94 protein-coding genes, 1 tRNA gene, 3 rRNA genes, 13 pseudogenes, 3 riboswitches and 1 other annotated feature (2 of these 115 only partly in view) are annotated in these 115,343 nt (G+C 42.9%); of the genes and pseudogenes, 8 read left to right on the top strand and 103 right to left on the bottom strand.

Annotated elements, in window-relative coordinates:
- The 23 genes and pseudogenes from B9L23_RS02170 to B9L23_RS02065 all read right to left on the bottom strand — a co-directional run.
- A pseudogene (locus tag B9L23_RS02170) lies at window positions 1–62 on the bottom strand (diacylglycerol kinase) (it extends 850 nt beyond the left edge of the window).
- 203 nt (window positions 63–265) lie between these two features.
- Window positions 266–1,177, bottom strand: coding sequence for a hypothetical protein (locus tag B9L23_RS02165; RefSeq protein WP_062679309.1), 912 nt, complete (start codon window positions 1,175–1,177; stop codon window positions 266–268).
- Window positions 1,174–2,244, bottom strand: a complete 1,071-nt coding sequence (locus B9L23_RS02160) for a hypothetical protein (protein ID WP_089096804.1) — start codon at window positions 2,242–2,244, stop codon at window positions 1,174–1,176. Before B9L23_RS02160 ends, B9L23_RS02165 begins: the two co-directional genes overlap by 4 nt.
- Window positions 2,241–2,693, bottom strand: a complete 453-nt coding sequence (locus B9L23_RS02155; RefSeq protein WP_062679307.1) for an anti-sigma factor — start codon at window positions 2,691–2,693, stop codon at window positions 2,241–2,243. The genes B9L23_RS02160 and B9L23_RS02155 overlap by 4 nt, the downstream gene beginning before the upstream one ends.
- Window positions 2,690–3,253: a sigma-70 family RNA polymerase sigma factor gene (locus B9L23_RS02150; protein ID WP_062679306.1), complete on the bottom strand. Its 564-nt coding sequence runs from the start codon at window positions 3,251–3,253 to the stop codon at window positions 2,690–2,692. Before B9L23_RS02150 ends, B9L23_RS02155 begins: the two co-directional genes overlap by 4 nt.
- A gap of 147 nt (window positions 3,254–3,400) precedes the next feature.
- Window positions 3,401–3,670: a hypothetical protein gene (locus B9L23_RS02145; RefSeq protein ID WP_062679305.1), complete on the bottom strand. Its 270-nt coding sequence runs from the start codon at window positions 3,668–3,670 to the stop codon at window positions 3,401–3,403.
- A gap of 197 nt (window positions 3,671–3,867) precedes the next feature.
- Window positions 3,868–4,089 (bottom strand): annotated as a pseudogene (locus tag B9L23_RS02140) (S1C family serine protease); the annotation flags it as partial.
- Window positions 4,088–4,246 (bottom strand): annotated as a pseudogene (locus B9L23_RS02135) (TRAM domain-containing protein); the annotation flags it as partial. The pseudogenes B9L23_RS02135 and B9L23_RS02140, both read right to left, overlap by 2 nt.
- A 64-nt stretch (window positions 4,247–4,310) precedes the next feature.
- Window positions 4,311–5,237, bottom strand: a complete 927-nt coding sequence (locus B9L23_RS02130) for a diacylglycerol kinase (RefSeq protein WP_089096803.1) — start codon at window positions 5,235–5,237, stop codon at window positions 4,311–4,313.
- 122 nt (window positions 5,238–5,359) lie between these two features.
- Entirely contained in the window at window positions 5,360–6,883 is a 1,524-nt protein-coding gene (locus B9L23_RS02125; protein WP_089096802.1) for a flotillin lipid rafts scaffold protein FloT, read from the bottom strand.
- Window positions 6,883–7,440: an NfeD family membrane protein gene (locus B9L23_RS02120; RefSeq protein ID WP_089096801.1), complete on the bottom strand. Its 558-nt coding sequence runs from the start codon at window positions 7,438–7,440 to the stop codon at window positions 6,883–6,885. Before B9L23_RS02120 ends, B9L23_RS02125 begins: the two co-directional genes overlap by 1 nt.
- A 178-nt stretch (window positions 7,441–7,618) precedes the next feature.
- Window positions 7,619–7,780 (bottom strand): annotated as a pseudogene (locus B9L23_RS02115) (Mpo1-like protein); the annotation flags it as partial.
- 157 nt (window positions 7,781–7,937) lie between these two features.
- Window positions 7,938–8,280 (bottom strand): annotated as a pseudogene (locus B9L23_RS21620) (metalloprotease); the annotation flags it as partial.
- On the bottom strand, window positions 8,241–8,369 hold the full coding sequence (locus B9L23_RS21320) for a hypothetical protein (RefSeq protein ID WP_281255457.1): 129 nt from the start codon (window positions 8,367–8,369) through the stop codon (window positions 8,241–8,243). The pseudogene B9L23_RS21620 and the gene B9L23_RS21320, both read right to left, overlap by 40 nt.
- A gap of 20 nt (window positions 8,370–8,389) precedes the next feature.
- A complete protein-coding gene (locus tag B9L23_RS02105; RefSeq protein ID WP_089096799.1) occupies window positions 8,390–9,463 on the bottom strand; it encodes an ABC transporter substrate-binding protein in 1,074 nt (357 codons plus the stop codon).
- Entirely contained in the window at window positions 9,460–10,266 is an 807-nt protein-coding gene (locus B9L23_RS02100) for an ABC transporter permease (RefSeq protein WP_089096798.1), read from the bottom strand. The genes B9L23_RS02105 and B9L23_RS02100 overlap by 4 nt, the downstream gene beginning before the upstream one ends.
- Window positions 10,267–10,276: 10 nt before the next feature.
- Window positions 10,277–11,068: an ABC transporter permease gene (locus B9L23_RS02095; protein ID WP_089096797.1), complete on the bottom strand. Its 792-nt coding sequence runs from the start codon at window positions 11,066–11,068 to the stop codon at window positions 10,277–10,279.
- A complete protein-coding gene (locus B9L23_RS02090) occupies window positions 11,058–12,137 on the bottom strand; it encodes an ABC transporter ATP-binding protein (protein ID WP_062755897.1) in 1,080 nt (359 codons plus the stop codon). The genes B9L23_RS02095 and B9L23_RS02090 overlap by 11 nt, the downstream gene beginning before the upstream one ends.
- A gap of 763 nt (window positions 12,138–12,900) precedes the next feature.
- Window positions 12,901–13,938 (bottom strand): DmpA family aminopeptidase, encoded by a 1,038-nt coding sequence (locus tag B9L23_RS02085; protein ID WP_012749048.1) that lies wholly within the window; start codon window positions 13,936–13,938, stop codon window positions 12,901–12,903.
- Window positions 13,939–14,282: 344 nt separating this feature from the next.
- On the bottom strand, window positions 14,283–15,560 hold the full coding sequence (locus tag B9L23_RS02080) for a TIGR02679 family protein (RefSeq protein ID WP_089096796.1): 1,278 nt from the start codon (window positions 15,558–15,560) through the stop codon (window positions 14,283–14,285).
- Entirely contained in the window at window positions 15,557–19,687 is a 4,131-nt protein-coding gene (locus tag B9L23_RS02075) for a TIGR02680 family protein (RefSeq protein WP_089096795.1), read from the bottom strand. The genes B9L23_RS02080 and B9L23_RS02075 overlap by 4 nt, the downstream gene beginning before the upstream one ends.
- The gene (locus B9L23_RS02070) at window positions 19,677–20,843 is read right to left on the bottom strand and encodes a TIGR02678 family protein (RefSeq protein ID WP_089096794.1); all 1,167 of its coding nucleotides are present in this window, start codon (window positions 20,841–20,843) and stop codon (window positions 19,677–19,679) included. Before B9L23_RS02070 ends, B9L23_RS02075 begins: the two co-directional genes overlap by 11 nt.
- Window positions 20,833–22,344: a TIGR02677 family protein gene (locus tag B9L23_RS02065; protein WP_089096793.1), complete on the bottom strand. Its 1,512-nt coding sequence runs from the start codon at window positions 22,342–22,344 to the stop codon at window positions 20,833–20,835. Before B9L23_RS02065 ends, B9L23_RS02070 begins: the two co-directional genes overlap by 11 nt.
- Before the next feature lie 144 nt (window positions 22,345–22,488).
- Between B9L23_RS02065 and B9L23_RS02060 the strand changes: the two genes are divergently transcribed.
- Window positions 22,489–22,929 carry a hypothetical protein gene (locus B9L23_RS02060; RefSeq protein WP_012749043.1) on the top strand — a complete coding sequence of 147 codons (441 nt, stop codon included), beginning with the start codon at window positions 22,489–22,491 and terminating at the stop codon, window positions 22,927–22,929.
- A gap of 263 nt (window positions 22,930–23,192) precedes the next feature.
- Here B9L23_RS02060 and B9L23_RS02055 read toward each other — a convergent pair whose 3' ends face one another.
- The 11 genes from B9L23_RS02055 to gatC all read right to left on the bottom strand — a co-directional run bounded on the left by B9L23_RS02055 (window position 23,193) and on the right by gatC (window position 35,123).
- Window positions 23,193–23,489 carry a contact-dependent growth inhibition system immunity protein gene (locus B9L23_RS02055; protein WP_089096792.1) on the bottom strand — a complete coding sequence of 99 codons (297 nt, stop codon included), beginning with the start codon at window positions 23,487–23,489 and terminating at the stop codon, window positions 23,193–23,195.
- Between the two features lie 130 nt (window positions 23,490–23,619).
- Complete coding sequence (locus B9L23_RS02050) at window positions 23,620–23,925, bottom strand: barstar family protein (RefSeq protein WP_089096791.1); 306 nt, start codon at window positions 23,923–23,925, stop codon at window positions 23,620–23,622.
- Between the two features lie 13 nt (window positions 23,926–23,938).
- Entirely contained in the window at window positions 23,939–25,153 is a 1,215-nt protein-coding gene (locus B9L23_RS02045; protein WP_089096790.1) for a pre-toxin TG domain-containing protein, read from the bottom strand.
- Window positions 25,150–25,464: a DUF5082 domain-containing protein gene (locus tag B9L23_RS02040; RefSeq protein ID WP_089096789.1), complete on the bottom strand. Its 315-nt coding sequence runs from the start codon at window positions 25,462–25,464 to the stop codon at window positions 25,150–25,152. Before B9L23_RS02040 ends, B9L23_RS02045 begins: the two co-directional genes overlap by 4 nt.
- 521 nt (window positions 25,465–25,985) lie before the next feature.
- Entirely contained in the window at window positions 25,986–26,834 is an 849-nt protein-coding gene (locus B9L23_RS02035) for a MurR/RpiR family transcriptional regulator (RefSeq protein WP_012749036.1), read from the bottom strand.
- A 43-nt stretch (window positions 26,835–26,877) separates the two neighbouring features.
- Window positions 26,878–28,260: an aspartate aminotransferase family protein gene (locus B9L23_RS02030; protein WP_089096788.1), complete on the bottom strand. Its 1,383-nt coding sequence runs from the start codon at window positions 28,258–28,260 to the stop codon at window positions 26,878–26,880.
- A gap of 132 nt (window positions 28,261–28,392) precedes the next feature.
- On the bottom strand, window positions 28,393–30,381 hold the full coding sequence (locus tag B9L23_RS02025; RefSeq protein WP_089096787.1) for a TRAP transporter permease: 1,989 nt from the start codon (window positions 30,379–30,381) through the stop codon (window positions 28,393–28,395).
- 161 nt (window positions 30,382–30,542) lie between these two features.
- Window positions 30,543–31,556, bottom strand: a complete 1,014-nt coding sequence (locus tag B9L23_RS02020; RefSeq protein ID WP_012749033.1) for a TAXI family TRAP transporter solute-binding subunit — start codon at window positions 31,554–31,556, stop codon at window positions 30,543–30,545.
- 358 nt (window positions 31,557–31,914) lie between these two features.
- Window positions 31,915–33,345, bottom strand: coding sequence for an Asp-tRNA(Asn)/Glu-tRNA(Gln) amidotransferase subunit GatB (gatB, locus tag B9L23_RS02015; RefSeq protein WP_062755908.1), 1,431 nt, complete (start codon window positions 33,343–33,345; stop codon window positions 31,915–31,917).
- 13 nt (window positions 33,346–33,358) lie between these two features.
- Window positions 33,359–34,819, bottom strand: a complete 1,461-nt coding sequence (gene gatA / locus B9L23_RS02010) for an Asp-tRNA(Asn)/Glu-tRNA(Gln) amidotransferase subunit GatA (RefSeq protein WP_089096786.1) — start codon at window positions 34,817–34,819, stop codon at window positions 33,359–33,361.
- A 13-nt stretch (window positions 34,820–34,832) separates the two neighbouring features.
- The gene (gene gatC, locus B9L23_RS02005) at window positions 34,833–35,123 is read right to left on the bottom strand and encodes an Asp-tRNA(Asn)/Glu-tRNA(Gln) amidotransferase subunit GatC (RefSeq protein ID WP_012749030.1); all 291 of its coding nucleotides are present in this window, start codon (window positions 35,121–35,123) and stop codon (window positions 34,833–34,835) included.
- A gap of 193 nt (window positions 35,124–35,316) precedes the next feature.
- Between gatC and B9L23_RS02000 the strand changes: the two genes are divergently transcribed.
- Both B9L23_RS02000 and B9L23_RS01995 read left to right on the top strand, forming a co-directional pair.
- Window positions 35,317–35,823 (top strand): hypothetical protein, encoded by a 507-nt coding sequence (locus B9L23_RS02000; protein ID WP_089096785.1) that lies wholly within the window; start codon window positions 35,317–35,319, stop codon window positions 35,821–35,823.
- 58 nt (window positions 35,824–35,881) lie between these two features.
- Complete coding sequence (locus B9L23_RS01995; protein WP_062677366.1) at window positions 35,882–36,679, top strand: VOC family protein; 798 nt, start codon at window positions 35,882–35,884, stop codon at window positions 36,677–36,679.
- A 95-nt stretch (window positions 36,680–36,774) separates the two neighbouring features.
- Here the strand turns inward: B9L23_RS01995 and B9L23_RS01990 are convergent, their stop codons facing one another.
- The 7 genes and pseudogenes from B9L23_RS01990 to B9L23_RS21310 form a co-directional block, all read right to left on the bottom strand.
- Window positions 36,775–37,131, bottom strand: coding sequence for a hypothetical protein (locus tag B9L23_RS01990; protein ID WP_062677367.1), 357 nt, complete (start codon window positions 37,129–37,131; stop codon window positions 36,775–36,777).
- A 40-nt stretch (window positions 37,132–37,171) separates the two neighbouring features.
- Window positions 37,172–37,270 (bottom strand): annotated as a pseudogene (locus B9L23_RS19815) (transposase); the annotation flags it as partial.
- Window positions 37,264–37,662: pseudogene (locus B9L23_RS21615) on the bottom strand (hypothetical protein); the annotation flags it as partial. The pseudogenes B9L23_RS21615 and B9L23_RS19815, both read right to left, overlap by 7 nt.
- A 2-nt stretch (window positions 37,663–37,664) precedes the next feature.
- Window positions 37,665–37,817, bottom strand: a pseudogene (locus B9L23_RS20855) (RNA-guided endonuclease TnpB family protein); the annotation flags it as partial.
- A gap of 27 nt (window positions 37,818–37,844) precedes the next feature.
- On the bottom strand, window positions 37,845–39,014 hold the full coding sequence (locus B9L23_RS01975) for an ISL3 family transposase (RefSeq protein WP_021292746.1): 1,170 nt from the start codon (window positions 39,012–39,014) through the stop codon (window positions 37,845–37,847).
- A 515-nt stretch (window positions 39,015–39,529) separates the two neighbouring features.
- Window positions 39,530–40,201 (bottom strand): efflux RND transporter permease subunit, encoded by a 672-nt coding sequence (locus B9L23_RS21315; protein ID WP_268796311.1) that lies wholly within the window; start codon window positions 40,199–40,201, stop codon window positions 39,530–39,532.
- Window positions 40,168–41,241 carry an efflux RND transporter permease subunit gene (locus tag B9L23_RS21310; RefSeq protein WP_268796310.1) on the bottom strand — a complete coding sequence of 358 codons (1,074 nt, stop codon included), beginning with the start codon at window positions 41,239–41,241 and terminating at the stop codon, window positions 40,168–40,170. The genes B9L23_RS21315 and B9L23_RS21310 overlap by 34 nt, the downstream gene beginning before the upstream one ends.
- A 91-nt stretch (window positions 41,242–41,332) precedes the next feature.
- Between B9L23_RS21310 and B9L23_RS01960 the strand changes: the two genes are divergently transcribed.
- Window positions 41,333–41,551, top strand: coding sequence for a hypothetical protein (locus tag B9L23_RS01960; RefSeq protein ID WP_089096783.1), 219 nt, complete (start codon window positions 41,333–41,335; stop codon window positions 41,549–41,551).
- 156 nt (window positions 41,552–41,707) lie between these two features.
- Here the strand turns inward: B9L23_RS01960 and B9L23_RS01955 are convergent, their stop codons facing one another.
- The 11 genes and pseudogenes from B9L23_RS01955 to B9L23_RS01905 form a co-directional block, all read right to left on the bottom strand.
- On the bottom strand, window positions 41,708–42,334 hold the full coding sequence (locus B9L23_RS01955) for a hypothetical protein (RefSeq protein ID WP_062677723.1): 627 nt from the start codon (window positions 42,332–42,334) through the stop codon (window positions 41,708–41,710).
- Window positions 42,327–43,193 (bottom strand): ATP-binding cassette domain-containing protein, encoded by an 867-nt coding sequence (locus tag B9L23_RS01950; protein WP_042383830.1) that lies wholly within the window; start codon window positions 43,191–43,193, stop codon window positions 42,327–42,329. The genes B9L23_RS01955 and B9L23_RS01950 overlap by 8 nt, the downstream gene beginning before the upstream one ends.
- Window positions 43,177–45,198: an ABC transporter permease gene (locus B9L23_RS01945; protein WP_089096782.1), complete on the bottom strand. Its 2,022-nt coding sequence runs from the start codon at window positions 45,196–45,198 to the stop codon at window positions 43,177–43,179. Before B9L23_RS01945 ends, B9L23_RS01950 begins: the two co-directional genes overlap by 17 nt.
- Window positions 45,199–45,325: 127 nt before the next feature.
- Window positions 45,326–45,721, bottom strand: a complete 396-nt coding sequence (locus B9L23_RS01940) for a hypothetical protein (protein WP_013401731.1) — start codon at window positions 45,719–45,721, stop codon at window positions 45,326–45,328.
- A gap of 131 nt (window positions 45,722–45,852) precedes the next feature.
- The gene (locus B9L23_RS01935) at window positions 45,853–46,485 is read right to left on the bottom strand and encodes a P-loop NTPase family protein (protein ID WP_013401732.1); all 633 of its coding nucleotides are present in this window, start codon (window positions 46,483–46,485) and stop codon (window positions 45,853–45,855) included.
- The gene (locus tag B9L23_RS01930; RefSeq protein ID WP_321164194.1) at window positions 46,485–48,356 is read right to left on the bottom strand and encodes a hypothetical protein; all 1,872 of its coding nucleotides are present in this window, start codon (window positions 48,354–48,356) and stop codon (window positions 46,485–46,487) included. The genes B9L23_RS01935 and B9L23_RS01930 overlap by 1 nt, the downstream gene beginning before the upstream one ends.
- A gap of 259 nt (window positions 48,357–48,615) precedes the next feature.
- A pseudogene (locus tag B9L23_RS20850) lies at window positions 48,616–48,747 on the bottom strand (DNA-binding response regulator); the annotation flags it as partial.
- A 739-nt stretch (window positions 48,748–49,486) separates the two neighbouring features.
- Window positions 49,487–50,121: pseudogene (locus B9L23_RS01920) on the bottom strand (urocanate hydratase family protein); the annotation flags it as partial.
- A 10-nt stretch (window positions 50,122–50,131) separates the two neighbouring features.
- Entirely contained in the window at window positions 50,132–51,658 is a 1,527-nt protein-coding gene (gene hutH / locus B9L23_RS01915) for a histidine ammonia-lyase (protein ID WP_062678620.1), read from the bottom strand.
- A gap of 113 nt (window positions 51,659–51,771) precedes the next feature.
- Window positions 51,772–52,221 carry a histidine utilization transcription antiterminator HutP gene (gene hutP, locus B9L23_RS01910; protein ID WP_012749025.1) on the bottom strand — a complete coding sequence of 150 codons (450 nt, stop codon included), beginning with the start codon at window positions 52,219–52,221 and terminating at the stop codon, window positions 51,772–51,774.
- Between the two features lie 453 nt (window positions 52,222–52,674).
- Window positions 52,675–53,898, bottom strand: coding sequence for an erythromycin esterase family protein (locus B9L23_RS01905; RefSeq protein ID WP_089096781.1), 1,224 nt, complete (start codon window positions 53,896–53,898; stop codon window positions 52,675–52,677).
- 112 nt (window positions 53,899–54,010) lie between these two features.
- Here B9L23_RS01905 and B9L23_RS19805 point away from each other — a divergent pair.
- Window positions 54,011–54,139: pseudogene (locus B9L23_RS19805) on the top strand (IS982 family transposase); the annotation flags it as partial.
- Window positions 54,140–54,182: 43 nt separating this feature from the next.
- Here B9L23_RS19805 and B9L23_RS01900 read toward each other — a convergent pair.
- From B9L23_RS01900 to B9L23_RS01745, 31 genes and pseudogenes are all read right to left on the bottom strand, one after another.
- Complete coding sequence (locus B9L23_RS01900) at window positions 54,183–54,647, bottom strand: PH domain-containing protein (RefSeq protein ID WP_089096780.1); 465 nt, start codon at window positions 54,645–54,647, stop codon at window positions 54,183–54,185.
- A 70-nt stretch (window positions 54,648–54,717) separates the two neighbouring features.
- Window positions 54,718–55,116, bottom strand: a complete 399-nt coding sequence (locus tag B9L23_RS01895) for a YvaD family protein (RefSeq protein WP_211278804.1) — start codon at window positions 55,114–55,116, stop codon at window positions 54,718–54,720.
- Window positions 55,113–56,324: an MFS transporter gene (locus B9L23_RS01890; protein ID WP_089096778.1), complete on the bottom strand. Its 1,212-nt coding sequence runs from the start codon at window positions 56,322–56,324 to the stop codon at window positions 55,113–55,115. The genes B9L23_RS01895 and B9L23_RS01890 overlap by 4 nt, the downstream gene beginning before the upstream one ends.
- Before the next feature lie 32 nt (window positions 56,325–56,356).
- On the bottom strand, window positions 56,357–56,749 hold the full coding sequence (locus B9L23_RS01885) for an erythromycin esterase family protein (RefSeq protein ID WP_281255454.1): 393 nt from the start codon (window positions 56,747–56,749) through the stop codon (window positions 56,357–56,359).
- Window positions 56,750–57,002: 253 nt separating this feature from the next.
- Window positions 57,003–58,070, bottom strand: coding sequence for an erythromycin esterase family protein (locus tag B9L23_RS01880; protein WP_245842274.1), 1,068 nt, complete (start codon window positions 58,068–58,070; stop codon window positions 57,003–57,005).
- A 199-nt stretch (window positions 58,071–58,269) separates the two neighbouring features.
- Entirely contained in the window at window positions 58,270–59,034 is a 765-nt protein-coding gene (gene istB, locus B9L23_RS01875) for an IS21-like element helper ATPase IstB (protein WP_089096775.1), read from the bottom strand.
- A pseudogene (gene istA, locus B9L23_RS01870) lies at window positions 59,031–60,292 on the bottom strand (IS21 family transposase). Before istA ends, istB begins: the two are co-directional and overlap by 4 nt.
- A 503-nt stretch (window positions 60,293–60,795) precedes the next feature.
- Window positions 60,796–62,529, bottom strand: coding sequence for a DHA2 family efflux MFS transporter permease subunit (locus B9L23_RS01865; protein WP_089096774.1), 1,734 nt, complete (start codon window positions 62,527–62,529; stop codon window positions 60,796–60,798).
- Window positions 62,530–63,030: 501 nt separating this feature from the next.
- Window positions 63,031–64,131, bottom strand: coding sequence for an acyl-CoA dehydrogenase family protein (locus B9L23_RS01860; RefSeq protein ID WP_013877581.1), 1,101 nt, complete (start codon window positions 64,129–64,131; stop codon window positions 63,031–63,033).
- A 244-nt stretch (window positions 64,132–64,375) separates the two neighbouring features.
- Window positions 64,376–64,612 (bottom strand): hypothetical protein, encoded by a 237-nt coding sequence (locus B9L23_RS01850; RefSeq protein ID WP_089096772.1) that lies wholly within the window; start codon window positions 64,610–64,612, stop codon window positions 64,376–64,378.
- A 19-nt stretch (window positions 64,613–64,631) separates the two neighbouring features.
- On the bottom strand, window positions 64,632–65,888 hold the full coding sequence (locus B9L23_RS01845) for an aspartate aminotransferase family protein (protein ID WP_013877583.1): 1,257 nt from the start codon (window positions 65,886–65,888) through the stop codon (window positions 64,632–64,634).
- 4 nt (window positions 65,889–65,892) lie between these two features.
- Window positions 65,893–66,930 (bottom strand): SDR family oxidoreductase, encoded by a 1,038-nt coding sequence (locus B9L23_RS01840; protein ID WP_089096771.1) that lies wholly within the window; start codon window positions 66,928–66,930, stop codon window positions 65,893–65,895.
- Complete coding sequence (locus B9L23_RS01835; RefSeq protein WP_013877585.1) at window positions 66,927–67,310, bottom strand: DUF5367 domain-containing protein; 384 nt, start codon at window positions 67,308–67,310, stop codon at window positions 66,927–66,929. The genes B9L23_RS01840 and B9L23_RS01835 overlap by 4 nt, the downstream gene beginning before the upstream one ends.
- Window positions 67,311–67,334: 24 nt before the next feature.
- Entirely contained in the window at window positions 67,335–68,462 is a 1,128-nt protein-coding gene (locus B9L23_RS01830) for a Glu/Leu/Phe/Val family dehydrogenase (protein ID WP_013877586.1), read from the bottom strand.
- 20 nt (window positions 68,463–68,482) lie between these two features.
- Window positions 68,483–69,598: a BtaA family protein gene (locus B9L23_RS01825; protein ID WP_013877587.1), complete on the bottom strand. Its 1,116-nt coding sequence runs from the start codon at window positions 69,596–69,598 to the stop codon at window positions 68,483–68,485.
- Window positions 69,599–69,865: 267 nt separating this feature from the next.
- Window positions 69,866–70,342, bottom strand: a complete 477-nt coding sequence (locus B9L23_RS01820; RefSeq protein WP_425439775.1) for an IS110 family transposase — start codon at window positions 70,340–70,342, stop codon at window positions 69,866–69,868.
- Between the two features lie 308 nt (window positions 70,343–70,650).
- On the bottom strand, window positions 70,651–71,322 hold the full coding sequence (locus B9L23_RS01815) for a response regulator transcription factor (RefSeq protein ID WP_044895061.1): 672 nt from the start codon (window positions 71,320–71,322) through the stop codon (window positions 70,651–70,653).
- A gap of 25 nt (window positions 71,323–71,347) precedes the next feature.
- The gene (locus tag B9L23_RS01810) at window positions 71,348–73,612 is read right to left on the bottom strand and encodes an ATP-binding protein (RefSeq protein WP_089096770.1); all 2,265 of its coding nucleotides are present in this window, start codon (window positions 73,610–73,612) and stop codon (window positions 71,348–71,350) included.
- A 6-nt stretch (window positions 73,613–73,618) separates the two neighbouring features.
- Entirely contained in the window at window positions 73,619–73,774 is a 156-nt protein-coding gene (gene comX / locus B9L23_RS01805) for a competence pheromone ComX (protein WP_013144165.1), read from the bottom strand.
- 19 nt (window positions 73,775–73,793) lie between these two features.
- A complete protein-coding gene (locus B9L23_RS01800) occupies window positions 73,794–74,705 on the bottom strand; it encodes a polyprenyl synthetase family protein (protein ID WP_245842272.1) in 912 nt (303 codons plus the stop codon).
- A gap of 186 nt (window positions 74,706–74,891) precedes the next feature.
- Window positions 74,892–76,643 carry an ABC transporter ATP-binding protein gene (locus tag B9L23_RS01795; protein WP_089096768.1) on the bottom strand — a complete coding sequence of 584 codons (1,752 nt, stop codon included), beginning with the start codon at window positions 76,641–76,643 and terminating at the stop codon, window positions 74,892–74,894.
- A complete protein-coding gene (locus B9L23_RS21305) occupies window positions 76,640–76,963 on the bottom strand; it encodes a MerR family transcriptional regulator (RefSeq protein WP_141103832.1) in 324 nt (107 codons plus the stop codon). The genes B9L23_RS01795 and B9L23_RS21305 overlap by 4 nt, the downstream gene beginning before the upstream one ends.
- A 192-nt stretch (window positions 76,964–77,155) precedes the next feature.
- Window positions 77,156–78,703, bottom strand: a complete 1,548-nt coding sequence (gene pruA / locus B9L23_RS01785; RefSeq protein ID WP_089096767.1) for an L-glutamate gamma-semialdehyde dehydrogenase — start codon at window positions 78,701–78,703, stop codon at window positions 77,156–77,158.
- Window positions 78,704–78,838: 135 nt separating this feature from the next.
- A pseudogene (locus tag B9L23_RS20840) lies at window positions 78,839–78,967 on the bottom strand (RNA-guided endonuclease TnpB family protein); the annotation flags it as partial.
- A 165-nt stretch (window positions 78,968–79,132) separates the two neighbouring features.
- Entirely contained in the window at window positions 79,133–80,296 is a 1,164-nt protein-coding gene (locus tag B9L23_RS01775) for a CamS family sex pheromone protein (RefSeq protein WP_089096766.1), read from the bottom strand.
- A gap of 10 nt (window positions 80,297–80,306) precedes the next feature.
- On the bottom strand, window positions 80,307–82,319 hold the full coding sequence (gene ligA, locus B9L23_RS01770; protein ID WP_089096765.1) for an NAD-dependent DNA ligase LigA: 2,013 nt from the start codon (window positions 82,317–82,319) through the stop codon (window positions 80,307–80,309).
- Window positions 82,320–82,336: 17 nt separating this feature from the next.
- Window positions 82,337–84,535: a DNA helicase PcrA gene (pcrA, locus tag B9L23_RS01765; protein WP_089096764.1), complete on the bottom strand. Its 2,199-nt coding sequence runs from the start codon at window positions 84,533–84,535 to the stop codon at window positions 82,337–82,339.
- Between the two features lie 60 nt (window positions 84,536–84,595).
- Entirely contained in the window at window positions 84,596–85,282 is a 687-nt protein-coding gene (gene pcrB / locus B9L23_RS01760; RefSeq protein WP_089096763.1) for a heptaprenylglyceryl phosphate synthase, read from the bottom strand.
- A 93-nt stretch (window positions 85,283–85,375) separates the two neighbouring features.
- The gene (locus B9L23_RS01755) at window positions 85,376–85,711 is read right to left on the bottom strand and encodes a YerC/YecD family TrpR-related protein (protein ID WP_062755932.1); all 336 of its coding nucleotides are present in this window, start codon (window positions 85,709–85,711) and stop codon (window positions 85,376–85,378) included.
- 13 nt (window positions 85,712–85,724) lie between these two features.
- A complete protein-coding gene (locus B9L23_RS01750; protein ID WP_089097459.1) occupies window positions 85,725–86,684 on the bottom strand; it encodes a DUF3048 domain-containing protein in 960 nt (319 codons plus the stop codon).
- Between the two features lie 73 nt (window positions 86,685–86,757).
- Window positions 86,758–88,503 carry an adenine deaminase C-terminal domain-containing protein gene (locus tag B9L23_RS01745; protein WP_089096762.1) on the bottom strand — a complete coding sequence of 582 codons (1,746 nt, stop codon included), beginning with the start codon at window positions 88,501–88,503 and terminating at the stop codon, window positions 86,758–86,760.
- Between the two features lie 93 nt (window positions 88,504–88,596).
- Here B9L23_RS01745 and B9L23_RS01740 point away from each other — a divergent pair, with 93 nt between their 5' ends.
- Both B9L23_RS01740 and B9L23_RS21490 read left to right on the top strand, forming a co-directional pair.
- Window positions 88,597–88,842 (top strand): YgaP family membrane protein, encoded by a 246-nt coding sequence (locus B9L23_RS01740; protein ID WP_089097458.1) that lies wholly within the window; start codon window positions 88,597–88,599, stop codon window positions 88,840–88,842.
- 50 nt (window positions 88,843–88,892) lie between these two features.
- Complete coding sequence (locus B9L23_RS21490; RefSeq protein ID WP_328267490.1) at window positions 88,893–88,997, top strand: EYxxD motif small membrane protein; 105 nt, start codon at window positions 88,893–88,895, stop codon at window positions 88,995–88,997.
- On the opposite strand, the gene purD is transcribed toward B9L23_RS21490, so the two are convergent.
- From purD to purE, 12 genes are all read right to left on the bottom strand, one after another.
- Window positions 88,960–90,243 carry a phosphoribosylamine--glycine ligase gene (purD, locus tag B9L23_RS01735; protein ID WP_062755936.1) on the bottom strand — a complete coding sequence of 428 codons (1,284 nt, stop codon included), beginning with the start codon at window positions 90,241–90,243 and terminating at the stop codon, window positions 88,960–88,962. The genes B9L23_RS21490 and purD overlap by 38 nt on opposite strands.
- 15 nt (window positions 90,244–90,258) lie before the next feature.
- Window positions 90,259–91,797 carry a bifunctional phosphoribosylaminoimidazolecarboxamide formyltransferase/IMP cyclohydrolase gene (purH, locus tag B9L23_RS01730; RefSeq protein WP_089096761.1) on the bottom strand — a complete coding sequence of 513 codons (1,539 nt, stop codon included), beginning with the start codon at window positions 91,795–91,797 and terminating at the stop codon, window positions 90,259–90,261.
- Window positions 91,797–92,381: a phosphoribosylglycinamide formyltransferase gene (purN, locus tag B9L23_RS01725; protein WP_012749008.1), complete on the bottom strand. Its 585-nt coding sequence runs from the start codon at window positions 92,379–92,381 to the stop codon at window positions 91,797–91,799. The genes purH and purN overlap by 1 nt, the downstream gene beginning before the upstream one ends.
- The gene (gene purM, locus B9L23_RS01720) at window positions 92,378–93,418 is read right to left on the bottom strand and encodes a phosphoribosylformylglycinamidine cyclo-ligase (RefSeq protein ID WP_089096760.1); all 1,041 of its coding nucleotides are present in this window, start codon (window positions 93,416–93,418) and stop codon (window positions 92,378–92,380) included. The genes purN and purM overlap by 4 nt, the downstream gene beginning before the upstream one ends.
- A 16-nt stretch (window positions 93,419–93,434) precedes the next feature.
- A complete protein-coding gene (purF, locus tag B9L23_RS01715) occupies window positions 93,435–94,847 on the bottom strand; it encodes an amidophosphoribosyltransferase (RefSeq protein WP_089096759.1) in 1,413 nt (470 codons plus the stop codon).
- Window positions 94,823–97,051 (bottom strand): phosphoribosylformylglycinamidine synthase subunit PurL, encoded by a 2,229-nt coding sequence (purL, locus tag B9L23_RS01710; RefSeq protein WP_089096758.1) that lies wholly within the window; start codon window positions 97,049–97,051, stop codon window positions 94,823–94,825. Before purL ends, purF begins: the two co-directional genes overlap by 25 nt.
- On the bottom strand, window positions 97,035–97,721 hold the full coding sequence (gene purQ / locus B9L23_RS01705) for a phosphoribosylformylglycinamidine synthase subunit PurQ (protein WP_012749004.1): 687 nt from the start codon (window positions 97,719–97,721) through the stop codon (window positions 97,035–97,037). Before purQ ends, purL begins: the two co-directional genes overlap by 17 nt.
- Complete coding sequence (purS, locus tag B9L23_RS01700) at window positions 97,718–97,972, bottom strand: phosphoribosylformylglycinamidine synthase subunit PurS (protein WP_012749003.1); 255 nt, start codon at window positions 97,970–97,972, stop codon at window positions 97,718–97,720. Before purS ends, purQ begins: the two co-directional genes overlap by 4 nt.
- Window positions 97,960–98,688: a phosphoribosylaminoimidazolesuccinocarboxamide synthase gene (gene purC / locus B9L23_RS01695; protein WP_089096757.1), complete on the bottom strand. Its 729-nt coding sequence runs from the start codon at window positions 98,686–98,688 to the stop codon at window positions 97,960–97,962. Before purC ends, purS begins: the two co-directional genes overlap by 13 nt.
- Before the next feature lie 77 nt (window positions 98,689–98,765).
- The gene (purB, locus tag B9L23_RS01690) at window positions 98,766–100,061 is read right to left on the bottom strand and encodes an adenylosuccinate lyase (protein ID WP_062678387.1); all 1,296 of its coding nucleotides are present in this window, start codon (window positions 100,059–100,061) and stop codon (window positions 98,766–98,768) included.
- Window positions 100,058–101,212, bottom strand: coding sequence for a 5-(carboxyamino)imidazole ribonucleotide synthase (purK, locus tag B9L23_RS01685; RefSeq protein WP_211278788.1), 1,155 nt, complete (start codon window positions 101,210–101,212; stop codon window positions 100,058–100,060). Before purK ends, purB begins: the two co-directional genes overlap by 4 nt.
- Complete coding sequence (gene purE, locus B9L23_RS01680) at window positions 101,196–101,684, bottom strand: 5-(carboxyamino)imidazole ribonucleotide mutase (RefSeq protein ID WP_012748999.1); 489 nt, start codon at window positions 101,682–101,684, stop codon at window positions 101,196–101,198. The genes purK and purE overlap by 17 nt, the downstream gene beginning before the upstream one ends.
- Before the next feature lie 115 nt (window positions 101,685–101,799).
- A riboswitch (purine riboswitch) is annotated at window positions 101,800–101,901 on the bottom strand.
- Window positions 101,902–102,049: 148 nt separating this feature from the next.
- Here purE and B9L23_RS01675 point away from each other — a divergent pair.
- Entirely contained in the window at window positions 102,050–102,487 is a 438-nt protein-coding gene (locus B9L23_RS01675) for an Hsp20/alpha crystallin family protein (RefSeq protein WP_012748998.1), read from the top strand.
- 368 nt (window positions 102,488–102,855) lie between these two features.
- Here B9L23_RS01675 and rrf read toward each other — a convergent pair.
- From rrf to B9L23_RS01630, 8 genes are all read right to left on the bottom strand, one after another.
- A 5S ribosomal RNA gene (rrf, locus tag B9L23_RS01670) occupies window positions 102,856–102,972 on the bottom strand.
- Between the two features lie 219 nt (window positions 102,973–103,191).
- Window positions 103,192–105,528 (bottom strand): 23S ribosomal RNA (locus B9L23_RS20695).
- A gap of 2,079 nt (window positions 105,529–107,607) precedes the next feature.
- Window positions 107,608–107,738, bottom strand: a sequence feature (16S ribosomal RNA rRNA prediction is too short).
- Between the two features lie 814 nt (window positions 107,739–108,552).
- A tRNA-Ala gene (locus B9L23_RS01660) sits at window positions 108,553–108,628 on the bottom strand.
- Between the two features lie 55 nt (window positions 108,629–108,683).
- Window positions 108,684–110,164, bottom strand: a 16S ribosomal RNA gene (locus B9L23_RS01655).
- 762 nt (window positions 110,165–110,926) lie between these two features.
- Window positions 110,927–111,469, bottom strand: coding sequence for a GNAT family N-acetyltransferase (locus B9L23_RS01645; RefSeq protein ID WP_089096756.1), 543 nt, complete (start codon window positions 111,467–111,469; stop codon window positions 110,927–110,929).
- Window positions 111,470–111,553: 84 nt separating this feature from the next.
- The gene (locus B9L23_RS01640) at window positions 111,554–112,879 is read right to left on the bottom strand and encodes an NCS2 family permease (RefSeq protein ID WP_089096755.1); all 1,326 of its coding nucleotides are present in this window, start codon (window positions 112,877–112,879) and stop codon (window positions 111,554–111,556) included.
- Window positions 112,880–112,978: 99 nt separating this feature from the next.
- Window positions 112,979–113,080, bottom strand: a riboswitch (purine riboswitch).
- A gap of 95 nt (window positions 113,081–113,175) precedes the next feature.
- The gene (gene guaA / locus B9L23_RS01635; RefSeq protein WP_081189587.1) at window positions 113,176–114,714 is read right to left on the bottom strand and encodes a glutamine-hydrolyzing GMP synthase; all 1,539 of its coding nucleotides are present in this window, start codon (window positions 114,712–114,714) and stop codon (window positions 113,176–113,178) included.
- Window positions 114,715–114,775: 61 nt separating this feature from the next.
- A riboswitch (purine riboswitch) is annotated at window positions 114,776–114,877 on the bottom strand.
- Window positions 114,878–114,917: 40 nt separating this feature from the next.
- A protein-coding gene (locus B9L23_RS01630; RefSeq protein ID WP_089096754.1) for a DUF4129 domain-containing transglutaminase family protein crosses the window boundary here: on the bottom strand, window positions 114,918–115,343 show its 3' end. It continues 1,761 nt past the right edge of the window; the window shows 426 of its 2,187 coding nt (coding positions 1,762–2,187); its start codon lies beyond the right edge, outside the window; its stop codon occupies window positions 114,918–114,920.

Genomic DNA, 115,343 nt, shown 5'->3' with positions numbered 1-115,343 from the left:
ATTAATACATCGGGCTAATGCTTTTTAAACAACTCACGTCCTGATGTTGGATTGTAAATAATTCTTCGCTCTTTTCATATCCCCATCATCCTATTTGCCCAAAGATTAAATAAATACATATTTTCCACTATTTACCATTATAAAAAAGGCTGTTGCAATTTTTTCGTCTTTAAATAAGGAAAGATGTTATAGCTGAAATATTATATCAAAAACGGACAAAAGTTTTCATTAAAAATACGCTGACACCTCGGTTGTTCTTAGTTACTTAATTTGACACATGCACCGCTGCATGCTGTGAATCAAAAACATAAATATGATGAGTTCCGTCCCCTAATTGAACCTTGCCTTTAAACGTTTGCTCCGGCAACGTTTTTTCTGTCTCTCCGCTTTCTCTTTGCCACGCGATATTTCCGTCTTCTAAACTCTCACGCGTCACAGCTGTTACGAGAATATCTGTATTTTTATCAAGGCTAATCTGAACATCCTCCGCTTTTGAAACAGTCCAATTGGCGGCAAGCTTCCGCGGATAAAGAAGCACTGAATTATAGTTCCCGCGTACTTCGAGCGAAAGATGCTGCGGAATAACGACAGTCGGGGTCATCGCGTTCACCGTATGAAACAGTCCTTCCTTCCGCGGCATTTCTTTTATAGTAATATACATCGTATCCCCGACAATATTCATCGCAACATAATCTTCCTGCTTTTTGATGTCGTTGGCTGAAAGAGATTGGTATGTTCCAAAGATTTGAATTTCACCGTTGCTGCCTCCTTCAATCACAATCGGTTGGCTCCCTGTTTGTAAGACAGTTCTCTTCATCTCAGGCGAAACAGACTGCCGGACATTCGGCAGGTGAAAGACTTTCGTTTCTGCACTAACGACCGTGCGAATTTCTTGCCATATTCCTGTTGATGAAAGCAATACAAATAAAACGGCTACCGAACCGAGCACCCCGATAAAGATGATGCTCAAAAAATCATATTTGATCAATGTATTTTCCTGCTTCGAAAAATAAAGATACACAAGAATTTCAACGCCAAGCAACACTAAGAGAAACGGCCACCAGCTCGCAAAAATGTCTGCAGCTCCCATTCCTTCCCATTGAGAAATAAACAACACGATGCCAAGCAAAATAAGAGAGGCTCCCATTGACACCGTCCCAACGCGCCATTTTCTCATTTCGTCCCCTCCTTCTTCTCTTTACTGCCTAAAAGCAGCTTGAAGCCGCCGCCAATTAACAAAATGCAAACGATCGTTGTTTGGAAAAATTGATTGTACCAGTAATAAATATCGATTTGTAATAGCTTTGATAGATGCGAAGCAAATGCTGGAAGCAGGATGCTGTCAAGCAAATAATAAAGACCTAACAACAATAATCCGAATCCAACCCATCTTTGATGATTGATAAAGTAGGAAACGATCGGCTGATCCTCAAGCTCTTCTTCGCCATACTTCGACGCCTTCTGCAATGCGTCAAAAAAGCTGTAAAACCAAATGAGCGGAATAAGGAAGAAAAAGGCAGACAGTCTTAACACATCCATCACATAAATCGCCAGCAAAAAGGCGGCCATTAACTGCAAGCCTCTGCGCTGTAATCCTAAGTACATATGACCCGCACCCGGAAAAATCGAAAGAAGAGTCGCAAGTGTTTTGCTTTTCCTTCCATCCTCTCGTTTCGCTTCAAAATCTTCGAAAATCGTTCGATCGACCAGTGACTCGCCGTTTTGTTTTCGATTGAGCTGTTGAACAACATCAAACATGTTGTAAATCCAAACGATCGGCAAAATTCCTAAAAAAACTAAGAAGCTGCCTTCATGCAGCAATACCGTTACAAAAAATATCATGATCATAAGCCCAAAGAAGCTGATTAATAACGTTAACCCTCGGTTCATCAAGCCGAGCTGGAAATGCCCGAGCCCGGGAATGAAGGAAAGAAGAATCGTGTAAAACTTCTCGTTGTCCTGATTTGCCTGTAAAACCTCTCCTTGGACAAGTGTATGCTCCGGCTGTCTTTTGATGAGTGTAAGAATCATATCTAAAATACTGATCAACCAAATCAATAAAGAAAAGAGGACGATCGCCAGCGGTCCACTATTATATGTCAAAAAGACAAGACCGACCGCGAGCACAATCGGCACAAAAAAGGAAAAGCTATAAAACACTCCCCTTGCTTTTTTATTTAAATAAAAATGCCCAGCACCAGGGATAAATGATAAAAAGAACGCAACTAACGAATTTTTGTTCATCGATTATTCACTTCCTCCTTTTGATTTACCTTTAGCCAATCGAGAAATGATAATGTTTTATCCATCCATTGTTCCGTATAGGCCGGCCTGTTTCCTGATAAATCTGTTCCAACAACGCCGGCATTTGTGACTAATTGAAAAATTCCCGAAGACATAAACCCAATCGTAATCGCAGCGGCAATTCCGTAATGAAGCAATTTTTGCTTCGTCTGTGTCTGCTTCGTACGCTTTGGCTTTTTATATTGTTCAACTTGTGCAAGGATGACATCGGCTGAAACAGCTTCATCGGAAGGATTCGGCAAGTCGGAAGCATTTTCTTCAATGAGCTCCATATATACCGCTAAGCATTGATCACAACTATAAAGGTGGCTCTCCATTTCCTCTCTTTTTTCCTCTGGCAGTACATCACAAATGAACTGCCGCCATTCTTCGTTCGTGTAATGACTCATTGAAAATCCTCCTCCCTCCAATGCTTTCTTAGCCAGCTGCGTGCTCTGTAAAGCTTTGTCTCGACCGTTTTCACTTCGACATTTTGTTCTTTCGCAATTTGTTGATACGATTTTTCATCTATGTAATAAGCGTAAATAACATCTCGATAGTTAAGCGGAATTTCCTCAAGACGTTGGCGGATTCGCTCTCGCTCCTCTTTTTTCATAACCGAAACTTCAACCCTTTCATCGGCTTCGGCCTCAATGGACTCCATTACTTCTTCACGCTGCCGCTGCATTTTCCGCTTGACATCAATCGCGTAGTTCACAGCAATGCGCGTCATCCATGTTTTAAAGCCTTGTGACTGATATCGGGGGAGTGAAAAATAAATCCGCACAAATACTTCCTGCGTAACATCCTCGGCATCTTTTTCGTTGCGAATAATCGAGTACACCGTTTTAAATAAATAATTGCGGTATTTCTCGATTAACAGGCGAAATGCATGCTCGTCTCCTTTCCTTGCTTTCGCGATTAATGCTTCGTCCTGAATCTCACTCTCCCCCTTTCTATCTGTCTTCACTTATATAGACGAAATCATTAGCCGTTTGCCCTACACTTTTTTGTAATTTTTTTTGTGTCAATTTTTGTGAAATAAAAAAACGCCTAGGAAACAGGCGCCCCATCTTTTTCTCCTTAAAACCAAACCAATCGTTCGTTCAGTAAATTTCTACCTTTTGGGTAACAACATAAACGCAAAATAAGTAAAAATAGCGAATAAGAGACTGAATCCAAATAGTATGCTTCCAGCAATGAGAAAGCTATGAATATAACTTTCTAATATGATATGATAACGCTCCGTACTCGCTCCGCCTTGCTTTGCTACCCATGAGTCTGCCAAGGACGTTCCAAAATCAACACTAAAAAAAATGAGAACCAATCCAACAACTCCTATTACGGTTACAAAAAAACCGGTCCATTTTAACTGATTCTCCGTCATTTAATCCCTCCAATAAACAAATTTAGATAAGAGTTAGAAGCCCTCCTCACAAAAACATGTAATCGTCGTAAGGATTTATGAAAACAATCATCTATTTTATGGAATTCATGTTTGTAAACTTAATTCTAATGTTGTCATAGAAAATCCTTCTTGTTTTAAGAGAAAAACATGATTCACCAATAGTCGAGAATCGCTGCTGAAAAATCGCTTACATTCCGCAATCCTACCCCAAGATAGGTCCGTTTCACTTCTCCGTATTGCAATAAATCTTCCACAATAGGCTTCACATCTTCACTCGGAATCGCAAAACCTAATCCCTCTACACCATCTTCTGAAATTTTGAGACTATTAATTCCAACAACTTGTCCAGCGCTATTAATCAATGCTCCGCCACTGTTTCCCAGGTTAATCGCTACATCGATTTACTTTGATAACTTTCACTTTCGCTTTTTCACCGGGCAAACCGTTTGGAACGAAAATTGGAAAACCATCGATTTTCGCCACCCCTGCCCCGTCGTGCGTTAAATCTTCAAATACGACGTCATAATATTCGTTTTTTGCTACTGGTGTTTCCATTTGTCTTTCCCCTTCCGCGAAATGCTGTCAAGATTGTAGCATAGTCGAACAAAAAAGAACAGGTTCACTCCCCTGTTCTCATTTGCTCAGCTTTTTCTTTCGGAACAAATACGTTCATATGGCGATATAAGTTAACAAATTCGCCCGGAAGCATGCCGCCATACTCGCCGTCTAAATTTAGCTGCATATTGTTTGGCGAAGTTACTTTAATGCGGTTTGCCTTCGTGTAAATGAGGTGCGGATCGTTAATATGCTCCCCGCGCGCCGCGAGCGTCACTAATCGGATAAATTCCGCCAAATTCGTTTTCTTTAAAATAATTAAATCAAACATGCCGTCATTCAAAGACGAGTCCGGCGCCAGCTTTTCAAAGCCGCCGACAGAGTTGGTGAGCGATACTAAAAAGAGCATAATTTCTCCTTCAAACATTTTGCCGTCATATTCAATGCGAGCCTCTGTCGCTTTGATCGATGGCAGCATCTCAATTCCTTTTAAATAGTAGGCAAGCTGGCCAAGCACCGTTTTCAATTTGCTTGGCACCTCATAGGTTAGTTCTGTTAAACGGCCGCCTCCCGCAATGTTAATAAAATAGCGCGTTTTTCCTTCATTTGTTACGGAGCCGATATCGATCGGAACGGCTTCTCCATTGGCGATAATGTCGCATGCTCCTTCAATCGAACGCGGCACGCCGATGGCGCGGGCGAAATCGTTCGTCGTCCCGACCGGAATAATGCCAAGCTTTGGACGATAATCTTGATCGGCAATCCCGTTGACGACTTCGTTGATTGTTCCGTCCCCGCCGGCAGCTACCACTAAATCAAATTCGCGCTCAACCGCTTTGCGGGCCGCTTCGGTCGCGTCTCCCGCTCCTTCCGTCGCATGGCAAGATGTTTCATAACCTGCTTTTTCTAATTTTACTAACACATCTGGCAAATGTTTTTTAAATATTTCTCGACCTGACGTTGGATTGTAAATAATCCTCGCTCGTTTCATCATTCATCATCCTACTTTATTTAATGTTCAATTCCACTATTTAACATAATAGCGGAATTGCCCAGCAGTTGCAACGATGACGTCTTTCCATCAAGAAAGGGCTGATCTCTCAGCCCTTTTCATTATTGCCCTGCTGTTTTCCGTTGCTCCACCGCGTCTTCACTCGCTTGGATACTTGGCGGTTCCACATTTCCTTTTGCCGCAAAGTTTTCTAGCAATTGTTTCACATCGATCCCCGTGGAAGCTTTCAATGTTTCCTGCAGGCTGGCCATTAAATTGGTCGCATAGCCGGTAATGCGGTTCGCCCCGCCGTTTGTGCTATTAGAACCCGTATCGACAATCGTAATTTTATCGATATTCGCAAGCGGACTTGCCACTTGTTTCGCGTATTCTGGAAGCATTTTGATAATCATATCGAGAATCGCCGCTTGACCATACCGTTCGAACGCTTCGGCGATTTTTTGTTTCGCTTCCGCTTCGGCCAATCCTTTCAAGCGGATAATTTCTGCTTCTGCTTCCCCTTTTGCTTTTTCCGCTTCTGCCTTAGCAAGCCCGTCAAGCCGGATTCGTTCTGCCTCCGCTTTCGCCATCGCTTCGATGCGGTATTTTTGAGCCTCCGCTTCCGCCATTAACTTCGCCTTTTCCGCTACTGCGGCCTGCTCAATCGCATAACGTTCGGCGTCCGCTTTTTTCTTCACTTCCGAATCATATTGCCGTTCACGGCGCAAAATTTCTTTTTCCTCGAGCTCGATTTGCTTTTGCCGCTCAATAATTTTAATTTGCATTTGTTGTTCCATTACTTCCTGTTTCGCTTTTGCTTCTTCTAAATGATACGCCTGATCGGCGCGCGCTTTCGCGATATCTTGTTCACGGCGGAACTCCGCCAATTTCAACTGGTTAATTTTCTCTGCTTCCGCGATTTCGGTCATGCGCTCCAACTCCGCTTTGCGCGCTTCTTTATCGGCTTCCGCGCGCTTAATGCGCGTTTCTTTTTCCGCTTCGGCTGTCGCGATATCCGCATCTCGCTTCACTTGGGCGATGCGCGGTTTCCCTAACGCGTCTAAATAGCCGTTTTTATCGCGCACGTCTTTAATGGTGAACGATACGATGACAAGCCCCATTTTCGCTAAATCATGTGAAGCGACGCGCTGCACTTCTTGGGAAAACTTGTCGCGGTTTTTATAAATTTCCTCGACCGTCATCGAACCGAGAATGGAGCGAAGATGGCCTTCCAATACTTCACGCGCTTCATTTTCCATATCTTGGCGTGTTTTTCCTAAAAATTGCTCCGCCGCTGTAGCAATCTCGCCAATGGAACTGCCTACTTTAATGATCGCCACGCCATCCGCCATGACGGGAACGCCTTGTTCCGTATAAACTTCCGGCGTCTGTACATCTAGTTTAATAGAAAGAAGGCTAAGCGGCTCCGCCTGCTGGAAAATCGGCAGTACAAACGTCCCGCCGCCGCGGACAATTTTAATTTTATTTCCTGATTCATCGACATGCACATTTTTGCTTCCTAAATAACTTCCTGTCACAATGAGTGCTTCATCTGGTCCGACAGTGCGATAACGAAGCATAAAAATAGCTACTAATCCGATAAGAAGCAGTACGACAACGCCGATAACAATTAACATTGGCGTCATTAAGCATATCCCCCTTTATGTAATGATGAAATATAATATGGATCGTGCTTCGCCACAACAGCGACGCCGTTTTCCATTTTCACGATAATCACTTCCGTCCCTGAGGCGATTTCTTCGTTGTCCATGCTTTTTGCTGGTTTCGAAATCGCTCCGCTCTTCCGCTGCAGCAAAATCTCTCCAAACCCATCGGACGGCACAGTTACAATCACTTTCGCAAGCGACCCTTCCAAGTCCGTTTCCGAATAATTCAGTGATGTTTCCGCAGAGCGGAGCGGAATAAATACGAAAAAGTGCAAAAGCAAGACGACAATGACAGCAATTCCTGCGCTAATCAAAGCGATGAGCGCGCTAGACATCCCTGTATATCGTTCGAACAAATAACCGGACGCGCTTCCAACGGTAAAAAATGATAAAATAAGCTGTGGGCTAAACAATGGATGGTCTGGCATATCAAACATGCCATCGACCATATCGCTGAAAAAAATATATAATAACGTCAACCCCCCGCTTACAACAAGCACAGCCAAATACACCGTTTCTAATGGATATCCGAACAATCCCTACACCCTCTTTCCGCCAGCGTCTATCTAATTATACGAAATGCCATGCGTTTCTGTTTCATAACTTTTCAGATTAATATTAATTTTTCTTACATTATCTTGCATATTTCCTCTTTTTTTTAAAATAAAGGCACCGTTTCACAACATGAAACGGCGCTGCCTTATGTTTATTTGACTACTGCTTTATCGAAGGAGGAACGGAATGCGCCTCTGTTAACTTATCAATCTCTTTTTCTAACTGTCCTAGAAGCATCATTCGGTACATGCGAAAATCTGCACGCAACGACCAAAGCGGATGACCGAACGTTGCCGGCTTATTCCCTTCGATAAAAGCATGTATCGTTCGAGCGCCTGCAATACTGATTCATTGATTTCTTTATGGATTTGCGCCTTTTTCCAGCGGAACTCCCGGCGCAAAAGCTCCCAGCATTTCAAAGCGCCTAACAAGATAATGAGCGGGGCGATTGGTCCCGGATTCCAAAGAAAATACACAAACATCCCAATAAGACCAAAAAACCATATTTTTGGCGAAATCACTCCGACAATTCGCCCTCCATCTAACGGATGCAGAGGCATAAGATTGAATAAATTAATAAGCGCTCCAAGCGCAATGACTAATCCCCAAAACGGGTTTCCCGTCATCCAGTACAATGGCAAAGCTGGGAGAAACCCCAATGTCCCCCATAACGGTCCGGCGTATGCTAAATACGCCTCATCTTTCGCCGATTTTGGTTCTTCCTTTAGCGCAATAAGCGCCCCGACAAACGGAATAAAAATCGCCTTCGATGTTGGAATTCCTAACCTTTTTGCCGCAAACAAATGGCCCATTTCATGCACTTAAAAATCGCCAGCACCCACTTTAATTTTCCTGCTAGAAACAAAACAACAGACAAAAACGCGAGCCACGCCTTTTTAAACTGCTTCAATTCTCTCAGTCTCCCTTTCCTTATTTCCGATGCATTTTAAACTGCAAAAACAGCTCGTTGTAATAAGCAAGCATTCGTTTTCCTAAATTCTCGTACACTTCTAAGTTTCCGACCGACTCAAAATCTGGATAAAACCGTTTATCCTCAGTTACTTCTTTCGGCAAATAGTCCAGCGCCTTCTCATTCGGCGTCGAATAGCCGACATACTCCGCGTTTTGCGCGGCGTTTTTCGGATCAAGCATAAAATTAATAAATTGGTGCGCCCCGTCAATGTTTTTCGCCGTTTTCGGAATCACCATATTATCGAACCACAAGTTTGATCCTTCTTTCGGCACGACATAATCGAGCTTGTCATTTTCCGCAATGATCTCCGCCGCATCACCTGACCAAACGACGCCGATCGCCGCTTCTTCATTGACCAAAAGCATTTTAATCTCATCGCCGACAACCGCTTTGACGTTCGGGGTGAGGCGGTCCAGCTTTTCCTTCGCTTCCTGCAAGTGTTTCTTATTCGTGTCATTTAGCGAATAATGCAGACTGTTGAGCCCCATGCCAATCACTTCACGCGCGCCGTCAACCAACAAAATTTGATTGCGCAAATCTTTATCCCATAAATCGTTCCAGCTCGTGATTTTCTTTCCGCCAAGCATTTCCGGATTATAGACGATGCCGACCGTCCCCCAAAAATACGGGACGGAATACTTGTTGCCTGGATCAAATGATAAATTCAAAAAGCGCGGATTGATATATTTTAAATTCGGCAGTTTCGAATGGTCGAGCGGAATAAGCAACCCATCTTCTTTCATTTTACTGATCGCATATTCAGAAGGAACGGCAACATCAAACGTCGTACCGCCTTGGGCAATTTTCGCCATCATCGCTTCATTGGAATCAAACGTTTGGTAGATGACTTTTATGCCCGTCTGCTTTTCGAACTTTTTAATAAGCTCAGGATCGATGTAATCGCCCCAGTTATACACTGTCAATGTATTCTTTCCAGAATATCCCTCCGCTTTATTCAGCTGGGAAGACACGTAAAGCAGTACAAACGAGGCGAGAAACACCGCCGCAAAAAATGATATAAGCTTCCTCATTTTCGTCGCCCCCTCATTCCGTATAAGGAGCTGCTTTTCTGGCTAATAAAGTAGTAGCCAATCACCAGCACAACCGTAAACAAAAATAACAATGTCGATAATGCGTTAATCGACAGCGAAATGCCTTGACGCGCCCGCGAATAAATTTCGACCGATAACGTGGAAAAACCGTTGCCTGTCACAAAAAACGTCACCGCAAAATCATCCAGCGAATACGTCAATGCCATGAAAAAACCAGCGAAAATACCAGGGGTAATAAACGGCAATATTACTTTCGTCAGCACATCCCATTGATTCGCCCCTAAATCGCGAGCCGCATCAATCAGTGTCGGACTCATTTCCTGCAATTTTGGAAGCACCATCAACACGACGATCGGAACACTAAATGCGATATGCGACAGCAGCACCGACGTAAAACCGAGCTGAATGCCGATAATCGTAAACAAAATGAGAAATGAGGCGCCGATAATGACATCGGGGCTGACGATCAAGACGTTATTCAACGTTAAAAGCAGCTGTTTCATTTGCCGCTTTTTCACATAATAAATCGCAAGCGCTCCCATCACGCCGAGAATAGTGGAAATCGCCGCAGACAAAAGGGCAATCGTCAGTGTATTTAACACGATAATCCATAAACGGGTATCACCGATCACCTCTTTATACCATTCCAACGTAAACCCTTCGAAATCATGCATCGTTCCGCCGCTATTAAACGAATAGTAAATTAAATAAATAATCGGGGTGTACAAAATGAGAAACACGAACACTAAATACGCGTTCGCCCACTTTTTATTGCCTCGCATCGCCTCACCCTCACTTCCGATTTCCTGTCGCAATGACGACAATAGCCATCGCGATAATTAAAAACACCGCAATCGTCGAGCCCATGCCCCAGTTTTGTGTGACAAGAAAATGTTGTTCAATCGCCGTACCGAGCGTAATGACGCGGTTCCCTGCGATTAAACGCGTAATCATAAACAGCGATAACGACGGAATAAACACCGCTTGACATCCCGCTTTCACCCCATCTAACGTAAGCGGAAAAACGACGCGACGAAACGTCGTCCAAGCCGAAGCGCCAAGATCACGCGCTGCGTCAATGAGCGTTGGGTTCAGCTCCTCCAGCGAGTTGAAAATCGGCAGGATCATAAACGGGATAAAAATGTATACCGACACAAATACGAAACTAAAATCGGTGAATAAAATTTGCTTTGTGCCGATGCCGATCGTTTCCAAAATCGCATTCGCCAATCCGTACGTGCCAAAAATGCCGAGAAACGCGTACACTTTTAAAAGCAAATTCACCCACGTCGGCAAAATAATAAGCAAAAGCCAAAGTTGTTTATGTTTCGTTTTCGTCAGAAAATACGCGGTCGGATACGCGACAAGCAGCGAAAAAAGCGTGATCAAAAACGCGTACCAAACCGAACTGACCGCCATCTTTAAATAAATCGGCGTAAAAAACGTTTTATAATTGGAAAGCGACCAATTCCCGTCAATGTCAAAAAACGAATAATACAAAATCAATAAAATCGGCGCAACGACAAATAGCCCAATCCATATTACATATGGAAATAAGTAAACATTGCGTACACTATTTTTCATCGGATCTCTCACCATCATCTTCATCATCGCTAATGCGCATGACATGAATGTCCTCTGGGTCAAAATAAAGCCCGATTTCTTCCCCTACTTCCGCTTTTTTCGTCGAATGGACGAGCCATTCATTCCCATCTTCGTCATAGCAGCACAACTCGTAATGTACACCTCGGAACAATAGCGAATCAACGCGCACTTGGAGCTTTCCTTGATCTTTTGTCGTAATGTCCAAATCTTCCGGACGGATGACAATATCGACTGGCTCGTTCGGGCGAAATCCTTTGTCCACGCACGTAAACCGCTTCCCAGCGAATTCGACAAGGTAATCTTCAATCATCGTGCCTCGCAAGATGTTCGATTCACCGATAAAATCAGCGACAAACCGATTAATCGGCTCATCGTAAATGTCTTTCGGTGTGCCGCTTTGCTGGATTTTCCCCTTATTGAGCACGAAAATTTGGTCCGACATCGCCAGCGCCTCTTCTTGGTCATGTGTGACAAAAATAAACGTAATCCCTAAGCTTCGCTGCAGTTCGCGAAGCTCATATTGCATTTCCGTGCGCAGCTTTAAATCAAGCGCCGACAGCGGCTCATCAAGCAGAAGCACTTCTGGTTCGTTGACAATCGCGCGCGCAATCGCCACTCGCTGCCGCTGGCCTCCGGACATTTCTTGAATACTGCGATTCTCGTATCCTTCTAAATTCACAAACCGAAGCGCCTGCTTTACTTTTTCCTCAATTTCCGAGCGCTTTTTCTTTTTAATCCGCAACCCAAACGCCACGTTTTCAAACACGTTCAAATGCGGAAACAAAGCATAATCCTGAAACACCGTATTCACTTGCCGCTTATTCGCAGGTACATGATTTACCGGCTTTCCGTGAAAATAAATCGTTCCTTCCGTCGGCTCCGTAAACCCCGCGATCAAACGCAGAATCGTCGTCTTCCCGCATCCCGACGGCCCGAGCAAGGTATAAAACTTCCCGCGCTCAATCTCAAAACTGACATCATCGAGCACGACTAACCCATCGTATTCCTTCGTCACCCGCTCAAAGCGGATGATCGCCTCTTTCTCCATCAGCCCCCACTCCTTGCTTCGAATATATCCTCTGCCAATGAAATCAATCTCTTCCTAATTCCCATCAATCACTATTAGAACATGCACACAATAAAAGTGCAATAAAAAAACTCGTTTCTCCACTAGCATTATGCTAGAGAAAAACGAGAATGCGCCTATCGGTTAGAACGTGATATTGACATGGTGCAGGGAAAGCTGCCGGAACACTACGCAATTACTCGTAGGTGCGATAAAAATAAATAGTTACCAATTCATTATATCACGTTGGAACGCTGGTTCAATTTCATAATTACGATAAAAACAATAATAGAACCTTTTTTAGCTTGGTTTTCATTTCTCATAGGTAAGATAAAAACCCTTTCGCTTCAATCCCCATTTGGCGAAGCGTATACAAAGTTTCAATTCCTCATAGGTAAGATAAAAACGATAGCGGCTGAAAATACTTTTTTGGGTCTACAAGGTTTCAATTCCTCATAGGTAAGATAAAAACCCAAAAAATCATTGATAAATCAACATTTTTCAAAATAGGTTAAGTCCAGTATAAAACATTTATAAAATTGCGTCAATAGAGTGAATCCTTGATGCCTGTAAGCAGGAGGGCGAAAAATAAAGTGTCGTCGATCCCCCGCACTTTTTGCATGATTGGAGGTCGACGGCAACAAAAACAGACGTGGTGATTAACTAAACTAATAAAGACTAATTTCGATTTGTTCACCGGCCAACATGCCGATGTTGCCGATTCGTCTAGACATACCCTTTGTTGTCATTGAAAAAGGTCATACGGAATAGCCTCGCCAATTCGCCCGTTCCGTCCGGTTGTCGTCTCTGCCATTGTCAACGAATTTAAGATGGCTTCCTCCGTTGACTCGATGGCTGCTTGAAACAGCTCATTCATCAATGGATCATCATCGCGAATGAGCGGCGGAAGTTGATAATAAGATGACTCAGAAAAGTGGGGGATAGTGTATCCGTTCGAAAATGCGATGATGATATCTCCGCTTCCATGGTGAATATGGCTTCCTGTTCGAGCGAGCCCGAAGGCTGCACGTTTTGCCAGCCGCTTCAATTGACGAGAGCTCAAAGGAGCGTTGGTTGCGACAATAATCATAATAGAACCATTCGGAATTTCTGTTTCATCAAATGATGGTTTTCGATACTGTGCAATGCACAACTCTTCCCTTTTGCCAAAATTGCTAAGAACCAATGCGCCAACGGTGTAAATCCCTCCATGGATGATTCGCGAAGAACTGCCAATTCCCCCTTTATAGCCGAAACACATCGTACCAGTGCCTGCGCCCACCGCACCCTCTTCGACATCAAAAACAGCCTGCTCTATCGCTAGTTTTGCATGTTCTTTTTCGATGACAGGAAAATGAACCGTGTTTAGATAGCTGTCATTGCATTCACCTACTACGATATTCACTGAACTAGTCGTATCCCCTATTTCTTGATTTTGTTCCATTAAATATTCCAATGTTCCTTGCCAGACTGTGCCCACACTGAACGTATTCGTAAGCATAATCGGTGATTCCATAACCCCTAACTCTTCCACTTGCACTAATCCCGCTGTTTTCCCAAATCCATTTAAAACAAAACACGAAGCAGGCACCTTTTGCAAAAAAATATTGCCTCCATGAGGAAGAATAGCCGTAACTCCTGTTCGAATGACCGTCTTTTCATCCAACTCTTTCTTTAATGTTACATGTCCTACCTTAACTCCAGGAACATCAGTGATCTGATTATGCTTTCCCGTTTCCAGCGATCCAATTTCAATGCCTAATTCCCGAATCTTTTTTCTCATCCTTTTATTCCTCCTGTTGGTTTCAAGGAACAACCAGTATCCATTTCATTTTCCATAATACCCCTGATATCTGTTTTCGTCGAGGTCAGCTGAAACCCTTGCGTGCAACTATTCTTTATAAGAAAATATTGATGGATGTAAGCAAGAGGGAGAAAAAGAAACTGTCGTCGATCCCCCGCACTTTTTGCACGATTGGAGGTCGACGACATTTTTCACCACGAATGATAGTTTATATATACGATCGCATATCGTTATCCGTCTGTATTATAGGTTACTAAACATCCTAAAAGCTATATCCCATTTTTGATGCCTGTAAACTTTCTTTGCAAAGAAAGACGGAGTGATTAACTTAACTCCGCCTTTTCCTTCTCTATATCTTTCCGAAGCACCGGCAAAATCGCCTCCTGATACCCCGCTTTCTTGCACCGCTCGATCTCCTGCTTTACTGGCTGCAGTTTGAGAGAGGAAACCGATTGGAGCTTAGCCAGCCGCTCCTCAGAAAGCGACACACTCGGCATCGAGGCAAAGTAGTCCTCACGCGTGAAATGCCAAAGGGAAAGATTCTCGCCGTATCGCCCGGCAAGCCGATCGGCCATTTTCAGACCTTCTGGATCAAAGTCGCCCGAATAATAAAGATGAGCGCCCGACTCCACAAGCAAGTCAAGAAGCAATAGCGTCGCCAAATTGAGTTGGCCGTTTGTGCTGACAAGCGGCATCGCTTCGTCTAGCAGTTCAGAAAAAACGCCGGCGTTTTCTACGACAAAGACGGCATTTCCTTTCGCTGGATACGCGCGGGTTAGTGCCACTATCTCCCTCAGCGGCACATTCAGCGCCATATTCGTTTCACAAGCGGCGGAAAATACGGGATGAATGCCCTCTTTCGTTTCTGCCAAAATTCCCGCGCACGTCACGAAATTGAGGATGTCTTCGCGCAATATGCCGAACGATTGCAATAGTTCATTGACTTCTTCTACAGACGAAAGCTGATATTTTTTTCGAGAGTAAAATTCCAGCGCGGATAGCAGCAGTTTTCCTTGAAACGTGTGCAAATCAAACGCGTGCGGGTCTCCGGTTACTTTTTGCGCGAATAGCGGCAGGCGTTCGTACGTTCCTTGCTTCGGAAGCTGGCGAAGCGCTTCGCAAACTGTGCAAATGGAAGCATACAGCTCCTCGCGCTGCTGGGCGTACGCCTGATGAAGCAGGCGGTATTCGTTCGGGTGCTCCAGCGCTGCCGTAAGCCATTCCGCTCCACTAGGACAAGCGGCGATCAGACGCTGGAAAAACGCCGCTTTTTCTTGTTGTTCCGCTTCACGCCTTTCTTTGTTTGCGACGAGCGGTTCTCCAAAATAATGGACTAACAGCTCTTCCAGTGAAACACCTGCAAATCTTGTCTTATCCAGTTGTTTGGCAAACGCCTGTAGCGAAACGAGCGTCATTTCCTTCCCAAAAAACGCCGCGATTGCTTCTTTTTCTTCTTTCGTAAAAGAAGCGAGAGAAATCGTGCCGCCAATGCGGCCGAGCGATTCGTACTTCTTTTTCATTTCGCAAAAAAGGCGGTGAAATCCAGCTTCACCGTGAAAAAATTGCGCCGCTTCCGCCGCTAGTTCCGGCAATGATTTCATTGTTTCACCACCATTTCTTGTTCGTCCCAATCTGTCACAAGCCGCTTCATCGTTCCGTTCCAATAATAGCGGATCACGGTGACGTGCGAAGCGTTTTTCGGGCGCACAAGCTCGCAAATCGAAAGAGCCGGCACGGTGTCGTAATCTCCCCAAAGCGCCTGTGAGTTCATAATATAGTTGAACCCGAGCGATTCAACAAGATCGAACATATCGCGAATATTATTTTCATCCACACCGGCGAACGCTTCATCAAGGGAAATGATGTATGGCGCCTCCTCACTTGCTTCTTGATAGCGGGCATACGCGGCCGCAAAGAGCGGAATGTACATCGCCATCGCTTTTTCTCCGCCGCTAAACTGATAAAATCGCTGGTTCGTTAATTCCCGTTTTGGCTCATTTGTTTTTTGATAATAGAGAGTAAACGTAAACCATTTCCGGTAATCGAGCACTTCTTTAATGACTTGATGGAGCGTGTTTCCTTGCCCTTTCTCCTCTAACATTTCACGGGCGCGGTTAATTTTGGACCGGAAGTGCATCGTGACCCGCTGCAAATCTTCTTCTTTTAACAATCGCGAATTCATCCGCAACAATTCAACAAGCTCTTTCGTATCCATTTCTTCTTCTGTTTCCGCTGTTTTCGGTTTCCATTGAATGGACAACAATAATCCGGAAGAAGCATCTCGCTGTTGCATGAGCGCGTTCATGTCTTTCACCCAGCGTTCGGCACGCTGAATGCGGCTGCGCAAAATACGTCCGACCGTTTTTAAAATAATATCTTCGTACAACTCGCGGTCTTGTTCATTAATGTATTCCCGCTGAAGGAGAATGTCTTTTTCCATTTCCTTTAATAAATAGAACGGAGTGACGCGCTGTCCTTTGTAATCAAGCAAAAGAATGATCCGATCCCGTTTTTCTTTCCAATCGCTCACCTTTAACTCCATTTCTTCGTCCAAATCGATACCAGCAAACGGATTTTCCTCTTCTAATGCGACAGGTTCTTGAGATAGGCGGTATTCCACTAAATTCGCGCTTTCTTGGAAGAATACGCTATTCAATTTAGCAATCACGGATGAACGCGTTTGTTCTTTTCCGATTGATCCGTAGCGGCGAACAACATCTTTTGCTTGTTCATGCGGATCTACATTCTCCGCTACTTCGACAAGACCGTGTTCCGCTTCTGCGATAAACGATCGCTTCCATACTGCTGCAAGCGTGCTAGCAAATTGAAGTTTTCGCTCTAACTCTTCTAGTTGACGGTGAGTGGATTTGATCGTTTGTTCGATGTGAGCTTGTTCGTTTATCTTTTCCGGCAACGCCTTGTTTACCCATTCCAGGCGATCGCGCACACGGGAGATTTCCGCGCGAATGTCATCCGCTCCCATCTGTTTTAACATTTGTTCCATATGTTGTATTTCTAAAAGGAGGCGTTGTTGCTCGCTGGCTAATGTATTGATTTCGCCTTTTGCTTCATCGATTTCCGCTTGGACGGTTTCAAGCTGGTCTTGATGATAGCGGCTGACTTGCAATTGATGGAGAAACGAACGGTGTTCCAGCACCAATTCCGTTAAATGGCCCGTATACAATTTCATCCATCGCCGCGCCTCTTCGTACCGCTCTTTTGTAAATTCAAGATCGAGTCCTTCCGCTTTTTCGCGAAGCGTTTGTTTTACTTGTTGCCAGTCGCGGGCGATGCTATTCAATTTTTCGCTTTTTCGTTCCACTTCTTGTTGTTTGCTTGTGATGGCGCGTTTTGTACGGTCCCATTCGTCAAAGGCCGCGCGAACATCGCGGTCAGACGGGAACGTTTGAAACGCTTCATGGATGGAGGCAATTGTTGCTTCCACATGCGCAAGCTGTTCCTTTTTTTGCTGAAGAAGTTCATCTAGTTGTTGAAGCTTTTCCTCGATTTGCGCGATTTGGGAAAGGCGCCACCGCTTGCGGGCGTTGCGGCCGATAAAGATCGCTTGTTCTCGTTTCGGCGCATGGCCTTGAAGGAGCCCGAACGAATATCGGCCCGATTCGTTAATGGTAAAGTATCCTTCTTGTGTTTCATCGGAAATTAGAATGCTGCGAAGAACAGATTCAATGCGATCGGCGGAAACACCGAGATCTTCATCCACATCAGGACGCAAATATTCGGCAAGCGTATGCGCCATTTCCACAGGATTTGGCTTGAGAATACGGTCATGGACGATGGAAACGTCTGTTTCGGTCACTAATGCGTCCAATAACCCTGCATGGTATAAAGATGACTCGATTCGTTCGCGCAATGATTCCGGCACATGGTCGTAAAACTCGACGCTTGCATAAAACGGCACGTAAGCAACCCCTTGTGCTTGCAAAGCCGCGCGCGCTTGTGCGGTTTGTTCGTCATGCTTTAATTCAGGGTCTTTTTGTTCTTTCCAGCGACGCAGTTCTTCTTCTGTTTCCGCAATTTCTCGTTTTACTAACTCGATTTCGTGCTCCCATTTCACTTTTTCCGCTTTTTTCTGATCCAACGCTTCATAATATCGGTCGGCAAACGGTTTTTTTACATCTTCAAAATGATAACGTTCATATAGCTCGTTTAAATAACGCAAAAATGATTGGATTGTTTCTTCATCGACAGGAATATCAGGGTGTGCTTCTTTCCAAGCAAACACTGCTTCTTGCAGACGCGATTTTTCCATTTCCAATAGCTCATGCCATTTTTTCGCGTCATTATGAAGATCATCTAGTAAACGTTGGTGTTCTCCAAGCTCATGGTATGCGTCTTCATATCGGCGCTTGAGGTCATCATGGCTCGTCCAAAGCGACAATATTTCCTCTAACCGTTTCTCATGCGCTTCCGTTTCTTTCCGCCAAAGCGTAAAGTCAAACGGCTCGTTTCGATGCCGCTGAAAGTCTTCTTCATTTAGTTCGTGTGCCGCAAATGCACTTTCAAGCGCGGCATAGCGCAATTCTTCCAGTTGTTCGTCGATTTTCTGTCCTGATTGATGAAGTTGATCTAAGTTGTCATCGATTTCTTGCTTCAGCTTTCGTTCTTGTTGTTGTTTATCATCAAGATAACGTTCTCTTTTTACTATTTGATCTTGCACGTTCGAAAGACGCTGTTTCTTTTCCCGATATTTTTCTTCTGCCTGAACCACTTCGTGGCTCGCTAAATCTAACTCCCGTTTGCGAAGCGCCGCTTGCTCATTTTGTAAGTCTTGAATTTCCGTTGCCAGCTCTTCTTTTCGTGCTGCATACCGCTCTTGATCGCGGAGGCACTGCTCGCGCTCTTCCGTTAATTTTTCCTCTTGTTTTGCTGCTTTGAGCCATTCGTTCGCTTTTTCCCATATCATATATTCGTTATATTGCTGATAGTGCTGGCAGAGTCGACGCAGCGACGCTTCATCCCGTTCCAACTGTTCCAGCTGCTGCTTTGCTTGGTCCATGTTTTCAATCGTTTCCGATAAATGTCGCAATTCGTCATCCGTCAACGCCGGCAGCGAGCTTTCGAGAATTTCGTAAATGACCGTCGGCTTGAAATCTTTCGATAATTTCGGACTGCGAAGCTGAATCAAAAGCTCGATCAATTCTTGAAACGCTTCGAGCGATTCGAAACGGAAAATATATTTATTGACAAGCTCCATATACTCTTTTTGCGTATCGACAACCGTTCCGCCGTCGCCAAGCACCGTGATTAATTCTCGTTTTGTCAGCGGGATTTTTTCGCCCGTTTTTTCCTTTTTGTACAATGTAATATCTTTACCGATGCGGCGGTTGTCAAAAATGACAAATCCCCAAAAATCCATGCCTTTCTGGCGTTTCGCCCTTAAACCGATTCCGGTTGTGATATAATGGTCGCTATGTTTTCGTTTATATTCCAAAAATAAATAGCCTGTCCGTTCATCACGATCAACTAATTCCTTTTCCCCAAGCAAATAATCTTCCATGCGGCGCGCCCGTGACCCAAACGGATCAAGGCGGTCAGGGGTTTTCTTTCCGTCAAGCAAAACAGGAATCAAGCTTTGCATCGTCACTGATTTTCCCGAACCGTTGCTGCCGCGGAGAAACAGCCTGCCGTCCGCAAAATGGAAATATTCTTCATCGTAATACCAAAAGTTTAATAATCCCGCGCGATGGGGCACCCATTTATTCGTCATCATCATCCATTCCTTTCTTCATAAAATCGGGAGGATAATGGCCAACTATCCTTCCGAGCAGTGGATATAACATGATCATTCCCGTTTCTTTTTCCACATCCGCCATTTTCCACTGTTTTAATTCCTCCAACAGCGCCGATGTTAACTGCGCTGGAGTCATATCGCGATACGTTTTTCCCCATCCTTCTCCATAGCGCTCCTTGCATATTGTAAGCAGCCGCTGAAAATCCGCTTGTGTCATTCTGATTTTCCCGTATTCGTCTGGTGGATAATCTAGAAGATGTTCACGAACAACAGAAGCGAAATGAAGAATAATATCCGACGTTCCTTTTTGGTCGGGAAACAGTGTATATACGTTTTCTCGTTCTGGAAGCGTTAACAACGCGGCGTTTTTATACAGTTCGTAGCGAAAATCGCTATGTGCTTCAATATCTTCGCGCAATCGATGGCGAAAGTTGCGCAAGTAATAAAAGTCAGGATCATCTTTTTGTTGTCGATAAACAACTGGAGATAAAAACAGTTGCCGATAAATGCGGTGGCGCCGATAATCTTGCGGAGCGGTTTTCCACTCTTCTTCTAACAATTCTTCCATTGTTTTGTACTGCGTCAAATCTTTCGGATAGGAACGCATAAAATAACGAGAAAGCACGGGGACTTCATATAGCGCTTCATGGTCTTCCCGCTGGGCAAATCCTTCGATTTCTCCGTCCACACGCTTTACGACCCTAAGTTCTTCAGCGGTTTTTAATACACGGACCAGCGCGCGCCGCTGCTGGTAGTTTGTCCAATCAAGCGGAACGTCCCCTGGATACATCGCTTTTATTTCCTCACAGACATCCGACAGCAAAAATTTTTCTTCCACTTCCTTTCCTTCTAAATATGCCATCAAACAACAAAACAGCGCATAATCGAGCGGTTCTTGAAATGATTCAATTCCCATCCATGCCTCAGGTTCCGCCGGTATTTTTTCAAGTTTAGCAAAATAACGGTGAACAATGAGGCGATAACCGAATTTTTCTTGCACATAACGTTTTACGATATTTTCTCGTTCGCGAATCAGCTGAAACAATTCCGGGTCACGCTCGCGGGTAATCCAAAAGTTTTCCAGTAACACTTTTAGTGCTATTTTCGCCTTTTCATCAAAATCACGCTCCACTCACTAGCTCCTCCCTACTCTCAAGAAAATGAATTTCGTAATTCGGCATGATCATCGTTCCGTCTTCCGCGTGTAATTCAATAAATGAATCGTCTTTTTTGACAATTTTCACCTTCCAGCCAATTTCCGTTTTCACGACTCGATCTTCGCGCGTCATCGCTTTCGCAATCCAGCTTAATAACGTTTTGCGAACATGGGGAGCGACAACCGGCAACTCGCGTAAAATAATTTTGCCGTCTTGAACCAACTGTTTGAGCTCTTCTTCTTCACGCTGTTTTTGCTGTAAAAACTCCACCATTGTTTGTTTCTTTTTATTTTCATTGTCTACGATTGCCTGCGGCTTTTTCTTTTCCTGGTAATGGCGGACGCGCGGCTTCACCGTCCATTCGCTTGGTGCTTCTTCCCAAATGTCGCGATACATATCTTCGGTCGCATCATTGTCCGTCACCAAATGTTTTGTGTGAAAACAGCCAAACACAACTGATGACAATTTATGCGCATCTTCTAGCGAATCGAGTTTAGAAAACCATTGTGCCAAATATAAATAATCTTTTTTTCGGCTGCGAAAATGATGGTGCCGCTCGCCAAGCCGCTGCACAACCCTTGTAATACGGCGGATTGCCTCGTTCGTTTGTTTCTGCAAAAACGCCAGTTCGCTTTCGTGACCGTTCCGGCCTAAAAACCATTCTTTTAAGCTGCGCCACGTTTCCATCCGTTCTTCCACCATCTGCTCTCTTGTAAGCGAAAGATCTTCCCAACGCGGAATCGTCATTTGATAGTCTACGACATGATGAACAAACTGACGCACTTCTTCTTCCTGCAAGTCTTCGAGCAGCTTTTCAATCTGCATCGATGTTTTTTGCAACGCGAGGATAAAATCCCGTAAATATGTCGTGAACTTTTCCTTATATACGAGAAACGCCTCTGACATCATTTGCTCTTCCATGTTTTCGCTGTTTAAATAAGCGATATAGTCGGCGGAATTTTGGATGATTTTTTTGAAATAGTCAAATGTTTCTTCCCATACTTGGTTCATCTCATCTCGTTTTTCCGCAAATCCATTTTTGATAATTGTTTCAATGCGGACAAGCGAAGTATACAGGCGGTCAAATCGTGTTTTTTCCAATGACCCGCCAAACGAATCGCCAAGCTGCTCGAGCGTACGGATCATGCGCTCGATTTCGACCGTATACGGGCTGCATTGATAGCGAAAACGCTTCTTTTTAAACTCCTCGATCGTGCGAATATGTGTTGTTTCTTGTCTCGCAATCAAGTTTTTCCATTTGACGAGTTGATCTAAGTCTTGCTGCAGATCGTCTTCTGTATAATCCCGAAATTCATCGTGCTGTTTTAAAAACGCATACACTTCTTCTGGAAACAAATATTGCCGCATCCGTTCGTGCTGTGTGTAAAAATAGCGCAAAATCGCGCGATAGCGATACGCATTGTCCACCGCTAAATACTTTACCTCCGAAATCGGCTTTAGCCAGGAAGCATCCATGTCCATTCTCCTTATCGTTCTTCAGATCATCTATTTCCATTGTAATAAATGTCGAACAATTACTCCACTAAAAATCTATTCCATTCGACATGGCGTTTGTCGGAATGTTTAATGTATAATGAAGGATATAAAGGAGGTGAGTACATGGTAGAGGCGCTGCTGCAAGAAATTCTCCAAGAGGTCAAACTCACGCGCAACGATATCCAAACGTTAAGCAATCGTGTCGACAAATTGGAAAAGCGGATGAGCCGTGTCGAAGAGAGAGTGGCTACCTTGGAAAAAGACATGGCCAGCGTGAAGGAGCGTTTAGCAAACGTCGAAAGCACCGTTATTGTTCTTGATGAAAAAATCACCGAAACAAAAGCGATCAGCGAAGCCGTCCGCCATGGCCAAGAAGTCCTCACTGCAAAATATGACGCACTCTCACTTGACGTCCACGAATTGAAAGGAAAAGTCACTCACCTCACCAACGTGCTCGAAGACAAAGTCCTGCCTCTCCTCCATGACCATGAATCCGGCATGCAAGTTCTCAACAACCGCGTTTTTAAAGTCGAAAGCACGCTGCAACGGTTAGTCAGCCCGTAAACATTGTAAGCGGTATGACGCTTTTAGGCGCCATACCGCTTTATTTTTACATATGCATATATGAGAATGTGCATCAATCTTTAGTTTGACTTGATTGTTGTCATGATAACTTCTCTATTTTTGGGTTCAGGGGATTTCCCTTCTCATTCATAAAAAGAATCGTCTGTGTAGTGTATAGGTTGTTGCTTTCGCGGTTTATTCGTCACTTCCCTCTTAGTAAAAAAGAAACCTTGAAAAGTCAAGGTACTCAAAATTTTATAGTCCTATTTTGTTTTTACAGCTTCTTTTAATTGTCCAATTACGTTTTCCAACCATTCTAAAGGTGTTAATCCCATAGCAGGAAAATAAATTTCTGCATAGGATTTAATGAAGTCTTCTTTCTCTTTTTCGGTTGTATTTGTTCTCATAAAAACCAGTAGACTTTCTAAGGTAAACTCTAAACATTCCTTTGTGTTTTCAACTATAAAATCAGCTAATGCTTGTTCTGGTGACCCCATATCTTGATGAAAAGTTCCAGCTAAAAAGTCAGCTACTTCCTCAAAAGCCTGATGATCATTCATTGATATTTCTCCTTTATTTGGTTGGATAACCTGTCAGAATAAAGTTACCCTTTCCGTCTTTTTTAAGCATGATTTTTGCGTTAAATAGAAAAACTTTGAAAGGCTTATGGCCAATCAAGGTTTTAGCTTATTATTTATAAACTACTTTACATTTCCAAAGAGGATATTGTTCGTTAAAGTCTTTGAAGATATTAATCAGGATTTGAGCGTCTTTCGGCAGTTTCTGTTCAATATGGTTCCATCCTTCAAAAATTAACGTTTCAGGTAATTCAACAAGCCCAGTAATTGCATCCCAGAATGCGTCCCAATTCATTCCATAAAAATCCGGTAACTCGAGTTCTTTTTTTAACAGAGAATGGAGTTCCATAGAATCTTGAATAGTACTCACGTCTAACGTAACCTGTTTTCTTCTCGATTCATTCTCCAGTGAATTCATTATCTTCCACCCTTTACTTATAAGTTCCAATAAAATGAACTGTTTTATAATGGTCAGTTGTAATATACATTAACCCATCATTAGAATAAAGTAATCTTGTTCCCGGTTGTTTACTTCTGGACATAGTATTACTTAAACCTACATCTGCTTCATACCACACTCTGCCCGGAGCATTCGGTAAAACATTGGATGTGTTTTTGAATACATCTCCACCAATCTGTCCACCCGGTACGTAGTTGTTAAGTGCTTTTCCAGGTGCCCAACCTTTTTGCATTGCAACCGTCTTACTAACATAATTTGAAGGTAATCTACCTGTCTGTCTTAAACTATCGACTAGAGGATTAGCTAACTCTGTCGCTTTAAGGACTTCCTTGTACTTGGCGTATAATGCGATGTTGTCGGCTCCAGTTTTACCCGTACCCTTATAATATACAACACCACCCGTTCCTTTCCCAATCACTCCATCTCCGGCTTGACTCATCGAAAAGCGCACGGAGCTGGCGGAGTCTTCGGCGGTCTCCTTCATCCATCCCCTTGGCACCGGCCCAACTCCGGCGAGGACAAGCTGCCATTGGGCAGATCGAACGCTGTCAAGAAGGTCGTCCCATTGCTTCTTGAACGAGTAGATCGTATTGCTAATCGGCGCTTTTACCACTTGGAGGTACACCGCTTGAAGGGCAGGTACGATTTTATCATAGCGGAGAACATGTTTCGTTTGCGAGATCAATTTAGAAACATCGGCTACTGTTCCGGCGGCTTTTGCTCCTTTGATCCCTGCTTTGCCAGCGATTCCTATCCCTTTGATCAGAGGAATAAAAGAAGCTAATAGCATTCCTCCCGCAAGCAGGCGGTCCCATTCGGATATCCGTTCTCCAGTAATTGGATCGTATTCTCCAAACAATCGCTGCAAGTCATACCAGCCAAGAAGCTCTAAGCCGAATTCTTTCATGTTCTCGGCAAGCGTTTGGTCTGCCTGGCGCATTGCCGCGGCCGTCCGATACAGCAGTTCCTCGGCTTCATTCAGCTTTTCTTCATAGCGGCGGAGCCAATGAATCAGCTCGTCTTTAAGCTTATGGATGGCGGCAGAGCCGATTCCGGGAATCTGCACGGCTAAAGAAGGAAGTGTCCAAGAAAGAGATTCCTGCACACGCTGGCAAGCGTCTTCTGCATCGGGAACATGCTTCGCTACCGTTTCCAGCTCCTCTGGTTTGACTCGAATCGTCGTCATTGCCGTTCCTCTATCTTTTGGCGAATCTGGGCGATTTCCCTGCTTATTTCATGAAAAAGATCGTCTGCGGCCGCATAAATCCATGCCTCGATTTGCCGCAAGTCCCCGTATATCGACTCATACGCTGCCCTCGATTCTCCCTGCCAATGCGGAACATACTCGTCATTTGCGCGATAAAAGGCACGAGTGCCATCTTGAAATTCCTCGATCGCTTCTTCGACCTGCCCTTGATAGGACTCGAGGCAATCGATCATCGTCTCATAGGCCTTGCGTTTCAATTCTTTTTCTATCGATTCCAATAAAGACGACACCTTGATTTCCTCCCCCCATTTACACGCTATTTAAATGGTAGCACAAGGAAAATAAGGATATATCATGATATATTCCTGTTTTTCCAGATGACGATAAGGACTTTTTTCTTATCTATCATTCTGACATGCTAAACATATTAAAGCTCTTTCGAAAATAATCTGTTTACGGAACAAACCTTTTGTGAAGAGAATGACTAGAAAGCCGGACGGCCATGAATGAAACGATGATGATATTGTTTTTCACCACATCTAATGGTTGACGGGACAGAACAGATTGTGTTTGCTGCATATGACGTTGACGAGAGAAAAGTAGCTGCATAAGCAAGAGTTTTTCCTTCTGTTTAACGCACCCGTTTTCTTGACATAAATGGCCAACGATATGAAGGCACGAAAATATATTTATCTGCTTTCCGGAGATACGGAAACAAGAAGCAATAGTACAACCGCGCATAATAGAAACGAGTCGAGCCGGTGAAATAAAAAGACCCATTCCAACATTCTTGGAATAGGTCCACATCATTTTACTCATAAAAAATATGGAATCTTTCCCAAATTTCTTCTAAATCAGATAAATGCTTTTCGACTTCGCTACGCTTTCTCCGGCCGACTTCGGTAATGAGTGCGTTCACTAAACTTAACGGCGCAACGAACGAGTCAATAAACGACGGCATTTCCGTCGGAGCACATAACGTGACGTCTCCGTACGATACCAGCGGTGATAATAGATGGTCCGTAATGACAATAATTTTTGCGCCGCGGTCTTTGGCGAAAGCGACCGCTTCAATGGTACTTTTTGTGTAGCGAGCAAAACTTAAACCAATAACGACATCGTCTTTATTAAGGCGAAACAGTTTTTCCGATATGCCGTGCGGATTACGAATGAGCTCCGCATTCTCAAACAATATGTCGAAATAAAATTCTAAAAACAGTCCTAATGAAACCGCGCTTCGGTTTGCGATAATAAATATTCGTTTCGCGTCGGTAATGTATTGCACCGCTTGATAGAACAAATCCATGTCGATTTGCACCGACATTGCTTTAATTCTTTCGATGTCTTCTTGAAACATTTCGAAAATCGATTTGTCTTCCGAATCGTACACTTCTTCGGAAATTTTCAATCTCTCCACCGTTGTCAATTGCCGCTTCATCGATTCTTGCATCGCCTGTTGCCACTCTGGATATCCCGAAAATCCTAAAAACGTTGCGAAGCGGACAACAGTCGCTTCGCTCACTCCTGCCATTTTCGCAAGCTTTCCGACCGTGAAAAACGGAACCGCTTCAGGATTGTTTAATACGTATTTCGCGATTTTCCGCTGTGCTCGACTCATTTCTGGCAGTTTTTCGGCGATTAATCGATACACTTCATTCATCGTTTTTCAGCCCTTTTCTCACAACGATTTGTTGGTGTGTCCATTATAAACGATTTTTTACCTTTCGAATAGCTTTTTCATGCGCTTCTATCGTCCATGCGATATCTTCTTCCGTATGAACGATGGACATCGAATAGCGATTGCCAGGTTTCGTATACACGCCGTGTCCCAACAGTTCGTAATCGATTTCTTCCCGCAATTTCATATTTGCTTTTGTTAAATCGCGATAATTTTTTACATCTTGTTCGGTCAAGACGATGTTGAAGATGCTTCCTAATCCGACCGTTTTCATTGGTATGCCATAAGCACGGTACACCGCTTCCAATCCTTCGCGGAGCATGTTCGTCATTTGTAATAGACGCGGCATCGTTTCCGGCTGCTGTAAGACGTCTAATGTTGCCAGCCCTGCCGCTAAAACAGTCGGATGACCGTTATACGTGCCGCTATGGAACAGGACATCCCCTTTGTTCGCTTTATCTGTTTCTATTGACAGTGCGTCTTTGCCGCGGCGCGGGTCCATTTGTTCCATAATTTCTTTTTTCCCTCCGACCACTCCGATCGGGAATCCACCTCCTAACACTTTTCCTAATGCGGTAAGATCAGGCGCGATGCCGTAAACCGTTTGTGCCCCTCCGTAAGTGATACGGAATCCCGTTTTTACTTCATCGAAAATAAGGACGATGCCAAGTTCTTTCGTTATGGCGCGAAGCTCTTTCATAAAAATTGCATCTGCCGGAATAAAGCCACCTTGAACCGGCTCTAAAATAACTGCTGCAAGCCGATTTTTATGTTTCCGCAAAATCGCTTCCGTTGCCTCAATATCGTTAAACGGCAAAATAATCGTTTCATCCGTATATTGGGGAGGGATTCCTTTCGACTCAGGCACCGCTTTCGGCTCTTTTTCGTCTCCCGCTTCGGTAACCGACGGATTTACACTAATTAACACTTGATCATATCCACCGTGATAATGTCCTTCGAATTTTGCGATAGCTGTTTTTCCCGTGAACGCTTGTGCTAAGCGAATGGCAAGTAATGTAGCTTCTAAACCGGAATTTGTATAACGAACCATTTCCATGCTTGGAAATGCTTGAATAATTTTTTTCGCCATCAACGTTTCGAGCATGTGTGGCGCGCCAAATACGGTCGTTCCGTCCGTAATAATCTGTCTCATGATCGATTCGATTACTTTCGGATGGCCATGTCCTAAAATGAGCGCACCGTAACAAAGTAAATAATCGACATATTCGTTTCCATCGACATCGACTAGGCGGCTGCCTTTTCCTCTTTCCATGATAATCGGGTGCGGCGCGAAATATTTAATATTTGCCGTGACGCCTCCTGGTATGACTTCCTTCGCTTTTTCATACAAATGAAAGGAGCGTTTCATACTACTAGCAATCGCTTCTATCTGCTCGATTTCCACCATGAACACCTCTTTGAAATTTATTTTTCATTTTATAAAATTATATGAAATTTTTATTTCATATTACAGGATTTTTGCCTATATGTAAATAAAAAAAAAGAGGATGATCAAAAATCACCCTCTTTCCCTCCAATACTATATGGTCGCGGTGAAAAGGTTATTTGTTTCTTTCGGTCTTCTTGATTGAATCACAGCAACGGCAATTAATAGCACGCTTCCAATTACACTAAACGTAATATTTGGCGAGATGAGAAGAAGACCAGCGATAAATAAGACAATCCGCTCCCAAACATACGCCTTTCTGACAAGGTAACCAACCATGGCGCTGCTTACACCGATCATGCCAATAATCGCCGTGACCACGCAAATCGTTAAAAACAGCGGTTTAACGTCAATTAAAATCATTTGCGGGTTCATAACAAATACGTATGGGATGATATACGCCGCCGTCGCCAACGTAAACGCCCTTACTCCTGTCATAAACGGGTTCGCTCCCGCCAGTCCCGCACCCGCATATGCTGCCAAACAGACAGGCGGCGTAATATCAGCGACAATTCCGAAATAGAAGACGAACATATGAGCAGCTAAAACTGGAACGTCCAACCCTAATACTAACGCTGGCGCAACCATCGTCGCGGTTACGATATAGTTTGCCGTTGTCGGCAACCCCATTCCTAAAATAAGGCAGGCAATCATCGTAAAGAATAACGTTAAAATTAATGATCCTCCACCTAACGTAATAATGCCATTTGCTATTCTTCCGCCTAATCCCGTTTGGACGACAACACCGACAATAATTCCCGCGGCTGCACATGCTGCGATGACTGGAAGCGCGGTTCGAGCACCTTCCTCAAGCGTTTTTACAATTTGCCATGGTGTCATTCTTGTTTCTTTGCGTACTAAGCTGACAAGAAACGCGACTAAAATCGCCACTAAAGCAGCGCGCATCGGCGTTTTACCAGTCAGTAATGTGTAAAAAATGACTATAAGCGGCAAAATCAAATATCCGCGTTCTGTCATCAGTTTCCGAAAGCTCGGCAGCTGCGATTTCGGTGTGCCGATAATCCCCTGTTTTTTCGATTCGAAGTGTACGCCTAAAAATACACCGAGGAAGTATAAAATGGCAGGAATGATCGCAGCCAACATGATTTGGCTATACGGCGTGTTTGTATACGAAGCCATAATAAATGCGGCCGCTCCCATTACTGGTGGCATAATTTGCCCACCGGTTGATGCGGAAGCTTCTACAGCTGCGGCAAATTCCGGCTTATAACCCGCCTTTTTCATCATTGGAATCGTAAACGCTCCCGATCCTACCGTGTTCGCGACAGAGCTTCCCGAGACCATTCCTTCCAAGGCGCTCGCAACAACTGCTGCTTTCGCCTGTCCTCCAATAAATCTTCCTGTTAACGCAAACGCTACGTCATTGAAAAATTGACCAACTCCAGTCCGAATGAGCATCACTCCGAAAAATAAAAACAAGAAGATAAATGTGGATGACACTTGAATTGGCGTACTAAATATTCCTTTTGTCGTTAAATACAAATCAGTTGCTAACTTTTCCCATGAAAATCCACGATGGGCAAACATTTTCGTTGGAATATGATTTCCGTATAACGCGTATAAAATTGCTACACCCGCTACTGCCACGATTGGCAAACCTACGCATCTTCTTGCCGCTTCAAGCACTAACAGCACACCAAGGGAAGCAACAATAATATCCATTTGCGAATACCCAAACACGATTTTTTGCGCTACAAGCTCCTCGTAATTAATCACATTATAATAGCCAACCCCGAGCGCTGTGAAAGCAAGCACGACATCATACCAAGGAACTCCCTTTTGTTTCCGATGCAATCCTTTTTTAATCGGATAAAGCAAAAAAATGAGGCCTAAAGCGGTTCCTAGGTGTATAGGACCTTGAATTCTCGCTTCAAACGCGCCGCGATACCCTGTGTACAAATGGAACAACGTTAATGATACACCTAAAAAGAGGACAACCCATGACCATTTCCCGAGATTTTTTCTGTAGGAACTTTCTCGGTCATATTTTTCTAGTATTTCCTCTTGAGACAATTCTTCAAGCGGCTTTTCTTTCATATCTTTTTTTTTACGCCATTTCATCGTCATCACCACCTAAATGAAGTTAATTACTTGTTACCGGTTGAAATAGGCAACAGTAAAATCATAGGGAGCACATCGTTAAGATTAATGGAAAAACAAGAGATTTTGTGATAGGAGAATTATTGAAAAAAGGACCAGGACGCTTAGTCTGGCCCTTTTTATTACTTAAGGATGCCAATTTCTTTATAGTATTTTTCTGCACCTGGATGAATTGGTAAATTTCCGCGTCCATTCAATGCGTTTTCTTTTGTCATATGTTTTGCCTGTTGGTGTGTGTTTTCATTTGCTTTTTCAATCATTACTTTCGCAAGCTGATACGCTGTCTCATCATCCACTGTATCTGTATTAGCGACTAAAATCGCAAACGCGGAAACAGTACTGACATCTTTTTTCAACCATTCATATGAACCGGCTTTCATCGTATATCGAGTGTAGCCGCTGTTCTTTTCAACATAAGCCAGTTCTTCACCAGTAATTTCTAAAAGTTTCACGTCTTTTACAGATGCTTGCAGTTCATCAATTCCGGCATCAGGCAGGCCAAGCAATCCGAACGATGCGTCAATCGTGCCGTCTTGCAGCTTCGCTTTCGCATCACCGAAGCCTTCTTGATAAGCTTCATAGTCACCGTCTTTAATACCGAAAGCTTCTAATACGATTTTTGCGGCTGATTGCGTACCACTTCCTGGCGGTCCGATTGCGATCCGTTTTCCTTTTAAATCAGCGATAGAATTAATCCCGAAACTTTCTCTCGTCACAATTTGCAATACTTCTGGATAAATATGGCCGATAAACGCGAAATTCTCTACTTTTCTTCCTTTAAAATCTCCTTTTCCTTCGTAAGCATCATATGCCGGAAGGTTTACAGTCATCCCTAAATCGAATTCTCCATTAGCAATTTTGGCGAGGTTTTCAACAGAGGCACCAGATTCAGTGGATGTAACATTGATACTTTTAATATTTTTATTCCAAACATTGGCCATTTCTGCTCCAAGTGGATAATATGTACCCCCTTGGCTTCCTGTCCCCATCAAGAGGTCAACCGTATCTCCGCTTTTCCCACTGCTTTTTCCTTTATTTTCATTTTTCGCTTCATTGCCGCCACCGCTGCAAGCAGTAGCAATAATTAACATAATTGTACACAATAAAGTAAGCAATATGGATCTTTTCCTCAACATCCTCATCCCTCCTATTGTTATTTTTTTACATAAAAGTTAATAATTCTGCTTACAATATAGAATAACATAAATAAAAAAACTATTGTATATTTTTATAATATTATTTTTTTATAAAATTTTCTCTATTATTCCCAAGAACATTCCACGCTAACATTGTGTTTTAATAACTTGTTATTTAAAAGAAAAAAGACGAATTTATCATGAAAAATCCGACTTTTCCTTCCTATATCTTCTCAAAGCATCGGCAAAATCGCCTCTTGGTATCCCGCTTTTTTCGACTTCAAGCTTAACTGATTGTAGCATCATAAAATTAAGATAAAAATAAAAAGCTGGCTTGATGCAGCCAGCTTTAACTTGTTTATCGTTTGTTAATTTCTTCTACTAACAACTTATTGACAAGCGGCGGGTTGGCTTGTCCTTTTGTCGCTTTCATCACTTGGCCGACTAAGAAACCAAGCGCGCGGTCTTTTCCGTTTTTATAGTCTTCAACGGATTGCGGATTAGCATCCAATACTTCGATGACGATTTTGCGCAATGTCGCCTCATCGGAAATTTGCACAAGCCCTTTTTCTTTGACAATCTTCTCTGGGTCTCCGCCTTTTTCGACGAGTTCTTTAAACACTTTTTTCGCGATTTTCGACGAAATCGTGCCGTTTTGAATGAGCTTAATCATGCCCGCTAAGCTTTCTGGCGTCAGCGCGATCTCATGCAGTTCTTTTTGTTCTGCGTTTAAATAGCCAGATACTTCAACCATGAGCCAGTTGGACGCCAATTTCGGATCTGCTCCGTTTGCGACCGTCGCTTCGAAGAAATCGGCCATTTCTTTCGTCAGCGTTAATACTTTCGCATCGTATTCCGGCAAGCCAAGCTCTTCGATATAGCGTTTTTTGCGCGCGTCTGGAAGCTCTGGAATCGAAGCGCGAACGCGTTCTTTCCACTCGTCGTCGATATATAGCATAACAAGGTCTGGTTCTGGGAAGTAGCGGTAGTCTTCCGAACCTTCTTTGACGCGCATGAGCACCGTTGTTTTTGTCGCTTCGTCAAAGCGACGCGTTTCTTGCTGGATGACGCCGCCGGAAAGCAAAATTTTCTCTTGCCGCTTTGCTTCGTATTCGAGCCCCATGCGCACAAAGTTAAATGAGTTTAAGTTTTTCAACTCTGTTTTCGTGCCGAATTTGTCTGAACCAATTGGACGAAGGGAAATGTTCGCGTCGCAGCGAAGCGAACCTTCTTCCATTTTACAATCGGAAACGCCTGTATATTGGATGATCGATTTTAATTTTTCCAAATACGCATACGCTTCTTCTGGCGAACGGATGTCCGGTTCTGACACAATCTCAATTAATGGAGTGCCTTGGCGGTTGAAATCGACAAGTGAATATCCATCTCCGGTATGCGTCAGTTTCCCTGCGTCTTCTTCTAAATGAATGCGGGTGATGCCGATTTTTTTCTTTTTGCCGTTCACTTCGATTTCAATCCAGCCGTTTTTGCCAAGCGGCTGGTCATATTGCGAAATTTGGTACGCTTTTGGGTTATCCGGATAAAAATAGTTTTTACGGTCAAATTTCGTTTCGGTCGCGATTTCGCAGTTTAGCGCCATCGCTGCCTTCATCGCAAATTCTACCGCTTGTCTATTCAATACCGGAAGAACCCCTGGATAGCCTAAATCGATCACGTTCGTTTGCGTGTTTGGGGGCGCTCCGAACGCATTTGGACTACTGGAGAAAATTTTCGATTTTGTCTTTAGCTCAACGTGAACTTCAAGACCAATGACCGTTTCAAAATTCATCATGTTTCCCCCCTTATAACGCTGGTTTTTGTTTATGATAGTCGGTCGCTTGCTCGAACGCATGAGCGATGCGGTAAATTGTGCTTTCATCAAAATGTTTGCCGATAATTTGCAAGCCGACCGGCAAGCCGTTCACAAATCCGCACGGTACGGAGATTCCAGGAACGCCGGCAAGGTTTACTGGAATCGTTAAAATGTCGTTCGCGTACATCGTTAGCGGGTCGTGCGTTTTTTCGCCGATTTTAAATGCTGGTGTCGGCGTCGTTGGTCCGATAATGACGTCGTATTTCTCAAATACCTTTTCAAAATCTTGTTTGATTAATGTACGCACTTGTTGCGCCTTTTTGTAATACGCGTCATAATATCCGGCGCTTAACGCGAACGTCCCAAGCATGATGCGGCGTTTCACTTCGTTGCCGAAGCCTTCGCTGCGCGTTTGTTTGTACATATCGATCAAGTTTTTCGCATTATCCGTGCGGTATCCGTAACGCACACCGTCAAAGCGGGCAAGGTTCGCGGATGCTTCCGAAGAAGCAAGCAAATAGTAAGTCGCCAGCGCATACTTCGAGTGCGGAAGTGATACTTCTTCCCATGTCGCTCCTAATTTTTCCAATACTTTTAATGCATCAAGGACGGATTGGCGAACCTCTTCCGCAACACCTTCGCCTAAATATTCTTTCGGCACGGCGATTTTTAAGCCTTTAATGTCGCCGGTAAGCGCCTCTACGTAATTTGGCACTTCTACGTTTGCCGATGTCGAATCCATTGGATCTAAACCAGCGATGACTTGCAATAAGTAGGCGTTATCCTCTACCGTACGCGTAATCGGGCCGATTTGGTCAAGTGAAGAGGCAAACGCGACAAGCCCGAAGCGCGATACACGGCCGTATGTAGGTTTCAGCCCGACAACTCCACAAAATGCCGCCGGCTGGCGAATCGAACCGCCCGTATCAGAACCTAAAGCAAACGGTACTTCGCCTGCCGCTACTGCCGCAGCGGAACCGCCGCTGGATCCGCCCGGTACGCGCTCTAAATCCCACGGGTTGCGCGTGAGCTGAAAACCGGAGTTTTCCGTAGAAGACCCCATGGCAAACTCGTCCATGTTTAATTTTCCAATCGTAATCGCACCGGCTTCGTTTAAGCGCTCCATAACCGTTGCGTCATAAATTGGGTCAAAGTTATATAAAATTTTGCTTGCACATGTCGTGCGAAGCCCTTTTGTTACAATATTATCTTTAATGCCAATCGGCATGCCAAAAAGCATCCCAAAATCGTTTCCTTCTTTCGCTAGCTTGTCATCTAACTCTTTCGCTTTCGCGCGCGCGTTTTCTTCATTTAGTGTTAAAAACGCTTGCACTTGTTCTTCCACTTCGCCAATGCGGCGGAATGATTCATCCACTAAATCGGAAACAGAAATTTCTTTTTTATGTAATAAACGATGTAATTCGGAAATTTTATGGTCAAATAATGACATTGCTTCCCCCTCCTTACTCTAAAATGGCTGGTACGCGGAATTGCCCATCTTGGTGGTCCGGCGCGTTTTTCAACACTTCTTCAAGCGGGAGCCCTGGTGTTGGCACATCTTCACGCATGACATTCTTCATATCAAGTACATGAGATGTTGGCGGTACGTTTTCTGTATCGAGCTCGTTTAATTGCTCAGCGAATGTAATAATCGCGTCCAACTGCTTTGTAAACATTTCTGCTTCTTCATCCGTAATCGCCAAACGCGCCAAATGCGCCACATGTTTTACTTGTTCGATAGAAATTCTTGACATCTTTTTCACCTCCAATGAGTTCGACCTACCACAATACTATGATGATACCAAACTTTCATTGAATGAAGCAACATTTGCCGTGTGTTCTGTACAAGATATAAAATCGACTTCCAGATATATTCTTGATAAAAACGAACGTATGTGCTATAATTGCTTCAAATAGCCAAAACAGGCGTGAAATGGGGGATTTTTTATGAATGAAGCGGTTCTCCTGCAAGTGCTTGACAGGCTTGGCAATATCGAAGGCACACTGCACAATCTTGTCGAAGGGCAAAAACGATTAGAGGAAGAACAGCTGACTATCCGAAAAGAACAAGAAGCCATTCGAAAAGAGCAAGAGGCCATCCGAAAAGAACAACAAACAATCCGACAAGAACAACAAATATTGCTCCAAGGGCAAAAAGAACAAACTTATTTGAAATCCGGACTAAAGGAACTCAACGAACTAATGACAGCGCTTCTTCACCGTCAAGATGAAACAGATGCCAAACTCGAAGCCCTCGCAACAGACATACACAACATCCACGGTGAAATCACTTTTCTCAAACAAGATCTTCATAAACTCGAGGAAAAAGCAGATTCCCACTATCAAAAACTGAATGAACAGCTAGACAATATTAAGCTTGATGTCGATTTTGCCGTTCATAAAACGACGGAGAACGAGCGTGAACTATATAAAATGAAAAGCAGACTATTTTAGGGCATTTGTTGCCAAACAGTTCTCGCCCCTCTATTTTTGCAAAAAAGGAGAAGCAGCCATGAATGTCACGTTTGACCATATCGTCCACTTTACAAAAAGCCCGGAAGAAGCGAAAACTGCGTTTCAGCTTATCGGATTTCATGCTATAAACGGAGGAAAACATCCTTCTTGGGGCACGTATAACTGCCTTAGCTACTTTACCGGACTGCGCTACATTGAATGGATTGGCTTTACGGACTTTGATCAAGCAAAAACTTCTGACAACGTATTAATCCAGCAAATCGTCGCGGACTCCTCCAAAGGAGAAGGCTTTTCGCAATTGGCATTCCGCACAGACGATATCTATTCTGTCATTGCCCACATCCAGTCAAAAGGACTAAAGCCGATTGGTCCGTTTTCCGGAAGCCGAACACGCGAGGATGGCAAAGTATTAAGCTGGTCGATGCTGTTTATCGAGGACAAACAAAATGATACGTGCCGCTACCCGTTTTTTATTCAGTGGGGCGAACCGGAAGAAGCCCGCGCGACGGAAATGGCACCGCTTATGCAACACAGCATCGGATCTCCATCTCTTTCTTATATCGGGATGAATGTAAGCCATCTTGATGAGCCATTGCAAAAATATTGCCATTTATTCGATGTACCCCGCCAGTCTGTAACGCAAAGCAAGGATGAATTTGGCGCCTATTCCGAACTTCCGATCGGAAACATAGCGATCCGCTTGTATGAGGCAAAAAGCCTCACCGCTCCAATCGACCATGCTCTTATCAACCGTCCGTTTTTATGCGGAATAACCGGAATGCCGGAAAATAAAATTGTCCATATAAAAAACGCGGTCTATCATTTTTCCACGTAACGCTTCAACTCTATCTTTGGCAAAAACGAATACGCCAATCACATAAAAAGAAAATGACAAGTCCCGATACGATAAAAAACAATAATTAAGCGGATTCATAGCAATGATGCATACTTCACGATGTACTTTACGCTGATGCAGCGGTTTTCCGCTAACAACCAAAGGAAATATACCATATAAGGAATCAGCAGCAGCACCGCAGAATTAACACTTCTGTATAAAAGAAACTGGCCGGCATGGGCTATTTCTGTGTACAAGAAACCAACATGCGCAAAATATCGCACAATGAAGCGGTGATACGATGACGTTTTTATATTCCATCGAGATGATGACGCCCGATATAAGCTGGCCACCGCTAAATTGGGAAGCTCGTGCAATCCCGCAAAAAACATCCACGAACGGCCAGCGAACACCTCTTTTGCCCATTCTTCAAGAAAAAAGAGCTCCTTCATATTATTGGTTCATCACCAAAAGATGTACTTGATTTTTACGTTAAAATGTGATAGAGGTCTCTAGACGGACACGCAAAGTAAAACGCTGGATATTTCGATACCCATATCCTCGCCTTTTGATCAATTTTATTTTTTGTGAGTCTTTTTAAATAGGCGAGAATACGGTATCGTGAATTTGTTGCCGTCTATACGAATCTGGCCAATGATCAGTGAATGAAAGCCATCTTTTTTAAGATATTTTGGAATACTGATAGCCTTGTAGTCATATTTGCCTTGTTTGGCTAGTTTTACTAAGCCAAAGAAAGATTTAAAAGCCTCATTAACCTTTTTTAAAATTTGCTGTGCCATGTTGCTGTTCAACAGCTTATAGTTTTGATCTTCAGGCATTTCATATTTGTACTGAATCTCAAAGAACCTGGCATGATGTTTAGGAATGATTTCAATCTGCTTAATCTTTTTGTCCAGTAACACAGGCGGAATCGTTATCGTGATAGGCTTGTGAGTCTTTTTAAATAGGCGAGAATACGGTATCGTCGCTTAATACGTTTGCCGCTGAACTTATATTCTTTTGGATTGTCGGCATTATATTCAGGAATCTCATCCCCGTCAAAAAAGCTGGCTTTAGACGTATATGACTCTTCCTGTTTGAAGAATTTAATGCCGTAAAATTTACAAAGATGGTTCATCACCAAAAGATGTACTTGATTTTTACGTTAAAATGTGATAGAGGTCTCTAGACGGACACGCAAAGTAAAACGCTGGATATTTCGATACCCATATCCTCGCCTTTTGATCAATTTTATTTTGTTGTTGATTCCTTCCATTGGACCATTTGAGTAAGAAAAAACGATGCAAGAAAGCACTGCGTCTCTTCGGGTGATGAGTGCCTTGGCAATACTGCGTACGGCGGCACAGTCGCTAAAAAGGTACCGGTCAAACCATTGGGTCAAACGAGTTTCGGCTTGCTTTCTTGTTTGGCTTTTGGATACGTAACGGAAATGTTGAAGTGCTTGATAGACATCACGTAAATAAGCACTTTCTTGGCACCATTGTCGAACTTCCTGTCTCTCTTCTTCTGTTAATTTTTCTGGACGTTGGCTTAACAATCGGCACACGCGGCGAACGCTTCCATGTTTGGTTCCGCCTTTGGCAAGGTATTTGCGACAACGTTCCAGTGCATCGGTGAATAACTGAATCACATGGAAGTGGTCAAGAACATGGATGGCTTTTGGACATACCTTTTCAATGGCTTTTCTCATGGCAGGAGCCAAGTCGCTGACAACATACTTCACTTTGGAGGCGACGGGTTGAAGCGCCTCCACAATGGCTTCTTCATTTTTTCCAGAAGCAATGGAAAGGACGTTCCGAGTCTGTGTGTCCATCACCGCTACTCCGTAATCATGTCCCTTTCGGAAAGCGAATTCATCCACACATACTACTGTAGGATTCGATGTTGGTAAAAGAGCCGGGGCATATTGATAAAACCAGCGTTCTACTGTCGTATAGGCGAGTTGTAACAAGCGAGCGACTTCTTGAATCGTTTTTCCGATGCATAACTGGGCGACCCAATGTTGAAACGATTCCGTCGCGATACTGTGAGACGGAAGTCCCGGATAAGAAACGGTGAACGTCAGAAAACAGGCTTGGCAACGCCGTCTTTCTATGGGAAGTTCAATCCAAAATAAACCGACCGTATTGGTATAGCCATGAATCCATTGTTTTCGTTTCGATGATATTTTGGTTGTCCGTCCGAAGCAAGTCGGGCAGATCGGACAATGAGGAGGGAGGGAAAGTTCAAAAATCCATCGTTCTCCCTCTTTTCGTTCTCCATGAATAAGAAAGCCTGGTAAAGTGATCAAATCTTTGATAAACTGAGATTGCATGCGAAATTTCCTCCATGGTTGATGGTTTGGTCACCTTTACCATACAGGAAATTTCGCATTTTTTGTACCCTTGATCAGAAAAAAAGCCTGGTAAAGTGATCAAATCTTTGATAAACTGAGATTGCATGCGAAATTTCCTCCATGGTTGATGGTTTGGTCACCTTTACCATACAGGAAATTTCGCATTTTTTGTACCCTTGATCAGAAAACAACCTGATTGTCAAGTACATTTTGTGGTGAAGAGCCATATTATTCGAAAAGGAGCCATAAATTGACAAGGATGTCATTTCGTCTTTTATTTTTTCCTCATAACATCTGGGAACCGCTTGAGAACCCCTTAAAAGAGAATCCCCCAAAACGATCCTCTCCCCCATCTTAAAACATTTTCGGTGTTGGGAATATCCTGTCAGTGCTGTATTCTGAAAACCTCACCAGTATTGTGCGGATAGATGCCTTATAGAAAGTGTCAGAACGTGATTCATCATACTTTTTACCCTTTGTCTGTCTTCTCACTTTCAGGCATTTCTTTTTTCCTTTTTCCGGGCTATCACATAATAAAGAGCCGGCACTGCCAATAAAGTTAAAGCGGTACTATACAGTAACCCTCCTATCATCGTAACAGCTAAGGGGCGAAATAAATTGCCTCCTATGATGGCTAGGGGCGTTAACCCACCTACTGCGGATAAGGACGTCAATAAAATCGGACGCAAACGCAACCTTCCAGCCTGAATCAAAGCATCTTTCAACTTTTGCCCTTGATTCAATGCACTATCAGCGAATTCCACGAGCATCATTCCATTTCGAACGACAACGCCTCCCAATCCAATCATGCCAAGTAATGCCATAAATCCTAATGGTTGATTGGTAAGATAGAGGGATAAAATGGCTCCACTCATCGCCATATAAATCGCTGTCATAATCACAATTAGCTTCCAGAATGAACGGAATTGGATAAACACCAATACAAAAATCAATAGTATGGATAGCACATAGAACTTGTACATCGATTCAAATGCTTGTGTACGCTGTTCCTCTTGCCCTTCCATTGTCCATTGATATCCACTCGGCCATTTTTCCTCTAGGGCTTTCAGACGCTCCTGCACTTTTTTAGTCACTTGTGGCACCATTTGGTTATTATCCACATAAGCCGTCACTACGGCTTGCCGCTCTCCGTTATAATGAGTGATCTGCGGGACGGTTTGAACAGTCGATATTTTAGCAATCTGATTGAGAGGCGCATATTGACTTGACCGTTAGGTAAGACGGTGGAAACCCAAAAGTCTCCCAATTCTTTCATATTTCTTGGTGATTGATTTGCCTTCAATAAAACAGGAAACGATTCGTTTTCAATAAATGCTTTGCCCACTTCGATCCCCTCAAGGGCAAATCGATGGTTTAAAGCGATATCTTGTGGAAAGATTCCGTATTTCAGGCTCTTTTCCTTATCAGGGATGACAAATACTTCGGAAGTTTTTCTTCCAAGCGATGACTGGGTCTGGGTAATATGGGGGATCCCATCCAACTCTCTTTTGACATCTTCCGAAATCTTTTGCAGCTGGGCTAAATTTTCTCCTTTCATCCGAATTTGGATAGGTGCTTCAATGGGCGGCCCTTGCTCAAACTGCCGTACTAACACACGCGTATCTTTTGGAAACTTCCCTTTTAACTGCTCATTCAGCCGGTCAACAACCTTTTCTGTTTCCTTAACTCCAGTCTCATTGAGATGCAGCATCATCTGTGCTACAGATTCCCCGCGATCTATCGGTTTCTCATTATAGTAAATTCTCGGCAGCAATTGTCCCAAGTAGGCGATATCAAAATCGATCGCTTTATCATGCTTGACGATTTCCCTTACTTTTTTCACCACTCGCTCTGTTTGTTCGAGACTGGACCCTTGTGGTAAACGAATATCGACCACTAACTGGGATCGTCCATCCGCCTTAGGGAAAAACTGTACTTGTAATAATGGCAGCAAAGCCAATAAGGCGGTACTTACCCCAAAAAAGATAGCAATCCATAATGGAACTCTTTTTAATGTTTTCGTCGCTAACTGCTCATATTTAGACTGTAGAACAGACCATCCTCGCAGCAGCCACTCACTTTCTTTTGCTTGTCCTTTTAATCCGAATCTTGCCCGCAATGCTGGAATAAAGAACAGGGAGACGAGCAATGAAACAAGCAAAGTCACAATGATTACTTGCGGGATCGAATGGATAAAACGCCCCATACCCATCAAGTTAAGAATTTTGGTCTTTGTGCATCGTCAAAAACATGGTATCCTTTCTAACGAACACTCCACGTTAGAAAGGATTTTTTTCATGGAAAAACAAATGAAAGCATGGATTCAAACCATTCGTGTTACGAAAACATGCCAAGAAAGGTCGAAGGAAAGGGGAAGAAACGGCATCAGATATCTTAACGAAATTAGAGATATGGTAGAATTAGATATGGATATAAATACCAAATACCCCTCTTCTGGAGGGGGATTTGGTATGCCCAATAATGGATGTGATCCCCATCATTCACTGCGGGGATGAACACGAGTATCGTCTTAAAAATTTTATACCGCTAAACTTGACGGGTATGCCTTCTCACCCCCTTTCGAAGCGAATAATTTAGTACCGTCAATTTGATAATCACATTAACGAGAGAAAGAAAAAATTTTCCTTCTTCAAACCACTCTGCCCATACATTTATTTAAACTTCTTCCATATCTGCATTGCTGATAAGAAAATACCTATTGCTAGCCAAAAGAACGGAAGGAAAACCGAAATGGTATCGACAGGTTCTCGAAAAAGAAATATATGCGGCCATGGCATAAACGTTCCTTGTGTTGCAACTTCCATAAACGTATAAGTCGCTATAATCGCGAGCGCAATGTCTAAACTTTGGACAGCGCTTAAAACGGCAATACCGATCATTTGATAAAAGATAAACAACATAATCAGATGCATAATTAAAGGAGTGGTAAAAAATCGTACACCGTTAAGCCATGCTGTTAAGCCAACAAGCAAGAAGATGAACATTCCGTGCAAAACTGCATAACGTATGAAGTCGATCACAATGATTTTCCGATAATAAAACATTAACGCCTCCGTTGCCCCTTCTTCATAAAGGCTGTTATACAAAAAAACTAAATGCCAACCAGCGATCGGGACTGCAATGCCTTGGACGACGATATACAGCATAAACGGCGCATCGGAACGTGAGGCAAAAGCCAACATTAACAGAATGCACAGCGCGTAAGCCACGAAAGGAAAGCTATATAAATAGCCTAGCAATTTTATATCAAATTTGAATAAGTGAACGAGCCTATTCAAGGGGGGCCGCCTCTTTTAAAAGGGCTAAATATCCATCCATTAACCGTGGGCTGACGCGCTGGCCGATCGGTTTATCCGATAATACGCGCACTACAACGTGAGAAGGCTCTTCACTCATTTGTACGACCTCTTTCGTCGCCATGATTTCATCGAGCTCTGCAAACGAAACGTTGATCTCATATGTGCAATGGGCCGCTTTTTTCTTTAATTCCTCCGGTTCCCCTTCAAATAGAACTCTCCCATTTTCGATAATGCCGATTTTCGTGCAAAGAAACTCAATATCTTCGACAATATGGGAAGAAATAATGACCGTATGGCGCTTTCCGAGCTGCTTCAACAAATTGCGAAAACGCACGCGCTCCCGAATATCGAGCCCCGCTGTCGGCTCGTCAAAAATGAGAACAGACGGCTTGCGCAATAAAAGTTGGGCGATGCCGACCCGCCGACGCATGCCACCGGATAGTTCCCGCATTTTTTTATTGATGTGTTCTGATAAATTCACTTGTTCTACAACGTCCTTAATTTTACTTTGGCACGATGTCGGAGTCTCCCCTTGAAGAATCGCAATATGTTCGAGTACCTCATACATTTTTAACTCCGGATAAATCATAAAATCTTGGGGCAAATACCCGATATGATCTGTTCGTTTCACGCGAGTGCCTGTACTGATCAACTCCTCTCCAAGAAGCACGCGCCCAGCGCTAAACTCCAGCAACCCGGCCAATATTTTCATTAACGTCGTCTTGCCCGCACCGTTCGGTCCTAGCAGCCCGTAAACTCCTGAAATCGAAAGTGTAACGTCCGATAAGATTTGCTTCTTTTTGATGACTTTCGTCAATCCCTCAATGTAAATATCCAATGGCCCCCGACTCCTTTACTAATTGTGATACTTGATCCCATGTCCATGTTTCGTCCATTTCCTGATACCATTTTCGCAAGAATTGCTGCTTCTGTTCTAAGCTCAATTGCTGAAACGCAAAGTAAATGGATTTAATGAGTTCCTGTTTTGATTTCGGTAAAACATCTGATTGGTGACTTCTAAACATATCGATTTTTCGCAAGTCTCTTTTTTCCATTAAAAATTGAGCAGCCGCATGAATCCATTCATTATACATGACGAATGATCCTTTTGGTTGCACCGAAAGCCGGAGCATTTTTTCATAAAAATCTTGTTCCAGGTGGTATTTATCTATAGCATATGAATTATTTGTGTTGTATACGAGATGATCATTCGCCATAAACGAAGACAGTCCAAAACTAGAAAACACAATGGTTTTAGGGAGTGATGAGACCGTTGTCGGTGCAAGCTGCCGCACGTCCTGAAATGCCTCCTCCAGCTGCGGCACCACCGTTGAAACCCTCTCATCCATCTTCGGCCAGTCGACCGGATATATAATCTGATAACCTTTATAAACGAACCGGTGACCCTGTCCCTTGATCAGCGTGACCGCTTGCGCCTCGCCGCTGTAAACCGACCCCCGCTTCGGCAAATTGCAAAACAGCACATCGCCATCCACTTTCAAGGTAAAAGCATGTTTTTCTCTCGGCAAAAATTGGTCCGTGAATTCGTCCCACCATATCCGTTCCTTTGTTCCGTAAATGGTAAACTCATATATTTTATACATTTGTGACGCCCTCTTTTTCGGATACCACGCTTTATCGGCGAGAAGAACCGTTCGTCCGTTCGTATAAGGGATGAAGCTTGTATCCACGATGTCATACCGAAACGTGAGAGATGTCGTGCCTTCAGGCAGATAAACAGTAACAATATCTCCCTCTCTTGCAAACTTGATTCGTTTATGATTTGCTTGAATCCATTTGATCGGATAAGCATGGTACAGTTGAAACGTTGGCTTCATCGTGTCCATACGGGAAAACTTCACATGCACAGTGGCCTGTTTTTCTTTCAATGAAATGGAGTAAGATTGAATATCATACCGCAAGTCTGTCTTGACGTCTCTGTTCATCTTTCGATAGTCATTGATCTCCGTTGTTTGATCCGCTCGAGTAAACGCTTTTGTGTTTGACTGCAAAGAACTATAAGCTGTCAAGACAATAAGGAACGGGAGCATAAGCAGCACTTTCATGACAACATTCCGTTCTCTCGTTGTAAGCGTCCAACGAAGCGACAACATCAAAATCATTCCGAAAAGGACGAGAAACCATGTGAGGAGTTTCAATTCATTTCCCCTATCCACCTCAAAACCAATATAAGAGTTATATACATGTTGGACAGCGTGTTTTCCGATAAAAAGCAACGATTTCCAGTCATTCGCATGAACCTTTTGAAAAAAATCAATAAATAGTTCCGTCGTCATACTGCCGGTCACAATCCATACGACTAAAATGACAAAAAAGCTGATCTTTTTTGTCCCAAAAAACATCGCCACCATCAAGCCATACATTATGCTGAGCACCAGTGGTCCGAACATGTAGACGGCAAGAAACCGTAGCAACGACAAATAAAAATCTGAAGGCTCGATTCCCACGATGAAATAAACGAGTGAAAAAATGCCATAGGCAATCATCACCATGATCCCTTGGCACAAAACATGAACGGCAAACATCGCGCTCATTTTCTCCAACATAATGCGATAGCCATCCGTAAAAAACGACTGGACGCCATAAAGAAGTTCCTTTGAATGGAGAAGATAGAAAAAAACGATGTAAAAGATCGACACCATTTGCACAAGCATCAAGACTTCATGTGGCAGCTGTCCATACGCTTCCATATCATATGGATCTGAAAAGAACAAAATGAGTCTAGCAATCAACAAAACAAAAAATAATATGCTAGCCCCAGCGTATAGCTTACTTTTAAACATCTGTTTCAAATAAAAAACAAATAAAAATTTCCACCTCATTGCTTATCACTCGCCTTCTTTAAAGGGAGTATTGTAAATTTGAATGTGAAGTAAGATGAAATCAGGGAAGTGCCGTCAATTTCTCCGCACATCCCTGACTTAACTATATTCCTGATCATGTGTGTGATTAGTAGACCGTGATTGTCACGTATCCTCTTGATCCGATTGTTTGGCCTGCAATTTGACCGTAATACTTATCTCCTTTTGTTTGAGTAAAACTGCGAGTTTCTTCTTGCCCCGGATTTAGCCAGTTGGTAGAGGCTACAATGCTGTCTGGCCACCAATCAATAGATTTATAAGCATAACCCCTAGTTAGCGTATTTGCACCATTATTTACAGCAAGAAGTTTTCCCGTACCATTCCTTTTTGCTTCAATAAGAGATGTGTTTTTGGAGATACTTGTGCCGTCTAAAAACGCAGATTTTGTTTCTGCTCCCGCTGCACTAGCCAGTGTTATTAATGCTGCTGCAAGCGATAAAGAAGCAATTTTTGATTTCCATTTATTTTTTCGGTTCACTAACATGCTTTTCATCCTCCCTTAGTTATTGTTCTAAATCCTTGTCATCTAGTCCCATCTCCTCGTCATGAGGGTCATTTTAAACTCGTAAAATACCATTAAACAAATAGCGTTGAATTTTTTTACTATGCATGATGCTATCTATCCGCATCCTTCTCACCTCCTTTCAAAGCGAATAATTTAGTACTGTCAATTTGATAAATAGGTTTTGAAAGCATAGTGAATATTCTTTCTACTCGATTTGTAAAAATGAGATAGTTTGCATCTGCAAAATCATCTTTTAAGAAGCGATAAAACTGTTCTAAGTCTTCGAAGTCGAAGTGTTTCGTTGGCTGATCAAAAATAAATATGGTGCGATTCAATGATTGTCCAAGGGAAATGAAATAAATCAGCCGTTGAAACATAGTTAACGAATCAATCGATGCTTGGGGGAGTATATTATATTTTTTACATAATACAGATTGTCGAAATGAGCTATTCAGCAGTTTTGGTATTTCTTGCAATCTATAGTTCATCCACAATTTATTGTAGTTTTCCGGTATCACAAAAAATACGTTTTTACTCGATTTCTCCTTTTTGCTTATAACATTTTCTTCTAAATGTATTTCACCTCCGTCTACAGGATGAAAACCAGCAAAAGTTTTCGCAATAATATCCGTATGAATATGATTTTTTGCCAAAATAATTGATTGAGAAGGAAGCTTGCAATTGGAGTTGTACAAAATTACCTGACCATTATATTTGATAGTGACATTTTTTAATTCCAGCATTAATTTTTTCTCTCCATTTCTTTCACCATTTGAATCAGTGCTTTTTCTTTCTCATCAACGGGTAATTTCGTGTATCGATCCCATTCCTCTAATTTCACAGGATATTTATCCATTATTCTCCTCAAATATCCAACCGACTTAATATCTAACTTTTCAATGAGATACTGACTAATAAAAAAACTAAGTTGCTCGTCGTTTAAAAGCCTGTACGGTATTAAAAAGGTGGCTAATTCTTCGATATGAACAGTTACAGGTTTGTAATTTACATCAAGAAAGGGATCAACGTAAAAAGTATAGTATCCATTAGAAACTGTACTGTCATATAGCGAGAGGTTTGTTGTTCTTAAACTTTTTGGGATGATGACAATAGTTTCTATTTTATTTTTATTTGTGCAGTAACTTGTATTTTTAAGTTTCGTAAATAATCTACAAAGCTCACTACGAATTGAAATAAGTTGGTCCTTCAATTCTATATAATTCTTTGATTTCGTCAAAAATGGTTCGTAAACAAATAACTTTGTATTCTGGACTTTAATTTGTTTATACGGTCCTTTTATAATTGACAGGCAATCCAGTTTATCTCCATGCCAACGATAATGTTTTTCCCCCTTGATTATCTCTACATGCTTACAGCTTTTAGTTTGGACATTAGTATGAAGGATTCCAAATGAATCTATAGAATAAAGATTCAAATGAGTCGACTGTGGATACCAATTTGCTTCAAACGGCAGTAAAATAACATTAGACGTTAACGGATAAAAGCTAGAACCGAAAGTATTTTTATAATATAGCACCATTGAGCGAACACCGTTTGTTTCAACTTCAACAATGCTTCCTTGTTGTTTAAATGATAAATTTTTGTCTTCACTTTTTATGTGGTCAATCTCGAATTGTTCATTAATAGAAAAGCGTACTACATTCTCCTTTTTATCTAAAGTAAGCTCAATTTGAATTGGATATCGGGATTCTGGTTCGAATTGAACTCCCGTTATCCTCCAGTTGTCTGTCATTTTGATGTTGCCATGAGTTTCATTCTTTATTTGATGATAGAGTTTATAGTCGTTGGCTAATAAAATTTTGTCTAACTGTGACTTATTTTGAACATTGTAAGTCGTAAATGTCACAAAAATGATGAGAATAACACTTATAGAGATTCCAATAATATTGCGCCTAACTTTCATCAAAATGAAACAAACCCCTATTGAACAAATGAAATATGCTAACTTGACAAGCATATTCTCTTTTAGAAATGTCAAATGAAGTAAAGGATCAATATAGGGCCAACGATTTTCAATAAATACGTTAAATGATACAAGCCCATATTCCAGGTAAAATAACGTTATTATCCACAGAAGAAATACACAGATGAACAAAACCGCCCTTTTACGAGAATAGTATACATAAACCACGCTGATGGATAGTCCAGTCACCCAAGCCCACGCAAATGGAAGGGCATAATAAATGAGATACAATTTGAAAATAAAGGCAAAGAGATCCCAGCCAGAGGAAAAAGCAATGATAATCGCACTTGCTATTATTCCAGCAATTAGCATTTGCAATATCGAAAAGCAAAGAAATGCAATAGAAATTTGATTAGCTACGATCTTTTTTGGCCTTTCCACGATTTCATTAATTGCAATCCAATCAATAGGAACTGAATTTGTAATTAAAAGATGCAGGCGAAGACTTACTAATAACCAGACACAAACTCCAATAGGAATCAAATACTTAGTATATAGGGTAAACTCTGCCGGATTGACTGCATAAGGATTGCTACAATAAACAATAAGGATGCAAGAAAAAACAATAGTAAAAACCATTTCTATTTTTAAACTTAAAACCATCCTTAACCACACATAAAACATCCTCATCTCATCTTGTCCCCTCAAATATTTCATCTGACATTTGTTCATTCAATCCATTAATAAACAAACACATTTTTAAGGCACATCCATATATCACTGCCCTGATCAAAAGATGTTATGGGCATCTTTATCAAATATCAAATTCCTTCCATAAACAATCATACATATGTTTCCTTCTACTTTCACCGCCAACTTGTGTCGGAACCCCGCCATGTTTTGGCGGAGTTCCAACATCAACTGTCGGACCTAAAAAATGGAAACGCCCTCACCGATCCGATGAAGGCGTTGAAAATAAGGGGGATTCTGGAATCAGCCCCAATTGCTTGGCTTTCTCGATGGCTTCTATCCGCGAAGATACATGCAGCTTGGCGAAAATGTGCGATAGGTGTCTTTCCACTAAATCGCAAGCTCCCATTTTTCCTCCAATTTGGCTGATACATGAACACTCCACTTTTACATTTGCACGTAATTGAAAGCGTTGGATGATCTGTCCGACCGCTTCTTTTAGCCCATTTCGATCAAAAAAGGCGGCCTTAATTCATGGCATATCTCCCTTGCTACATGTTTCTGTGTAGCTATAGATCAATATCCTTTCTTTACCAAATAATCCATCCGTACCGAAAGAGGGCAATGTCCTGTCTCATCGACTTATCCATCCGGATCTCCTCCCTATATCGATTCGAATCGGGACCTTTCCGATCTACCTGTCTTCATCGTATCTGAACGTAGTGGGATATAAAGTTTGGAACGTTTTATTTATACTAGCGCATAGGCAAAGTTTTATCTGAACGTAGTGAAATATGTTTTGTGCTACCCGCAATAATGACATCTGATCCCTGTTTTATCTGAATGTAGATATTGTTAACATGATCGTAAAAAATGTTAATTTTTATCCTCTCCTTACATTTTGCCAACCGTTATTTTGCAACTAATAGATGGTAAAGGATGATAGAGGATTCAAGGAATGATGAAATAACCATAAAAGAAATTATTTTACAATTATAGTATTTTCTGGGGATTGACTTGAATTTTTTATGAAAAAAATCTTTTCTTGCAGAAAAAAATGGTAAATACATCCAATATCCATCTTTATACATAAATATTACAAAAAAACCGTGTTATGATGTACGTGCAAGCAATGAATAGGTCATGCGATCGCAATATTTTGTATCCAGCCGTTTTTGAATGCGGCTTGGGTCGACTTCAACCGCGATGACAACCCCTTCATTCATGGTTACTGCAAGAGGCTGCGCACCTCCCATTCCGCCTAAACCAGCTGTGAGCGTTAACGTCCCTTTTAACGTTCCGCCGAAATGCTTTTTTGCCACTGCAGCAAACGTCTCGTATGTTCCTTGCAAAATTCCTTGCGTGCCGATGTAAATCCAACTGCCCGCTGTCATTTGTCCGTACATGATTAATCCTTTTTTATCCAACTCACGGAAATGATCCCAGTTTGCCCATTTTGGAACAAGGACCGAGTTGGAAATAAGGACTCTCGGCGCGCGTTCATGCGTTTTAAAGACACCAACCGGCTTTCCTGATTGAATGAGGAGCGTCTCATCTTTTTCAAGCTCTCTTAACGTTTTTACAATCGCGTCAAACGCTTCCCAGTTTCGTGCCGCTTTCCCAATGCCTCCGTATACAATAAGCTCCTCTGGTTTCTCAGCAACTTCCGGATCTAGATTGTTATAGAGCATACGAAGAACAGCTTCTTGTTCCCATCCTTTGCACTCTAGCTCAAGACTTTTTTTGCTTTAATGTTGCGCATCATCGTTTCCCCCCTATGAATATTGATTGGTTGGTGTGATGGTTTGAAGAAAAAAGGGCCAGTCAACACCTTTCAACCATTGCGCTGTTGCTTCAATATCTTTGGAAAAGATGCGATCTTTTGTAATGGATGGAACGATATTTCGTACTGCTTCATAAAGCTTTCTCGTCTTCGGTGCCATGTTTTCCACACCGCGATACTCAACAGCTTGCATGGCACAAATCAGTTCAATCGCAAGCACCCGCCTTGTGTTTTGTAAAATGGCATACGCATGGCGGGAAGCGATCGTGCCCATGCTTACATGATCTTCTTGATTCGCAGACGATGGAATCGAATCGACGCTTGCCGGATGAGCGAACGTTTTATTTTCAGATACGAGCGACGCTGCAGTATACTGCATAATCATCGCTCCTGACTGCAAACCTGGAGCCGGGCTTAAAAACGGCGGCAAATCATTTAATTGCGGATTTACCAGCCGTTCTATTCGACGCTCTGAAATGTTCGCAAGCTCAGCAATAGCAATTTTCATAAAGTCCATCGCAAACGCAATCGGCTGACCATGAAAATTCCCGCCGGAAATCACCTTCGCTCCTCCTTCAAAAATGAGCGGATTGTCCGTTGCTGCGTTGATTTCAATTTCCAGCTTTTCTTTTACATAATCAAGCACTTGCCAAGAAGCTCCATGCACTTGCGGGATACAGCGAAGCGAGTAAGCGTCTTGCACACGCAACTCGCCTTGTCTTGTCGTCAATTTGCTGCCCGCTAAATAATCGCGAATTCTTGCTGCTACTTCCACCTGCTGCCTGTAACCGCGGACGAGGTGCACATGTTCATCAAATGCATCAATAATGCCGCGCAAGCCTTCGATCGTCATAGCGGCAATCGCTTCGCTTTCATACGCCAGCTGTTCCGCTTCTAAATAAACCACCACTCCCATCGCCGTCATCGCCTGAGTGCCGTTAATAAGTGCCAATCCTTCTTTCGCCTTTAACGTAATCGGCGCAATGCCTTCTGCTGATAATGCTTCTATAGCGGGAACTCGCTTGCCTCGATAAAACACTTCTCCTTCTCCTAAAAGGGCAAGCGCCAGATGGGAAAGCGGAGCGAGATCGCCGCTTGCCCCAAGCGAGCCTTGTTGTGGAATGACCGGATGGATTTTGGCGTTCAATAAATCCAACAGCCGTTCAATAACGATTGGACGCACACCGGAATACCCTTTTAAAAGGGCATTAGCACGAAGAAGGAGCATGGCGCGAGACACCTCTTCCGGAAACGGCTCCCCCACGCCGCATGCGTGCGAATGAATTAAATTCCATTGTAGCTCTTCGACATCGCCAGCGGCAATCAAGACGTCGCTGAACTTTCCGAATCCTGTATTAATGCCATACACCACATTTTTATTCGCCACAATCTCTTCCACCGCTTTTCTGCTTCGCTCCACCGCCTCCATACTCTCTTTGGAAGCAATGACAAATTCATCACGATACAATACCCGTTTTACTTCTTCTAGCGTTAACGTATGACCGGTTAAAACAACCATGTTTTCCCACCCTCTCCATCGCGCTTTAGCGAAATAAAGAAGGAGGCTATATCCGCAATACACACATTGCGAATGCAGCCTCCTCATAACTAAAAAACTATAGGCTTCCTATTTTAAATATGGTTGATTCCTAATCCAATCGTTTCATGTTCGAGCCCGCGAATCGGGGCGCCAATTGTACCATATAAGGCAACGGCGATCCATTCTCCTTCTTTGCTGTTTTCATACGGGTTTCCTCGGACAACAGCGAAACGAAGACCGACGGTTCTCATTAAATCTCCTAGCTCGACCTGTCCTCTCGTTACGCCTTGCACCGCCTCAACTACCGCATGATACAGCGCGTGCATTTCTCGATATAGCTCGCCGTTTACAACATTGTTTCGCTTCGCTGCCGTTTCAACGGAAGCAACAATTTTTTGCAGTTCCATTGAACCGACTTTACCTTTGCAATAACGCCATTGCAAGTTGTCTAAATGAGCGGTGATTTTTCCTTCTTCTTCCTCTTCAAAAAGCGCTAAGAGCACCGCATTGCGGCCAATTCTTCCTTTTGCCTGCTTCAACACGCAAATCAGCACCTATTTTTTTAATTTTCTAAACAAACTAATAACTTACTATTATTGTAATGGCTTTGTTTTTTTATTGTCAATTACTTTTTACCATATTTTAACAAGTTAGCGAAGTAATGAATTAACAAACTAAAAGGGAAGAAATTTGTATTGTATTGGCGAGGCTGGGAATTAACATGATGGAAAAGAAAACATCACTAAGTTAACGCCGACATCGGTGATCATAGTAAAGACCTCTTTTCTGTCATAGGCAGCAATATTTTTCTTGAGGACCTGGACATGTCGATCCTGAACCGTGAAACGCATGGCGAACAAATTATTGTCCGATGGCGTTTTCATTCAAGGAAATGGCAAAAAAGCTTGCTCATGTCGGGATTTTAATCCAAACCTAACTTGCTGACAAAATGACAAAAGAAATGAATAACATGTAATGCGAAAAATCTTCCTGCTTTAATTTAGATTGATGTACTTTGGAGGAGATGTTTTCGCACAAACGACAAGTCCATCGTAACAAGCAATAGGCTTGATAAGATTTAATTGCTTCCCTTCATGCATCGTGTAAGTATGCTTGAAAAGCCAACGATTTTGAGGCACTTTTCTTTGCCGCGAGATATCTAAAAAGCCAATTTCATGTCCTACTTGCTTGATTCGAAACTCGATGCTATCTTGATCAGGCTGCTGTACTTCATATACACTGCGATTATTTTCCGCTGCTTGTCCACTATACATAAAAAACCCAATGGTATAGGAGAATTCCTTGATTTTGGGAGGTAAATAAGAAAATGTCGATAGAAACCCTAGTAATCTCCTAGATTGCTTCATTATATGCCCATTGTGCGCCCATATTATTATCTTTTCATTAGGAAACATCTCTTGTGCCAGCCATGAAATATTGTCAGCCATTGCCTTATTTCGGATTTTTATCGCTTTCATGAAATGGGAAGAGATCATCTGCATAAGGAAAATTCGGTTTTGCAAAATTCGGTTCACAAGCAAAAAAGCGTCTTTTCCAAACTTATTTTGTAATGCAAGGCGGTTTTTATCTAATAACAAGAGAAATTCTTGATAAAGAGCCATCAATTCTTTGCATTTTCGCTTACGTTCCTTTTTGGAAATTGACGGACTACGGGAATTGACATATTGGTAAAGCATTTCTTGTTCCAACTCTACTATTTTCTCACCATAGGCCTTATCCATATTTGAAAACATTTTTGAGAGAAATTTGCCAGTAATATAATCGTTTGAGGCAGGCTGAATATCCAATCCTGTTAAGATGAGAGGCTGATTGGATAATTGTGTTTCCTTCACATAATGAAAGAGAGTCTCGACTTCCTCCGTATGCCAGACTTTAAACAAAGAATGTTTCATCCATTGCCTTATATCCAGTTGATCTTGTTGATAAAAGCATAAGCTGCAGTCACTAAAACTACTTTCGAATGCTAAAACTCGAAACCCCAATTCTTTATGTAAGTACTTGATCATCTTTGTTTTAATCTGGCTATGCTCTGCCACCCCGTGGCCATTCTCTCCCAAAAAAACGATCCGTTTATTCTGCAGTAAAGGTTTTAAAAAATACAAATCGGAATGACCATCTAATTCATGCAATTGTATACTGTATGTATGATCTTTTAACCAATCGATTTCAGAAGAAATATTATTTTTACGGTAAAACATGTGTTTATCTCCTTTTTAATAAGTCATATATACCCGTGGTGCTAGATAAAATCAGACAAGCATAAAAATAGCCCTTGCATGAGGATCTCCTTAAAATGAAAGTGCAATTAAATTTTCGATTTTAGTCGATTCGTATCGGATCACCGAGATTCGAGCGAACTCGGTTTCTGGATTTGAAACGGCGCTGGATGGTATTTTACTGGCTTACTCGCTTGTTGTTCTTGGGCTAGTTGAGCGTTAAGACTCAACTAGCACCACGGGTTCTTATACATAATTTTGAGCTTTTACTCTAGTTTTGCAACACCATCTTGATTATCCAATTGTATTCGAGGGTTTACCTTTAGAAGCTGACGAATAAATTCTTTTTTGTTTTTCGGAGATATGGTGATAAATTCATATTTTCCGTAACTAATCTCAATCTTGTCCATAGATAAAGCAGGTGCTGTAAAGGGATTTTTGGTGTTGCGTACTTTATTGATTTCATCTATATTAATAGTTTTTTTATAGGGACCGCTTTGAATCTCTAGTTTTGAGTTTTCAATTTTATAACCAGTTCCAAACCATATCCATGCTAATAATATAGCAGGAACAACCATTATGACTGTTGTAACCGGTTTAGTATCCAAAATTGATGGTAGCATGATGACTCCTATAGGTTCGATAGATAAGATAGGAGGTATGATACACGCTAATATGACTGACCAAATGATTATAGTCATCCATAAATCCTTTTTTGAAGGAAAAAACATTTTCTTTCTCCTCCTTTTTCTTAAATAAGTCATAACCGCATTTCACCAACGATTTTGATCCATCATACCTTCACAGACGGTCCTTATTCTTTTCGGCAATAAAATCTTTAATAAAAAACAACGGGTAAATCATCAAATACAAATTGGCAGCCCACCAAGTGATGTCAAAATCTTTGCGGAAAACCCAAAATGCAATGGCTTGTAAGCCAGAACAAAAAGTCAAAACAAGGGAAATCAAAGCATAGTTCATCCACGCTGGATTATTTTTATTATATTGATATATGCTGTAAAGACCCGTTATAGAAATAAAAATATCTAACGGAAAAAAAGACCAGTTCCATGCTATAATAATCGGGTTATCATAGTCCTTAAACGCTACACTTTCAGGTATAAGATGGAAAAAAGTAATGAACCAGTATACAATAAACCCAATATCAGTTACTAAAAAAAACGGTTTTAAGTACTTCATTTTTTCCCGCAACATAACTCATCCATTCTATGGCTTTTCTGTTCATGTTTAATCAACCTAGAAGACAGACTGTAACATATCAAAACAAAACACATGATATAAAGAGCTGTTGATATACTAAATACATCGGCCAATCCACCCCCTACAATCGGACCGATTATCATCCCTACAGAATAGGCCATATTAAAAACAGCAAATGCAGTAGCATACGCCCCCCCACCTAAACGATCAACAGAATTCGCTAATTCCGGCAAAGTCGGCGTTAAGACAAAACCAGCCGCTGCCCCTACCAAAAAAAGTACGGCTCCTTCTAATATTAACGAGTTAGGGAGTATGACCAATGGAAGAGAAACGGCTAAAATAAGCAGGCCTGCCATCATCAAAGAAAAAGTTCCGCATCGATCAGATAACCAACCAGCTAAGGGACTTACCATTCCATAAGCAAGAGTCGTAATGCCAAACAGAACCCCTATATGCATTGAATTAGCTCCTAAATGTTCCTCAAAGTAAATAGGCAGAATTGGCTCCAAAATACTTATTGCAGAAGCTCCAAGTAAAACCACACCAAAAATTTTTAATACTATACGGTCTCGGAAAATTTTCATTCCTACACTATCAGCATTCATCGTCTTTGGCGGATCCTCTAATAAAAACATCCTTGCAAGTCCATCTAAAAGAATAAAACATGAAACAAACCAAAACGGCAGCTGATAACCTCCCCATTCAAACAACATCCCACCTACAGGTGCACCTAAAAGAGTCCCTGCAGACATAAAAGTCAGTACGGTTCCTAAAGCCTTTCCCCTTTTAGCAGGTGGATACATATCTGTAATCAGCGCCAATCCCGCAGTCCATGTCGCCGCTGCCGCAACACCTTGAAGCAATCTAGCAACAATGAGCAGCAACATACTATTTGCAAAAGCAAATAGTAAAGTGCTTGCTAAAAGAACTACCAGCCCCCACAGCATGACTCCTCGTCTACCAAACTTGTCAGAGATTCCTCCTAATATAGGAGTAGCGATCAAAAAAGAAAACGCATAACAGCCGATTAGTATGCCAATAACTGTTTGGGAAGCATCAAATTTAGAAGTGTAAAAAGGCACGATCGGAACAACGATGCTATACAGAAGCATATCAATAAACACTGCCATCGCAATGACAATCAATCCAGTTATTGGATTTTTTCTCATATCTTTAAGCTTTGTCATAAAATATTTCACCTTTCTTCTTTTTACCATCGTTAAATGACAAACATGCTGAATTTCGTAAAACAGCTTCTAGGAAATGATAGAAAGTCGTTCGGTGATGTGTTTGACAAATCCAAGAAAGATACGGGAGATTTGTTATGATTCATATGGTCTTCAAGGCTTTTCTTCGGTGGTTTAGATAAACTATAAATGGTGCCGTCGTTTAACGCTGCTCTCCCTTCATACATAAACAGCCCTATATAATAAGATTTACGAACAATCTCTGGATTGACTAAGGAACCCATTGGCTTATATCTCCTCAAAAGAGTTTCATATTTTTTAAAAATATGTCCATTATGAGCCCAAATTATAATCTTTTCATTGGGATGCAATTTTTGGAAAATACATTCCAAATTGCTCGCCATGATTTGATCGCGAAATTTCATAGCTGAATACCGATCCATGCAAGGAAAGACAATATTGCAAAACCTGTTCTCTGCAAAAAATGTGCATTTTTATTTACTTATTATGTGGTTTTGCAACACGTTCAAGAAGTCAATTAGCATTTATAAATTAATATCTAGACCAAACAATTCCTAACAATGCCATGACAGAATGGATTTATTCCAAATTCACTTTTTAGCTGACCATTTCACAATGTCGTTGGTCATTCCATTCATAGCTTTAAATTACTTTTCTCTATTCTTCAACGTCAAAGTAAGCCGGGGAAACATATTTAAAAAATAAAATCCCATCATATTGTTGTGCAGGTACAAAGGAAGTAGGCATTCCTCCGCCCTCATAGGCCCGCCACTTTTTCTGTGCCCAGTTTCCATTGCACTGAATAAAACTATTTTGATAAGGGGAATGGTCAAGAAGGCTTTCCAAATGTTTTTTATTCGTTTTTTTTATTGGATATTCCTTACCTGTATAATCCAACATTTTGCCTTCCTTTGCATACAACCCCAATACAAAACTTTTCTCCTTAATCGTTTGGGAGAGGTTTTCCACAAACGATTTATAGGCAGACAGGCGCTTGGCGGAAGTATTTTTGCTAATATGCATGTTATGTGCCCAAATGATAAATTTTTCATTTGGGTATATTTCCTGTGCTAAAAATTCTAGGTTTTTTGCCATTAATGCATCCCGATACTCAAAAAGTTTCGAGAAACTTTTTTCTAAAGTTGCTTTCAAGTAATTTACTCTATTTTCCATCGTACGGAGGACAATTTTATAAATCTTGCTGTCCGGAAAACAATGCTGTTTGAGTTCCTCAATCAATTCCATGCCCTTACTTTCCATCTCTTCCCTTATATTTTGGCGCATTGAACGCTTGATTTTCCGTTTATCGGCTGCAATCAAAACCTCGATCGCCCGCTTTTCAAAATCGACAAACTTCTGTTTGGTCGGACCCGTTAAATAAGACTCGAGGAATTCCGAAAACAAATTCTCCTTTTTTCCTTGATAAACATCCACACCAGTAAAATACAGCGGCCGCTCCTGCTTCATTTTTTTCATATAGTCAAATAATCCAAGGACAAATTCATTTTGCCACACACGCCCAATGGTACCCGCCATAAAACGTTTAGAATCAAGTTGATCAGACAGATAATCGCCGATCATACATGGCCCCAATTCGCTTTCAAAGGCAAGTACATGAAACCCCAATTCTTCATGAAGATATTTAATCAGGCTTACTTTTGCTAGACTGTATTCTTTGACGCAATGGCTGCTCTCCCCAAGGAAGACAAAGCGTTTATGTTCCAAAATCGGCTGAAGAAACTTAAAATGATAGCGGTCCATATCCCCTATATCGATACTTTGATTTTTGACTTCGTTTACAAATAAAGTAGTCATTTAAAATTCACCTCATCTCTTTTTCCGTCATTTCACCAACATCTCACACTGTCAACAACGATTTAAAATTCCCCAATTTCAACGAAATGAAATTCCCCATTATGAACGGTTAATTCGATAGCTGGGCAGGATAAACCCCTGCTTTTTTCTTTTCCCGTAGTCGGTAAGAATCGCCTTTGATATTAAAGGTAATGGCGTGATGTAATAAACGATCTAAAATCGCTGTTGCTAATACATCGTCGCCGAATACTTTTCCCCATTCGAGATAGGATTTATTCGATGTGAGAATCATAGAGCCATGTTCATACCGTTTCGATACGACTTGAAAAAAGACATTGGCAGTTAGCTCATCAAAAGGAAAATAACCTACTTCATCAATAATGAGTACATCTGGACGACTCCAACGATTCACTAATCGCTGGAGCGTCCCTTTTTCGTTTGCCTTTCGGCATTCGACTACTAAATCGTCTGCCGTTAAAAATAAAGCTGTATATCCTTGGGTAATGGCTTCTACCGCAAAAGAAATCGCTAAATGAGTTTTCCCAACGCCCGGAGGGCCTAGTAAGATTCGATTTTCCCCGTTGGCAATAAATCGACAGGTAAGTGTTTCTTTCACTCTTCTTTCACTGATGCTTGGTTGAAAGGAAAAGTCAAAGTCATGGATCGTTTTGATATAAGGCAATTTCGCTCTTTTCATTCGTTTGGCTAGTTGCTGGGACTCTTGATATTCAATTTCTTGTAAAACAATAGTGTTTAAAAATGCAGAATATGATACATTATCTCTAGAAGCGTCTTCTAATAAACTATCTAGTTGGTGGGCTGTGTGGTGCCAACCAAGCTTTTTTAAACGTTCGATTAACAGCTCGTTCATCATACAGTCTCACCTTCTTCCAATGCTGCGTAAGCAGCGAGAGGGCGTTGTTCTACTTTAGGAGATGGGGCAGAAGAATAAAGATCGTTGGTCGCCAAAACTTGAACGTCTTTTATTCTCTGTCCTTTTTCTTTTGTATGTAAGCCCTCATAATGTTCCATTTGAATATGGGCAGTTGCTTTTCCTGTCAAAATCGGATGTTTGGCAATACACTCATGTTCATCATAAATCTCGATATGATGGTCAAGAGTTTCTTTCACTTTTACAACCTGTCCTGCATAGCGATACGGAACGGAATATTTTTTTCCTCTGTATGAAACAAAACAATCTCGACTTACCTCTCGTGTCTCCCAGCGACATGTAGGGAATAATGGTTTGATTCCCCATGCTTGAAGGAACTTCTGTTCCTGTTCAAAACGTTGAATTGGTGGTTCATTCGTTGTTTGATTCGGTTTTTGATTGGCGACTTGACCAGCCACGTACGAACGTCTTCATTTAATGCATAGAGAGTAGGTTCATGTTTTCGCTGAAAGAAATTATCTTTCAAATACTTTACCACTCTTTCTACTTTTCCCTTTGTTTGTGGACGTTTCGGCCGACATGCTTTTGGAACAATACCGTAATATGCTAGAAAATCCTCAAACACCCGATTAAATCGAATTTCGATTGGACTATGTTTCAGAACAACGGTTTTCATATTGTCATAGAGTATCTGTTCGGGAATGCCGTTAAAGTAAGCAAATGCGTTCATATGACATTTCATTAATGTTTCTACATTCATATTGGTCGTAAACTCCACATATTTCATCCGAGAATAACCAAGTACCATAACGAAAGCATAAATATCTTGATATTGACCATCCACCAAATACTTCCCAACATAGGCCCAGTCCATTTGTGCTTGTTTGCCCGGTGGTGTTTCATACCGTAAGGTGGCTTGTTTCTTTGGCTGTTCTCGATACGGCCGAACAAAATCTCTTAATATCGTCATCTTGCCGGTGTATCCCATCGCTTGAATCTCCTCAAAGAGAACAACACAATTCGTTGTACCTTCTTGTATTCGTTGAAGTAGATAGTTTTTATAAGGATCTAGCTTACTAGCTTTCTTTTTCCCATTGGCTTTACGTTCTGGAAGCTTGTCCCCCTTTAGATACTTACGAATGGTTTTCCGATCAAATCCTGTTTCTTTGGCAATCGCTGTTTGAGTCCAGCCTTTCTGATATAACTCTCGAATCATAAAAAACTCCCCTATCTTCAGCATCGTTTCTCCACTCCATCTAAGATGTTGTTTTGAAACGATTATCTGTTATTTTCGGGGAATTTTAAACCGCTGTTATTGGGGATTTTATCACCGTTGATTACACAATAGATAAATTACAACAAAATTCGTGAAATTCCTTCTTCAAACTAATCGAAATTTAAAATAAAAATCTATTTATGATCCCTTGTTCTTTCATCGCCAACTTATGTCGGAACACCGCCATTTTTGGCGGAATATCGACACGAAATGGCAGACTTTAGGAAAAGCGGAGCTGAGATCACCCAACAGCAATGGGCAAATGTTCTTCGCCCGCTTCAAAGTTTTACTTAAATGCAAAAAAAAAAAAAAAAAATGTCCTCACTGATCAGATGAAGGCGTTGACAACATGTGAAATTCTGGAATAGCGACTAATTGCTTCCACCTATCTACCCTTTGCAAGTTTAGTTGTTAAAGATAAGCATAGTTTGATCTTTTTAAACATTAATGAATAATGAAGTTACTACTCATATATCGACTTCTCTACTATGGCTTAACGAAAACTTTTTAGACAAGAAAGGCAACGATAAACTCGAAAGAAAACACAAAATAATCCCGCTGAAAAATGCTTTTGCCATGGATTTTGCTACATATTCTTTCGATATGTCTTCTATTTGTTTTTTTATGTTAGCAATGTTTTTGTCTATATTGATCAACTGTTGCTTCACTTGTTCTTCGATTTTCTTTTGCATTTCTGGAGACATTGATGTCCCTTTAGGAATCTTCGCCAGTGCCTCTTTTTCAATATTTTTCGCAAGTAATTGCTTACTTTCCTCGTCTAGTTCCAACACTCTATTGTTATTTTTTTCCTCAAAAAAAGTATCTCTTTGTTTCATTAAAACTTTTTGAATAGAGTCTTTTAGTTTTTTAGGAATATCTGATTCTTTTATGATCGTTACTCCTTCATCGACTACGTTAGCGGAATAATGATTTAGAAAGCTTAATGTTAAAGACACAAACAAAGCTACTCCAATAGCTCCCCCCACACTTCGAACTGTAGCAAAAATGCCTGAACTTAAAGAAATTTGAGTTTGAGAAACGGTAGCCGTGCATACCGTAACGCTAGTGATCATAATAATCCCTAAACCTGTCCCTAAAATAGCAAGAAATAAAATTAATTTTAAAACACTTACATTTACATCAATATTTATAAGTAAGCTAAAACCAACAATAATTGTTATGTATCCTATTAACATAGGAATAAGGTAACCAATTTTATCAATTGCCCGTCCGGTGATTGGTGCTACGATGAGCATAACTCCGGAAAGAGAAGTAATCACAAACGAAGCTTCTAATGTACTAAATTCCTTAACTTTAATAAGAAATAGGGGAAGTAAAATTAACGTTCCCATTAATAATATACCACTAAGAAAATTTGAAACTAATCCAGAAACATACAAGCGATTCTTAAAAATTGAAAAATCGAGAAGAGGATTTTTTACTCTCGTTTCAACAAAAAGAAATAGGGCTCCGCTAACAACACTAATTACAAAATAAAGAAAGATCTTATAAGATGTCCATCCAATTTCTTCCCCTTGCAAAATGGCGTACGTAAGAAAAAATAAGCTCAAACTCATCAACAAAATTCCTAATGGATCAAGTTTAAATTTATGAATAGGCTCATTTCGTACTCGAATAGCGAGGAATATGAACGGAAATGCCAATAACACAATGGGAACATTAATATAAAACACCCATCTCCAGTGAATATACTCTGTAATAAGTCCTCCTAAGCTCGGGCCGATAGCAACTGCCATAGCACCAACAGCTCCCCAAATTCCCATTGCTAATCCTATTTTCTCAGGAGGAACAGCCGTTCTAACTAACATCATACTTGTAGGTATGACCATGGCTCCACCTATTCCCTGCAAAACACGAAAGATAATCAGCAAATCGGCTGATGGTGCAATTCCACATAAAAAAGAGCTAACTGTAAAAATGATGACTCCCCACAAAAAAGTGCGAACACGCCCGAACATATCAGCCATTTTACCGAGAGTAACTAATAGTACTGCAAGTGTAAGTACAAACCCGTTTATGATCCATGAGGCTTTACTTAGATCAATTTTGTAATCATCAATAATATTAGGGATCGCTATATTTACTACCGTACTATCTAAAAACACAAGAAAAAGCCCAATGCTTACTGCAAACACTTGTTTCAATCCTCTATGTCGTTGTTGATTTACAGTTTCAGTCATTTTACCTTCTCCTCTCACACCTACCAAGTTACCCTATATTTTGTAAATATTATTAAATTAAACTCTCAATATCGTTTTTCTCGTTTTTTCTTTAGAGTTTCTTCAATTTTTACAAGGATACATTCAGAATGAACACCATAAATTAGCATATATATGAATTATTTAAATTTTTGTATATAGCATCCCCTTTAAAGGAATGAGACATGAGTTTGCATCAGGAGATGCTATCTACGATAGTGAAAAAGTCCTTAAATGGGTGGTCAAACAGGAATATTTTCCCTTTTCACCAATTAATCCGTGAATAGCGGACGAACGAAAAAAAGCATACGGCCGACAACTTCCTCAGTTTTTAAAAACAGAATACAAAAAACAGCAATTTCGTTTCCGCACTCAATGAGCAGACATTTATACAGCCAAAGAATAATGGTTAGAACACCCACGTTGGTACAGTTTTAATCGTTATTTACTACATGTACAACTATACATCCTTATGCACAAACTCTAGTTTTGCAACACCATCATCATATCTAAAGCACTATGTTTTGTAGGAGGATGAAAACTTAACAATTGGCAGACTACAAGAAGATAAGCTGCTTCATTAGAGGATAAAAAGTTTAATCCACCCCATAAATTAGCAGATTTAGTTGCAACCTCTTTTAAAATATTTTCTACCCCATAACGTACTAATAAGGTCTCCTGTAACAATGATTCACTAAACCCATCGGTTAAAAGTGTATACGCCTTTCCTTCTAATGCAGATGTGGCCATTTCTACTTGAACCATCAAATCTACTTTGTTAATATCTGAAATTTTATTATTCATTATAACCTTTTCTACCAATCTTGAGCACGTTCCTAAATAAGTAGCTGATGCTAACAGTTCAAACAATAATAACCCATACAGTACAGCAGGATGTAAGTTAACATGGTCACCTGCTATAAATACATGTTCCATATCAACAAATACATCATGTAAAAAAACCTCTTCTGTTTCTGTTGCCCTCAATACCCAATGTTTCCAGAACTCCTTAACTTCGATTCCTTTTGCATTACTCGGGATCATAGCAATAGCAAAAACTTCCTTACCATTTTTGTCTACGAGATTTACGCTTGCCGTCAAGTAGTCCATTGATTTTGAAAGTGTACATGGCCTTTTACTACCTTTGACAATAATACCATTACTGACAACTTCAGCTTTCATTGTTGGAGAAAAAATATTATTATTGTTCCCTTCGGCAAATCCCGAAGCAAGCAATAGTCTCTCTGCTGCAATTTTTTTTAAGATATTCTCTAATTTAGGTTGATATTTTACAACTTCCATTAGCGAGGCAACTGAAAAGTTATGCATGGTAAGCGCTAGAGCGAGAGAAGGGCTTCTACTAGCAATTGCTTTTTGTATACGAATAGCATCAAGAATATTAGCTCCCATTCCACCATACTCTTCTGAAATCATTAGTTCTGGAGCACCAATTTCTTTATATTTTCTTATACACGGTGAACATTGCTCCTCAAGTTCAAAAAAGGATTGTTCTTTCAGCCATTTATCAAAATTTGGCATGAAACGCTCCAAGGTTTCTCGTTCTTTTTTTAAAAATATAGACACTTAACATTCCTCCTCCACTGATAATGTTTTTAACTCCTCAACGGTTATGTGTATGTTCTCAAAAAGACCTATGAGAATAGATTTGATCGTATCTAAGAGTAAATTGCCTGCAATGGGATCCAATATGTCATTTAGCATGTTGATACCCAAGTCATAGTCAGCAAAAAATAAAATCTGACACCCGCTCTTATTTTTGATAATTTTCCAATAACCATTAAATTTCTCTATATCACCTTCAATCATTTCAAAAAAAAATAACTTTATCTTTATCCTCAAATACATCCCGCTCCTTCCATCGTAAAATTCCATTTTCAAATTCAATTTCCCATGAAGAAATAGAGGTATTTTGATCAATATTCTCAACTGATATTGATCTTACTATATCTACATACTTATTATAATTTTTGAAATTTCCTATTTTTTTGTACACATCATTACTATTTAATCCAGATAATGATGCTTGTATTTTTAGCTGACCCATCGTTTCCTCCTCAATCTAATCAATTTTTAATATACTTTTCATTCAAGGACATAGAAGCTCGTTGCAAGGCAGTAAAAATAAAATTTAACTCATCATTCTCCAATGTAGCAGGAGGAGTTAATCTCACAACTTTATGTGCATTAAGAGAATGTGAAACAATAACTTTTTGTTTTAGTAATTCCAAAATGAATTGACCAGCTATCCCCTCACTTTTTAGCTCAATTCCCCAAAGTAACCCTTTTCCTCTTATGTCCTCGACTAAATTTGGACAGCATTCATAAAGTATTTTCTTTAAGGTTACCCCAAATGTTTCACCTAAAAGTTTAGCTCGATCAATAATTCTGTCTTGTTTTAATATAGCTATCGTTTCTTGAACAGCTACCATTGCCAAAGGATTCCCTGCATAAGTAGAAGTATGTAGCAATGGATTTTTATTAAAAGCTTCAAACACTTCCTCTTTCGCAATAAGTGCTGCGACAGGCACTACTCCCCCACTTAAAATCTTCCCTGACAACAATATATCAGGAATAATTTTTTCTTCCTCAACCCCCCACCAATAACCTAATCTTCCTAACCCTGTCTGAATTTCATCTATAATTAATAAAGCTCCATACTGATCACATAGTTCTCTAACTTGTCTTAAATAGCCACTTGGAGGAAGGCGTACCCCTCCTTCTGCTTGCAATGGCTCTAATATAATACAACATTGTCCTTTGTTTTCCCACAGATATTCTTCAAGCGTAATCACATTTCCATATTCAACAAAATAGACATCGGTTAACAATGACTTAAATGGTTTTCGATATTTTTCTCTACCAGTTACACTTAAAGCTCCTAAGGTTTTTCCATGAAACCCATTTTTGGCTGCTACTATTTTTGTTTTGTTGTTTAATACTGCTAATTTTATACTTGCCTCAACCGCTTCCGCCCCAGAGTTGGTGAATAAAACGTTGTTTAATCCAGGCGGCGCCACATTTGCCAGTTCTTTGGATGCTTTCGCCAACTCAGGATTAAGAAATATCTTTGTTGACATAGGTAATTTTTCCAGTTGCTTCTTAACTCTGCGTACAATCCTTTCATGACAGTGACCAAGTAAAAATACTCCATATCCCCCACAATTAATATATTGGTTATCTTCGCCATCAAAAATATATACGCCTGCTGATTTTTCCTCTTGCGGTAAATTCATTAGTTCTGCAAGTTTTGCCCATCCTTTGTTAACATAGGTGTTGTATAGATTTAACGTATCAGTACAACTATTTTTAATTTCGTTCATTTACTTACCCCCTATATGCTTTCTTTTCTTCCTGAGAGTTTATGAGATTATAAAGATATTTAATGTTGTTTTTTAGTATATATTTCATGTCTTGTATTTTTTTAATTCCATAATGACTGTTTAAAAAATCTAACGAAGATGGCAACGCTTCCTCTATTGTTAAATATTCCCTCATAAACAAAGCTCTTCTTATTTCTTTTCGAACCTGAAAGGGAAGCTTCGGTAAAAACACAGGCTTAATTAATCTATCAAACAGATCAGGATCAACAATTTTGGGAGACGAAATAGATTTGTTAAATAAAATCGTACTTTCCTGTACTATCGTATCAATCACTTCTTTCAACATCGGGGCATTCTGACCATTAGTAATATAAAATTCGCCACCAATATGTTCATTATGGACTAAAGCAAAAATAACCTCCGCTACCATATCTTGTGGAACAATATCAAGAATAGAATGTGGAAGACCTGGTAACATAGGAAGCTTTTCTTCCATTATCAATCGGCTTAGTAAATGAAATCCTTGCAACGTTGACACTGTTCCATGATGAGAATCACCAATAATTATTGAAGGTCTGATAATCGTTGCTTTAACCAAACTGTCTTTAACAATTTTTTCAGCCAATCTTTTTGAGATTTCATAAAAATTACGTTGTTTACCAAAGCGATTTGCATTTGGGAAATCATAAACATATGCCGTACTGACATGGTAAAGAGGAGCATCTGCGTCTCTAGACAAGGTTACAATATTCTTAGTTCCCACAACATTTGTATTTTCAATAATTTCTTTCCTTTCACTAAAATCTGTAATGGCCGCCATATGAATAATGACATCAATTTGTTTACATAATGTTTGGTATTCGTTATAAGTAAGTCCCAATTGTTTTTTGGTAATATCACCTTTTATTGAGATAACACCATGTTCCTTAAAAGGAGTTTTATGAATTAAACAAATAACTTGGTATTCTTTTAATTTAGAAATAAGGGCTCTACCCAATAAGCCTGTGGCACCGGTCAAAAAAACCGTCTTAAAAGTTTTCATTTGTCATCGTTCCTCTCTCGCTTTTTCAGTGGAAGGCCCGTTATCAAAATCAAACTGTATGCCCATAATAACCAAGAGCCAAAATATCGGTCCGATTCTACAGGTAAATTAGTAAACACTCTTGGAAAGACAGTTAACACAATCGTATCAATTAACATACCGGGAAGTGCGATAAACATAGCAGCTTTTAAACGTTCATCTTTTGTTAAACCTTTAAAGTTATATAGCGGATAAGTTAATAAAAAAATTAAAGGAACAACAAACATATAGGATAAGAGAAGAAGCAAAGTACTATCAGGAGTAAAGAAAAAATGACCAACAAATCGAAAAATGAACGTGGCTCCTAACCAAACAAGGAAGCCCCAAATTAGAAAATACATGAACAACACCTCTATTTCTATTTTTTACATTTTTAAATTAAGACAACGATTTACATAAACATCAGAGGCATATCTCAAGTTGCTTCCGTATGAAGAAAACGCTATTTCTACTATTTCATTTAAAGAGTTTCTAATTCTATGATGCAATTCTATAAAAACAGTATCCATTGTCGCCTGTCCCGAGATTAATAAACCAAAAAATGCAGCAGCTCCAGCATTAGTTATATAGTCTGGTAAAATATATACTCCTTTATCAATTAAATATTTTTCCGCTTTAGATGTTACAGGCATATTGGCTGCTTCAATGATTACTTTTGCGTTTACTTCATGGCAGTTTTCTTCATGAATACTATCCTTAATAGCAGCCGGAATAAGAATATCTGCATTTACTTTTATCCAATATCCTTTTGGGTATTGAATTATATGATCTGGTAACTTCGTACGATTAATAACCCCATTTGAATCTGTAATTGATAGCAATTCTGGTATTGGGAGACCATCATTATTGACTACACAGCCGACAGAATCTTCAATTGCAATAATTTTTGCTCCACTCTGGAGAAGCTTTTCTGCAGTGATTTGCCCCACAGTTCCAAACCCTTGAATAGCAACCGTACTTTCGCAAAGATTCAACTGAATTTTCCTACAAATTGTTCTAACTGCTTCTAAAATCGATAATCCAAGCGCTTCTACAGAATAGCTTTTTCCGAATAAATCACTTAATTGGAATTTATTAGGAATGTCTACTGAAATTCCTCGTTCACGTAAACGACGCACAACAACATCAACTGGATTGTAATGAATAGATTCATATATATAAGCCACATCCTTTCCTGTAACACCTAAGTCTTCTCCAAGAAAATAATTATGTTTTAAAAGAGGTTCTGTTAATTCCGCAAATCTTTTTAATAGTATTTTTTTTTCGTGCTTAGAAGGGTCATACTCTATTCCCGCCTTGGCTCCACCTAACTCTATATTTAAGGCTGCATACTTCTTGGTCATAATCGCAGCTAACTTCTTTATTTCACCCAAACTAATATCTGGGGACATTCTTAATCCACCCGCACTTATTCCGTTAACTAAACTGTCAATAACGATATATCCTTTTAAATCATAATTGGGATCGCTGATGGTAATTTCATAAAGACTCACCTTTATATTCCCCTTTCTTTTTATTTTTTAATCATACCTACTTCGAAAGTAAACGCAAAGGAGCGATCATTTTCATTCAGAAATTTTATTACCTCATCAAGTCGTTGAACATGAGATGTTAAATTCTCTGGAATGGTTCTTTTCGAAAGAAAATTACGATAACAAAAAATACCCCTGTTCCTGCTTACTCTAATAATTTCACTTAAAATCGCTTCAAATGAATGTTCTGACATCCAACCGGAAATATCAGATAGGGAAAATTTATCAAATGAGTTATCGGGTACTTCCTGTAAATATTTTTCTAATGGGGCTGTAACAATTTTTACTTTATGACGACTCCTCCTGATTTTTTCATAATGACATGGATACAAATAAACAGGTAATGAAGATGTATGAATGTAATTTCCTGATAAAAGAAATGTAAGCCAATGATTTTCTTTTATAGGGTGATGAGTAAATGTATAGTCCAGACGTGATATTAAATAATCTGCCAGTGAATTTACTTCACTATAAGCATAGTAACTAGGATCATTTAAAATAAATTTGTAGATTGACCTTCTACATAGTGTCTGTATGCTTCTACGCCATAACCAAGTATTTAACTTCTTATAGAGAATTCTTTGTTCTTCGATAGAACGACTTTTTAGCAATTTAGATATAATGTTTCCTCTTGTAAATTTGATAATTGGAAGTACCACATTTCTGTAAAATCTTTCTTGTCTCCCAGTAAAAATGACACCCTGTTTAATTTTTTCTTTATGTTTGTCCCAAAAGATTGCTGCATCATCAGAAAGCAACGGTTTTAATTTCTCGTACATTTGAAGACGTTTGTCGGAATTATGAATTCCTAAAAATTGCAAAACTTCCTCATATGTAAGTGCTTCAAAGGCAGATAATTTTAACTCTAGTAAATAGTTTTGTTCAGGAACAGCGTCAACGGAGGTTAAAGATTTAGGCTCATTCGCTAACAGCGCTAAACTTCTGCAACCACTGCCAGTGATGGAAAGAACGTCATCTGTCGAGGATATATTTAAAGCGGTTAACTCAGATTGTGAATCCTCATTTGAAGTGGTATATAAAAGCCAATTTTTTTCTGTAGTTAATAGCTTAACTATACTACCTAAATATGAAATCATAACAACCTCCCTCTATAAATGTTGATATATCAACGGTTGTAGCCGTTTCAGGGGTGTCAAAAAAATATTTTTCGACAAAGTTCCTAACATTATTTCTTAAATATGTGTATATCTTACATTGACTGGGTACGCTTCGCGGCCACTACTGGTTAAATTTGGTTGTAGTGGGGGAAGCGTATGGGATGCACCGTGGATCTCTGCATCGCTGATGATGACGAACCCTCCCATGTCTCTTGGCATCCTTGTGCCTACATTCCTTCGTTCGGTCTAGTCATCAGGCAGAGGCCGGCTAAGCTCCTTTAGGGACTCAAGGTCGAATGGATGATATCGCGCCAGCTTCTCCGTGTCATCCTTGTTGTCTAGAGAATCGAGACTATAGGCATCAAGCAGCCGTTTCGAGGCCAAAGATGTCCTCTCTTTGGATCGCTTCACGTGCATCGGGTTTGTCATGACGAGAGGAATGCCCTTCTCGTCAAGAAAGTAAGCGAGATTGAGCCAATAATGTCCCGTTGGCTCGATGCCAACGATCACCTCGGTTTTTCCAAATTCCTTCATGGCTTCCACGATGCACTGGTACAACCATTCCAATCCTTCTCTAGATTGCGGAACGGGAAACGACTTTTTTAACACCCTCCCTCGCTCATCCACAAAGCAGGCATAATGCTTCTTTTTCGCGATATCCATGCCAACGACGAGCGTTTGATCGGTGACTTGATTAATCTTCTTGTTTGAGATAGAATTCATGTATAGTCCTCCTTGGTATCCAAATTAGGGGTCAATTCACAGATTGACACCCCCGAATCATACCAAGAGGGCTTTTTTTATTCAAGTCCCCGGAAAAACTTCTAACAGGAATGCTCCTTATAATTTTTATGTAATCAAAAATGGCTCTTGCGTTCTTTTGTCTCACACACTTTTTTTAAAATTATTCTTACTTATCTTAATTATACATCCATTTTCTTTCCTTTTTACCACCAACATGGTGTCGGAACCCCGCCATTTTTTGGCGGAATACCGACACGAGATGACGGACTCCAAAAAAGAAAACGCCCTCACCGATCAGATGAAGACGTTAACAACATATGAAGTTCTGGAATGAACCCTAATTGTTTTGCTTTTTCCACGGCTTCTACCCTCGAAGATACATGCAGCTTTGTGAAAATGCGCGATAGATGCCGTTCTACACTTCGTTGGCTTATATAGTGTTTTTTAGCAATATCTTTATTGCTTAAACCGTTGGCGACCTCGAATAATATTTCTTGCTCAAGCTGGCTCAGCGCAACCTGTTTTTCATTTTCCTCCATACTTGCCCTTACTTCGCAAAGATGCAGTTGACGCAGTAAATGCACAGGAATGACCGCTTCATCTCTTAATGCACAGCGAATCGCCGTAATCAATTGTTCGCTTGTTGCCGTTTTGCTGACAAAGCCTGTAATGCCTGATTCAATTAAATAATTAAAAAAAGGAGCGACATCATACCCGGTATATATGACAATTTTCGCATTTGGCTGTTTTTGGAGAATCCGCCTGCTTAATTCGATACCGCTCATATCCGGCATACGCCAATCAAGCAAAAACACATCATATGTACGTTGTTCCATCATCTGTTCCGCTTCTGTGCCAGATGTAACAAGTTCTACTTGAAAATCTTGTTCTCTCTCGAGTATGTTCTTTGTCCCTTCACCAACAAGACGATGATCATCGACAACCAAAATGTGAATCATCCAGTCATTTCTCTCCTTCTCATGCTTATAATGGAATGGTGATCCGTATATCTAGCCCCTCGCCAAGTTGTGACGTCATCTCGCATGTTCCACCTAAACCTTGCACACGCTCTTTTATGCCAAACAAACCAAGCTTTCCATCATAATGATTTAATTTTTTCATGTCTATACCTATACCATTGTCAATATAATGAAGTTGAACTTCCTCATTTTGAACCTCCAATGTTAGTTGAATGTGCGATGCCTGCGAATGTTTCAGCGCATTGTTTAATAATTCTTGGATAATCCGATAAATAGCAAGCTCCTGTTCTTCTTCTAATTTGGCTAATAAATGAACATTCCATTCTATTTTTATATTCGCACGTAATTGGAACCGTTGGATTAACTGTACGATCGCTTCCTTTAATCCGATTTGACTCAAAAATGGCGGTCTTAATTCATGACATATTTCCCTTGTTAAATCAATGATATCTACGATTTCTTCTTCGATGTCGCTTAGCTGCTTTTTCATTTCATCCATACGCATATTTTGAACGCGCAAACTCTCCACTTTCCGTTTTAAAACAATTAAATCTTGAAGAATCGTATCGTGCAAATCAATGGATAACTTTCTTCTTTCCTTTTCCGACCATTGAAAGATCAAACGAGTGAGCCAAATAGAATTTCTGCTTTCCTTTAGATTGTCTAACTCTTTTATTAAATCCTCTACTTTGGCCATATTTTCAATCGTGATGCTGGTATAATAGACAATAGTCGATAACCAATCTGTTTGTTCTGCCGTAAATGGAATAGGATGTTTCTTTTTTCCTATTAATAGTAAAGGACCTTGCCGGAACGAGCCTACAAAAACCGCAAACAAACGCTTATTTTCAATGATTTTCCCAATCGAAAGTGGTTTTCTATCCATCTTTTTGGTTAGTTTCATCCACTCTTTTTCATCACATTGAAAAGGTGCTTGCATATTTTTAATTGCTGGTTGTACAAAAGCCAGTTCCTCTATAGCTAATAATTCGCTCACCTCTTTTTCTAGGCATTGGATCACTTCTTGCATGTTTTTCTGTTTTTTTAATGCTTCGCCGATCCGATATATACTTTCTTGATAAAAGTCTTTTTGTACGTATAACTTCGTCCTTAATATTCGATCGAAACATCCTTTTAAATAGAGAGCAAGGATATTTATTACATAAATCAGTAAAAACAACAAAGCAAGCTCTACAAGCCCTCTCGCTTCATTGACAAATTTGATATAAAGCAATGTAACAAGAAAAGATGGAAGTAAAGATAAAAAGGCATAGTACACAAAATGATTGATGGAAAACTGTAATTGAAATAGCCGATCCGTACAAATTAAATAAAGAAAGACAGATGGCAGCACAAAAAGCGAGGTAACAGTTAATTCAGCTGGTAATACCCATTTTCCAATAATTAAAACCGGGAGACTATAAAATAAAATAAATGGTACAACAGATAGACCAATTGCGAAAAACAACCCTTTGACCGTATTTTGCTGTTCATCTTTTTTAAGATAAACCAATCCTTTTCCTAACAAAGCAAGAATGATGACCATGTTGATAAAAAATGTAGTCAATAGCACTTCTGCTTCACTGATCGAACGAAACGATAAAGACATGAGTGAGACAACAAACATCACAAAGTTAAACCCATAAAGAGAAAAGATGATTTTGTTCGTAAACCACAATTTCTTTTCTTTTTCAAAATAATGATGAACGAAATGCAAAAAGACGGCAGGTAAGATTAAAAATATACCGTTAAACATTTGCCGCCCAAACAGTGCATATTTTGCTGATAAGCTCGCACTTATATAACAAAGCCCTATCAATAACAAAAAGTAAATAAGCACGGTTGCCGATTTGTCATCCGGCCGCAGACGAAGCAAAAAAATGCTTAAACTAACAGCGAATAGAAAAAAACCCGCCGGCAAGGCAATATAATACAGCCATTGTTCCGTTCCATGCGATTTATAGTCAACCGTCAATGTTTGGATTTGATTTTCTCTCTGAATCGTTATTGTTTTCGCTTGTTCAATTGTTTTGTATTTCCGGACAGTAAAATGGGAGAGCGGAGGCTTTCCATCCACTTTCAGCACTTGATCATTAATATGAATACCATGTTTTTTTGCCCAACCAAACTCGTAAATATCGTTAACAATAATATCACCATTCTTGTTTTCTACTACATCTATACCAATCAATGGATGCCTAACATTTAAAATGGTTAAATATAGCGCTACAATCAAAGCAACAATCATCGCAATGACTGTTCGATTCATCGTTATCTACTTCCAATATCCAAGCGGCTCCGTCGATTCACTAAATACCTTTACAACCGCTTTTACCTCTAACTCACTTAAACCTATCAAGCTCACCGTACCATTTTGTAATTTTTCGATGACTTCTGGATGTTCTACTAAAAAGCGAATGATTTCTTGCATCGCAGATCCCCCTCCAACATTACAAAATAATTGTTTTCAGTGCGGATTTGTACCTATCGTCTACATCCAGTTTCTCGATTTCTTGCAAAGCCTTTTCCTTGTAAATCTGGCTCATCACTTTAGCATAATAAAACGCTCCTTCCTGTTCCATTTGCTGAATCACTTTTTCTTTTTGGGCATAAAGCTCATTGTAATCAATATGATTGCTAAAATACTGTTTCAATAAGTTATCCCGTTTACTTGCCAGCATGTACAATACCGGAAGCGACTTCTTCTTTGCTTTGATGTCGTTCTTCTCATCCCAACGATACAACGCATCGATATCATTGTCGATTTGCGCAGCGATTCCTATATCATTGGCATACTTTTCAATGATGACAGTGTTTTTTTCAGCGCCTGCCAATGCAGTTCCGACGAAACACGCCATGGCTACTAGAGAACCTGATTTTTTCTTCAGCATCTGTAAATAATCCGTTTCCGTCTGTATGTCATTTGTGACATCCATATGCTGCCCATTTAAACTTTGAAGCAATCGAGATAAAATATATGACTGTGCCCTTACTTTTTTATAATCATCGATAGGCAAATCCGCAATTGCTTTTTGTCCTGCTAACAATAATCCGACGACGACATGAAGGAAGGTGGCAAGAGGGACTTGTCTCCACGAGATTTCCAAGCTGTCTTGATCAACGAGGTCATCGAGTAGATCCCCAGCCAACATCATCAGTTCTACAACCGCTGCGATTCGTTCGGTTTCCTTCATGTTTTCGGAAAACATCTGATAATGCACACCGGCTAAGCGGCCGAACAAAAAGTCGCTTTGTTTTGTGTGCTCCTCTATTGATGTCAATACCGCTTCTTTTAAAGACGGCACGGAAAAAGATGATTCGAGGATTTCTTTCATTTTCATCCTCACTGTTTCTTTTTCCATGATTTCACCAACATCCCACACAAATATTTCCAATAGATAAATTACAACAAAATTCGTGAAATTCCTTCTTCAAACTTATCGAAATATGAACCTCTCCCATCTCTTCATGGAATGAGGGTGGGAGAGGTTCATATGTGGTTTTAACACCAAAGTTGTACCTGCCATGCCTCGAAAAAAATTTATTTTTTACTCCGATATTGTCTGAAATTGTTGTTCGGCCAGTTCTCTGTAGAGCGGATGGGTTTGCAGCAATTCGCTATGTGTTCCGACCCCAGTGATGGTCCCATTCTCTAATACAACGATTTGGTCTGCGTTGACAACGGTTGAGAGCCGATGAGCAATGACAAGTGTTGTTCTTCCTTCCATTAGCCGCTGCAAGGCCTTTTGAACAAGAACTTCCGATGAGCTGTCCAGGTTTGAGGTTGCTTCGTCAAGGAGAAGAATTTTCGGATTGCGGATAAGAGCGCGGGCAATGGCAATTCTCTGCCGCTGTCCACCTGATAATTTGATTCCCCGTTCCCCGACTTCCGTCAAATATCCGTTTGGAAGCCGCTCGATAAATTCCGCTGCATTTGCCAGTTTGGCTGCTCGTTCTATTTCTTCATCGGAAACGTCTCTATTGAGCCCATAACAAATATTGTCACGTATCGTTCCTGACATCATTGGACTTTCTTGAGAAACATAACCGATTTGACTGCGCCACGAATACAAGTCAAAATCTTCAATATTGGTTTCCCCTAGCAATATTTCTCCTTCATCGGGTGTGTAAAATCGTTCTAACAAAGCAAACAATGTCGTTTTTCCGGCGCCGCTCGGACCAACAATAGCTGTTGTTTTCCCTGAAGGAATAGTGAGCGTTACTTGTTTGAGTACAGGCTCCCCCTTTTTATAAGAAAAGGAAACATTTCGAAAATGTATATCTTGCTCAGGATTTTGCACCGCAGGCAAGCTGCCGTTTGGTTCTTTCTCTAAGGATAAAATGCGTTGGATTCGTTCTGTTGCCCCCATTGCTTTTTGAAATGAGGTGAAAAATACAGCCATCTGACTAAAAGGAACAACGATTTGAACCATGTAAATAATGATGGCGACAAGAGAGCCGGATGAAAGCGTGCCTGAGGCTACACGAACGCCGCCATAACCGATCAAAATGACTAAAACGAGCATCATCACAAATGTCATAAAAGGGGAAATGACAGCCTGTATTCTTGCTTCTTTTAGACCGAATTGAAAAAGATGAAGAATCCCTAGTTCCCCGTTTTTTTGCTCTTCTTTCTCTGCACAATAAGCTTTTACAAGTCGAATATCGGATAACACTCTGCCAAGATTGGCTGAAAAACTGGCCATTTCATCTTGGGTGGTTTTTGAAATTTTGTACATTTTTTGCCCAAGCGGCCAGAGAATAAGGATTGAAACTGGGACAGCCGTCACCATCATAAGGGTCATTTTCCAGTCGATAATAAGCAGGATGCTAACAGCCCCTGCAACGGAAATGAATCCAGTCAGAAATGTAACTAAATGTTGGGTGATCAGCATTTTTACCGTGTTGGTATCTTGAGTAATTCGGCTCATCGTTTCTCCAGATTGGTGATTGTCGAAAAAAGGAATAGGCAATAATAAAACTTGATTCCAAAGCTTTTTGCGAATTGCTGCAACCACATATTCTCCAATATAGGTGAGGAAGTAATAAGAAAATCCGGAAGTGATCGTTTGCAAAATAAATGAAGCCGCAAGTAAAATAATAATCGATGGTTCTACCGTAGATGCAGCGATCTGGTCAACAAGAGATTTCGTAAACCATGGTACAATGAGCCCAACCCCTGTCTCGATCAAACTAAGAGTAATAGCAGTGACAAAAATCCATTTTGGCGGATTCGTGCTCTTGATTAACTCCCAGAAAGATTGCCAATTGTCTATCGGCATATCACGATTCTTCTTCATTCCAATCTACTCCTTCTTTCGCTAAAAATATTTCTATAGCTTTTGCCACCCATTCCTCTTCTTCTTTGAAAAGCAAGCGATTCTTTTAAATCCCATTTTTCTTCTTGCATAAAATGTTTAATTTCCTCAAGGGAAAAACCTAAAAACTTCAGTGCCACAATCTTTTGCAATGCAATGATCTCATCTTCACTGTAAAATCGGCGTCCAGAACTCGATACATGCGACGGTTTCAAAATTCCTATTTCATCATAATAGTGAAGAGTTCGTATTGTTTGGCCGGTTTTTTTCGCAAACTCACCGATTGGATACACCTTTTTCATCGTTCTCCCCCTTCTGACACTATCATAAAACTTCACGTAACGTTGGAATCAATAAAAATGTTTAAGTCATTACCATTTTTTTAATAACAAAGCCACGCAAAAACTTTGTAAATATTACAACATTTACAACAAGCCACCGAAACTTATCAATACACAAAAAACCCTCCCTGCCTGCGCAGAGAGGGTTTTTCATTAAAACATTTCTGATACCGTTTTTGCTTGCATATGAAGAATCAAGTAGTCAGGGCCGCCCGCTTTCGAGTCGGTGCCGGACATGTTGAAGCCGCCGAACGGTTGGTAACCAACGATCGCGCCCGTGCAACCGCGGTTGAAGTAAAGGTTGCCGACATGGAATTCTTCGCGCGCTTTTTCAAGGTTGGCGCGGTTGCGGGAGATGACGGCGCCAGTTAAGCCGTATTCGGTGTTGTTGGCGATTTCAAGCGCATGATCGAAATCTTTCGCTTTCGTAAACGCCACAACCGGTCCGAAAATTTCTTCTTGCATGATGCGCGCGTTCGGATCAACATCGGCAAATACCGTTGGCTGAATGAAAAAGCCTTTGGAATCGTCCCCTTCGCCGCCTGTCATGAGACGTCCTTCTTTTTTGCCGATTTCGATATATTCCATAATTTTGTTGTATGCCGATTGGTCGATGACTGGACCCATAAATGTGCTTTGGTCCGCAGGATCGCCGACTTTTAGTTGTTTTGTCAACTCGACAACGCGATTTAATACTTGATCATACACATCTTCGACGATAATGGCGCGCGAGCAAGCCGAACATTTTTGGCCGGAGAAACCAAACGCAGATGCGACAATCGATTGTGCTGCTAATTCTAGATCCGCTTCCTTGTCGACAACAATGGCGTCTTTACCGCCCATCTCGGCGATGACGCGTTTGAGCCAGATTTGGCCCGGATGTACTTTTGCGGCGCGTTCGTAAATGCGAATGCCGACATCGCGGGAACCAGTGAAGCTAATAAAGCGAGTGCGCGGATGGTCTACTAAGTAATCGCCAACTTCCGCACCGCTTCCTGGAATGTAGTTTAATACTCCCGCAGGAAGCCCTGCTTCTTCCAATACTTCTGCGAATTTGTAAGCAACTACTGGGGTAGCGCTCGCTGGCTTGAGCAGTACCGTATTGCCGGTAACAAGCGATGCGACGGTCGTACCAGCCATAATCGCAAACGGGAAGTTCCACGGCGAAATGACAACGCCAACGCCAAGCGGAATATAGAAGAAACGGTTTGTTTCGCCCGGGCGGCTTTCTACTGGAATGCCGTCTTTTAATTTCAACATTTGGCGAGCGTAATATTCCATAAAGTCAATCGCTTCCGCCGTATCCGCATCCGCTTCTTTCCACGGTTTACCCGCTTCTTTTACCATCAATGCCGAAAATTCATGTTTGCGGCGGCGCACAATCGCAGCAGCGCGGAATAAAATATCTGCACGCGCCTCCGGTTTTGTTTTGCTCCACCATTTAAACGCTTCATCGGCAACTTTCATCGCTTTTTCCGCAAGTTCTTTATTCGCTTTCGACACACGGCCGATTACTTCTGTCTTATTCGCAGGGTTAATTGAAACGATTTTCTCGTCGGTTGTAACCCGTTCACCGCCAATAATTAAAGGATAGTCTTTGCCAAGTTCCGCCTCGACTTTTTTCAACGCCTCTTCAAACGCTTTTCGATTCGCTTCTACGGTAAAGTCTGTAAGTGGTTCATGCTTATAAGGTTGTACCATCAATGATTTTCCCCCTTTGGTCAGATTACGAAAAAAGCGTTTACAGCCTACATCTATCATTCTAACGGGTGAACTACCCCCACTTAATTTCTAGCGAAAATTTGAAGTGGGGGCTTCCAAAGAAGTTTGACTGCTTTAAGCAATCCTTATTCTTTGAGGCGTGTCCACTTCGCCGCTAGAGCATAAGACACTCAGGTCTACAGCTTTACTTTTCTTTAAGATGTTTAATGCACCATTTACATCAGCATTGATTAGTTTGCCGGACCATCTAACTATATTATACTATATTTTACTGAATCTATCCTATTTTCAGCAAAATATAGTTAAGGCGATTCATCTCCCACTTACTCCGCTTCGCTTCGTTGAAGTGGGAGTCTTCTCGCCTAATTAAAAAGAAAAGTTATTCAATTTTTTAAAAAAAGCAAAAAACTATTGATAAATATGAACAAACGGTTGATCTGCCTTCGCTTGACGAATAATAATGCTTTCCGGTCCACCTACAGAAGAAATATAGACGTTTACATTAATATAATTCGGAAACTTTTCCATGACCAGGCCTGTAACATATTGGGTAAATCCTATCACTTCCGCTTTTCCGTAAAACGGCATCGAGATGTTAATCGTCAGCTGTTGCAGTTGATCATTACGGTATAGCGCTTTTCCGACAACTCCTGTGTAATTTGGGAAAAATTCCTCAATATCCGATTTAAAATTGTTAAACTTTAACCAGTCATCCCGATGGTTTTTTTGCGCTTCATCGGATGGAAATAAATAGTACTCTTCATGAATGGCTTTCCATTCGTCAATCGTATCGCTTCCTTCATCCACATGCGCAACAGCGAAAAAGTTGCCTGGAATAACCGAAGATTTTGGCGCTTGTTTGAACAGCGCGATCGTAATCGGAACCTCTTTCAACTCTTTGATATGGCGAAGGCGGGAAAGAACTTCCGCTGCGATTCGTTTTCCTTCCTTTTCAATAACATCATCTTTGATTTTTACCTCGCGCGGATAGCCTTGTTCCGTTTCGTAGTAATGAACGGAATTTAATGCTAATCCAATGGCTACTCCGCCTAATTTTACTTTATTGTCACTCGTTTTGACTAAATAATCATGCTCCAAAATGCTTGCTAAATAAATCGGGCTTTTTTTATTTTTTTCTTCATTCGTTCCGCTGTCGCTAATAGGTGGATTTAAGCCGACGTTTTCGGAAGGCTTCATCTTTTCTCTTTTTAGCTGACTAGGAGTCCGTTCTCTTTTCAGCCAACGTTTCACCGTTTTTTTATCTAAGTATTGCCCTTCTTGGAATAAATATTCTTCTGGAGAAAAGCGGTCTTGTGCTACACGCATAAGCCCTGTTTCAAATTCATCCACATCCAAACGGGTATTTAAATCTTCTACTACTTCTCCCCGTGCTCCTGAGACTTTAAACGGCAGCACAACACGGTAATAAGAATCGGAAATGTTATATTTTGGAATCACTGCTTTTTGCTCCTTATTGTCTTTCTTCTGTACTACCTCTTCCTCATCAAATTTTGGAGCGCAGGAAGAAAGGAAAAGAAGAAGTGCAGTGAATATGATCATCCGTTTCTTCATTTTTCCACACCTACTTATTTTGTTCAATTTCTTGAAGAAATCTCGCTTCATCCCAAATCTCGATGTTAAGCTGCTGTGCTTTCGCAAGCTTCGAGCCTGCATCTGCTCCGGCAATGACTAAATCTGTATTTTTGCTCACACTGCCAGTGACTTTGCCGCCAAGCTGTTCAATTTTTTCTTTTGCCTCATTGCGCGACAATGATTCAAGTTTTCCTGTTAATACAACTGTTTTTCCTGCAAAATATGAATGAACATCGCCAGGTTTTGGCGTTTTCGGGCCCTTGTATTCCATGTTGACACCGTAAGCGCGCAGTTCGTTTAGAAGTTCTTTTACTTCCGGTTTCGCAAAATACGTGACAATCGAATCAGCCATTTTTTCACCAATCTCGTGAATTGCCATTAATTCTTCTTTTGTCGCTGTTTGCAGACGATCCATTGTTTCAAAATGTTCCGCTAACACTTTGGCGGCTTTTGCGCCGACATGGCGAATGCCGAGACCGAAGAGAAGACGTTCTAGCGAATTTTGTTTGGACGCTTCAATGGCATGGAGTAAATTGGCTGCCGATTTTTCCCCCATACGTTCTAAAGGGATGAGCTGCTCCTTCGTCAATCGATAAATATCCGCAACATCATGGATGAGACCTTCACGGAACAGCTGGGAAATGACCTTTTCGCCAAGTCCCTCGATGTTCATCGCTTGACGTGATACGAAGTGAATTAATCCTTCGCGAATTTGCGCTGGACATTTCGGGTTAATACACCGGAGCGCCACTTCACCATCTAAACGAACTAGTTCACTTGCACATTCCGGGCAATGGGTCGGCATGACAAACGGCACTTCTTCTCCCGTCCGCCGGTCTGGCACGACATTCACTACTTCTGGAATAATATCCCCCGCTTTTTTGATGATGACCGAATCACCAATGCGGATATCTTTCTGGCGAATAAAATCCTCATTATGAAGGGTGGCGCGTTGTACCGTTGTACCTGCAACGCGCACCGGCTCTAAAATCGCTGTCGGAGTAACGACTCCTGTGCGTCCGACGCTTAATTCGATGCCAATCAGTTTCGTTACCACTTCCTCAGCCGGGAATTTATAAGCAACGGCCCAACGTGGACTTTTCGCGGTCGCACCTAGTTGTTTTTGTTGCGCAAACGAGTCGACTTTTATGACAATCCCGTCAATTTCATAAGGTAGATGCGAGCGTTTTTCATGCCATTCATTCACAAATTGAATGACTTCATCGATATTAGCACAGCGGCGGCGTTCCGGGTTTGTTTTAAACCCAAGCTGCTGCAAATAATCGAGCGCCGCGCTATGAGAATCAATTCCTAATTCTTCCGCGTTGGCAAGGCCGTATACAAATAAATCCAGGTGACGCGATGCGGCGATTTTCGGATCCAACTGACGCAAAGAACCTGCGGCGGCGTTGCGCGGATTGGCAAACAGCTCTTCCCCGCGATTGCGTCGCTGTTCGTTCAATCGCTCAAACGACGCTTTCGGCATGTACGCTTCGCCGCGCGCTTCTAACGTTACCGGCTCATTCAAGCGAAGCGGCAAAGAGCGGATCGTTTTTAAGTTTTCGGTAATATCCTCTCCGGTCACTCCGTCGCCGCGCGTCGCCCCTTGAACGAAATAGCCGTCTTCATAACGGACAGATACAGCAAGCCCATCGATTTTCAGCTCGCAAACATAAGCGACATCATCGCCGACTTCTTGACGCACACGGCGGTCAAAATCGCGCAAATCACCTTCGTTAAACGCGTTCGCAAGGCTTAGCATCGGCGTGCGATGTTCCACTTTTTGAAACGCATCTAACGCCTGCCCGCCAACGCGTTGCGACGGAGAGTCTTTCGTTTTTAAATCCGGATATTGTTCTTCTAACGCGATAAGTTCTTGCATAAGCCGGTCGTATTCCGAATCCGGCACAGATGGACGGTCAAGCACATAATATTCATAATTGTATTGATTCAAAAGCTCGCGAAGCTCTTCGATTCGCTTGATCGCAGCTTGTCGTTCCATATTCGTTTCCCCTTTCTTTACACCTTTGTAATCGGAGCGAATTTCGCAAGCAACCGTTTAATTCCAACCGGGCTTGGGAACGCGATGTCAAGCTCTTTATCCTCTCCTTCTCCGCGAACGCTGACAACGGTGCCGATTCCCCATTTTTTATGTTCGACTTTATCTCCAACTTTCCAAGGGATCGCTTCTCCGCCAGTAGAAGAGGCGATTGCGATTTTACGGACAGTCGTTTGTTTTCCCGCCGCGGCCGATGTCCATGACGTTCGTTTGTTTACTCGTTCCACTAGCTCTTCTGGAATTTCGCGAATAAAACGGGATACCGGATTTATATTTGTATATCCAAACAATGTCCGCATTTGCGCGCTCGTTAAAAACAGCTCTTCTTCCGCGCGGGTGATCCCGACGTAAGCGAGGCGACGTTCTTCTTCCATCTCATCTTCATCGTCAAGTGAACGGCTATGAGGAAAAATCCCTTCTTCCATCCCGATTAAAAAGACAACCGGAAATTCCAGCCCTTTTGCCGAATGGAGCGTCATTAACACTACCGCATCCTGGTCTTCACCGTTCATTTCATTTAGCTGGTCAATATCAGAAATTAATGCCAAGTCGGTTAAAAACGCAATTAACGACTTATCTTCGCTTACATTTTCAAAATGCTTCGTCACCGACAAAAACTCATCGATGTTTTCTAAACGGCTTTGCGCCTCCAGCGTGTTTTCCGCTTTCAGCATCTCGCGGTAACCAGACTTGTCCAACACTTCTTCGACTAGTTCTGTGACAGAAACATATTCTTGCAGCTGCCCCCATTGTTCAAGCATGCGGCGAAATTCAAGCAAGGAAGCGGCGATGCGCGCAGAGAGCCCAATATGCTCAAGTTCGCCGAGCGCTTCGAATACCGATAATTCGTTTTCAGAAGCATAGCTTACGATTTTATCGATCGAGGAAACACCGATGCCGCGTTTCGGCACATTAATGATGCGCAGCAAACTAATATCATCATTCGGGTTTGCAATCACCCGCAAATATGCCAAAACATCTTTAATTTCTTTACGGTCATAGAACTTCAAACCGCCGACAATTTGGTAAGGAATGTTCGACTTCAAAAGCACTTCTTCCATGACCCGCGATTGAGCGTTCGTGCGATATAAAATGGCAAAATCAGAATATCGGCGTTTTCCGCTGTCCACATATTCTTTTATTTTACCAACAACAAATTGCGCTTCATCCGATTCGTTCATCGCTTCGTAATAGACGATTTTTTGTCCTTCCGGGTTTTCCGTCCATAGTTTTTTCGGCTTACGGTTCACGTTGTGTTCAATGACTTCGTTTGCCGCTTGCAAAATCCGCTTGGTGGAGCGATAGTTTTGCTCAAGCAAGATGACTTTCGCGTTCGGATAATCTTTTTCAAACGATAAAATGTTTTGAATATCGGCTCCGCGCCAGCGATAAATCGACTGATCCGCATCACCGACAACACATATGTTTTTAAAACGCGACGCAAGCATTTTGACAAGCACATATTGCGCCCGGTTTGTATCTTGATACTCGTCAATATGAATGTATTGAAATTTATATTGATAATGTTCCAACACTTCCGGCACACGCTCAAACAATTGAATGGTCGTCATAATTAAGTCGTCAAAATCGAGCGCATGGTTGCGCAAAAGCCGCTTCTGATATTCTTCGTATACGTCGCTGACGATTTTTTCATAGTAGCTGCTCACCTTTTTCGCGAACTTTTCAGGGGTGAGCAATTCATTTTTCGCATTGCTGATCGTGCCGAGTATCGCGCGTGGATCAAATTTTTTCGGATCGATGTTTTTTTCTTTTAAAATATTTTTTAAAACAGAGAGTTGGTCGGTCGTATCTAAAATGGAAAAATTGCGGTCAATGCCGATGCGATCAATATCGCGGCGCAAAATGCGGACACACATGGAGTGAAACGTGGAAATCCAAATTTCCTCGGCTGCTCCGCCAAGAAGTCCCTGCACGCGTTCCTTCATTTCACGCGCCGCCTTATTTGTAAATGTAATCGCTAAAATATTCCACGGTGCGACGCGTTTTTCCGCCATTAGATAAGCGATCCGATGCGTCAATACACGCGTTTTCCCGCTCCCCGCCCCCGCCATAATGAGAAGCGGCCCTTCCGTCGTCTTTACCGCTGCTTGTTGCTGTTCATTTAAGTTAGCGAGTAATTTTTCCGACAAAAAATTCATATTGATCACCACCAGAAAACATATGTTCTATTTTACACCACTTTTTTCATATCGACAAATTTACTGTTTCACTGCTTTTACGGTCGCAAGCGCCTTTTTTATATCTTCGTAAATGACATTGCCTACGACGATCGTGTCAGCATATTGTGCCATTTCTTTTGCCTGTTTTTCCGTTTCGATTCCGCCGCCGTAAAACAATTGCGTTTGTTTCAACACTTGTTTTACGCGCTGTACTAGCTCAGGATTTCCGTATGAACCGCTATATTCTAAATAAAAAATTGGCAGCCGATACATATGCTCCGCTATGCGCGCATATGCAACAACATCATCTTCTTGAAGTTCCGTATTCGCATCCGTAAGCATTGCTGCTTTGCAATTTTTATGTAAGATGCAATACCCTTCCATAAAAATTTCATCCCAGTTCATTATGTCGCCAAATTGTTTTACCGCTTCATGATGCAAATCGATAATCCATTTCTTTTCGCGGCTGTTTAATACCATTGGGACAAAATAAAAATCAAATCCCGGTGTCACTGACTCAAGATTTGATATTTCCAGGACACATGGAACGGAAAAACGGCGGATTCGCGCCAAAAGCTCCAGGACGTTTTCCAATGTGACATCGTCCGTTCCGCCGACAATGACTGCATCTGTTCCTGATTCACAAATGTGTTCAAGCTGTTCGTCACTAATTTCTTTGTTTGGATCTAACTTAAACACATGACGCCATTGGCGAATATCGTACATATAGAAAACCCTCCATTGATTTATCCATTTTTTCATTATAACAAATCGGCAAAAAGAAAAGGAGTTCCTTTTCTTTGGAAGGAATCTCCTTGCTTACTTCTGTTGTGCGTTATTTGCTTCTTCGGAATGTTGTTTCTCTTCTTCTTTAATGCGGTCTAACGCCATCGCATAAGCGTCGTTTCCATAGTTTAAACAACGTTTCACGCGTGAAATCGTCGCGGTGCTCGCTCCTGTTTCCGTTTCGATTTTATGATACGTATATCCCTCGCGAAGCATACGCGCTACTTCTAGGCGCTGTGCTAGCGATTGAATTTCATTGACCGTGCATAAATCGTCAAAAAAGCGGTAGCACTCCTCTAAGTCACGCAGGGAAAGAATCGCTTTAAACAGCTGGTCCACTTCCCTGCCGCGTAATTTATCGATTTGCATAACATCTCCTCCTTTACCATTTTACTATGTTTAAGTCCGGAACAACATTGATCCACGTTTTGCCTGGCATAAAGCCGACTGGTGCTCCATTTTCATATGGCAAAATGCGCCCGTTCACATTTTCCCATTCGATTTGTTTGACGATTCCGTTTTGAAATAAATATCCGCTTCCGCCAGAAACTAGATCAATACTGCGTCGCCCCGATGAATCGATAACATTATGTTTCGCCGCAATAACCAATACGTTTTGAATTTGGATAGGATCATGCGTATCATAATCAATGGTTTGTTCGCCCGCACTATAGCGGAAATAGCTTTTTTGATCCGGCGCATATTTGTACTGCACTTGAGCATAGCCACGGTGAGAATAAATAATGTCGATTTTGTCCGCCTGTTCTCCTTTCGGGGCATCGATGCGAAACGGGAGCGGATCGATATGATCTTGAAGCAAATATCCTTTCTCAGCCGCTCCCTTTTTGATATTGGCAAACGTAATATATGAATTATGCGGCGCTGTTCGAAAGGAAACACGCTTAAACAACGTTCCATCATAGAACAAACCGTTTAAATAATCGGTTGTCCCTGATTCCAGCATCGCTTTTGCCTCTGGACTCCAACCGTGGCAAACGTAAAGCGCATGATAACCATTGCTAAGCTCGATATAGTAGTCGCGCGCACTGCGCACAGGGCCTACTTTTTTCGGAAATTCGCTTTGATATAACGCTAAAAGCCGTGTAATATCCCCTTCAGCGAGCACCTCATAAACGATATCTGCCTTTTGTAGTCCTGACTGCGGCCGCGCTTTTGGATGATTGTTCACCATTACCGCAATAACGCGATGGTTCACCGCCCCTTCCGCTGGCAGCCCGGTTAGCGGAAATACTTGCTGTGTGGAAATGTTCTGGTGTTTTGGCGTTTCCACGGGCGACGGATTCGGCTGAGGTGCTTTTACTTCATGCATACAACCGCCCATGAAAAGGCATAGTGCACTAAATAAAATAAGCCAACGTTTTCTCAACAGCCACACAACCTTTTTCTTTTCTATTTTAACGCATTATCGGCGGAAAGAGTACTGTTTTGTTCATTACATCATAAATTCCCCGTTGTGTAATACGCACATACGGCAAATGTGTCGATTGTAAAAAGAATAGCGAATAAATTGGGTCCACAAAACGATATCCGCGCTGTTTTAATAATTCAACGAACTTTTTCTCCTCATCGATCAACTCTTCTACGCTTTGTTTCGACATCATGCCATGGAGAGATAGCGGAATTTCATGAATGATTTCACCATTTTCCACTAATACAATTCCGCCGCCGATTTCACACATTCGTTGGAAAGCAAGAAACATATCCTTCTTGCTTTTTCCGATTAAAATAATATCCCCTGTAGTCGAATAGGAGCTAACAAGTCCGCGGACATTCGTAGCAAACCCTTTCAATATTGTATTGACACGCCATTTCCCATGGCGATCCATCAGTGCTAAAAAGCTTTCATCATGATCGGTGGACAGTTCGTCACGAGAAGTATCGATCGAAATAGAATATGGCTTCATAATCACCGTGTTTTCCATATACATTCCTATTGGCATCGAAAATTGTAAATCATCCATTGTTAAATGCCAGGATAAGCGAAGCGGCTCCATTCCATAGTCGCTCCACGAGATCGATGGCCATGTAATCGAGTCTTCTCCTTCTCGCTTTACCCATTGTCCTTTTGCAAGCACTTGCACAGGGGTTGGGTCTTCTTTCGCACGCAAAAAGTTAATGTTTGCTATTCTTCCTGTCGCAATGCTTCCGTGAAGGTGCTCTATTCCGTAATGGCGAGCGACGTTCACCGTAGCCATATTGTATGCGTCAATAACAGGAATACCATGCTCCAACGCAATGCGAATCAAGCGGTCCATGACTCCTTCTTCATAAAACGATGGCGGCGATCCGTCCGTCGTGAGAATCAACTTATCATACTGATGAATGCCAAGTTCCTTTATTTCTTGTAAAAGCATCGGTAAATCTGGTCGAATGGACGAATGGCGTAATGACACGGTATATCCGTGCAAAAGCCGCATATATACTTCTTTGCCTGTCATCGCTTCATGATCGCTATCAGCACCAAGAAGCATCATTTTTGTAAGCGTTTTCTCAGAAGCACCAGGAAAATGCCCTTCAATTTTTCGTCTTAACCGCTTTGCTTCTTGAATCCAATGAAGTATCAGATCATCCCCAGCAAGAAGCTTCGGCCAGCCTGTTAGCTCGCCACCTTGCAATACCGTTTCCTGTTCCAGCCACCGCTTTACTCTGGCGTTGGATAACTGTTCTTCTTCTTTCTCCAGCTCCGTCTGTCCATCCAATCGACACCACCAGTACATCGATGACGGAAGCGCATTCATTTTCTTTAAAAAAGAAAAGGCTTGATCATCTGATAAGTGCAACAAAAAGAATAAATTATCGTTAATCAATGTTGTCGTTCCATATTTCGATGCATAGTGCGCAAACGAATGGGGATTATATAATTGAAATGGATGTGCATGTGGTTCAATATAACCAGGAACTAATATATAACCGCTGCAATCGATGATTTCACATTGATCATCGACCCGATCGGGAAACCGTTCCCCGACATACACAATTCGATCATTGTATATCCAAATATTTCCTTTCAACCATTCACGAAAATACGAATGTAAATAAGTCGCGTTCGTTAACACTTTTGTCGGTGATTTTTTTCCATCAATAATCGCAACATGTTCACGCAATTCGTAACTTTTCCAACGATAACGTTGTTCGCTCATCTATATCTCGTCCCCTTTTTTCCTAATCATGCCATGTAATCATTTTACCGCATTAAAGTCGCTTTCACAATGAAAAAGGAGGGAAAAATGGAGATGGCTAATATCGGTATCGTCAATGCGCTCATTCGTATTACTTTTGGTTTGACCATGCTTGCATGGGCAACGGCAAAAATGACAAGACGGCCTTGGTGCGCTTCTTATCTCATTGTTGCGCTGCTTGCCGCAATGAAAGTAGGAGAAGGGATTACACATTTTTGTCCAATGACCGCTTTATTTGAAAATAATCGCCGTGAGCAATCGATACGTATAAAAGATGAAACGATGTTCAATCCTACTTAAAAAAGAGACTGGCGCTTGATGACGCCAGTCTTTCCGAAGGAGTGTTCGAAATGTTACTCGAATATATAACAGATATGTCATTTGTACTTGCATCCCTCATCGGCGGTATTATTGCTCTTACATTTGTGTACGTGCGGAAAAAGCGCGTTCGATAGCTTTATTTCCAATGTCGCGGCGATAAAACAGCTGATCGCATGTAATATACGAAATTCGCTCATATACCGTTTGTTGTGCTTGCTTTAGCGTCTCCCCTTTCGCCGCAACAAGCAACACGCGTCCTCCGTTTGTGCATAACGCGCCGTTTTCCATCATCGTTCCCGCGTGGAACAACAGTGCGCTTTCTCCTAACTGTTCCCATCCTTTAATAACTGCCCCGCGCTCGTATTTTCCTGGATAACCTTTCGCTGCTAAGACAACGCCAATCACTGCTTCTTCTGACCATGTAAGCTCTATTTCACGGTCCGCAAGCAAGTCCAAAATCACTTGAATCAAATCGTTTTGTAAACGCGGCAAAACGACTTGCGCTTCCGGGTCGCCAAAGCGTGCGTTAAACTCGATGACTTTTGGTCCTTGTTTTGTTGCCATTAATCCAGCGTACAGCACGCCGGTAAACGGCCTGCCTTCCGCGGCCATCGCTTTCGCCATCGGCTTGATAATTTGCGAAAGCGCCGCATCGATCGTTTGTGCTGAAATTTGCGGTACAGGAGAGTATGCCCCCATTCCGCCTGTATTTGGTCCTTGATCATTGTCATATGCCCGCTTATGATCTTGGGCAATGACCATCGGATAAACGCGCTCTCCATGGACAAACGCCATGAACGAAAATTCTTCGCCCTCCAAATATTCTTCAATTACTACTTGCTTGCTCGCTTCGCCGAATCGTTTTTCGACCATCATCGCGCTTAGTGCTTCCATTGCTTCCGGCAGCGTCGCAGCAACGATAACCCCTTTTCCTGCCGCTAATCCGTCCGCTTTAATGACAATCGGCGCTCCTTTTTTCTCGACATACGCTTTTGCTTCTTCATACGAAGTGAAAGTTGCATGTTCCGCCGTTGGAATGCCGTACTTTTTCATCATCTCTTTCGCGAACGCCTTGCTTCCTTCGATCAATGCCGCTTCTTTGCGTGGCCCGAAAATGCGCAGCCCTTCCTCCACAAAACGGTCGACAATACCGGCAAGCAACGGGGCTTCCGGACCGACGATAGTAAGATCGATACCCTCTTGTTTTGCAAACTGAACAAGCGCTTCGACATCCTGCTCATCAATCGAAACGAGCTCGGCGACTTGAGCGATCCCCGGATTGCCTGGGGCGGCATATAACCTACTTACGAGCGGGCTTTGCGCGGCTTTCCAGGCAATCGCATGCTCCCTGCCGCCGCGTCCGATAATAAGCACTTTCATGTTATTCCCTCCAACTTAATGTTTAAAATGGCGGATTCCTGTAAAGACCATGGCAATTCCGTATTCATCTGCTTTTTTGATCGAATCGGCGTCGCGAATCGAGCCGCCTGGCTGGATGATTGCTGTGATTCCTGCTTTCGCTGCCGCCTCCACCGTATCATCCATTGGGAAAAACGCGTCAGAGGCAAGCACGGCTCCTTTTGCTTTTTCCCCTGCTTGTTCAATCGCAATTTTCGCCGCGCCGACGCGATTCATTTGACCGGCACCAACGCCGATAGTCATTCCGTCTTTTGCAAGCACGATCGCGTTCGATTTCACATGTTTCACCACTTTCCATGCAAACCGCAACGCTTCCCATTCTTGTTCCGTCGGCTCGCGTTTCGTTACAACTTTAATCTCCGCGTCATCGAGCGTATGCGTATCCGTTTCTTGAACAAGCAATCCGCCTTGTACGGAAACAAGCAGCTTCTCTTTCGTGTTTGGCGCCGTGAAATCAACGGTAAGAAGGCGAATGTTTTTCTTTTGTGTTAAAATATCGAGCGCTTCTTTGCTAAACGATGGGGCAATCACGATTTCTAAAAAGATTTCATGCATTTTTTCGGCGGTTTCTTTATCGACCTCGCGGTTTAAGGCGATAATGCCGCCAAAAATCGAGGTTGGATCCGCTTCGTACGCTTTGGTGAACGCTTCGTAAATCGTTGCGCCAGTACCGACACCGCACGGATTCATATGCTTCACCGCCACCGCGGCTGGTTCGGTAAATTCTTTGACGATTTGCAATGCCGCATTCGCATCGTTAATGTTGTTATATGACAATTCTTTTCCATGCAGCTGCATTGCTTGGGCAATCGAGAAAGATGCGCCTAACGGTTTTTTGTAAAACGCCGCAGTTTGGTGAGGGTTTTCCCCATAACGCAACGCTTGTTTTTTCTCGAAAGTGATCGTCAATGATTCCGGATACTCTTCTCCAGTTTTATTCGTTAAGTACTCGGCAATCATCGCATCGTACGCAGCTGTATGGCGAAATACTTTTGCCGCAAGCTTTAATTTCGTTTCTGCCGAGACATCTCCGTGTTCTTTTAGTTCTTGCACTACCGTATCATAGTCGGCCGGGTCAACGACAACCGTCACATATTGATGGTTTTTCGCCGCCGCCCGCAGCATCGTCGGGCCGCCAATATCAATGTTTTCGATCGCTTCGGCAAACGTCACATCGCTTTTGGCGATCGTTTGTTGAAACGGGTACAAATTGACGACAACAAGGTCAATTGGGGTAATGTGATGCTCGCGAAGCTCGCTTTGATGGCGCTCATTGTCGCGAATCGCAAGAAGTCCCCCATGGATCATCGGATGCAATGTTTTGACGCGCCCATCTAAAATTTCCGGAAATCCGGTAACATCAGAAATGCCTATGACAGGAACTCCCGCTTCTTCTAACGTTTTTTTCGTTCCGCCTGTTGAAATAATTTCCACACCGAGTTCCACTAACTGTTTCGCCAATGATACGATTCCTTCTTTGTTCGATACACTTAATAATGCCCGTTTTACTGCCATTATTCTCGATCCTTTCTATCATGTTCGAGTAATGTTTTTAATACAGCTGGATATAGCTCATGTTCCACTTCATGAATGCGCTCCTCTAGCTGTGCTAGCGATTCTCCTTCGTGAATGGCAATCGCGCGTTGAGCAATGATTGGTCCTGTATCCATTCCTTCATCAACATAATGGATCGTCACACCAGTTATTTTCACTCCTGCGCGGTACGCCTGCCCAATCGCATCTTTTCCCGGGAACGCCGGCAACAGCGAAGGATGAATATTGACGATTTTCCCTTCATATGCATCAAGCAATGTTGGACCAATGAGCCGCATATAACCGGCAAGAGCGATAAATTCGATCTCGTGTTTTCGCAACTCAGCTAAAATCGCTTGTTCAAATTCGGCTTTTGAGTCGTAATCTTTCGGAGAAAAAACGAACGTAGGGATTCGCTCCCGCTCCGCCCGTTCAATCACTTTCGCTCCCGGCTTGTCGCATACTAATAACGCTACTCTTGCTGGCACGATCCCTTTTTTCACCGCGTCGACAATCGCTTGAAAATTCGTTCCGCTGCCGGAAGCAAATATGGCGATATTTTTCATGACATCGCCCCTCCGGCAAACGAAACGCCTTCTCCTTGTTTCACGCGGCCGATTAAATACGCTTTCTCACCAAGTTCTTCTAAGCGTGCGATCACTGGATGAATCATTTCACTATCTACCGCCAGCACCATGCCAATACCCATATTAAAAATCGAAAACATATCACGGCGAAGAAGGTTTCCTTTTTCTTGCAGGAGGTCAAAAATCGGCGGAATCGGCCACGAACCGTAATCAATTTCCGCACCTAATCCTTTCGGAAGCATACGTGGAATGTTTTCGATAAAACCGCCGCCAGTAATATGCGCCATTCCTTTGATTTCAAATTGTTTCATCACGTTAAGCAACGGTTTTACATAAATGCGCGTCGGTTTTAATAGTTCTTCTCCTAATGGAACACTAAGCGGTTCATAGACGCGATCAAGCGCAAGTTTCGCCTGCTCGAAAACGATGCGGCGAACGAGCGAATAGCCGTTGCTATGAATGCCGTTTGATGCAAGTCCGATGAGAGCATCTCCCGCTTGAATGGCACTGCCGGTAACAAGCTTCGACTTTTCGGCAATACCGACCGCAAAGCCGGCAACATCATATTCATTTTCGTCATACATTCCCGGCATTTCCGCCGTTTCTCCCCCAATAAGAGCACAGCCGGCCTCGACGCAGCCGTCCGCGATTCCTTTGACAATTTGCGCGATTTTTTCCGGTATTGCTTTGCCGCACGCGATATAGTCAAGGAAAAAGAGCGGCTCTGCTCCTTGCACAACGATATCGTTGACACACATTGCCACACAATCGATTCCAATCGTATCATGGCAGTCCATCATAAACGCGATTTTTAGTTTTGTCCCCACTCCGTCCGTCCCGGAAATAAGCACCGGTTCGCGATAGCCGAGTGAAGATAAATCGAACATCCCGCCAAAACCGCCTAATCCGCTGAGCACTTCAGGGCGCATTGTTTTTTGCACATGCTGCTTCATCAAGGAGACCGCCTTATACCCTGCTTCAATATCCACACCCGCTTGTTTATATGCTTCTGCCACGTCGAGTCCCCCTTTTTTACTTTGTTGCCATAAACAGCGACCGCGCTTTATGAATATCTGTCGGATAGTTTCCGGTAAAACATGCCATACATTGCCCACGTAATGGTAGATGAGGAGAGCGCCCAATCGCTTCTAACAGCCCTTCCTGACTTAAAAACGCCAAGGAATCTGCTCCGATGATTTGGCGGATTTCTTCTACCGTATAATTAGACGCAATCAATTCCTCTTTTGTGGATGTATCAATCCCGTAAAAACAAGGATGAGTGATCGGCGGCGAGCTGATGCGGACATGCACTTCCGTCGCTCCTGCTTCGCGAAGCATCGCAACAATGCGTTTGCTTGTCGTGCCGCGCACGATCGAATCATCAACCATGACGACGCGTTTTTCCGCGACAACGCCGCGTACCGGGGAAAGTTTCATTTTTACTCCTTGTTCGCGAAGTGACTGGGACGGCTGAATAAATGTACGTCCGACATATCGGTTTTTAATGAGCCCAAGCTCATAAGGAATACCCGTGGCTTCCGCGTAACCAATCGCAACGGAAATGCTTGAATCAGGCACGCCGGTGACAATGTCCGCTTCCACCGGAGCTTCAAGCGCCAGGCGTTTCCCCAGATTTTTTCTTGCTGTATGAATGTTGATGCCATCGACATTGCTGTCTGGACGAGCAAAATAAATGTATTCCATGCTGCAAATCGAACGTGATTGCGCTTGTGCAAATCGTTCAGAACGCATTCCTTCCGCGCTGATGATGATTAGCTCTCCCGGTTCCACTTCCCGTTCATATGTCGCGCCAACGACATCAAACGCGCACGTTTCGGAAGCGATAACATATGCATTGCCAAGCCGCCCAATGGAAAGCGGGCGGAACCCATGCGGGTCGAGCGCCACGTACAACGCTGTTTCCGTCAATAGCAGGAAAGCGAACGCTCCTTCAACATACGTGAGCGCTTCTTTAATTTGCTCTTTGAATGTCGGCGCATGGCTGCGGCGAATGAGATGAGCAAATACTTCCGTATCCGATGTCGTTTGGAAAATGCTACCTTGCTCCTCCAGCTGAAGCTTTAAGTCCATCGCGTTGACGAGATTGCCGTTATGTGCAAGCGCAATGCTTCCGGTTTGCGAACGGAACAGAAGCGGCTGAACGTTTTCATAGCCGCCTCCTCCCGCGGTTGAATAACGAACATGACCGATGGCGGCCGATCCTTTTAGCGCTTGAAGCTCTCCGTTGCTGAACACTTCGGTAACAAGCCCTAATCCTTTATGTCCTTGCAACATTCCTTGATGGGCGACAACAATTCCCGCTCCTTCTTGTCCGCGATGCTGAAGACTATGCAAACCGTAATATGTTATTTGCGCCGCATTTTCGTGTCCCCAAATGCCGAAAACACCACACTCTTCGTTCAATCCTTTGATTTCAGCAAGCATGGAATAGCTCCTTTCCAAACGCTTCTCATTTGCTCGACTGAAAGCTGGATGACAACTTCTCCGCTCGCTCGTTCAACAAGAAGCGTGCCATCGTTTGTTACTTCGCCAATAAGCTTCGCTTCCACAAGCTTTTCAAACTTTTCTTGATTTTCTTTTTTCACGGAAACGATGAAACGAGATTGTGTTTCACTAAATAATTGAGACGTTATATCCCCGTCCACTGTTACTTTCGCGCCAAGGCCGTTTGTGCTCATCACGCATTCCGCCAGAGCGACCGCAAAACCGCCTTCTGCGATATCGTGCGCGGATGCGACGACTCCTGCTTGAATCGCCGTCAGCAATTCTTGCTGCCGCTTTGCTTCCGTTGCTAAATCAATTTCCGGTGCTTTTCCAAAAATGCGGCCTTCTAGCAATTTTTGCAGCTCGCTTCCGCCGAACTCCTGCTTCGCTTCCCCAATCACATAAATGAGATCGCCTGCTTGTTGAAACGCTTGTGTAGTAATATGACGAATGTCCTCCACGAGTCCAACCATGCCGATAACAGGTGTCGGATAAATGGCTTCTCCATTTGTTTCGTTATATAAAGAAACGTTTCCACTAATGACTGGAGTTCCTAACACTCGGCAAACTTCGCTCATTCCGTCAACGGCTTTTTCTAGCTGCCAAAAAATTTCTGGTTTCTCTGGATTGCCGAAATTTAAGCAGTCTGTAATCGCCAGCGGTTTCGCTCCTGAACAGACAATGTTTCGCGCCGCTTCCGCCACGGCGATTTTTCCGCCCGTTTCTGGATCTAAATAAATGTAGCGCGAGTTGCAATCGGTCGTCATCGCCAGCGCCTTGTTCGTGCCGCGGATGCGCAAGACCGCAGCGTCCGATCCTGGGGCAACGACCGTATTTGTCCGCACCATGTAATCGTATTGTTGATACACCCATTCTTTGCTTGCAATCGTTGGCTGGGCTAATAACGAAAGCAGCGTTTCTTCATAGTTGGAAACAGCCGGAACATACGGTTCCATCGCTTGAAATTCGCGATAATATGCTGGTTCTTTCGACGGTTTATGGTATACTGGCGCATCTTTGGCTAAGGCGTCGACCGGGATTTCGGCGACGACTTCCCCATGAAAATAAAGGCGGAGCATTTTGTCATCGGTCACTTTGCCAATCGCTTTCGCTTCGAGCCCATATTTTGCAAACAACTCATAAATTTCTTGCTCGCGTCCTTGTTTGACGACAAGCAGCATCCGTTCTTGCGATTCGGACAGCATCATTTCATACGGAGTCATGCCTGCCTCGCGCTGTGGAACAAGATCTAAGTTCATCTCGATGCCAAAACCGCCTTTGCTCGCCATTTCCGCCGAAGAACTCGTCAAGCCCGCCGCTCCCATATCTTGAATGCCAACAAGCGCATCGGATTTTACTACTTCCAAGCACGCTTCAAGCAATAACTTTTCCATAAATGGATCGCCGACTTGAACAGCCGGTCGTTTCGCTTCTGATTGCTCGGTCAATTCCTCGGAAGCGAACGTCGCTCCATGAATGCCGTCGCGTCCTGTTTTTGCTCCGACGTACATGACCGTATTCCCTACACCCGATGCGATTCCACGCTGGATGTCTTCATGACGGATGATGCCGACACACATGGCGTTAACGAGCGGATTTCCTTCATAAGCCGCATCAAATTGCACTTCGCCGCCAACGGTTGGAATGCCGACGCAATTGCCGTACCCAGCGATTCCCGCAACGACATGCTCAAATAAATATTTTACGCGCGGAGAAGTCAATTCCCCGAACCGAAGCGAGTTTAACAAAGCGATAGGGCGCGCTCCCATCGAAAATACATCACGGATGATCCCGCCGACACCAGTCGCCGCTCCTTGATACGGTTCAATGGCGGACGGATGATTATGGCTTTCGATTTTAAACGCCACCGCCAGCCCATCACCGATGTCAACGATGCCCGCTCCTTCCCCTGGACCTTGAAGCACATGTTTTCCTTCCGTCGGAAACTTTTTTAGTACAGGTTTAGAATTTTTATAGCTGCAATGTTCTGACCACATGACCGAGAAAATTCCCGTTTCTGTATAGTTTGGAAGACGTCCAAGAATTTTCTCGATCATCGCGAACTCTTCATCCGTTAATCCCATTTCCCGATACAGTTTTTCTTCTTTAATCATTGTTGGGGTTGGCTCAAGCAGTAACGACATGTGTTTCCCTCCAATATTTCACGATCGATTGAAACAATTTTAATCCGTCAGCGCTGCCAAGAAGCGAATCAACAGCTCGCTCCGGATGCGGCATCATTCCAAGTACGTTCCCTTTTTCATTGACAATTCCAGCGATGTCGTCCAAGCTTCCATTTGGGTTTTCCCCATGATAGCGAAAGACGATTTGCCGATTTTCGATCAGCCGCTTCAGTGTTTGCTCATCACAGTAATAATTGCCTTCACCGTGGGCGATTGGAATCGTAATCACTTCCCCTTGTTTGTAAGCGGACGTAAACATCGTTTCGTTATTTTCGACTCTTAATGAAACCGGACGGCAAATAAATTTCAAACTGTTATTGCGGCGCATCGCTCCTGGAAGCAGTCCTGCTTCTAGCAAAATTTGAAACCCGTTGCATACGCCTAGCACCGGCTTTCCTTCATCTGCCGCTTTTTTCACTGCTTTCATGACATTGGAAAAGCGAGCGATCGCTCCGGAGCGAAGATAATCTCCATAGGAAAATCCTCCTGGAAGCAAAATGGCGTCAAATCGATCAAGGTTTTCCGCATCATGCCATACATATTCCACTTCTTCTCCTAATTCATCGGCAATCGCATGATACATATCGACGTCACAGTTGGAACCTGGAAACACAATGACCGCGAATTTCACTGTACGACTACCTCCTCAATTTCATAGCGGTAGTCTTCAATCACTGTATTCGCTAGAAGCTTTTCGCACATTTCGCGAACAAGGACATCAATATCACGCTCGCTTTTTTCGATGACAAGCTCCATAAATTTTCCGATTCGTACATCCTGCACTTCCTTATAAGACAAGCTATGGAGCGCTCCCTTCACCGCCGTTCCTTGCGGGTCTAGCACACTTTCTCGTAACGTAACATATACTTTTACTTTGTACATGCTGATTCTCCCCCTAATCGTTGTAAAATCGTTTCATAGGCATCCGTTAAGCTTCCTAAATCACGGCGAAATACGTCTTTATCAAGCTTTTCGTTCGTTTCCATATCCCACAAACGGCAAGTGTCTGGGGAAATTTCATCGGCAAGCAAAATCGCTCCTTCTGCATCAACGCCAAACTCTAATTTAAAATCAATTAATCTCACACGGCAGTCTGCGAAATGTTTCGTTAATACGTCATTCACTTTTAAAGCTAGTTCCTTCAAAACAGCAATTTGTTCTGAGGTAGCCAGCTTTAAAATCGCGATGTGATCTTCTAATAAGAGAGGATCACCGAGGTCATCGTTTTTGTAATAAAATTCAATGAGAGGCTTTTCCAAGTGGGTTCCTTCTGGGATACCAAGCCGTTTTGCTAGACTCCCAGCAACAACATTGCGGACAACCACTTCTAGAGGAATAATCGTCACTTTCTTGACAAGCTGCTCCGTAGCAGATAATTTTTGAATAAAATGATTTGGAATTCCTGCTTCACAAAGCTTTGAAAATAATACACTTGTAATTTCGTTATTAAGACGCCCTTTCCCCGCAATCGTCGCTTTCTTTTCCCCGTTAAACGCAGTGGCGCTATCTTTATACTCGACCCATAATACGTTCGCATCATCAGTCATATACACTTTTTTCGCTTTTCCTTCATATAGCAATGCCAGCTTTTTGACCATCAAAAAGGCCCCCTAATCCAGAATATTGGGAATTTTTTTAGTTGTACATCGGCAAGGGATTCCTTGCCGATATATCATTACGACAATCCTAACCGTTCAAAAATCGTATCCACATGCTTTAAGTGATAGTGATAATCAAAACAGTCATCGATTTGTTCTTTCGTTAAACGGCTTGTAATCCGCTCATCCGCTTCAATGAGCGAACGGAACGGCACTTGTTTTTCCCATGCCTCCATCGCTTTTGGCTGCACTAAGTCGTACGCTTCTTCGCGCGTCATGCCGGCATCAATTAACGAGAGCAATACGCGCTGCGAATAAATAAGCCCTAATGTGCGATCCATATTTTTCTTCATGTTTTCCGGATAGACTTTCAAGTTTTTCACGATGTTCGTAAAGCGATTTAGCATATAGTTCAACGCGATCGTCGCATCCGGCAAAATGATGCGCTCAGCAGAAGAATGGGAAATATCACGCTCATGCCAAAGAGGCACGTTTTCATAGGCCGTTAACATATAACCGCGAAGAACGCGCGACATTCCTGTCATATTTTCCGAACCGATCGGATTGCGTTTGTGCGGCATCGCCGAAGAACCTTTTTGACCTTTGGCGAAAAACTCTTCCACTTCGCGTACTTCGCTTTTTTGCAAACCACGAATTTCAACAGCGAATTTTTCAATCGACGTCGCAATGAGCGCCAACGTCGCCATATAATACGCGTGGCGGTCGCGCTGCAACGTTTGTGTGGAAATCAATGCTGGTTTTAACCCGAGTTTTTCGCATACGTATTGTTCAACAAACGGATCAATATTTGCATACGTTCCAACCGCACCGGAAATTTTCCCGACGCGCACCGTTTCCGCCGCTTGTTTAAAACGTTCTAAATTACGTTGCATCTCCGCATACCAAAGCGCCATTTTAAGACCGAATGTCGTCGGTTCGGCGTGAACGCCGTGCGTGCGCCCCATCATCACCGTATATTTATGTTCCTGCGCTTTTTCTTTCAATACTTGAATAAAGTTTTCTAAATCTCTCAACAAAATCTCGTTCGCCTGTTTTAACAAATACGATAACGCTGTGTCAACGACATCGGTAGACGTTAAACCGTAATGCACCCATTTTCGCTCTTCGCCTAGCGTTTCCGAAACCGCGCGCGTAAAAGCAACCACATCATGGCGCGTTTCTTCCTCAATTTCTTTGATACGCTGAATATCAAACGATGCATTTTTGCGGATAAGCTCGACGTCTTCTTTTGGAATTACCCCAAGCTCCGCCCATGCCTCACAAGCTAAAATTTCAACTTCAAGCCATGCTTTGAAACGGTTTTCTTCCGTCCAAATCGCTCCCATTTCCGGTCTTGTGTAACGTTCAATCATACGTGTTCCAGCCTCCGATCATTCCAAATTTGCCATGAATCAATCATTTTAAGTGCTGCATTGACATCTTCCGCGAGCACCGTTACGTGCCCCATTTTTCTTTTCGGTTTTGCTTCTTTTTTGCCGTAAAGATGAAGGTGAACGTGGCTTAGTTTTTCGATATTCTGAAGGATTGGTTCCATATGCTCACCTAAAATGTTCACCATCACGGCTGGTTTTAGCAGCTCTGTGCTTCCTAACGGCCAGTTGCAGATGGCACGGACATGCTGCTCAAATTGAGATGTCACACAAGCATTAATTGTATAATGACCTGAGTTGTGCGGTCTAGGGGCAAGCTCATTAATATAAATATCCCCTTCTTTTGTTAAAAACATTTCAACCGCTAACGTTCCGACGAGCCCAAAATAGCCAGCGAGCGTTTCCGCATAACGAACCGCTTTTTGCGCTATGTGCCCGGAAATTCGTGCTGGAACAATCGTTTCGTGCAAAATATTATCGACATGAATATTTTCCGCGACCGGAAATACGGCCATCTCCCCAAGTCCATTTCTTGTTACGATAACGGAAATTTCTTTATCAAACGAAAGCCAGCGTTCTAATACACAAGGGCCAACCGCTAATAAGGATAGCGCTTCCTTGACATCTTCTTTGTTGCGGATGACGAATTGTCCTTTGCCGTCATAGCCGCCGCGGCGTGTTTTGAGTACACAAGGAAGACCGACCGTTTCAATGGCCGAAACCAGCTCCTCTTTGGATTGCACTTCGACGTACGGTGCAACAGGAAGTCCCGCATCTGTAATCGCCTTTTTCTCCATCGCACGGTCTTGCGTAATGGCAAGCAGCTTGCTTCCTTGCGGCACATACGCGTATTCCACGAGCCAATTTAAAGCATTCGCATCAATATTTTCAAATTCGTACGTAATGACATCACTCACCGCAGCAAGCTTTCGAATTGCTTCAAGATCGTTATATTCTGCCGTAATCTCGATATCCGCCACTTGGCCACATGGAGAATCTGGGGTTGGATCAAGAACGGCAATGCGAAATCCCATTTCTCTCGCAGCGATTGCCATCATCCGCCCAAGTTGTCCACCGCCAATAATTCCAATCGTTTGTCCAGGAATGATTTGTCGATTACACAAGTTGATCACTGCTTTCCATTACTTGTTTTCTTATCGTTTCCCTGCGTTTTTTTAGCGCCTCCATGTACTGCGGGTAATGAATGCCTAACATCGAGGCTGCTAAAAGCCCCGCGTTTGTAGCTCCCGCTTTGCCGATGGCGACCGTCGCCACTGGTACACCTCCCGGCATTTGTACAATGGACAAAAGCGAGTCTAATCCGTTTAACGCTTTTGACTGCACTGGCACACCAATCACCGGCAGCGTCGTTTTAGCAGCAACCATCCCTGGTAAATGCGCCGCTCCCCCTGCTCCGGCAATAATGACTTTAATTCCTCTTTCTTCCGCCGTCTCCGCATACTCAAACATGTAATCTGGCGTTCGATGGGCGGAAACTACTTTTTTTTCAAACGGAATTTGTAATTCTTCTAATATATCGCAAGCATATTTCATTGTCTCCCAATCCGATTGACTTCCCATAATCACACCAACAAGCGGCTGCATGTGGCATTCACCTCTTTGATTCTCTTCATATAAAAAACCAGAACGAACGTTCCCTCTATTGATAAGGGAAAGCATCGTTCTGGGCATACCTCGGCTATAAGGTGACGAAAAAAGCCAATACGATCCTTTCCCTCATAGTCCAATAATTTACGGTTATTGGGTAGAGACTTTTGGGCCATATTCCCAAAATTATATGAGGGTGATTCACTTTATGAAGTTACTATTATCTTACCAACCTTTTTCAGAAGATGTCAATATAAAATCGAACATTTAATTTATTTATACTATTAATGTTCGTGTTTTCTATTCATTCTCACAAAACGGTATAGAAAACATATGATGAAATAGCGGAGGAGGGAGTTGCCGTGAAGTCAAACCCGTTTAACTCGTTTCCCGAATGGACAAAACAATGGGAACAGTTTTTTCAAGGAGATTTTTGGGGGAGTTTCCAATCATTCTTACCGACAACGAAAAAGCAATCTGGCATGAATATATACAAAAAGGATAACGAGCTATTAATCGTTGTCAGTTTACCGGGATTAGAAAAAATGGAAGATGTTGAACTTTATGTGTACTATAAAACATTAGAAATTAAAGCAAATATTAATTTGCAATTCAAAGGGTTCGAATTAATCGAAGAAGGAATTTTTCAAGGAGAATGGGAAACAACGATCCCGCTTCCCTTTGCAGTAAAGGAAGATCGAATTGAGGCAACATATCACAATGGTCTATTGTTTATTCATCTTCATCGCCTAATCCCTGATGGGACAAAAAAGAAAATCGAAATCAAAAAAGGAGAATAGTTTTTTACATTCGACATGTTTTCAACTACCGTAAAAGCGCAATAAAAACATGATCATTCAAAAACAAACCAATCATTGGTAAGAAAATATGTATGATAAAAATGGGTTACAGTACATCGCTTTCCCTGCAAGTGATCACTCCTTTCTCCTTCTAAATATAAAAAAGGGAGGGTGTCCACAAATTTTTGGGACACCCTCTTTTCACAGCTTCCGTTTCCTATACTAAATCAAAAAGGGGGTCTAGGAAACGATGATAACGCTTCTAGTTTTGGGGGAGAGGATTTAAATGGCGTCATTAAAAACTCAATGGTTTTATATAAGCTGAGCAAAAAAATTAGAGAACTTGTCAGCTCTCTAATTTTTTGCCTGCCTAGCAACGACCTACTCTTGCAGGGGCGCTGGCCCCAACTACCATCGGCGCTGGAGAGCTTAACTTCCGTGTTCGGGATGGGAACGGGTGTTTCCTCTCCGCTATTGTCACTAGGCAAGCACTTCAATTGGCCACATATTATTATATTCCAATCATCACGTTTGTCAAGAGGGATTTCGTTCCCTCAAAACTAGATAACCGTCTGTTTGGAAGAAGCCGTTTTGCATAGGCGGCTTCCGCTTTTCCGTTGTCTAGCTCCGGTGCCTAGCTCTCTTGCGCCAAATAACCTTCTCCCTTGAGGTGCAAGCACCTCTACGGGCGAAGAACATTTCGCTTGGTTAAGTCCTCGATCGATTAGTATCCGTCAGCTCCACGTGTCGCCACGCTTCCACCTCGGACCTATCGACCTCGTCATCTTCGAGGGATCTTACTCGCTTGACGCGATGGGAAATCTCATCTTGAGGGGGGCTTCACGCTTAGATGCTTTCAGCGCTTATCCCTTCCGCACATAGCTACCCAGCGGTGCCCCTGGCGGGACAACTGGTACACCAGCGGTGCGTCCATCCCGGTCCTCTCGTACTAAGGACAGCTCCTCTCAAATTTCCTGCGCCCGCGACGGATAGGGACCGAACTGTCTCACGACGTTCTGAACCCAGCTCGCGTACCGCTTTAATGGGCGAACAGCCCAACCCTTGGGACCGACTACAGCCCCAGGATGCGATGAGCCGACATCGAGGTGCCAAACCTCCCCGTCGATGTGGACTCTTGGGGGAGATCAGCCTGTTATCCCCGGGGTAGCTTTTATCCGTTGAGCGATGGCCCTTCCATACGGAACCACCGGATCACTAAGCCCGACTTTCGTCCCTGCTCGACCTGTCCGTCTCGCAGTCAAGCTCCCTTGTGCCTTTGCACTCTACGAATGATTTCCAACCATTCTGAGGGAACCTTTGGGCGCCTCCGTTACCTTTTGGGAGGCGACCGCCCCAGTCAAACTGCCCACCTGACACTGTCTCCCACCCCGATAAGGGGTGCGGGTTAGAATTTCAATACCGCCAGGGTGGTATCCCACCGGCGCCTCCACCGAAGCTGGCGCTCCGGCTTCTCAGGCTCCCACCTATCCTGTACAAGCGATACCAAAATTCCATATCAGGCTGCAGTAAAGCTCCACGGGGTCTTTCCGTCCTGTCGCGGGTAACCTGCATCTTCACAGGTAGTATGATTTCACCGGGTCTCTCGTTGAGACAGTGCCCAAGTCGTTACACCTTTCGTGCGGGTCGGAACTTACCCGACAAGGAATTTCGCTACCTTAGGACCGTTATAGTTACGGCCGCCGTTTACTGGGGCTTCGGTTCGCACCTTCAGCCTTGCGGCTTAAGCGCTCCCCTTAACCTTCCAGCACCGGGCAGGTGTCAGCCCCTATACTTCGCCTTTCGGCTTCGCAGAGACCTGTGTTTTTGGTAAACAGTCGCTTGGGCCTTTTCACTGCGGCTCTCTCGGGCTCATCACCCAAGAGAGCACCCCTTCTCCCGAAGTTACGGGGTCATTTTGCCGAGTTCCTTAACGAGAGTTCTCCCGCGCACCTTAGGATTCTCTCCTCGCCTACCTGTGTCGGTTTGCGGTACGGGCACCTCTCACCTCGCTAGAGGCTTTTCTTGGCAGTGTAGGATCGGGGACTTCGGGACCGATGGTCCCTTCGCCATCACGGCTCAGCCTTTGCGCCAGACGGATTTGCCTATCTGGCAGCCTAACCGCTTGGACAGGCTATTCCAGCAGCCTGCTCGCCCTACCTTCCTGCGTCCCCCCATTGCTCAAACGGTGAGGAGGTGGTACAGGAATCTCAACCTGTTGCCCATCACCTACGCCTTTCGGCCTCGGCTTAGGTCCCGACTAACCCTGAGCGGACGAACCTTCCTCAGGAAACCTTAGGCTTTCGGTGCAGAGGATTCTCACCTCTGTTTTCGCTACTCACACCGGCATTCTCACTTCTAAGCGCTCCACGAGTCCTTCCGGTCCCGCTTCGGCGCGCTTAGAACGCTCCCCTACCGATGACCAATGGTCATCCCACAGCTTCGGTGGCACGTTTAGCCCCGGTACATTTTCGGCGCAGAGTCACTCGACCAGTGAGCTATTACGCACTCTTTAAATGATGGCTGCTTCTAAGCCAACATCCTGGTTGTCTGGGCAACTCCACATCCTTTTCCACTTAACGTGCACTTTGGGACCTTAGCTGGTGGTCTGGGCTGTTTCCCTCTCGACCACGGATCTTATCACTCGTAGTCTGACTCCCAAGGATAAGTCGTTGGCATTCGGAGTTTGACTGAGTTCGGTAACCCGATGAGGGCCCCTAGCTCAATCAGTGCTCTACCTCCAAGACTCTTCCCTTGAGGCTAGCCCTAAAGCTATTTCGGGGAGAACCAGCTATCTCCAGGTTCGATTGGCATTTCACCCCTACCCACACCTCATCCCCGCACTTTTCAACGTACGTGGGTTCGGGCCTCCAGTAGGTGTTACCCTACCTTCACCCTGGACATGGGTAGATCACCTGGTTTCGGGTCTACGACTCTCCGGATCAACGCTTGCTTACAGCTCCCCGAAGCGTTTCGGCGTTTGCCCCGTCCTTCATCGGCTCCTAGTGCCAAGGCATCCACCGTGCGCCCTTTCTAACTTAACCATGCGAAAACAGCTTCATGCTTGCCGCCTTCGCTTCTCGGCTTCTTCCACTGTCTAGCTTCGGCGCCTAGCTCTCTTGTGCCAAATAACCTTCCCCCTCGAAGTACAAGCACTTCTGTGGGTGAAGAACATTTGGCTTCGAGAGCTAATCGCGGCGCCTCCGCTTTTCTTCTCGGTTATCTAGTTTTCAAGGAACGAAGCTACTACTTTGAGTTCGCTTCTCTGCAGCTTTGTGCCGAGGAACCTAACTCCCTCGAACCTGCTTGTAGACGCAGGCACAAGACTGCTTCTGACACAAAGCCTCTGTTTTGAAAGAACATTAAACATGCTCCCTCAAAACTGAACAAACCCGAAGCGTCCTTCGCCTTTCTGCTGTCTAGCTCCAGCGCCTAGCTCTCTTGTGCCAAATAACCTTCCCCCTCGAAGTGCAAGCACTTCAGCGGGTGAAGAACATTTGGCTTCGAGAGCTGATCGCGGCACTTCCGCTTTTCGTATCATCCTTAGAAAGGAGGTGATCCAGCCGCACCTTCCGGTACGGCTACCTTGTTACGACTTCACCCCAATCACTTGCCCCACCTTCGGCGGCTGGCTCCCTTACGGGTTACCTCACCGACTTCGGGTGTTAGCGTTTCGGCGTTTGCCCCGTCCTTCATCGGCTCCTAGTGCCAAGGCATCCACCGTGCGCCCTTTCTAACTTAACCATGCGAAAACAGCTTCATGCTTGCCGCCTTCGCTTCTCGGCTTCTTCCTTCCGGTTATCTAGTTTTCAAGGAACGAAGCTACTACTTTGAGTTCGCTTCTCTGCAGCTTTGTGCCGAGGAACCTAACTCCCTCGAACCTGCTTGTAGACGCAGGCACAAGACTGCTTCTGACACAAAGTCCTTCATCGGCTCCTAGTGCCAAGGCATCCACCGTGCGCCCTTTCTAACTTAACCATGCGAAAACAGCTTCATGCTTGCCGCCTTCGCTTCTCGGCTTCTTCCTATGTCTAGCTTCGGCGCCTAGCTCTCTTGTGCCAAATAACCTTCCCCCTCGAAGTGCAAGCACTTCTGCGGGTGAAGAACATTTGGCTTCGAGAGCTAACCGCGGCGCCTCCGCTTTTCTTTTCGGTTATCTAGTTTTCAAGGAACGAAGCTACTACTTTGAGTTCGCTTCTTTGCAGCTTTGTGCCGAGGAACCTAACTTCCTCGAACCTGCTTGTAGACGCAGGCACAAGACTAATTCTGACACAAAGCCTCTATTTTGAAAGAACATAAACATGCTCCTTCAAAACTGAACAAACCCGAAGCGTCCACTTCCGACTAGCCCATAAGGGCAGCCGCTTCCGCTTTTCGTACTGTCTAGCTTCGGCTCCTAGCCCCTCGGGCCGCTTCGGTCTCGCTGCGGCGGCAACAGCCTCCTCGCGAGCCCTCCAGCGCCTGTCGGGGCTAACCAGTCGCCTTCGCTTCTCCGGATCAACGCTTGCTTACAGCTCCCCGAAGCGTTTCGGCGTTTGCCCCGTCCTTCATCGGCTCCTAGTGCCAAGGCATCCACCGTGCGCCCTTTCTAACTTAACCATGCGAAAACAGCTTCATGCTTGCCGCCTTCGCTTCTCGGCTTCTTCCACTGTCTAGCTTCGGCGCCTAGCTCTCTTGTGCCAAATAACCTTCCCCCTTGAAGTGCAAGCACTTCTGCAGGTGAAGAACATTTGGCTTCGAGAGCTAACCGCGGCGCCTCCGCTTTTCTTCTCGGTTATCTAGTTTTCAAGGAACGAAGCTACTACTTTGAGTTCGCTTCTCTGCAGCTTTGTGCCGAGGAACCTAACTTCCTCGAACCTGCTTGTAGACGCAGGCACAAGACTGCTTCTGACACAAAGCCTCTGTTTTGAAAGAACATTAAACATGTTCCCTCAAAACTGAACAAGGCTACTGCCTTGAATCAACTTCTCTGCTGCCTTGCGTCGAGGAATCTAGCTTCTCTGAATCCACTCGTAGACGCAGACGCAAAACGACTGAAGGAGTGAAATGCTCCCTCAAAACTGAACAAACCCGAAGCGCCCACCTTATTTCACACACATACAGTCCTTAGAAAGGAGGTGATCCAGCCGCACCTTCCGGTACGGCTACCTTGTTACGACTTCACCCCAATCACTTGCCCCACCTTCGGCGGCTGGCTCCCTTACGGGTTACCTCACCGACTTCGGGTGTTTACTACTTTGAGTTCGCTTCTCTGCAGCTTTGTGCCGAGGAACCTAACTCCCTCGAACCTGCTTGTAGACGCAGGCACAAGACTGCTTCTGACACAAAGCCTCTGTTTTGAAAGAACATTAAACATGTTCCCTCAAAACTGAACAAGGCTACTGCCTTGAATCAACTTCTCTGCTACCTTGTGTCGAGGAATCCTGCTTCCTCGAATTCACTAGCAGACGCAGACACAAAACGTTTGAAGGAATGGGTAATGTTCCCTCAAAACTGAACAAACCCGAAGCGCCCACCTTATTTCACACACATACAGTCCTTAGAAAGGAGGTGATCCAGCCGCACCTTCCGGTACGGCTACCTTGTTACGACTTCACCCCAATCACGAAGCGTTTCGGCGTTTGCCCCGTCCTTCATCGGCTCCTAGTGCCAAGGCATCCACCGTGCGCCCTTTCTAACTTAACCATGCGAAAACAGCTTCACGCTTGCCGCCTTCGCTTCTCGGCTTCTTCCTTTGTCTAGCTTCGGCGCCTAGCCCCTCACGGTCGCTTCGGTCCTGCCGTGGCGGCAATAGCCTCCTCGCAGGCCCTCCAGCACCTATCGGGGCTAACCGCGGCGCCTCCGCTTTTCCTTCCGGTTATCTAGTTTTCAAGGAACGAAGCTACTACTTTGAGTTTGCTTCTCTGCAGCTTTGTGCCGAGGAACCTAACTTCCTCGACCCTGCTTGTAGACGCAGGCACAAGACTGTTTCTTAGGTTTATTTTCAACTCTGCGTCGAGGAATCCAGCTTCTCTGAATCCACTCGTAGACACAGACACAAGGCTACTTCTTTGAATTTTCAACTTAAATGGTGGAGCCTATCGGGATCGAACCGATGACCTCCTGCGTGCAAAGCAGGCGCTCTCCCAGCTGAGCTAAGGCCCCACATAGAAAGGGATGGGCCTAAGTGGACTTGAACCACCGACCTCACGCTCCTTAGAAAGGAGGTGATCCAGCCGCACCTTCCGGTACGGCTACCTTGTTACGACTTCACCCCAATCACTTGCCCCACCTTCGGCGGCTGGCTCCCTTACGGGTTACCTCACCGACTTCGGGTGTTGCAAGCTCTCGTGGTGTGACGGGCGGTGTGTACAAGGCCCGGGAACGTATTCACCGCGGCATGCTGATCCGCGATTACTAGCGATTCCGGCTTCATGCAGGCGAGTTGCAGCCTGCAATCCGAACTGAGAGCGGCTTTTTGGGATTCGCTCCCCCTCGCGGGTTCGCAGCCCTTTGTACCGCCCATTGTAGCACGTGTGTAGCCCAGGTCATAAGGGGCATGATGATTTGACGTCATCCCCACCTTCCTCCGGTTTGTCACCGGCAGTCCCCCTAGAGTGCCCAACTGAATGCTGGCAACTAGGGGCGAGGGTTGCGCTCGTTGCGGGACTTAACCCAACATCTCACGACACGAGCTGACGACAACCATGCACCACCTGTCACCCTGTCCCCCCGAAGGGGGAACGCCCTGTCTCCAGGGTTGTCAGGGGATGTCAAGACCTGGTAAGGTTCTTCGCGTTGCTTCGAATTAAACCACATGCTCCACCGCTTGTGCGGGCCCCCGTCAATTCCTTTGAGTTTCAGCCTTGCGGCCGTACTCCCCAGGCGGAGTGCTTAACGCGTTAGCTACAGCACTAAAGGGAAAACCCCTCTAACACTTAGCACTCATCGTTTACGGCGTGGACTACCAGGGTATCTAATCCTGTTTGCTCCCCACGCTTTCGCGCCTCAGCGTCAGTTACAGACCAGAGAGCCGCCTTCGCCACTGGTGTTCCTCCACATCTCTACGCATTTCACCGCTACACGTGGAATTCCGCTCTCCTCTTCTGCACTCAAGTCCCCCAGTTTCCAATGACCCTCCACGGTTGAGCCGTGGGCTTTCACATCAGACTTAAGGGACCGCCTGCGCGCGCTTTACGCCCAATAATTCCGGACAACGCTCGCCCCCTACGTATTACCGCGGCTGCTGGCACGTAGTTAGCCGGGGCTTTCTCGTTAGGTACCGTCACCGTACCGCCCTATTCGAACGGTACTTCTTCTTCCCTAACAACAGAGCTTTACGATCCGAAGACCTTCTTCGCTCACGCGGCGTCGCTCCGTCAGACTTTCGTCCATTGCGGAAGATTCCCTACTGCTGCCTCCCGTAGGAGTCTGGGCCGTGTCTCAGTCCCAGTGTGGCCGGTCACCCTCTCAGGCCGGCTACGCATCGTCGCCTTGGTGAGCCGTTACCTCACCAACTAGCTAATGCGCCGCGGGCCCATCCGTAAGTGGTAGCAAAAGCCACCTTTCAACCAAAGACCATGCGGTCTTCCCGTCCGCCGCTAACCGAACAGAAGCAAGCTTCCGTTCGGTCCGCTCGACTTGCATGTATTAGGCACGCCGCCAGCGTTCGTCCTGAGCCAGGATCAAACTCTCCAAAAAGAAAGTTGATTGGCTTTAATTCGGCGCCGACACCGAAGGTGTCAAGTCGCCTTCGCTTTTCTTATTGTCCAGCTTCAGCGCCTAGCTCTCTCGTGCCAAATAACCTTCCCCCTCGAAGTGCAAGCACTTCAACGGGTGAAGAACATTTGGCTTCGAGAGCTGATCGCGGCGCTTCCGCTTTTCTTATTGTCCAGCTCCGGCTCGCAACGCCTTGCGGAAAATAACCTTCCTCCGTCGACATGCAAGCATGTCTCGTCGGAAGAACATTTTCCTTTCGGCGTTATCCGCTCGCCTTCGCTTTTCTATGTGGACGCTTCGTTTTGTTCAGTTTTCAAGGAACATTTGTTTTGTTCTTTAAAAGCGACTCTTATAATATATCACTTTCAATTTAACATGTCAATATGTTTTTTTAATTTTTTTCGTCCGCATCAAAGCGGCTTTACTAATATAACATCATCGCTTATTAAATGTCAACCATTTACCATAGGTATTTTTATCCAACCAAACAACACTTTCTGTACTCTATATTCTATATTCACCACGATCACACATACAGCCAAACAAACAGCACATGCGTTTTATCCTTATATAGCCGCCAAGTACAATATTAGCGGCAATACCTTCGTTTATAACCTCAACCTAACACTATTAGGTAAATAACTTTTTCTTTGTGTTTGCAATATATTTAGCTGTCAAATCTCTAGTATAAACAAAAAGAAAGATGCCACAAAAGATCATTCGTATGGCACCCTCTAGTTCGCTTTAACGTTTCCATTCTCTCTCTAACATTCCATAAATAACGTGGTCAACGAAATGGTCGTAAAGCCACTCTGCTTCCCGGATCGTCCCTTCGTTTGTAAACCCTAATCGCTCAGGAATTGCCCTGCTTCGTTCATTTTCCACTGCGCAACGGATTTCCAACCGATGCAATTTCAATTCATTAAAGGCATAGTCGATACACGCTTTGCACGCTTTCGTCATTAATCCAAGCCCTTGAAACTGCTCCCCCAGCCAGTAGCCAATGCTTGTTTTTTTATTCGCGCGATCAATATAATGAAGTCCAATGACTCCCGCTAATTGTCCTTTATGCCAAATCCCTGCTTCAAAGCCGTTTCCAGCGGCAAATTTCTGCAATCCCCCCGCGATAAACGCTTTCGAATCCTCTACTGTTTTTGTTGAATCCACCCACGGAAGCCACTTCCGCAAATGCGGACGGCATGAATCAACTAACGCAAATAACCGTTCTGCATCTTCCACTGTAAGCAACTTCAGCCACGCTTCTTCATCCAGGCGGTGGATAAACATAGCGTCCCCCTCCCAGTTTTATAAATTTTTCCTACTATTATACCAAATCCAAATAAAAAAGCCCGCCGTTTTGGCGGACTTTTTCTATTCTCTTAAAAAGAGAAAGTATAAGATAAAGATGACAAACAACACATATAAAATCGGATGAACTTCTTTACCGCGTCCTCTTAAAATCATCGTAATTGGATAAAAGATGAATCCAACCGCAATCCCTGTCGCAATGCTATACGAAAGCGGCATCGTAATTAACGTGAAAAACGCCGGAATTGCAACTTCTAGTTTTTTCCAATCGATTTCTCCAATCGAAGATACCATTAACACACCAACAATAATCAACGCCGGGGCGGTGACAGGCGCGGTAACAACACTTAATAACGGCGAGAAAAATAGCGACAGCAAAAACAAAATTCCTGTTACTACCGCAGAAAAACCGGAACGGCCGCCAGCTGCGACCCCTGCCGATGATTCGACATAAGAAGTCGTCGTCGATGTTCCAAGCACGGCGCCGACCATGACCGCCGTTGCATCAACAAGCAATGCTTTCCCCGCGCGAGGCAGTTTATTATCCTTTAACAGCCCTGCTTGATTCGCTACTGCTAATAGCGTCCCTGTTGCGTCAAAAAAGTCGACGATGAAGAAAGTTAACACTACCCCAAGCATTTTTAACGAGAAAATGTCCGGTAAATGCTGAAGAGCAACGCCAAATGTCGGAGAAATATCCGGAACAGCTCCGACGATTTTATCTGGTACTTTGATTAAACCAAAAATCATTCCGACAATCGCTGTAATGACCATACCGTAAAATACGCTGCCATTTACTTTTCTTACCATTAATATTATCGTCACAAACAAACCAAAAATAGCTAATAGCGTATTTCCGTCTTTTAAATCGCTTAAACCTACTAACGTCGCCGGATTATCAACAATGATTTTTGCATTTTGCAAGCCGATAAATGTGATAAATAGCCCGATTCCCGATCCAACGGCGTACTTCAACTCTACCGGAATCGCATCAATAATTTTTTCGCGGATGCCTGTTAAAGATAAAATCGTAAAAATAACCCCTGATACGAACACTCCCGCTAATGCCGTCTGCCATGGGATGTGCATATGCAAAACAACTGTGAATGCAAAGAACGCATTTAGTCCCATCCCTGGCGCTAGCGCAATCGGGTAACGAGCTAAAATCCCCATTAAAATACAACCATACGCCGCAGCAAGCGCGGTCGCGACAAATACCGCACCTTGGTCAATCCGCAGCTCATTAGGAAAATCTTTTACCGCTCCTAATGACAGGGTAAACGGGTTAACGAACAAAATGTATGCCATCGACAAAAACGTTGTAATCCCAGCGATGATCTCCGTACGGTAATTCGTGCCGAGCTCTTCAAATTGGAAATACTTTTTCACTTACTGTCCCCCCTATAAAAATAAAAACGCTTCTAGTAAGCTACCAGAAGCGTTGACTAAAGAGGGATAATGAATATAGAGAGGACAAAAAAATGCACTCTCTACCCCATTATACCTCGTAGTCAAGCTATTTACGGTAGCTTGGTAGAAACTCCCGAGCCATATTCCCGGGATTATACGACGTATTTTGACAATATTCGCGATATAGGTACATTGTATCAGCACGATCGCTTTATGTCAATGAAAAAGACGAACATTTAATGATAAATGTCCGTCTTTTGTTCGTTTTACAGAAATCATTCCCATTCAATTGTTGCCGGCGGCTTACTTGTAATATCGTATACAACTCGATTGACATGCGGCACTTCATTGACGATACGCGTAGAAATTTTCTCAAGCACTTCCCAAGGAATGCGCGCCCAATCCGCTGTCATGCCATCCACCGATGTAACAGCGCGAATGCCGACCGTATAGTCATATGTGCGGGCATCACCCATCACACCGACGCTGCGAATGTCCGGAAGCACCGTGAAATATTGCCAAATTTCCCGATCAAGTCCCGCTTTTTTAATTTCTTCCCGTAAAATCGCGTCCGATTCACGGACGATTTCTAATTTTTCTTCTGTCACTTCGCCAAGCACGCGAATGCCTAATCCTGGACCTGGGAACGGCTGCCGCCAAACAATTTCATCTGGAAGGCCTAATTCCGTTCCAAGCGCGCGTACTTCATCTTTAAACAGCGTATTAAGCGGTTCGATGAGTTTGAATTTCATATCTTCCGGCAATCCGCCGACATTATGATGAGACTTGATCGTCTGTGCTGTCGCCGTGCCGCTTTCGATAATATCCGTATAAAGCGTCCCTTGTACTAAAAACTCTATTCCTTCTAATTTTGCCGCTTCATCATCAAACACATAAATAAATTCGTTGCCGATGATTTTGCGTTTTTGTTCCGGGTCGGTTACCCCTTTTAATTTTGATAAAAAGCGCTCTTTCGCATCCACTTTAATAACGTTCATATGGAATCCTTCGCGGAATGTTTTCATGACGCTTTCCGCTTCCCCTTTGCGAAGGAGCCCGTGATCGACAAAAATACATGTGAGTTGATCGCCGATGGCGCGATGCACAAGCACAGCCGCCACGGAAGAATCGACACCGCCGCTTAACGCGCAAAGCACTTTTTTATCTCCAACAAGCTCGCGAATTTTGCGCACTTCGCTATCGATAAAGCTTTCCATTGTCCAATCGCCTTTACATTGGCACACGTCAAATACGAAATTTCTTAAAATATCGTTTCCGTAAACGGAATGGCGCACTTCTGGATGGAATTGCACCGCGTAAAACTTTTTCGCCTCATTGCTCATTGCCGCAATTGGACAAGAAGCGCTAACAGCATCTACAGTAAACCCTTCTGGCGGAGCAGTGACTAAATCGCCGTGGCTCATCCAGACCACTTGCTCGTCTGGGAGACGTTCAAAAAGGGCGGAAGCGTTCTTTACTTGAATCATTGCTTTTCCGTACTCACGATGTGTTGCTTTTTCTACTTTTCCACCCAAATGATAGGTCATTAACTGCATGCCATAACAAATTCCTAAAATCGGCAAACCAAGCTCAAAAATTTTCGGATCACACGTAAACGCATTATCATCATATACGCTGTTTGGACCGCCAGAAAAAATGATTCCTTTTACATTCATTTCTTGAATTTTTTCCGCTGTAATCGTATGTGGATGCAATTCGCTGTATACCCCAAACTCGCGAATGCGGCGAGTAATTAATTGGTTATACTGGCTTCCAAAATCTAGAACAATAATCATTTCCTGTTTTTGTTCCATGTCATCACCTCATCGCAAAATAAAAAACTAGAATCGCCCCCGACAACTATAAAGGCAAAATTCTAGTTAATTCCGCCTTCATAGTCGGGTCGTTTACGGCGACCCGGTAGAGACTCTCGGACCATATTACCGAGGATATATGAAGGTACATATGATGATTTCATTAAATTTTAATCCATTCTATCAACTCTATCTATCAGCGGTCAAGATGCCGTTTTTTTAATTAAATTTTCCCATAATTCTTTCACTTCCGCCCATTCAACCCGAACGGTTTCTTGTTGATAAATCACCTTTTCATATAACAATGTCAACTTCGTCATTTCCTTTGTTTGAAACCAATCGTCGACATATGCGGCGTATTGTCTTAGCGTTTGATCTTGTTTCCGTTTTAATCCATAATCATCCAAGTGACGGAGTAAAGAAAGATACGCTTTCGTAAATCGGTCATTCCCCCGCTTATATTTGAATAGAAACAATGTAACATACGGCCACCATTTCCGTCTCGTTTTGTACAACACCAATACACAAACAAGCAATATAGACACTACAATCGTGATGCGCTTCCACGACAAAATGTCCAAAAAGCTGGTGAATGTTTCTTTCACACTTGATGAAGGAGAACGATCTTG

It is taken from the genome of Parageobacillus galactosidasius (genome assembly GCF_002217735.1).
GTDB lineage: Bacteria > Bacillota > Bacilli > Bacillales > Anoxybacillaceae > Parageobacillus_B > Parageobacillus_B toebii.
This window is presented reverse-complemented; position numbering and strand designations above follow the sequence as displayed.

Excerpts from the sequence above, each read along its gene's own strand:
- B9L23_RS02165 (WP_062679309.1), bottom strand. The coding sequence starts at position 1,177 with ATGAGAAAATGGCGCGTTGGGACGGTGTCAATGGGAGCCTCTCTTATT.
- B9L23_RS02160 (WP_089096804.1), bottom strand. The coding sequence starts at position 2,244 with ATGAACAAAAATTCGTTAGTTGCGTTCTTTTTATCATTTATCCCTGGT.
- B9L23_RS02155 (WP_062679307.1), bottom strand. The coding sequence starts at position 2,693 with ATGAGTCATTACACGAACGAAGAATGGCGGCAGTTCATTTGTGATGTA.
- B9L23_RS02145 (WP_062679305.1), bottom strand. The coding sequence starts at position 3,670 with ATGACGGAGAATCAGTTAAAATGGACCGGTTTTTTTGTAACCGTAATA.
- B9L23_RS02130 (WP_089096803.1), bottom strand. The coding sequence starts at position 5,237 with ATGAAACGAGCGAGGATTATTTACAATCCAACGTCAGGTCGAGAAATA.
- B9L23_RS02125 (WP_089096802.1), bottom strand. The coding sequence starts at position 6,883 with ATGACGCCAATGTTAATTGTTATCGGCGTTGTCGTACTGCTTCTTATC.
- B9L23_RS02105 (WP_089096799.1), bottom strand. The coding sequence starts at position 9,463 with ATGAGGAAGCTTATATCATTTTTTGCGGCGGTGTTTCTCGCCTCGTTT.
- B9L23_RS02100 (WP_089096798.1), bottom strand. The coding sequence starts at position 10,266 with ATGCGAGGCAATAAAAAGTGGGCGAACGCGTATTTAGTGTTCGTGTTT.
- B9L23_RS02095 (WP_089096797.1), bottom strand. The coding sequence starts at position 11,068 with ATGAAAAATAGTGTACGCAATGTTTACTTATTTCCATATGTAATATGG.
- B9L23_RS02090 (WP_062755897.1), bottom strand. The coding sequence starts at position 12,137 with ATGGAGAAAGAGGCGATCATCCGCTTTGAGCGGGTGACGAAGGAATAC.
- B9L23_RS02085 (WP_012749048.1), bottom strand. The coding sequence starts at position 13,938 with ATGAGAAAAAAGATTCGGGAATTAGGCATTGAAATTGGATCGCTGGAA.
- B9L23_RS02080 (WP_089096796.1), bottom strand. The coding sequence starts at position 15,560 with ATGAAATCATTGCCGGAACTAGCGGCGGAAGCGGCGCAATTTTTTCAC.
- B9L23_RS02075 (WP_089096795.1), bottom strand. The coding sequence starts at position 19,687 with ATGACGAATAAATGGGTGCCCCATCGCGCGGGATTATTAAACTTTTGG.
- B9L23_RS02065 (WP_089096793.1), bottom strand. The coding sequence starts at position 22,344 with ATGGATGCTTCCTGGCTAAAGCCGATTTCGGAGGTAAAGTATTTAGCG.
- B9L23_RS02060 (WP_012749043.1), top strand. The coding sequence starts at position 22,489 with ATGGTAGAGGCGCTGCTGCAAGAAATTCTCCAAGAGGTCAAACTCACG.
- B9L23_RS02055 (WP_089096792.1), bottom strand. The coding sequence starts at position 23,489 with ATGAATGATCATCAGGCTTTTGAGGAAGTAGCTGACTTTTTAGCTGGA.
- B9L23_RS02050 (WP_089096791.1), bottom strand. The coding sequence starts at position 23,925 with ATGAATTCACTGGAGAATGAATCGAGAAGAAAACAGGTTACGTTAGAC.
- B9L23_RS02045 (WP_089096790.1), bottom strand. The coding sequence starts at position 25,153 with ATGACGACGATTCGAGTCAAACCAGAGGAGCTGGAAACGGTAGCGAAG.
- B9L23_RS02035 (WP_012749036.1), bottom strand. The coding sequence starts at position 26,834 with ATGAATGAAGTGTATCGATTAATCGCCGAAAAACTGCCAGAAATGAGT.
- B9L23_RS02030 (WP_089096788.1), bottom strand. The coding sequence starts at position 28,260 with ATGGTGGAAATCGAGCAGATAGAAGCGATTGCTAGTAGTATGAAACGC.
- B9L23_RS02025 (WP_089096787.1), bottom strand. The coding sequence starts at position 30,381 with ATGAAATGGCGTAAAAAAAAAGATATGAAAGAAAAGCCGCTTGAAGAA.
- B9L23_RS02020 (WP_012749033.1), bottom strand. The coding sequence starts at position 31,556 with ATGTTGAGGAAAAGATCCATATTGCTTACTTTATTGTGTACAATTATG.
- gatB (WP_062755908.1), bottom strand. The coding sequence starts at position 33,345 with ATGAATTTTGAAACGGTCATTGGTCTTGAAGTTCACGTTGAGCTAAAG.
- gatA (WP_089096786.1), bottom strand. The coding sequence starts at position 34,819 with ATGTCATTATTTGACCATAAAATTTCCGAATTACATCGTTTATTACAT.
- gatC (WP_012749030.1), bottom strand. The coding sequence starts at position 35,123 with ATGTCAAGAATTTCTATCGAACAAGTAAAACATGTGGCGCATTTGGCG.
- B9L23_RS02000 (WP_089096785.1), top strand. The coding sequence starts at position 35,317 with ATGAATGAAGCGGTTCTCCTGCAAGTGCTTGACAGGCTTGGCAATATC.
- B9L23_RS01995 (WP_062677366.1), top strand. The coding sequence starts at position 35,882 with ATGAATGTCACGTTTGACCATATCGTCCACTTTACAAAAAGCCCGGAA.
- B9L23_RS01990 (WP_062677367.1), bottom strand. The coding sequence starts at position 37,131 with ATGAAGGAGCTCTTTTTTCTTGAAGAATGGGCAAAAGAGGTGTTCGCT.
- B9L23_RS01975 (WP_021292746.1), bottom strand. The coding sequence starts at position 39,014 with ATGCAATCTCAGTTTATCAAAGATTTGATCACTTTACCAGGCTTTCTT.
- B9L23_RS21310 (WP_268796310.1), bottom strand. The coding sequence starts at position 41,241 with ATGGGGCGTTTTATCCATTCGATCCCGCAAGTAATCATTGTGACTTTG.
- B9L23_RS01960 (WP_089096783.1), top strand. The coding sequence starts at position 41,333 with ATGGAAAAACAAATGAAAGCATGGATTCAAACCATTCGTGTTACGAAA.
- B9L23_RS01945 (WP_089096782.1), bottom strand. The coding sequence starts at position 45,198 with ATGAGGTGGAAATTTTTATTTGTTTTTTATTTGAAACAGATGTTTAAA.
- B9L23_RS01940 (WP_013401731.1), bottom strand. The coding sequence starts at position 45,721 with ATGTTAGTGAACCGAAAAAATAAATGGAAATCAAAAATTGCTTCTTTA.
- B9L23_RS01935 (WP_013401732.1), bottom strand. The coding sequence starts at position 46,485 with ATGCTGGAATTAAAAAATGTCACTATCAAATATAATGGTCAGGTAATT.
- B9L23_RS01930 (WP_321164194.1), bottom strand. The coding sequence starts at position 48,356 with ATGAGGATGTTTTATGTGTGGTTAAGGATGGTTTTAAGTTTAAAAATA.
- hutH (WP_062678620.1), bottom strand. The coding sequence starts at position 51,658 with ATGGTTGTTTTAACCGGTCATACGTTAACGCTAGAAGAAGTAAAACGG.
- B9L23_RS01905 (WP_089096781.1), bottom strand. The coding sequence starts at position 53,898 with ATGTTTTACCGTAAAAATAATATTTCTTCTGAAATCGATTGGTTAAAA.
- B9L23_RS01900 (WP_089096780.1), bottom strand. The coding sequence starts at position 54,647 with ATGTTTTTTCCTTCAAAAAAGGATTTATGGATGACTATAATCATTTGG.
- B9L23_RS01895 (WP_211278804.1), bottom strand. The coding sequence starts at position 55,116 with ATGAAGTACTTAAAACCGTTTTTTTTAGTAACTGATATTGGGTTTATT.
- B9L23_RS01890 (WP_089096778.1), bottom strand. The coding sequence starts at position 56,324 with ATGACAAAGCTTAAAGATATGAGAAAAAATCCAATAACTGGATTGATT.
- B9L23_RS01885 (WP_281255454.1), bottom strand. The coding sequence starts at position 56,749 with ATGAAATTTCGCGATCAAATCATGGCGAGCAATTTGGAATGTATTTTC.
- istB (WP_089096775.1), bottom strand. The coding sequence starts at position 59,034 with ATGATGAACGAGCTGTTAATCGAACGTTTAAAAAAGCTTGGTTGGCAC.
- B9L23_RS01865 (WP_089096774.1), bottom strand. The coding sequence starts at position 62,529 with ATGACTGAAACTGTAAATCAACAACGACATAGAGGATTGAAACAAGTG.
- B9L23_RS01850 (WP_089096772.1), bottom strand. The coding sequence starts at position 64,612 with ATGGGTCAGCTAAAAATACAAGCATCATTATCTGGATTAAATAGTAAT.
- B9L23_RS01845 (WP_013877583.1), bottom strand. The coding sequence starts at position 65,888 with ATGAACGAAATTAAAAATAGTTGTACTGATACGTTAAATCTATACAAC.
- B9L23_RS01840 (WP_089096771.1), bottom strand. The coding sequence starts at position 66,930 with ATGAAAACTTTTAAGACGGTTTTTTTGACCGGTGCCACAGGCTTATTG.
- B9L23_RS01835 (WP_013877585.1), bottom strand. The coding sequence starts at position 67,310 with ATGTATTTTCTAATTTGGGGCTTCCTTGTTTGGTTAGGAGCCACGTTC.
- B9L23_RS01825 (WP_013877587.1), bottom strand. The coding sequence starts at position 69,598 with ATGATTTCATATTTAGGTAGTATAGTTAAGCTATTAACTACAGAAAAA.
- B9L23_RS01820 (WP_425439775.1), bottom strand. The coding sequence starts at position 70,342 with ATGAATTCTATCTCAAACAAGAAGATTAATCAAGTCACCGATCAAACG.
- B9L23_RS01815 (WP_044895061.1), bottom strand. The coding sequence starts at position 71,322 with ATGATTCACATTTTGGTTGTCGATGATCATCGTCTTGTTGGTGAAGGG.
- B9L23_RS01810 (WP_089096770.1), bottom strand. The coding sequence starts at position 73,612 with ATGAATCGAACAGTCATTGCGATGATTGTTGCTTTGATTGTAGCGCTA.
- comX (WP_013144165.1), bottom strand. The coding sequence starts at position 73,774 with ATGCAAGAAATCATTCGCTTTTTAGTAGAACATCCAGAAGTCATCGAA.
- B9L23_RS01800 (WP_245842272.1), bottom strand. The coding sequence starts at position 74,705 with ATGGAAAAAGAAACAGTGAGGATGAAAATGAAAGAAATCCTCGAATCA.
- B9L23_RS01795 (WP_089096768.1), bottom strand. The coding sequence starts at position 76,643 with ATGAAGAAGAATCGTGATATGCCGATAGACAATTGGCAATCTTTCTGG.
- B9L23_RS21305 (WP_141103832.1), bottom strand. The coding sequence starts at position 76,963 with ATGAAAAAGGTGTATCCAATCGGTGAGTTTGCGAAAAAAACCGGCCAA.
- pruA (WP_089096767.1), bottom strand. The coding sequence starts at position 78,703 with ATGGTACAACCTTATAAGCATGAACCACTTACAGACTTTACCGTAGAA.
- B9L23_RS01775 (WP_089096766.1), bottom strand. The coding sequence starts at position 80,296 with ATGAAGAAACGGATGATCATATTCACTGCACTTCTTCTTTTCCTTTCT.
- ligA (WP_089096765.1), bottom strand. The coding sequence starts at position 82,319 with ATGGAACGACAAGCTGCGATCAAGCGAATCGAAGAGCTTCGCGAGCTT.
- pcrA (WP_089096764.1), bottom strand. The coding sequence starts at position 84,535 with ATGAATTTTTTGTCGGAAAAATTACTCGCTAACTTAAATGAACAGCAA.
- pcrB (WP_089096763.1), bottom strand. The coding sequence starts at position 85,282 with ATGTACGATATTCGCCAATGGCGTCATGTGTTTAAGTTAGATCCAAAC.
- B9L23_RS01755 (WP_062755932.1), bottom strand. The coding sequence starts at position 85,711 with ATGCAAATCGATAAATTACGCGGCAGGGAAGTGGACCAGCTGTTTAAA.
- B9L23_RS01750 (WP_089097459.1), bottom strand. The coding sequence starts at position 86,684 with ATGGGCGGTTGTATGCATGAAGTAAAAGCACCTCAGCCGAATCCGTCG.
- B9L23_RS01745 (WP_089096762.1), bottom strand. The coding sequence starts at position 88,503 with ATGAGCGAACAACGTTATCGTTGGAAAAGTTACGAATTGCGTGAACAT.
- B9L23_RS01740 (WP_089097458.1), top strand. The coding sequence starts at position 88,597 with ATGGCTAATATCGGTATCGTCAATGCGCTCATTCGTATTACTTTTGGT.
- B9L23_RS21490 (WP_328267490.1), top strand. The coding sequence starts at position 88,893 with ATGTTACTCGAATATATAACAGATATGTCATTTGTACTTGCATCCCTC.
- purD (WP_062755936.1), bottom strand. The coding sequence starts at position 90,243 with ATGAAAGTGCTTATTATCGGACGCGGCGGCAGGGAGCATGCGATTGCC.
- purH (WP_089096761.1), bottom strand. The coding sequence starts at position 91,797 with ATGGCAGTAAAACGGGCATTATTAAGTGTATCGAACAAAGAAGGAATC.
- purN (WP_012749008.1), bottom strand. The coding sequence starts at position 92,381 with ATGAAAAATATCGCCATATTTGCTTCCGGCAGCGGAACGAATTTTCAA.
- purF (WP_089096759.1), bottom strand. The coding sequence starts at position 94,847 with ATGCTTGCTGAAATCAAAGGATTGAACGAAGAGTGTGGTGTTTTCGGC.
- purL (WP_089096758.1), bottom strand. The coding sequence starts at position 97,051 with ATGTCGTTACTGCTTGAGCCAACCCCAACAATGATTAAAGAAGAAAAA.
- purS (WP_012749003.1), bottom strand. The coding sequence starts at position 97,972 with ATGTACAAAGTAAAAGTATATGTTACGTTACGAGAAAGTGTGCTAGAC.
- purC (WP_089096757.1), bottom strand. The coding sequence starts at position 98,688 with ATGGTCAAAAAGCTGGCATTGCTATATGAAGGAAAAGCGAAAAAAGTG.
- purB (WP_062678387.1), bottom strand. The coding sequence starts at position 100,061 with ATGATTGAACGTTACACAAGACCGGAAATGGGAGCGATTTGGACGGAA.
- purE (WP_012748999.1), bottom strand. The coding sequence starts at position 101,684 with ATGCAGCCGCTTGTTGGTGTGATTATGGGAAGTCAATCGGATTGGGAG.
- B9L23_RS01645 (WP_089096756.1), bottom strand. The coding sequence starts at position 111,469 with ATGTTTATCCACCGCCTGGATGAAGAAGCGTGGCTGAAGTTGCTTACA.
- guaA (WP_081189587.1), bottom strand. The coding sequence starts at position 114,714 with ATGGAACAAAAACAGGAAATGATTATTGTTCTAGATTTTGGAAGCCAG.